This is a genomic window from Brevibacillus borstelensis, from assembly GCF_037834415.1.
In the GTDB taxonomy this organism is placed as follows: domain Bacteria; phylum Bacillota; class Bacilli; order Brevibacillales; family Brevibacillaceae; genus Brevibacillus; species Brevibacillus borstelensis_A.
This window is the reverse complement of the sequence record NZ_JAUMSJ010000001.1, coordinates 172,735-288,077: the sequence shown is the minus strand read 5'-3', so window position 1 is coordinate 288,077 and position 115,343 is coordinate 172,735. Positions and strand designations below refer to the sequence as shown.

At 54.0% G+C, this 115,343-nt stretch carries 104 protein-coding genes and 1 pseudogene (2 of these 105 only partly in view); 29 read left to right on the top strand and 76 right to left on the bottom strand.

Going from position 1 to position 115,343, the window contains the following annotated elements; translation table 11 throughout:
- The 7 genes from Q3F21_RS01335 to Q3F21_RS01305 all read right to left on the bottom strand — a co-directional run.
- A protein-coding gene (locus Q3F21_RS01335) for a sigma 54-interacting transcriptional regulator (RefSeq protein WP_340249367.1) crosses the window boundary here: on the bottom strand, nt 1-568 show its 5' end (the start). 1,130 nt of this gene lie to the left of the window's left edge; only the first 568 of its 1,698 coding nucleotides appear in the window; its start codon is at nt 566-568; its stop codon lies off the left edge, out of view.
- Between the two features lie 145 nt (nt 569-713).
- The gene (locus Q3F21_RS01330) at nt 714-2,468 is read right to left on the bottom strand and encodes a M28 family peptidase (RefSeq protein ID WP_340249365.1); all 1,755 of its coding nucleotides are present in this window, start codon (nt 2,466-2,468) and stop codon (nt 714-716) included.
- Between the two features lie 32 nt (nt 2,469-2,500).
- Nucleotides 2,501-3,640: a M20 family metallopeptidase gene (locus Q3F21_RS01325; RefSeq protein WP_340249363.1), complete on the bottom strand. Its 1,140-nt coding sequence runs from the start codon at nt 3,638-3,640 to the stop codon at nt 2,501-2,503.
- Between the two features lie 122 nt (nt 3,641-3,762).
- Entirely contained in the window at nt 3,763-5,181 is a 1,419-nt protein-coding gene (locus tag Q3F21_RS01320; RefSeq protein WP_340249362.1) for a sodium:solute symporter family protein, read from the bottom strand.
- A gap of 115 nt (nt 5,182-5,296) precedes the next feature.
- A complete protein-coding gene (locus Q3F21_RS01315) occupies nt 5,297-5,983 on the bottom strand; it encodes a hypothetical protein (RefSeq protein WP_340249359.1) in 687 nt (228 codons plus the stop codon).
- A gap of 222 nt (nt 5,984-6,205) precedes the next feature.
- Nucleotides 6,206-6,970 (bottom strand): ion transporter, encoded by a 765-nt coding sequence (locus Q3F21_RS01310; RefSeq protein WP_340249357.1) that lies wholly within the window; start codon nt 6,968-6,970, stop codon nt 6,206-6,208.
- Nucleotides 6,971-7,062: 92 nt separating this feature from the next.
- Nucleotides 7,063-7,839, bottom strand: coding sequence for an inositol monophosphatase family protein (locus Q3F21_RS01305; protein ID WP_340249355.1), 777 nt, complete (start codon nt 7,837-7,839; stop codon nt 7,063-7,065).
- Between the two features lie 159 nt (nt 7,840-7,998).
- On the opposite strand from Q3F21_RS01305, the gene Q3F21_RS01300 reads away from it, so the two are divergent.
- Nucleotides 7,999-8,376, top strand: coding sequence for a hypothetical protein (locus Q3F21_RS01300; protein ID WP_340249352.1), 378 nt, complete (start codon nt 7,999-8,001; stop codon nt 8,374-8,376).
- A gap of 58 nt (nt 8,377-8,434) precedes the next feature.
- Here the strand turns inward: Q3F21_RS01300 and Q3F21_RS01295 are convergent, their stop codons facing one another.
- Nucleotides 8,435-8,911, bottom strand: a complete 477-nt coding sequence (locus Q3F21_RS01295; RefSeq protein WP_340249350.1) for a hotdog fold thioesterase — start codon at nt 8,909-8,911, stop codon at nt 8,435-8,437.
- Nucleotides 8,912-9,185: 274 nt separating this feature from the next.
- Between Q3F21_RS01295 and ilvD the strand changes: the two genes are divergently transcribed.
- On the top strand, nt 9,186-10,862 hold the full coding sequence (gene ilvD, locus Q3F21_RS01290; protein ID WP_340249347.1) for a dihydroxy-acid dehydratase: 1,677 nt from the start codon (nt 9,186-9,188) through the stop codon (nt 10,860-10,862).
- Nucleotides 10,863-10,964: 102 nt separating this feature from the next.
- Here ilvD and Q3F21_RS01285 read toward each other — a convergent pair whose 3' ends face one another.
- From Q3F21_RS01285 to Q3F21_RS01265, 5 genes are all read right to left on the bottom strand, one after another.
- Nucleotides 10,965-11,342 carry an FAS1-like dehydratase domain-containing protein gene (locus Q3F21_RS01285; protein ID WP_340249345.1) on the bottom strand — a complete coding sequence of 126 codons (378 nt, stop codon included), beginning with the start codon at nt 11,340-11,342 and terminating at the stop codon, nt 10,965-10,967.
- Nucleotides 11,343-12,321: 979 nt separating this feature from the next.
- Nucleotides 12,322-13,464 carry an amidohydrolase gene (locus Q3F21_RS01280; RefSeq protein WP_340249343.1) on the bottom strand — a complete coding sequence of 381 codons (1,143 nt, stop codon included), beginning with the start codon at nt 13,462-13,464 and terminating at the stop codon, nt 12,322-12,324.
- 5 nt (nt 13,465-13,469) lie between these two features.
- Complete coding sequence (gene menC / locus Q3F21_RS01275; RefSeq protein WP_340249340.1) at nt 13,470-14,585, bottom strand: o-succinylbenzoate synthase; 1,116 nt, start codon at nt 14,583-14,585, stop codon at nt 13,470-13,472.
- A 168-nt stretch (nt 14,586-14,753) separates the two neighbouring features.
- On the bottom strand, nt 14,754-15,593 hold the full coding sequence (locus tag Q3F21_RS01270) for a MurR/RpiR family transcriptional regulator (protein WP_340249338.1): 840 nt from the start codon (nt 15,591-15,593) through the stop codon (nt 14,754-14,756).
- 261 nt (nt 15,594-15,854) lie between these two features.
- Entirely contained in the window at nt 15,855-16,355 is a 501-nt protein-coding gene (locus tag Q3F21_RS01265) for a C40 family peptidase (RefSeq protein WP_340249335.1), read from the bottom strand.
- Nucleotides 16,356-16,772: 417 nt separating this feature from the next.
- Between Q3F21_RS01265 and trmB the strand changes: the two genes are divergently transcribed.
- On the top strand, nt 16,773-17,414 hold the full coding sequence (gene trmB / locus Q3F21_RS01260) for a tRNA (guanosine(46)-N7)-methyltransferase TrmB (protein ID WP_340249333.1): 642 nt from the start codon (nt 16,773-16,775) through the stop codon (nt 17,412-17,414).
- A gap of 274 nt (nt 17,415-17,688) precedes the next feature.
- Nucleotides 17,689-17,922: a DUF1963 domain-containing protein gene (locus tag Q3F21_RS01255; protein WP_425341201.1), complete on the top strand. Its 234-nt coding sequence runs from the start codon at nt 17,689-17,691 to the stop codon at nt 17,920-17,922.
- Nucleotides 17,923-17,946: 24 nt separating this feature from the next.
- On the opposite strand, the gene Q3F21_RS01250 is transcribed toward Q3F21_RS01255, so the two are convergent.
- Complete coding sequence (locus Q3F21_RS01250; RefSeq protein WP_340249327.1) at nt 17,947-18,669, bottom strand: AAA family ATPase; 723 nt, start codon at nt 18,667-18,669, stop codon at nt 17,947-17,949.
- Between the two features lie 63 nt (nt 18,670-18,732).
- Here Q3F21_RS01250 and Q3F21_RS01245 point away from each other — a divergent pair, with 63 nt between their 5' ends.
- Nucleotides 18,733-20,145, top strand: coding sequence for a L,D-transpeptidase (locus Q3F21_RS01245; protein ID WP_340249324.1), 1,413 nt, complete (start codon nt 18,733-18,735; stop codon nt 20,143-20,145).
- 417 nt (nt 20,146-20,562) lie between these two features.
- Here the strand turns inward: Q3F21_RS01245 and Q3F21_RS01240 are convergent, their stop codons facing one another.
- From Q3F21_RS01240 to tkt, 3 genes are all read right to left on the bottom strand, one after another.
- Nucleotides 20,563-20,907, bottom strand: coding sequence for a hypothetical protein (locus tag Q3F21_RS01240; RefSeq protein WP_340249321.1), 345 nt, complete (start codon nt 20,905-20,907; stop codon nt 20,563-20,565).
- Nucleotides 20,908-21,007: 100 nt separating this feature from the next.
- Entirely contained in the window at nt 21,008-23,569 is a 2,562-nt protein-coding gene (locus Q3F21_RS01235; RefSeq protein WP_340249318.1) for a PBP1A family penicillin-binding protein, read from the bottom strand.
- A gap of 621 nt (nt 23,570-24,190) precedes the next feature.
- Nucleotides 24,191-26,197: a transketolase gene (tkt, locus tag Q3F21_RS01230; protein ID WP_340249315.1), complete on the bottom strand. Its 2,007-nt coding sequence runs from the start codon at nt 26,195-26,197 to the stop codon at nt 24,191-24,193.
- A 174-nt stretch (nt 26,198-26,371) separates the two neighbouring features.
- Between tkt and Q3F21_RS01225 the strand changes: the two genes are divergently transcribed.
- Nucleotides 26,372-26,533, top strand: coding sequence for a hypothetical protein (locus Q3F21_RS01225; protein WP_340249313.1), 162 nt, complete (start codon nt 26,372-26,374; stop codon nt 26,531-26,533).
- Nucleotides 26,534-26,549: 16 nt separating this feature from the next.
- Nucleotides 26,550-26,987: an NUDIX hydrolase gene (locus tag Q3F21_RS01220; RefSeq protein ID WP_340249310.1), complete on the top strand. Its 438-nt coding sequence runs from the start codon at nt 26,550-26,552 to the stop codon at nt 26,985-26,987.
- A 15-nt stretch (nt 26,988-27,002) separates the two neighbouring features.
- Here Q3F21_RS01220 and Q3F21_RS01215 read toward each other — a convergent pair whose 3' ends face one another.
- The 6 genes from Q3F21_RS01215 to Q3F21_RS01190 all read right to left on the bottom strand — a co-directional run bounded on the left by Q3F21_RS01215 (nt 27,003) and on the right by Q3F21_RS01190 (nt 31,248).
- Entirely contained in the window at nt 27,003-28,511 is a 1,509-nt protein-coding gene (locus tag Q3F21_RS01215) for a sensor histidine kinase (protein WP_340249308.1), read from the bottom strand.
- A complete protein-coding gene (locus Q3F21_RS01210) occupies nt 28,495-29,196 on the bottom strand; it encodes a response regulator transcription factor (protein WP_340249306.1) in 702 nt (233 codons plus the stop codon). The genes Q3F21_RS01215 and Q3F21_RS01210 overlap by 17 nt, the downstream gene beginning before the upstream one ends.
- A gap of 15 nt (nt 29,197-29,211) precedes the next feature.
- A complete protein-coding gene (locus Q3F21_RS01205) occupies nt 29,212-29,829 on the bottom strand; it encodes a DedA family protein (protein ID WP_340249304.1) in 618 nt (205 codons plus the stop codon).
- A 2-nt stretch (nt 29,830-29,831) separates the two neighbouring features.
- The gene (locus Q3F21_RS01200) at nt 29,832-30,440 is read right to left on the bottom strand and encodes a class I SAM-dependent methyltransferase (RefSeq protein WP_340249303.1); all 609 of its coding nucleotides are present in this window, start codon (nt 30,438-30,440) and stop codon (nt 29,832-29,834) included.
- Between the two features lie 212 nt (nt 30,441-30,652).
- The gene (locus Q3F21_RS01195) at nt 30,653-30,850 is read right to left on the bottom strand and encodes a YqgQ family protein (protein ID WP_340249302.1); all 198 of its coding nucleotides are present in this window, start codon (nt 30,848-30,850) and stop codon (nt 30,653-30,655) included.
- The gene (locus tag Q3F21_RS01190) at nt 30,847-31,248 is read right to left on the bottom strand and encodes a hypothetical protein (RefSeq protein ID WP_340249301.1); all 402 of its coding nucleotides are present in this window, start codon (nt 31,246-31,248) and stop codon (nt 30,847-30,849) included. Before Q3F21_RS01190 ends, Q3F21_RS01195 begins: the two co-directional genes overlap by 4 nt.
- Before the next feature lie 165 nt (nt 31,249-31,413).
- Between Q3F21_RS01190 and Q3F21_RS01185 the strand changes: the two genes are divergently transcribed.
- Entirely contained in the window at nt 31,414-32,580 is a 1,167-nt protein-coding gene (locus Q3F21_RS01185; protein WP_340249300.1) for an MFS transporter, read from the top strand.
- A 74-nt stretch (nt 32,581-32,654) separates the two neighbouring features.
- Here Q3F21_RS01185 and Q3F21_RS01180 read toward each other — a convergent pair whose 3' ends face one another.
- The 7 genes from Q3F21_RS01180 to Q3F21_RS01150 all read right to left on the bottom strand — a co-directional run bounded on the left by Q3F21_RS01180 (nt 32,655) and on the right by Q3F21_RS01150 (nt 39,578).
- Nucleotides 32,655-33,380 (bottom strand): hypothetical protein, encoded by a 726-nt coding sequence (locus Q3F21_RS01180; RefSeq protein ID WP_340249298.1) that lies wholly within the window; start codon nt 33,378-33,380, stop codon nt 32,655-32,657.
- A gap of 121 nt (nt 33,381-33,501) precedes the next feature.
- Nucleotides 33,502-35,568 carry a ribosomal protection-like ABC-F family protein gene (abc-f, locus tag Q3F21_RS01175; RefSeq protein WP_340249297.1) on the bottom strand — a complete coding sequence of 689 codons (2,067 nt, stop codon included), beginning with the start codon at nt 35,566-35,568 and terminating at the stop codon, nt 33,502-33,504.
- A 490-nt stretch (nt 35,569-36,058) separates the two neighbouring features.
- The gene (locus Q3F21_RS01170; RefSeq protein WP_340249294.1) at nt 36,059-36,871 is read right to left on the bottom strand and encodes a stalk domain-containing protein; all 813 of its coding nucleotides are present in this window, start codon (nt 36,869-36,871) and stop codon (nt 36,059-36,061) included.
- Between the two features lie 103 nt (nt 36,872-36,974).
- Nucleotides 36,975-37,913, bottom strand: coding sequence for an AEC family transporter (locus tag Q3F21_RS01165; RefSeq protein ID WP_340249293.1), 939 nt, complete (start codon nt 37,911-37,913; stop codon nt 36,975-36,977).
- Nucleotides 37,914-37,931: 18 nt separating this feature from the next.
- Entirely contained in the window at nt 37,932-38,333 is a 402-nt protein-coding gene (locus Q3F21_RS01160; protein ID WP_340249291.1) for a hypothetical protein, read from the bottom strand.
- Nucleotides 38,334-38,440: 107 nt separating this feature from the next.
- Nucleotides 38,441-38,863, bottom strand: coding sequence for a preQ(1) synthase (gene queF / locus Q3F21_RS01155; RefSeq protein WP_340249290.1), 423 nt, complete (start codon nt 38,861-38,863; stop codon nt 38,441-38,443).
- 67 nt (nt 38,864-38,930) lie between these two features.
- A complete protein-coding gene (locus Q3F21_RS01150) occupies nt 38,931-39,578 on the bottom strand; it encodes a queuosine precursor transporter (RefSeq protein ID WP_340249288.1) in 648 nt (215 codons plus the stop codon).
- Nucleotides 39,579-39,932: 354 nt separating this feature from the next.
- Between Q3F21_RS01150 and Q3F21_RS01145 the strand changes: the two genes are divergently transcribed.
- The 5 genes from Q3F21_RS01145 (at nt 39,933) to Q3F21_RS01125 (ending at nt 44,600) form a co-directional block, all read left to right on the top strand.
- Nucleotides 39,933-40,766, top strand: coding sequence for an amino acid ABC transporter substrate-binding protein (locus tag Q3F21_RS01145; protein WP_340249286.1), 834 nt, complete (start codon nt 39,933-39,935; stop codon nt 40,764-40,766).
- A 220-nt stretch (nt 40,767-40,986) separates the two neighbouring features.
- A complete protein-coding gene (locus Q3F21_RS01140; RefSeq protein WP_340249285.1) occupies nt 40,987-41,835 on the top strand; it encodes an amino acid ABC transporter substrate-binding protein in 849 nt (282 codons plus the stop codon).
- Nucleotides 41,822-42,520, top strand: coding sequence for an ABC transporter permease subunit (locus tag Q3F21_RS01135; RefSeq protein ID WP_340249283.1), 699 nt, complete (start codon nt 41,822-41,824; stop codon nt 42,518-42,520). Before Q3F21_RS01140 ends, Q3F21_RS01135 begins: the two co-directional genes overlap by 14 nt.
- Nucleotides 42,521-42,534: 14 nt before the next feature.
- Nucleotides 42,535-43,272 carry an amino acid ABC transporter ATP-binding protein gene (locus tag Q3F21_RS01130; protein ID WP_340249281.1) on the top strand — a complete coding sequence of 246 codons (738 nt, stop codon included), beginning with the start codon at nt 42,535-42,537 and terminating at the stop codon, nt 43,270-43,272.
- A 620-nt stretch (nt 43,273-43,892) separates the two neighbouring features.
- Entirely contained in the window at nt 43,893-44,600 is a 708-nt protein-coding gene (locus Q3F21_RS01125; RefSeq protein ID WP_340249279.1) for a GDSL-type esterase/lipase family protein, read from the top strand.
- A 65-nt stretch (nt 44,601-44,665) separates the two neighbouring features.
- Here Q3F21_RS01125 and Q3F21_RS01120 read toward each other — a convergent pair whose 3' ends face one another.
- The 7 genes from Q3F21_RS01120 to hppD all read right to left on the bottom strand — a co-directional run bounded on the left by Q3F21_RS01120 (nt 44,666) and on the right by hppD (nt 54,013).
- On the bottom strand, nt 44,666-46,039 hold the full coding sequence (locus Q3F21_RS01120) for an oligopeptide:H+ symporter (RefSeq protein ID WP_340249278.1): 1,374 nt from the start codon (nt 46,037-46,039) through the stop codon (nt 44,666-44,668).
- Between the two features lie 492 nt (nt 46,040-46,531).
- Nucleotides 46,532-47,371 (bottom strand): inositol monophosphatase family protein, encoded by an 840-nt coding sequence (locus tag Q3F21_RS01115; RefSeq protein WP_425341200.1) that lies wholly within the window; start codon nt 47,369-47,371, stop codon nt 46,532-46,534.
- A gap of 143 nt (nt 47,372-47,514) precedes the next feature.
- Entirely contained in the window at nt 47,515-47,727 is a 213-nt protein-coding gene (locus Q3F21_RS01110; RefSeq protein ID WP_340249276.1) for a YbdD/YjiX family protein, read from the bottom strand.
- Entirely contained in the window at nt 47,724-49,817 is a 2,094-nt protein-coding gene (locus Q3F21_RS01105) for a carbon starvation CstA family protein (RefSeq protein WP_340249275.1), read from the bottom strand. The genes Q3F21_RS01110 and Q3F21_RS01105 overlap by 4 nt, the downstream gene beginning before the upstream one ends.
- A 473-nt stretch (nt 49,818-50,290) precedes the next feature.
- A complete protein-coding gene (locus Q3F21_RS01100) occupies nt 50,291-51,073 on the bottom strand; it encodes a LytR/AlgR family response regulator transcription factor (RefSeq protein WP_340249274.1) in 783 nt (260 codons plus the stop codon).
- Nucleotides 51,048-52,772 (bottom strand): LytS/YhcK type 5TM receptor domain-containing protein, encoded by a 1,725-nt coding sequence (locus Q3F21_RS01095; protein WP_340249272.1) that lies wholly within the window; start codon nt 52,770-52,772, stop codon nt 51,048-51,050. Before Q3F21_RS01095 ends, Q3F21_RS01100 begins: the two co-directional genes overlap by 26 nt.
- 149 nt (nt 52,773-52,921) lie before the next feature.
- Complete coding sequence (gene hppD, locus Q3F21_RS01090; protein ID WP_340249269.1) at nt 52,922-54,013, bottom strand: 4-hydroxyphenylpyruvate dioxygenase; 1,092 nt, start codon at nt 54,011-54,013, stop codon at nt 52,922-52,924.
- 252 nt (nt 54,014-54,265) lie between these two features.
- On the opposite strand from hppD, the gene Q3F21_RS01085 reads away from it, so the two are divergent.
- Nucleotides 54,266-54,961: a class I SAM-dependent methyltransferase gene (locus Q3F21_RS01085; protein WP_340249266.1), complete on the top strand. Its 696-nt coding sequence runs from the start codon at nt 54,266-54,268 to the stop codon at nt 54,959-54,961.
- A gap of 89 nt (nt 54,962-55,050) precedes the next feature.
- Here the strand turns inward: Q3F21_RS01085 and Q3F21_RS01080 are convergent, their stop codons facing one another.
- The 12 genes from Q3F21_RS01080 to Q3F21_RS01025 all read right to left on the bottom strand — a co-directional run bounded on the left by Q3F21_RS01080 (nt 55,051) and on the right by Q3F21_RS01025 (nt 69,108).
- Nucleotides 55,051-56,325: a TRAP transporter large permease subunit gene (locus Q3F21_RS01080; RefSeq protein WP_340249263.1), complete on the bottom strand. Its 1,275-nt coding sequence runs from the start codon at nt 56,323-56,325 to the stop codon at nt 55,051-55,053.
- A 4-nt stretch (nt 56,326-56,329) separates the two neighbouring features.
- A complete protein-coding gene (locus Q3F21_RS01075; RefSeq protein ID WP_340249261.1) occupies nt 56,330-56,821 on the bottom strand; it encodes a TRAP transporter small permease in 492 nt (163 codons plus the stop codon).
- Between the two features lie 59 nt (nt 56,822-56,880).
- Nucleotides 56,881-57,921, bottom strand: a complete 1,041-nt coding sequence (dctP, locus tag Q3F21_RS01070) for a TRAP transporter substrate-binding protein DctP (RefSeq protein WP_340249258.1) — start codon at nt 57,919-57,921, stop codon at nt 56,881-56,883.
- Between the two features lie 21 nt (nt 57,922-57,942).
- Entirely contained in the window at nt 57,943-59,037 is a 1,095-nt protein-coding gene (locus tag Q3F21_RS01065; RefSeq protein ID WP_340249256.1) for an NAD(P)-dependent alcohol dehydrogenase, read from the bottom strand.
- 190 nt (nt 59,038-59,227) lie between these two features.
- The gene (locus Q3F21_RS01060; protein ID WP_340249253.1) at nt 59,228-60,262 is read right to left on the bottom strand and encodes a zinc-dependent alcohol dehydrogenase; all 1,035 of its coding nucleotides are present in this window, start codon (nt 60,260-60,262) and stop codon (nt 59,228-59,230) included.
- 212 nt (nt 60,263-60,474) lie between these two features.
- Complete coding sequence (locus tag Q3F21_RS01055) at nt 60,475-61,482, bottom strand: LacI family DNA-binding transcriptional regulator (RefSeq protein ID WP_340249252.1); 1,008 nt, start codon at nt 61,480-61,482, stop codon at nt 60,475-60,477.
- Between the two features lie 162 nt (nt 61,483-61,644).
- Nucleotides 61,645-62,733 carry a tartrate dehydrogenase gene (locus Q3F21_RS01050; protein WP_340249250.1) on the bottom strand — a complete coding sequence of 363 codons (1,089 nt, stop codon included), beginning with the start codon at nt 62,731-62,733 and terminating at the stop codon, nt 61,645-61,647.
- Between the two features lie 32 nt (nt 62,734-62,765).
- The gene (locus tag Q3F21_RS01045) at nt 62,766-63,962 is read right to left on the bottom strand and encodes a diphosphate--fructose-6-phosphate 1-phosphotransferase (RefSeq protein WP_340249249.1); all 1,197 of its coding nucleotides are present in this window, start codon (nt 63,960-63,962) and stop codon (nt 62,766-62,768) included.
- A gap of 16 nt (nt 63,963-63,978) precedes the next feature.
- Nucleotides 63,979-65,415 (bottom strand): aldehyde dehydrogenase family protein, encoded by a 1,437-nt coding sequence (locus Q3F21_RS01040; protein ID WP_340249247.1) that lies wholly within the window; start codon nt 65,413-65,415, stop codon nt 63,979-63,981.
- A gap of 16 nt (nt 65,416-65,431) precedes the next feature.
- Nucleotides 65,432-66,394 carry a transketolase family protein gene (locus tag Q3F21_RS01035; protein ID WP_340249245.1) on the bottom strand — a complete coding sequence of 321 codons (963 nt, stop codon included), beginning with the start codon at nt 66,392-66,394 and terminating at the stop codon, nt 65,432-65,434.
- 4 nt (nt 66,395-66,398) lie between these two features.
- Complete coding sequence (locus Q3F21_RS01030) at nt 66,399-67,250, bottom strand: transketolase (protein ID WP_340249243.1); 852 nt, start codon at nt 67,248-67,250, stop codon at nt 66,399-66,401.
- A 433-nt stretch (nt 67,251-67,683) separates the two neighbouring features.
- Nucleotides 67,684-69,108 (bottom strand): hypothetical protein, encoded by a 1,425-nt coding sequence (locus Q3F21_RS01025; RefSeq protein WP_340249242.1) that lies wholly within the window; start codon nt 69,106-69,108, stop codon nt 67,684-67,686.
- Between the two features lie 202 nt (nt 69,109-69,310).
- On the opposite strand from Q3F21_RS01025, the gene Q3F21_RS01020 reads away from it, so the two are divergent.
- The gene (locus Q3F21_RS01020; RefSeq protein WP_340249239.1) at nt 69,311-71,041 is read left to right on the top strand and encodes a M14 family metallopeptidase; all 1,731 of its coding nucleotides are present in this window, start codon (nt 69,311-69,313) and stop codon (nt 71,039-71,041) included.
- A gap of 78 nt (nt 71,042-71,119) precedes the next feature.
- On the opposite strand, the gene Q3F21_RS01015 is transcribed toward Q3F21_RS01020, so the two are convergent.
- Nucleotides 71,120-72,070 carry a methyl-accepting chemotaxis protein gene (locus tag Q3F21_RS01015; protein ID WP_340249236.1) on the bottom strand — a complete coding sequence of 317 codons (951 nt, stop codon included), beginning with the start codon at nt 72,068-72,070 and terminating at the stop codon, nt 71,120-71,122.
- Nucleotides 72,071-72,099: 29 nt separating this feature from the next.
- Nucleotides 72,100-72,861, bottom strand: a complete 762-nt coding sequence (locus Q3F21_RS01010; protein ID WP_340249233.1) for a hypothetical protein — start codon at nt 72,859-72,861, stop codon at nt 72,100-72,102.
- Nucleotides 72,862-72,947: 86 nt separating this feature from the next.
- Here Q3F21_RS01010 and Q3F21_RS01005 point away from each other — a divergent pair, with 86 nt between their 5' ends.
- Nucleotides 72,948-74,360 carry an RsmB/NOP family class I SAM-dependent RNA methyltransferase gene (locus Q3F21_RS01005; RefSeq protein WP_340249230.1) on the top strand — a complete coding sequence of 471 codons (1,413 nt, stop codon included), beginning with the start codon at nt 72,948-72,950 and terminating at the stop codon, nt 74,358-74,360.
- 70 nt (nt 74,361-74,430) lie between these two features.
- Here Q3F21_RS01005 and Q3F21_RS01000 read toward each other — a convergent pair whose 3' ends face one another.
- The 13 genes from Q3F21_RS01000 to Q3F21_RS00940 form a co-directional block, all read right to left on the bottom strand.
- A complete protein-coding gene (locus tag Q3F21_RS01000; RefSeq protein ID WP_340249227.1) occupies nt 74,431-74,676 on the bottom strand; it encodes a hypothetical protein in 246 nt (81 codons plus the stop codon).
- Nucleotides 74,677-74,797: 121 nt separating this feature from the next.
- Nucleotides 74,798-75,064, bottom strand: a complete 267-nt coding sequence (locus Q3F21_RS00995) for a LysE family transporter (protein ID WP_340249225.1) — start codon at nt 75,062-75,064, stop codon at nt 74,798-74,800.
- 5 nt (nt 75,065-75,069) lie between these two features.
- Nucleotides 75,070-75,444, bottom strand: coding sequence for a LysE family translocator (locus tag Q3F21_RS00990; protein ID WP_340249592.1), 375 nt, complete (start codon nt 75,442-75,444; stop codon nt 75,070-75,072).
- 13 nt (nt 75,445-75,457) lie between these two features.
- Nucleotides 75,458-75,892: an Lrp/AsnC family transcriptional regulator gene (locus Q3F21_RS00985; RefSeq protein WP_340249223.1), complete on the bottom strand. Its 435-nt coding sequence runs from the start codon at nt 75,890-75,892 to the stop codon at nt 75,458-75,460.
- A 149-nt stretch (nt 75,893-76,041) separates the two neighbouring features.
- Nucleotides 76,042-77,418 (bottom strand): serine hydrolase domain-containing protein, encoded by a 1,377-nt coding sequence (locus Q3F21_RS00980; RefSeq protein WP_340249221.1) that lies wholly within the window; start codon nt 77,416-77,418, stop codon nt 76,042-76,044.
- A 450-nt stretch (nt 77,419-77,868) separates the two neighbouring features.
- On the bottom strand, nt 77,869-79,374 hold the full coding sequence (locus tag Q3F21_RS00975; protein ID WP_340249218.1) for a DEAD/DEAH box helicase: 1,506 nt from the start codon (nt 79,372-79,374) through the stop codon (nt 77,869-77,871).
- A gap of 310 nt (nt 79,375-79,684) precedes the next feature.
- A complete protein-coding gene (pepV, locus tag Q3F21_RS00970; RefSeq protein ID WP_340249216.1) occupies nt 79,685-81,121 on the bottom strand; it encodes a dipeptidase PepV in 1,437 nt (478 codons plus the stop codon).
- Entirely contained in the window at nt 81,090-81,845 is a 756-nt protein-coding gene (locus tag Q3F21_RS00965) for a GTP pyrophosphokinase family protein (RefSeq protein ID WP_340249213.1), read from the bottom strand. The genes pepV and Q3F21_RS00965 overlap by 32 nt, the downstream gene beginning before the upstream one ends.
- 176 nt (nt 81,846-82,021) lie before the next feature.
- Nucleotides 82,022-84,103: a methyl-accepting chemotaxis protein gene (locus Q3F21_RS00960; RefSeq protein ID WP_340249210.1), complete on the bottom strand. Its 2,082-nt coding sequence runs from the start codon at nt 84,101-84,103 to the stop codon at nt 82,022-82,024.
- A 241-nt stretch (nt 84,104-84,344) separates the two neighbouring features.
- The gene (locus Q3F21_RS00955; RefSeq protein ID WP_340249207.1) at nt 84,345-85,175 is read right to left on the bottom strand and encodes a GNAT family N-acetyltransferase; all 831 of its coding nucleotides are present in this window, start codon (nt 85,173-85,175) and stop codon (nt 84,345-84,347) included.
- Nucleotides 85,176-85,282: 107 nt separating this feature from the next.
- On the bottom strand, nt 85,283-85,762 hold the full coding sequence (locus tag Q3F21_RS00950) for a GNAT family N-acetyltransferase (protein ID WP_340249205.1): 480 nt from the start codon (nt 85,760-85,762) through the stop codon (nt 85,283-85,285).
- Nucleotides 85,763-85,783: 21 nt separating this feature from the next.
- Nucleotides 85,784-86,500, bottom strand: coding sequence for a sigma-70 family RNA polymerase sigma factor (locus Q3F21_RS00945; protein WP_340249202.1), 717 nt, complete (start codon nt 86,498-86,500; stop codon nt 85,784-85,786).
- A 246-nt stretch (nt 86,501-86,746) separates the two neighbouring features.
- Entirely contained in the window at nt 86,747-87,223 is a 477-nt protein-coding gene (locus Q3F21_RS00940; protein ID WP_340249199.1) for an N-acetyltransferase, read from the bottom strand.
- Between the two features lie 200 nt (nt 87,224-87,423).
- Between Q3F21_RS00940 and Q3F21_RS00935 the strand changes: the two genes are divergently transcribed.
- From Q3F21_RS00935 to Q3F21_RS00925, 3 genes are all read left to right on the top strand, one after another.
- Nucleotides 87,424-88,017 carry a TetR/AcrR family transcriptional regulator gene (locus tag Q3F21_RS00935; RefSeq protein WP_340249197.1) on the top strand — a complete coding sequence of 198 codons (594 nt, stop codon included), beginning with the start codon at nt 87,424-87,426 and terminating at the stop codon, nt 88,015-88,017.
- 346 nt (nt 88,018-88,363) lie between these two features.
- Nucleotides 88,364-90,856, top strand: a complete 2,493-nt coding sequence (locus Q3F21_RS00930; protein WP_340249195.1) for a DUF3656 domain-containing U32 family peptidase — start codon at nt 88,364-88,366, stop codon at nt 90,854-90,856.
- 104 nt (nt 90,857-90,960) lie between these two features.
- A complete protein-coding gene (locus tag Q3F21_RS00925; protein ID WP_340249193.1) occupies nt 90,961-91,191 on the top strand; it encodes a DUF1128 domain-containing protein in 231 nt (76 codons plus the stop codon).
- Nucleotides 91,192-91,348: 157 nt separating this feature from the next.
- Here Q3F21_RS00925 and Q3F21_RS00920 read toward each other — a convergent pair whose 3' ends face one another.
- From Q3F21_RS00920 to Q3F21_RS00890, 7 genes are all read right to left on the bottom strand, one after another.
- Nucleotides 91,349-92,566: a dicarboxylate/amino acid:cation symporter gene (locus tag Q3F21_RS00920; RefSeq protein ID WP_340249191.1), complete on the bottom strand. Its 1,218-nt coding sequence runs from the start codon at nt 92,564-92,566 to the stop codon at nt 91,349-91,351.
- Between the two features lie 200 nt (nt 92,567-92,766).
- Nucleotides 92,767-94,389 (bottom strand): citramalate synthase, encoded by a 1,623-nt coding sequence (gene cimA / locus Q3F21_RS00915; protein WP_340249189.1) that lies wholly within the window; start codon nt 94,387-94,389, stop codon nt 92,767-92,769.
- A gap of 120 nt (nt 94,390-94,509) precedes the next feature.
- Nucleotides 94,510-95,343 carry an alpha/beta hydrolase family protein gene (locus Q3F21_RS00910; protein WP_340249188.1) on the bottom strand — a complete coding sequence of 278 codons (834 nt, stop codon included), beginning with the start codon at nt 95,341-95,343 and terminating at the stop codon, nt 94,510-94,512.
- Between the two features lie 209 nt (nt 95,344-95,552).
- Nucleotides 95,553-96,647: a YheC/YheD family protein gene (locus Q3F21_RS00905; protein ID WP_340249185.1), complete on the bottom strand. Its 1,095-nt coding sequence runs from the start codon at nt 96,645-96,647 to the stop codon at nt 95,553-95,555.
- A gap of 114 nt (nt 96,648-96,761) precedes the next feature.
- Nucleotides 96,762-97,238, bottom strand: a complete 477-nt coding sequence (locus Q3F21_RS00900) for a dihydrofolate reductase (RefSeq protein ID WP_340249183.1) — start codon at nt 97,236-97,238, stop codon at nt 96,762-96,764.
- Between the two features lie 31 nt (nt 97,239-97,269).
- A complete protein-coding gene (locus Q3F21_RS00895) occupies nt 97,270-98,064 on the bottom strand; it encodes a thymidylate synthase (protein WP_340249180.1) in 795 nt (264 codons plus the stop codon).
- Between the two features lie 245 nt (nt 98,065-98,309).
- The gene (locus Q3F21_RS00890; protein ID WP_340249177.1) at nt 98,310-98,516 is read right to left on the bottom strand and encodes a cold-shock protein; all 207 of its coding nucleotides are present in this window, start codon (nt 98,514-98,516) and stop codon (nt 98,310-98,312) included.
- Between the two features lie 258 nt (nt 98,517-98,774).
- Here Q3F21_RS00890 and Q3F21_RS00885 point away from each other — a divergent pair, with 258 nt between their 5' ends.
- From Q3F21_RS00885 to Q3F21_RS00875, 3 genes and pseudogenes are all read left to right on the top strand, one after another.
- Complete coding sequence (locus Q3F21_RS00885; RefSeq protein ID WP_340249175.1) at nt 98,775-99,257, top strand: hypothetical protein; 483 nt, start codon at nt 98,775-98,777, stop codon at nt 99,255-99,257.
- Nucleotides 99,258-99,572: 315 nt separating this feature from the next.
- Nucleotides 99,573-101,039 carry a sodium/proline symporter PutP gene (putP, locus tag Q3F21_RS00880; RefSeq protein ID WP_340249173.1) on the top strand — a complete coding sequence of 489 codons (1,467 nt, stop codon included), beginning with the start codon at nt 99,573-99,575 and terminating at the stop codon, nt 101,037-101,039.
- Nucleotides 101,040-101,093: 54 nt separating this feature from the next.
- Nucleotides 101,094-101,231, top strand: a pseudogene (locus tag Q3F21_RS00875) (N-acetyltransferase); the annotation flags it as partial.
- 1,217 nt (nt 101,232-102,448) lie between these two features.
- Here the strand turns inward: Q3F21_RS00875 and Q3F21_RS00870 are convergent.
- The 3 genes from Q3F21_RS00870 to Q3F21_RS00860 form a co-directional block, all read right to left on the bottom strand.
- Complete coding sequence (locus Q3F21_RS00870; protein WP_340249171.1) at nt 102,449-102,769, bottom strand: hypothetical protein; 321 nt, start codon at nt 102,767-102,769, stop codon at nt 102,449-102,451.
- 275 nt (nt 102,770-103,044) lie between these two features.
- Nucleotides 103,045-105,018: a dynamin family protein gene (locus tag Q3F21_RS00865; protein WP_340249169.1), complete on the bottom strand. Its 1,974-nt coding sequence runs from the start codon at nt 105,016-105,018 to the stop codon at nt 103,045-103,047.
- A 9-nt stretch (nt 105,019-105,027) separates the two neighbouring features.
- The gene (locus Q3F21_RS00860; RefSeq protein WP_340249167.1) at nt 105,028-106,674 is read right to left on the bottom strand and encodes a dynamin family protein; all 1,647 of its coding nucleotides are present in this window, start codon (nt 106,672-106,674) and stop codon (nt 105,028-105,030) included.
- Nucleotides 106,675-106,881: 207 nt separating this feature from the next.
- Here Q3F21_RS00860 and Q3F21_RS00855 point away from each other — a divergent pair, with 207 nt between their 5' ends.
- From Q3F21_RS00855 to Q3F21_RS00835, 5 genes are all read left to right on the top strand, one after another.
- On the top strand, nt 106,882-108,465 hold the full coding sequence (locus Q3F21_RS00855; protein WP_340249164.1) for a spore germination protein: 1,584 nt from the start codon (nt 106,882-106,884) through the stop codon (nt 108,463-108,465).
- Complete coding sequence (locus tag Q3F21_RS00850) at nt 108,462-109,568, top strand: endospore germination permease (protein ID WP_340249162.1); 1,107 nt, start codon at nt 108,462-108,464, stop codon at nt 109,566-109,568. The genes Q3F21_RS00855 and Q3F21_RS00850 overlap by 4 nt, the downstream gene beginning before the upstream one ends.
- On the top strand, nt 109,561-110,787 hold the full coding sequence (locus Q3F21_RS00845) for a Ger(x)C family spore germination protein (protein WP_340249159.1): 1,227 nt from the start codon (nt 109,561-109,563) through the stop codon (nt 110,785-110,787). Before Q3F21_RS00850 ends, Q3F21_RS00845 begins: the two co-directional genes overlap by 8 nt.
- Before the next feature lie 12 nt (nt 110,788-110,799).
- On the top strand, nt 110,800-110,961 hold the full coding sequence (locus Q3F21_RS00840; RefSeq protein ID WP_340249156.1) for a hypothetical protein: 162 nt from the start codon (nt 110,800-110,802) through the stop codon (nt 110,959-110,961).
- Between the two features lie 105 nt (nt 110,962-111,066).
- Complete coding sequence (locus Q3F21_RS00835; protein WP_340249153.1) at nt 111,067-111,591, top strand: DJ-1/PfpI/YhbO family deglycase/protease; 525 nt, start codon at nt 111,067-111,069, stop codon at nt 111,589-111,591.
- A 147-nt stretch (nt 111,592-111,738) separates the two neighbouring features.
- Here the strand turns inward: Q3F21_RS00835 and Q3F21_RS00830 are convergent, their stop codons facing one another.
- Both Q3F21_RS00830 and Q3F21_RS00825 read right to left on the bottom strand, forming a co-directional pair.
- Nucleotides 111,739-113,883: a heavy metal translocating P-type ATPase gene (locus Q3F21_RS00830; protein WP_340249591.1), complete on the bottom strand. Its 2,145-nt coding sequence runs from the start codon at nt 113,881-113,883 to the stop codon at nt 111,739-111,741.
- A gap of 431 nt (nt 113,884-114,314) precedes the next feature.
- Nucleotides 114,315-114,686: a metalloregulator ArsR/SmtB family transcription factor gene (locus Q3F21_RS00825; protein ID WP_340249151.1), complete on the bottom strand. Its 372-nt coding sequence runs from the start codon at nt 114,684-114,686 to the stop codon at nt 114,315-114,317.
- A gap of 295 nt (nt 114,687-114,981) precedes the next feature.
- On the opposite strand from Q3F21_RS00825, the gene Q3F21_RS00820 reads away from it, so the two are divergent.
- Both Q3F21_RS00820 and Q3F21_RS00815 read left to right on the top strand, forming a co-directional pair.
- Nucleotides 114,982-115,224: a FeoA family protein gene (locus tag Q3F21_RS00820; RefSeq protein ID WP_340249590.1), complete on the top strand. Its 243-nt coding sequence runs from the start codon at nt 114,982-114,984 to the stop codon at nt 115,222-115,224.
- Between the two features lie 4 nt (nt 115,225-115,228).
- Nucleotides 115,229-115,343, top strand: partial view of a FeoB small GTPase domain-containing protein gene (locus Q3F21_RS00815; protein ID WP_340249148.1) — the 5' end (the start) only. Its footprint extends 614 nt past the window's final position; only the first 115 of its 729 coding nucleotides appear in the window; its start codon is at nt 115,229-115,231; the stop codon falls past the right edge of the window.

The window sequence follows — 115,343 nt, the reverse complement described above, 5'->3', positions numbered from 1 at the left end:
ATTTAATGTAGCGGTTCATAATCAGCGAATGGCTGACCTCAATGGAAAAGAGCGTGACGATCTGCTCCAGCGTGCTGAATGAAATGACGCGGGGCCCGATGTCGATTACGGTATGGAGCGCCTTGGGGACGATATCCTTTTCGCCCGGCGTTACGACAAAGTCGATTTTTTCCGGCAGCGGTCGATTGAGAAAATAGGGATAATACCTGTGTTCCGGCAATATGGTCTCCAGGGATGTAACGGTTTGAAGTGTATCGGAATAGTGGTCATTCACAACCAAAATATGTTGTCCGGCCGGCAAACCCATCAGCTCTTTCAGATTGACGATATTGACTTCCCTGTCTGCCACCATGCAGATGCACTCATCGTGGAGAAAGGGCTGGACGATCTCTCTCAACACTTCGCCCGAAAGCAGCACAACGTCGTTTTTACCGATCAAACCGTAATAGACATCCTTGATCGTAACGGCTTTGATTTTGATAAAATCGCCGATAATGTGTTTGATCTGCTCGGTAATGATCATCAAGTTTTCTTCCTGAATACCGATCATAATCAATCGTTTTTCCATGGTTCACTTCCTGCCTATATCCGTATATCCACCTATTTTACATGACTGGGTGAGAAAGCTCTATCAAATTATAAGATTCCCCATAATCCCCTAAATTAGGAAAGGACTGTTGATCGCCAACAGCCCTCTTTCCGCTTTTCAACGCCTATCCGTTTATCCGTTGTTTCAACTGGGCCAGCGTGCTTGCCGCTTCCTGTTCCGCTTCCCGCAGGGCGTAATTGACCTTGTTTGCGTTTCGGGTCAGCTCTGTGATGAGCATGTAGAAAAGGTCGCTTCCCGGCTCTGCATAGGTCAGCTGATCGATCTTCTCCAAAAGCGGAACACATCCCGGCTTGATCGGCGGGTCGTGATGGAAATTGTCGCCGCTGAGGTAATTAAGCGGCACGAGAATCCGGGAAAGCCGCATAATCCCGTTGTTTGCGATCACTGCCGCTTCCTCTGAAAGGCTCTCGGACCGCACCAGCCCGTAAAGCTCCTCCAGCCTTTCCTGAAGCGCTTCCGCACGGCTGACGGACAGCGCCAGGGGCAATGCCTCCCCTGCCTTCTCCCGATAAGCTTCGAGCGCGTGTCTGATCTCTTTGACAGCCCCGACCTGATTGATCGGCACAACCGCCGCTGTGCAGGCCTGGTAGACGATATCCGCGTAAATTCTGCAGTCTCTGGCGAGGTTGGCGGGATCGATTTTATCGAGCGTGTCTTCCGTCGTATGCCACCACCAGCCGTATCCGCCTGTTTTTCCGCCGCCGAACAGCTGCGCGAATGCCTGCGCTTCGGGGGCGTCGGTCGGAGGCTGCTCGGACAAGCCCATCAAAAGAGACGGGATTCCCGTTCCCCAAAAGGATTGGTCTCCGGCCCGGCTGAAACGGGAGCCTTCAAACGTTTGTCCGGCGATGTCCCGGATGGATATGCCGGCCAATTCCTTGGTCTCGGCCATGCAGTTGTTTTCCGTCAAAATGTCCGAACCGATCGCGCCCACAGAATCGATGTTGATATGCAAAACGCCGTTGTCATGCAGGTCCTCCCAATTTTGGTCGCAGTACCAGGCAGAGCCGGCGTAGCGTCCGTGAGAGTGCCCGGACCAGAAGGCGATCCGCAGCGATCTTTTGAGCTTGCCTTTCCGTTTGGCCATGAGGCGGGCGACCTCCAGCATCGTCGCGTTGGCGGTGCCGTTGTCCATCGCTCCATAGTGCCAGGAATCGATATGTCCGCTGAACAGCACAAATTTGTCCGGCTCCACCGTTCCTTTCAGCTCTCCGGTCAGTACCGGTATCTTGCGCCATCCGGTGTCCACCTCGGCGCGAATCCACGCTCGCACGGGATGACTGTCCCTTGCCATCAGTTGCTTGATCCGCACGCCGTCCTTGTAGTTGCAGGAGACGACAGTCAGCTTCGGCAGCCGGGCAACCGTCTCGGTCGTGGGACTTCCCCATACGGAAGAGACGATCATTTCATTCGTGTAGGCGCCGTTGATAAAAATCGCGGCCCGCGCTCCGGCAGCCTGCGCCCGGTCCACGGAAGGCCCCGTGGCAATTCCATCCAACAGCACAATTTTCCCGGAAGCACGCACACCGCGGTAATCCTCCGGCGTTCCCTTGCCCAAGTAGAGAAGCTCCCCTTTTACGCCGTCGCTGCCGGTGGAGAGCCCCATGGCATGCGTAATGCAGGAAAAGGAAATCCCGTCGATAGTCATGGCAGCACTTACGGGCAAGCTGATATAGGCATCAGAAAATTGCAGCTCGGTCGAAAAGCCGAATTCCTCCAGCTGTTCCTTTGCATACTGAAAAGCGCGAAGCTCTTCCGGCGAACCGGAAGAACGGACTTCCCTGGCGATATTTCGGGTAAATTCCATCAGGCTCTCCGGACTGACTTCCCCCCACAGTTGCTCTCTTTCAGCGTTCATCCGCCTCACTCCTGTTCCTCCATGTATAGTCGTTACGCTCCCAGCTCTTTGATCAACAAGGCGAGAAGGGCGCTTCTTGTGGGCAGCTGTGAAATGATGACATGCTCATGAGCGGCGTGGGCGCCATCTCCCACAGGTCCCAATCCGTCCAGCGTGGGAGCGTGTTGAGCCGCAAAGTTTCCGTCGCTGCCCCCGCCGCTCTCCTTCTCCTGCAGCTCGAAGCCTAGATACGTCTTCGCCAGGCGTTTTGCCAAGCTGTACATGTCCCCGACCTGCTCTGTCCGCTCAAGCGGAGGGCGGTTGATTCCTCCCGTCACTTCGATGGTCGCTCCGGCAAGCTTCGGGGTGAGGTTTTTGATTATCGGAACGACCCGTTCGGCTTCTGCCCGGGAGCGGACCCGCAGATCCACTTCGGCCTCCGCTTCGGCTGCGATGACGTTGGATGCGGAGCCGCCTTTCATTACGCCGACGTTGACCGTGGTGCCTTTGTCCATCTCCGTCAAGCGATGCAAATAAGCGATCTGCTCCGCCAGCTCGCCGATCGCGCTGACCCCTTTTTCCGGCTCGATGCCGGCGTGGGCAGCCACGCCTTTCACCTTCAGCCGAAAAAGCCCGACGCCTTTGCGCGACGTTTTCACAGCGCCCTCTGTGCCGGCAGACGACTCCAGAACGAAGACGCAGCTGCTTTTCTTCGCTTCCGCCTCAATGTGCATACGCGACGTCCCGCTGCCGATTTCCTCATCCGATGTAACGAGCAGGACGACCTTCTTTTTCAACGGCACTTCCAATTTGGTCAAGGCATGCATGGCGAACATCCCCTGGACGAAGCCGCCCTTCATGTCGAAGGTTCCCGGTCCGTACGCCCTGTCGCCTTCGATCCGAAACGGCATGGTTGCGAGCGTCCCCTTTGGCCAAACCGTATCCATATGGGCGAGCAGCAGGATCTGCTCATCCCCTTCGCCCCATTCCCAGCGCAAATGGTTGCCGAATTCTTCGTTCGGGATCACCTCGCCTCTACCTCCCGTATAGGTGGCCAGCAGATTGGCTATCGCCTTCCCCAGCTCATCCACCAATTCCTTGTCGCGAGAAGGCGATTCCATCTCTACGAGCTGCTTTAGCACATCGACCATTTGCGATTTTTGCTCTTGCAAAAAGGCTGCGATTTTTTCCACAACATTCACCAACCTCTTCATTGTTCGGATCGGCGTCAGGCAACGAGACACCTTGCCGGCTCGGTCCGGCGTCCCGTTCCCATCCGCCTCCTTTGCTGTTTACACAACAGCTGGATTGCTGCCTACTTTTGAAAAAACGGCGCCAGCGCCTCTTCCGGCACAGGCTTGGTCACGTAGCTGCACGCGACAAGCAAAATCGTGGATACGATCACGCCCGGAATGACCTCGTTTACGCCAAACGGCTTGCCCAGTACATACCAGAGGAGAACGGTCGCAAGTCCCCCCAGCATGGAAATCAGCGCCGCTGTTCCGGTCGCCCGCTTCCAGTTCAGTCCGATGACCACCGTAGCAAAGAAGAAGCTGGCCACCATCGACGATTGGACGATCACGATGAACTGCACCGTGTCGAATGGGTGAAGCGCAAAGTACAGCGGGAGGATGGACAGGATGACAATCGCGATCTTGTTCACCAACAGCTTTTGCTTGTCCGTCGCCCGGGGGTTGATCATACCGTAAATATCGTGGGAAATGGCCGAGGCAGACACCAGCATGACGCCGGACACGGTACTCATGATGGCCGCCAGAATCGCGACGACGATCAATGCTCCAACGAGCGGCGGAAGCACGTTGACCGCCATGATCGACGACGCCGCGTCGGCATTGTTCATCACCGGGTAAAGCGAGCGCATAGCCAGTCCGACCAGACAGACAGCGACGGCGATCACAGCCTGGAAGATAAAGGAGAAGCCGATCGCCAGACGGACGGCCTTCTGACTTTTCATCGTGTACATCCGGGCCAGCTCGTATGGCGCGATCGCGACGGACAAGCCAAACGCCATCGCAAAGCCGAGAATATCCTTGAAGCTCCAGTGCCAGCCGGTCAAAGACGGCTGCAACTCGGTAATGAAGCGCCCGACAAAATCAAAGCCGCCTGCCTGGGAGTACAAAATGGGAACGGCCGCGAAGAAACAGCCCGCCATGATAATCGCCTGGATGAAGTCGCTGTAGGTCGTGGCCTTCATTCCGCCCTTCATCGTGTAAATCATCGTGATCCCAATCGTGATAATCGCTCCCCAGATCTTCGGCAGGCCAAAAATGGTTTCCATCAGGATGCCGCCCGCCACGTATTGAGCGATCAGATAGACGGTGTAGGCGATGACGATCAGTCCTGCGGCGATCGCCTTCGCCAGCTTGCTGTTGTACCGCTTCTCGATATAATCCGGTACGGTCACGCCTTTAAACCTTTGGAATTTGGGGGCGACCCAGATCGCCGACACCAGCCAGCCGGCAAACATTCCCGGCCAGTACCACATGTAGCTGGCACCCGTCATATACAGGACGCCCACTGTCCCGACAAACGTCCCTGCGCTCAGCTGAGTCGCTGCCAGGGCCGCTCCCCCGATAACCGGCCCGATCGAACGTCCGGCGACGAGGTGATCCTCACTGGTCTTGTTGCCTCGCCCGGCCAAAAAACCAATGACCACAATCATCAAAAAGTAGCCGGCGATTACGTAATAAAAAACTGGACTGACTTCAAACATGGCGTTCCCCCCCTGTGAATTATTCCTGTTCTTCCATTCTTAACGCCCATACGAAATAACCGGCGATGAAAACGATAAAAAATACGATGATTCCCCAGAAACTGAAACCCATGCGCTACGCCCCCTTCCGGGCATTTTTTCGTTCGACTGCACCCCATCCGACCAGGATGCCGACCAGTACGAGCAAAGTGACGGCCGAGATCAGATTGTGCGAGTGAAAGACCGTTTCCTCCGTCCCGAATATGTAGCTCACTTGAGACGGAACATTGACCATGCTGCTTGTGACCTGATTCTGCCCGCTGTGATTTACCACCGGAAACGAATTGGGCTGGATCACATTGCCTTCAGGTGCCTGAAAGGAAATGTGAACGCGGTTCTCGCTTTTCTCTACCGGATACATCGGCACGACCAGCGGCAGAGCGTATTCCCCCTTGGGCACTTCAGCCTGGTATTTGATGGTGTATTCGAGTACATCAGGGCTTTCAGCCGGAAACTGTACAAATATTCTGTCCATTACCTCGCCGCTCTGGATCTCTGCCCCAAGCTCCTGCTCCCCTGCCAAAAAGGCGATGCTTTCACTTTTCACACCGTTGATGTGAGCAAAACTGTGCTCCAGCTTTCCGCCTTGAACAGCCGAAGGGTGCTGGAGTGTAACGTGCTCCTGGACAGCGTACACACCGTCCTTTACTTCAATCCGCACATCTACCTGGCCGAGTGTTGCTTTTTCTGCATCTGCATAGACGGCTGCGCCAGGCATCGTCAACAAGAGAACAAACAGGAACGCCAAACCACGTCGTTTCATAAATTCCCTCCCCATTCGAAATTTTTAAAAAAATATTACAACATGAAACAACCTAATTCAACCTATTTTTTCAGAAAATAAATTTTACTGAAAAACGTCTCCAACCGGATTCGCATCGATACGTTCGAAACTAGCCGGAGACAGCCGTACTGCGCTGCAAGCTGCGAGTGCGAAAAAGCCCGCAAAGGCTCGACACCTTTGCGGGCTTTTCCATGCTCCCGGCTACTGTTCTTTTTGGTTCTTCTTCCGATACAATTCCTCAATCGTTTTCATCAGCGAATCATATTCCTGCCGCGTCAGCTGCTCGACTTGCTGCAGTTGATGAAGCGCGCGCTGCTTCTTTTGCGCATGAGCATGCTCGTCCGGCGACTGCCCTTTTCCCTCCTGAAACTCGGTCCAATGATGGGCGAAGTTTGCTGTCAGAGCGCCGAGTGTCCCGATGCCCGTAACCATCAAAATCGTCGCCATGATCCTGCCTCCTGTCGTAACGGGCGAAATGTCTCCGTACCCGACGGTTGTCGTAGTGACGATAGACCACCATAAAGCGTCCCCGAAATGAACAATATTTTCGTTGACGCCGGCTTCCAGCAGGTAAATGGCCCCCGAGCTCCACAGCATGATCAAGGTAACCACCCCGATAACCCGCTGCATCGGCTTGGACCTCAGCATGCTCCACAAAAAGGGAGACGCCCTCACTATTCGGAAAAGGCGAAGGATACGCATGAAGCGGGCCAGATAAAAATAGTGGTCAAGCGGGATCATGGCGACGAGATCGAACCAGTTGTTCAGGACAAACTTCTTTTTATCCTTGGCCAGCCATAGGCGGATGACGTATTCCGCAGCCAAAAAGCTGATCAAGATCACGTCTGCCTCACGCATAAACTCCTCGGTCAACCGGGGGTGGCTGGCCGGGTCGGCGAAGACGGCAATCGCATATGTAATGACCAGCAGGATGACAAAAATTTCATACAACACACGAAAAAACAAGAGGACTCCTCCAAATCAGGTAAACCCGCCAGCCAGCTTTCCGCCTCCTAGCTGCCAAGCAACGTTGTTTCTCTAAAAACGTCGCGGTTCCGCTATTCCACGATCAGTTCCCGCACCTTCTCATGCAGCACGCCATTGCTTGCGACCAGCGACGGAAAGTTCTCTGTGCTGAAGGCTTCATGGCGGTAAAGCTCCCCCTGCCAATCCGTTACGAGCGCACCTGCCTCCTGCGCGATCAGAATCCCCGCCGCCACATCCATGATGCCGGAGCGCTGCATGACGATGTAGTCCAGCCACCCGTTGGCGAGCAGACACCAGTCCAGCGCAGGCGCGACATTGCGCAGAAGCCGTTTGGTGCCGATCACGAACGGGCGAGTGAATTCGAGCTCCTGCTCTTTGGCGACCGAGTTTCGCCCCCGTATGTACGTCCCGACAGCGCGGGTCAAATCGTCGCGCTTATTGACTTCCAGCCGCTTCCCGTTGAGGCAAGCCCCCTTGCCTTTTTCCGCCCAGAACATTTGCCCAGCCACCGGGTTGTAGACGACCCCCAGTATCACGTCGCCTCTGTACTGCAGGGCAAGCGAGACGGAGAAGTACGGAAAGCCGATAAAGTAATTGTTCGTGCCATCCAGCGGGTCCACGATCCAGAGATAGTCCTCCTTGCGTTCGACCATTCCGATCTCCTCAGAGAAGATCGTATGCTCCGGAAAGTGTCTGTGCAATACCTCAATGATCCGCCGTTCGCTCTCCTTGTCCTCCGGAAGCTTTACGTCATTGTGAAGCTCCTCGTCGGGGATGAGCTGTTGCAAAAAGCGTTCCTGCAAATAGGCACCGGCGTATCGTGCTGCTTCTTTGGCTATTTCGATCATGGGAGTCTCTCCTTTTCTTTTCTGTACATCCATTGTTTACCCTTGCATCCGGGCCCGATTCATCCCTATGATAGGGAGACACCCGTGTTTTGAAGGGGCGGCCCGGTCTTTGCGAAAGCGCATCCGGGCAAGTGCTTCCGCCAAAGGAGGGGAAAAGACATGAACAGCGATTTTATTCGCCTGAAAAATCTGGAGGGCGAACTGATGCTAACCCAGCTGAACAAGAATCTGGGGTGCTCCGTAACCAGCAAGGAGCTGGTGTTTTTCAAACCTCATACGACGTATCACCTGTTCCTGTATGACATCGTCAGCATGGTTCCGATAAAGCTTGAGAACGGGCCGGTTACATTCCGCCACAAAAGCGAGCTGATCCGCTCGGAATTCGGTTCGGACTACTACAAGCTCACCGTGAAATGGGCGCGAACCGTGACCCGCTCCGGGATCGCCGAACGGGAGAACATGGAGTTCATCGTTCCGCTCTCCCGCAAGATGCTGTCGTACATTGCCCAATACAGCGGCCTCGTGGCCATTGGGTAACACCGAAAGCCTCTATCCGCCCTATGCGTATAGAGGTTTTTTTGTGTCCCGAATGTGTCTAGCCTTTTCGCTTGAGGACGATGAACGTCCCGGTCCCGTGGGCGAGCAGCCGATCGCGCTCATCGTACACCCTGCCGTCCATGACCGCCAGCGTTTGTCCGCGATGGATGAAGCTGGCTTCCGCGCGCAGCCTCTCTCCCATCCCCGGGCGCAGGTAATTGGTCTTCAGCTCAGTCGTCACCGCGTATTGATCGGGCGGGAGGGAGCGGTTAATGAGCGACCCCATCGCCGAATCGATGAGCGTAGCCAAAATCCCGCCGTGCACAACCCCGAGCGAGTTGTGCATGAATACGGTCAACGGCAGTTCAAAGCGATAGGTGTTCTCGTCGACGAAGTCCCCCTTCAATCCGAGAAAGCCGGACAGAAACGCGCTCCCTCGCTCTCTGCGCTGCCGGATGGCCTGCATGGCCAGCTCCAGTATTTGCCGTTCCTCCTCATTCCCCTGCTCGTAGATCGCTTTCAATTCTTCCCACATCCTGTTCACTCCAGCTCAATTTATTTCATGTACCTTATTGTAGAACAAAGTACTTTCTTTTTCACCAGTTCCCTTTGCTGATCCTGCGCCAGGCTTTGGAAAGCCTGGGTAACTCCCGGTTGACGCACGGGCGATCGCCGCTGCCCACTGCTGCCGCGCAAGGCACTTTCCTGAACAAATGTTCAGACTTTTACGGTTGTTTCTATTTATGAAAAAGTGATAAGATAGTTCAAAATAAACAGGCAGGGTTTCACCAGGAAGGGAGTTTTTCAAAGTGGCCAGACAACGAAGCGACATGATCAAAAAAGGCTTTGACCGTGCGCCGCACCGCAGCCTGCTGCGTGCAGCCGGCGTAAAAGAAGAAGATTTCGACAAACCGTTTATCGCGATCTGCAACTCATACATCGACATTATTCCAGGTCACGTCCACCTGCAGGAATTTGGGAAGATCGTAAAGGAAGCAGTCCGCGCTGCAGGCGGAGTACCGTTTGAATTCAATACAATCGGCGTAGACGACGGCATCGCCATGGGCCATATCGGGATGCGCTACTCGCTGCCCAGCCGCGAGTTGATCGCCGACAGCCTGGAAACAGTCGTCGCCGCTCACTGGTTCGACGGGATGATCTGTATTCCGAACTGCGACAAAATCACCCCCGGCATGATCATGGGCGCGCTGCGCGTCAACATCCCCACCGTTTTCGTGACGGGCGGCCCGATGAAAGCCGGTAAAACAAGCGATGGCCGTTCCATTTCGCTTTCCTCCGTGTTTGAAGGAGTCGGCGCTTATCAGGCCGGGCTGATCGACGACAAACAGCTGGACGAGCTTGAGCAATTCGGCTGTCCGTCCTGCGGTTCCTGTTCCGGCATGTTCACCGCCAACTCGATGAACTGCCTCGCCGAAGCTCTTGGCCTGGCCCTGCCCGGCAACGGCACCATTCTCGCCGTTTCTCCGGAGCGCAAGGAGCTGGTCAAGGCATCGGCCCAGAAGCTGATGGACCTGATCGCCCGCGATATCAAGCCGCGCGATATCGTCACGCTGGAAGCAATCGATGACGCATTCGCCCTTGACATGGCGATGGGCGGTTCCACCAACACCGTTCTCCATACGCTGGCGATCGCGCAGGAAGCCGGCTTTGAATACCCGTTGGAGCGAATCAACGAAGTGGCTAAACGCATCCCGTACCTGTGCAAGCTGGCTCCGGCATCCGATTATCACATCGAGGATTGCCACAATGCTGGCGGCGTCTCCGCTATTTTGAAGGAAGTCTCCAAAAGGGCGGGCGCGCTGCATCCTGACCGGATTACCGTGACCGGAAAAACGCTGGCGGAAAATATCGCCGACGCGGAGATCACGAATACCCAGGTCATTCGCACGCTCGACAACCCGTACAGCGAAACGGGCGGTCTCTCCGTTCTGTTCGGAAATCTGGCACCGCAGGGCTCCATCATCAAGACCGGCGGCGTCGATCCGTCGATCAAGCGGCACGAAGGCCCCGCGATCTGCTTCGATTCCCAGGAAGAGGCGCTCGCCGGAATCGCCGCGGGCAAGATCAAGCCGGGCCACGTCGTCGTCATCCGTTACGAAGGGCCAAAAGGCGGACCGGGCATGCCTGAGATGCTCGCTCCCACCTCCCAGATCGTGGGCATGGGACTGGGCAAGGAAGTTGCTCTCGTCACCGACGGCCGTTTCTCCGGCGCCTCCCGCGGGATCAGCATCGGCCACATCTCGCCGGAAGCGGCCGAGGGCGGTCCGATCGCCTTCGTCCAGGACGGCGACATCATCAGCATCGATCTGGAGGATCGTTCCATCCAGCTGCATGTAGCTCCTGACGAGCTGGCTCGTCGCCAGGCTAACTGGACGGAATTTGAACCAAAAGTAAAGACCGGTTATCTGGCGCGCTACTCCAAGATGGTGACCAATGCGAGCAACGGCGCTATTTTGAAGATTTAATTGCAAAGCAAACAGGCTGGGCGCTTTTTTTCCGACGCTCAGCCTGTTTTATTCACTTCGGTTCTTGCTCGGATTCCGCCGGTCCCGTTTGCCTGACGGATATCAGTCTCGTATGATTCCGCGGCTTGTACCTGTCAATACTTCCTTTCCGTCCTGATTGAGATAGATCAGCTTCATTGAAACCTGCTTGTAGCCTTCCTGCTGTGTTACCTCGGTCACGGTCAGCTCACATGCGACCGTATCTCCCGAAAAGACGGGCCTCAGAAACTCGCTGACCATATCTCGCGCAATGTAGTGCAGATCGCCGCCGAGCTTGGTTCCGATACTGGCTGTAAGCAAGCCGTGAACCATCAGCCGCCCTTTTTCATCGCGTTCCACATGATGTCTTCCCTGATCGCCGGTAAGCTGTGCGAACTGCAATATGTCCTCTTCATGGAATGTCCTTTCCCACCTGAACACGTCGCCTGTTTTCAAGTCCACTTTTCACTACCTCCTGTTTCAATTTTCAGGAAAATTTACCTTGAATATATCATACATTTGCTGAATGTACATTCATTCATTTTTGCTGGTTGTTAAAAGCACGTTGGTCGGGGCTTTGGCGGAGGAGATGAAAAAGCAGAAAAACGCTCAGGTTCGGTGGGACACCTGCTGGGGGCTGGTGCTGTCCGGCAGCATGCCCAAAGCGGAACCGCGTCCAAAAGCAGTGACTCAGGGGAGCGTCTCAGGGTTGGACGCTGAAAGCGTGTTCCGCTTTGGGCATGCTGCCTGGGTTGGTGTCCCAAAGACCTTCGCTTTTTTTCTGCTTTTTCATCTCCACAACCGTCGGCCTTTGTCTGGCTTTCTAAAGAGAAATGATTGAAAGCATATTCATGAAGGGGGGAACAAAGGAAAGAAGGTGAAGAATGAAGCAATGTCGAGGGATTATGTTCTGAAGAAGCATCGGAGTAACCTGCCTTGGAATAAACGCCTTCGGTTGCGCCCTCTTGCCCTCTGATCAGCAGATGGAGATAGTCCCAGAAGAATGAACGATGTTCCTTGCTTCATTGATTTGCCCACAAAAATTGCATGACAGAGGCAAGAAGCTGTAGAGATGAAAAAGGGAGAAAACGCGAAGGTCTTTGGGACACTACCCAGGCTGCATTCCAAAAGCGGAACATGCTTTTAGCGTCCAACTCTGAGTCGCCTCCTCGAAAGGGCTGCTTTTGGACGCGGTTCCGCTTTTGGAATGCAGCCGGCCAGAACAGGCTTCCCAGAAGTGTCCCACCGAACCTGTAGCGTTTTCTCCCTTTTTCATCTCCCCCACCAAAGCCTGTACCAAGGGCCTTACAATGACGCGTGAAAAATCCAGAAGACGATCTTCTCTATAAACAGCCCCAAGAGGCACAATACAAAAAGGGCACCTCCGAAGAGGCGCCCTCTCCCATCGCTATTGGTTACTTGCCCTTCCTGGAGCTGAAGCCTACCGATGCCCGGCGGCGATCAGCACCGCCGTCGCCAATATTTGCGCACCGGCGACAAGCGCCTTTGTGTCAAATGACATGTCGGGATGATGCAGACCGGGATAGAGGCCGCAGCCCAGGCCGAGCATCGTTGCTGCCAGCTCCGGATTGCGATAGGTGTAAAAGTGGAAGTCTTCTCCTCCCGGGGAAACGCAAGGCTCGGTAACATTCTCTTCCCCCAAAACGAGCGAGATCGCCTCCCGCATCATCCCCGCTGCACGATCGTTAAACGTCGCGGCGGGAACAGCCCCCGGGATGCTCCATTCGATCGGAGTGCCCATCAGGCTTCCCACGTGCTGCATAATGTGCTTCAGCTTATTTTGCAGTTCCTCCATGCCTTCATTCGTCTGGGCCCGCACATCCAGCTTGAAGGCGGCCCGGTCGGGAATGACATTGGAGGTATCTCCTCCGGCGGCAAGCTGCGTCATTTTCACAGAGAACGGGCAGCCTGCCTCGAGGCGGATGTTTTGCAGCGCTTGAATGAGCACAGAAGCCGTCTCGATGACGTTTTTGCCCCGTTCCGGACGTGAAGCGTGCGCTTGCAGCCCGGAAATGGTGCCGTGGATCGACGAGCTGGCCCCGTGCAAAATGGCGGGAGCAGCCGTACCGTTAGCCAGTTCCATGATCGGTCGGACGTGGACGCCAAACAGCACTTCGACGCCTTGAAGCGCCCCATCCTTCATCATCTGCAGCGCGCCGCCGACTTTTTCCTCCGCCGGCTGAAAGAGGAAACGGACCGTCTTTTTCGGACTCACACCCGCTGCGGCAAATGCCAGAGCGGCGTAGAGAACCATCGTGCTGTGTCCGTCGTGCCCGCAGGAGTGATTCGGCCGCACCACGCCGCCGACTTCCTGCACTAGCGCGTCCATGTCGGCCCGCAGCGCGACGATCCCCTCCTCCTCGCCCGGAATATCCACGGTCAGTCCAAAATGGCCCGGGTACGTCCGGACCGTCAGTCCAGCCGCTTGCAGGCGCTGTGCCAGGTACTGCGATGTTTTCTCTTCCTGCCAGCTCGGCTCGGCCAGCTCGTGAAGCTCCCCATATGTCCGCACGATGTCATTTTGGCGCTCTCTCAAATAGTCGCAAACCGCTTTTACACTCATCTGCCCTACCCTCTCGCGACAACCTTGCTGGCTGTCGTGTATTTCTCAATCAATTTCGGCACAGGCGTGTAGCCGATCCCGGGTGCGTCCGGCACGGCAATCGTTCCGTCGGCGGCCACCTCCACCTCCGGAGAGATGATATCTTCCTGCCAGTAACGGGACGAGCCTGCGGTATCACCCGGCAGCGTGAAGTTCGGCAAGGCGGTCACAGCGATATTGTGGGCCCGGCCGATCCCGGACTCGAGCATGCCTCCGCACCACAGCGGGACTCCTTTTTCCTCGCACAAATCGTGGATGCGCTTTGCTTCCGAAAGCCCGCCGACTCGCCCTACCTTCATATTGATAATCCGGGTGCTGCCCAGCTCGATCGCTTTGCGGGCATCCTCGTAGGAGTGAATGCTCTCATCCAGACAGATCGGCGTTTTTAACGCTTTTTGCAGAGTGGCGTGGTCGATGATGTCGTCGTGCGCCAGCGGCTGCTCGATCATCATCAGGTCGAATTCATCAAGCTGCTTCAAAATCTCTACATCATCCAGCGTATACGCGGAGTTGGCGTCTGCCATCATCGGAATGTTGCCGAAGCGCTCGCGCAGCGCCCGAATCACCTGGACGTCCTTGCCCGGGGCTATCTTGATCTTCATGCGGCGATATCCAAGCTCCAGGTACTTTTCCACATTGCGGAAAAGATCATTTATGTCCGCTTCGATTCCCAGACTGATGCCTACCTCGATCTTGTCTTTCGTACCGCCGAGCGCTTTCGCAAGCGAAATGCCCCGCTCTTTGGCGTACAAATCCCAATAGGCTGCCTCCACCGCCGATTTTGCCATATTGTTGCGGCGGATCGGGGCATACAGCGCGCCAACCTCATCCGGGTGGCTGATCTCGCCCTTTTCGAGGATCATCGGGACGAGAAAGTCCTCCAGCATATGCCAGGCGGTCCCGACCGTCTCTTCACTGTAAAGCGGCTCGCCGGACACGACACATTCACCGTACCCGACGAAATCCTTGGTGTGCACCTCCACCAGTATAAAATCGCGGACAATTTGCGTACCGAAGCTTGTTTGAAACGGAGATTTCAGCGTCATGCTCATTTTGCGCAGTACGATTTTTTCGGCTTTCATGCGAAATCCTTCCTTTCCCTGAATAAACTGCTTTTTTTATCCACTTTCGTGTCTTGCTCGCGCAGACTGACCACATCCTCCCTCACCAGACGCGCGTACTGCGTTTTTCAAATAGACAGCCTATTTATCGTAAAGAAGCGACCCGTCCCTCCTTTCCGAGATCGGAAGCTATTCCTCGAAAGTGCCCCAGCTGGAATAAAGCTGTTCCAGCTGTTTCATTCTTGTTTGGCTGTGTGCGCCGCTTTTCTCTTCGATTCCGGCGAGCAGCAGATTGAGCAGATTAATGACAGAAGCGTTGGAGTAGTGGCCTGATTCGATATTGATGTCGGTCGTAAAGGCGATGTCGGAGATGCGGCTGACCGGAGACAGCAGCCGGTCCGTCGCGGCGATGACCCGCGCGCCCATCCGCTTGCTCGCTTCCGCCACCCGGATGCTGTCCTTTGTGTAGCGCGGAAAGGAAATGACCATGACGACGGACTTCTCTGTGAGGCTGACGATTCTTTCCTCTGTCTCGCCGCTGAAAGGGATGAGCAGCACATTTTTCCGGATCATGCCGAGCATGAACGTAAACCAGTGGGCCGCGGCATACGAAGCGCGATACCCGACGACCAGCACCTGGTCCGCCTCCAGCAGCCAATCCACTGCCCTCCAGACGTCTTGCTGATTCAACTGGTGCAGCGTTTGCCGCAGGTTGACGATATCCCGTTCGATGACCCGCGCGAAAAGATTCGGTTCTTCGCCAGTTTGCGGGGCGGCTTCCGTATACCGGGCCGAGCTGTTTTCCAGAACATGCTGCTGGATCGCCGCCTGCATGTCGGAAAATCCTCTGAAGCCGAGAGCGTAAGCAAAACGGATGACGGTCGTTTCGCTGACATCCGCTTCCCTCCCGATTTGAACGGCCGTATAGAAGGCTACCTTCTCGATGTTTTCCAAAAGGTACTCTGCTACTTTTTTCTGCCCCGAAGACAACTGGGTAAACGAGTCCTTGACGAGCTGTTCAAAAGACATGGATCTACTCCCATTACCGAAAATTTGCAGAATGAATTCCTTCACAAAAGAAATGCCAGCGCAGAAAATCCTGCAGGAAAAGAATACCTTATTTATACCACGAACTTTGAATTGGTCAAATAGTTAGAGATAAAATTTTCTGAAGAATATTTTTGCATACAAAAAAAGAAAGCTCCCCGCCGAGAGCTTCCTTTTTACAAATTTTGTGCAGTCGCACAAAACGCAACCTTTTGACAAATCGCACGTATTCAATAGTAAAGACTACAAGACGCGTCTGGCGCTGACGAATCTTTTCTCCCACGAAGTTCCCTTGAACGTAGAGAACGTGACCCCGGGTTTCCCGTAGGTATGTAACAGCTTGTTATTTCCTGCGTAGATGGCTACGTGTGTGATGCGCGTGGATTTGGTATACTGGTTCGCTTTAAAGAAGATCAGGTCTCCCTTTTTCAGGTTGCTTTTCGCAATCTTCTTTCCTACCTTTGCTTGTGCACGCGACGTACGCGGAAGAGACTTGTCCACGGCTTTCTTGAAGACTCGCTGCACAAACGACGAGCAGTCAAACGTGCGGGTCGTGCTGCTTTTGGAGCCGAATTTATATGGAGTGCCCAGGTATTGCTTCCCAGTATTGATGACTTTGTCGGCACGGGACTGACTCCATGCTGCTTCCGCTACTTCGTGGTTACCTGGCAGTGGAGCTACGATTCCGGTAAAGCCCAATGCTGACCCTAGTAGAATTCCTACGAGTAATTTGCGAAGTTTCATGCTGTTCATCCTCCCTATTCGTCAGCAAAATTAGCTGACTGTTTCGCTTGCCTGCCATTTACTCTATCATCGCTCCACTGCTTGTTAAATTCCCAAAAATTTTCCACCGGAGCCAATCGCAAATGGACAGCATTTCCGGTTGACGCCTTCGTTCCCGTAACGACGGGAATGTCCGCAAATTTTCAGTTAATTCCCTCTCCATCATCTACCAATATTGTTGACCAATTCTTGCCTGCAAAAAATAGCGGATTTATATGTAATTTGCGACTTATGGCCTATTTTGTTTCATAGATTTTCCCATTTCATTTGCAGACGCGCAGGTCAAAAATGGAACTCGTCCATTTGGCTGATTTGCACGCTTGCAACCTGTCCCGACACGGCGTAAAGTAATAGGAGCTATGTTTGAAGGAGGTTCCTATGCGACTGCGTAACATTCCAGGTGCTGAAGAAGCCCTGCGCGAATATCCCACCTTTGCAGACAATCCTGCCAGCATGAAAGGACGCTGGAGAGAGCGGTTCGGCAACGATCATCCGATCCACATCGAAATCGGCTGCGGCAAAGGCCGTTTTATCAACACCTTGGCCGAGCGGCATCCGGACATCAATTTCATTGCGATCGAATTGAAGGCGGAGGTCGTTCTCCGCGCCGCACAGCGTACCGAGAAGCGCGAGATCCCCAACCTGGCCTTCGTTCAGTACAATGCCGCGCTGCTGCCTGACTTGTTCGCGGCTGAGGAAGTGTCCCGCATCTACCTCAACTTCAGCGATCCCTGGCCGAAAACCCGTCATGCCAAACGGCGTCTGACCTATGCCAGCTTCCTGGACACGTACAAGCAGGTATTGAAAAAAAACGGAGAGATTCACATGAAGACAGACAACGAGAAGCTGTTTGAATTCTCGCTGAATCAGTTTTCAAACGAACGTTTCCAATTGCGCAACATTACCTTTGACTTGCATCAGTCCGCGCTGGCTGAGGAAAATGTGATGACGGAATACGAAGAGCGATTTTCGTCTCGCGGCCAGCGAATCTATCGCGCGGAAGCGATTTATCGAAGCTAGATCAGAAAAGGGGCAGTCTGGATGATAACCGGACTGTCCCTTTTTTGCCAAAAACAATGATGACCGTTTGGATGAGAATGTTATAATAGAAGCGATTTACGAACCTCTACATATCCCCGAAAGGATGTCCCAGATGAAAAACGAGATTCTTACGCTCTTCCGCGAATCCGGCCTTGACGCTTATGCCGACAAATTCGAGCCTTTGATCCGGCCATCTTACCGAATATTCACACAGAAAATCCCGTACATTTAAGGTCACAGTTCACCTGATCCGATGCAGGTAGACATGCAGATCCACTGTGTCCGCCTGATCGAGGGTGCTGATTGTAAAAGCGAGGATTTACTGGCTCGCGCTTCGAAATGGCGTCTCTTGTTCCAGGTGGATTCTGAGGAAGACAAAACCGGCATGATGTGGGAAGACGTGGGCCGACTCTATTTTTGGATCGAACAGGAGGCCCTGGAGCGACGCGATTTTTCTCGCGTGGTTTGCGACGTGCAGGGCGGTTGAATTTGCAGCATGATCGTATTTGCCTTATTCCTCCAGAAACGCTTTGCGGTTCTCCAAAAACCTTCTCGTCAGCTGGTAATGTTCCGTCTCTTCATAGCGGACTTCTGCCAGCGGCGATTCGTCGAAGCTTAAAATCGTCGCTCCGGGAAAGCCCATCAGGATCGGCGAATGGGTCGCGATGAGAAATTGCGCTCCCTCCTTCACCAAGTCCATCATGAGGTACAGGAATGCCAGCTGCCGCATCGGAGACAATGCCGCCTCCGGCTCGTCCAAAAGATAAATGCCCTTTCCTCGGAAATGGTTGGCAAACAGCGACAGAAACGACTCCCCGTGAGACTGCTCGTGCAGCGAACGTCCGCCGTAGGCACGGTAACCATTTGGTTTGACCCGCTCTGCCTCGTCGATATGGCTGGCGAATTGATAGAAACTCTCCGCGCGGAGAAAAAACCCGTTTGTCATTTTCGGCATCCAGGACAGACGTATGTCGTCGCCCAATGCCGCTTCCGCCCGGTCAACGTGGTAGGCGTGGTCGTGGGACCGCGAGCCCCCAGCCGTATGAAACCCGCACTGATATGCGATCGCTTCCAGCAGCGTAGATTTTCCAGAGCCGTTTTCCCCTACCAGAAACGTCACGCTGCTGGTCAGATCGATACGGCCCAGCTCCCGGTAAGCCGGAAGTGAAAACGGGTAGCCCTCTTCCGATAAAAAGCGTTCTCTCAGCAGATAGACGGTTCGCAGATAAATCATTTTCTCGCCCCCTCTCACCATTTTCTCTCTACTGGCCGATATTTCCAATAGGGAGGGTTTCTCGTGAACAAGGTTCAATTTCTCCAGGAGAAAAGTTCATATCATATCACCTATCCAGACCGGACCGACCTTTCCTTTTACCGCTGGTTCACCCAAAAGCATCCTGACCTGGCCATCGGTTGGTACCATCTGGGAATGGAGCGAGAGCGCCAGGGCGACGAGGACCAGGCTTTGGAGGCGTACCGGCGCGGGCTGCATGTTCCGGCAGACGATTTCTCCGAGCCGTTGCGTGACGCGTATCAACATTTGCTGCGCAAACGGCGGAGGGCCATGTGGAAGCGGTCGACACGACTTTTGCTCGCCTCCCTGCTGTTTTTGTTCGGGCAGTTTGCCTTTTCGCCCAGTCCGCTTACAGAGCCCAAGGAGACGGCTTCCTCAGAAGCTGCCTCGCTCAGTCACCTGCAGCGGCCCCATGTCGAGGTGATCGCGGTCCCGGGCAATCTGAGCCGCTCGCAACTGCGCAGCCAAGTCGAAGCTTACGCGGCCGCCAGGCGACCTTCCTTGAAGCAGTCGTATACGGTGCTGGCTGTCCCTGAGATCGCCGGAGAACCGATGTTCACGCCGCTTCTGTTTTATCGACCGACCGAAGTGCGCGGTCTTTTGCGCTATGATCCAGTCAGCCGGACCGTTCTGCAAGACGTCTGGTTTGACAAGCCATGCGCTTGTCAGGACAAGCCCGCAGTCCAGTATGCCCGATCCGCCTTGGCGGAAGAACAGCGAGCGCTGGAGCAGGTGCTGATTTTGCGAAATGCCCTGTACCGGGCCCATCAGCAAAGAGGCTACCTGCCGGAATCGCTGGACAGCCTCGCTGGTTCGTACCCGGCCAACTCGCTGCCGGAGGTGCCCGTCCCGAATCCCGGGAGCGGGTTGACGGCCTGGCCATACTATCCGGCTCTCTTTCGTCCCGAATCGGCCTGGGAGAGCATGAAGGACGTCCTTCCCTTGCAGGGCTACCCGGAGCCGTTCATACCACTGCAGCCCTTGCAGATTCAGGTCCATCAGTCTGCCCATGCGATGACGCTTGCCAGCGGCCCGCACGTCGTCAGACGGTATCCGATCGGCATCGGGAAAAACGGCAGCACACCGGAGGGCTACTTTACGATTCTGAAAAAGATAAACCGTCCGCAAGGCCATGACAATATATACGGTTCACGCGGTCTTGTGTTCCAGTCGGACGGCTATGCGATACATGGCACCAATCAGCCTGACAGCGTCGGAAAATCGATGTCGCTGGGCTGTATCCGCCTGCACGATCCGGATGTGGAGGAATTGTACACATTCGCCGCGATGGGGACTGAGGTCATCATCTCCGACCGGACTCCAGCCGTACCGCAGTGGGCTAATCCTGTCCCTTACGTCTTGGCGGCAGGACCGGAAGAGGAGACGCGCGGGGTTACTTATCATTGGCTTCATTGAGTAGGACGGGACTTGTACGGGATTGTTACTCTGCAAATACTGGGAGGAATGCGTTCCGTACACCTGAGTTTATCTCTGACATACCCGGTTGAATGTCGAAAGACATTCGCCAGTATAACGGCTTGCTTTTCTCCTTTACGGTTGATCGGGCTTTGGTGGAGGAGATGAAACAGCTGGTGTGCTTGTCCTGTCTTTATGAGCGCAACTCTTTGAAGAGAAAAGCGGGTTCATGTTCATTGTTACTTGTTAACTGTTACCCAGTGAAAAATTCGCAAAAATATATGGTATCGAAAACGTCCCCCTTTGTATAAGAGCTAACCGATTCCTTTCATCACAAAAAGACGCGCTCCCGGTTGAGAGCGCGTTCTTCATTTACACGGATATGCCTTTTGTTGCCTATAAAGGTCGCACCGCTGGTTATTCTTCCACCTTGCTCACGGTTTCCTCCGGCTCGGTCTCGGGATGCCAGTAATCCAGGACTTTGCCCTGCAGAACCTTGCCGTCGATGAATTCAATTTGCTGCTCGTTGAATTCATTCTTCCATTCGATCTCCAGCTCTTCGGCCAACCGAACGACTGTCAATAGCTCCGACCAAGCGACATAGCGTTTGTACCAGAAGAACTGCGGTTGCTCATTCATATATGGGTACAGGTCGTCAAAATCGGTGTGTTTACAGTCGAGAGCACGTTCAAAATTCACCTTGGCACTGCGCAGCTTTTCAGTGAAAAATACTTGTAAATTCTCATGTGCGAAGTTTTTCATGGACAGTCCCTCCTGTCTCCCGATTTACCTGTATTGTACCACGTGTGCTATGAAGTGAAAATAGTTGTACAAGCGTCAAAGGTTTGGAAGTGTCTGCATCCTAGCCATGGAACCCGCCGGAATCGGGCTGCTGGCCGCCCTGTTCGGGAGGCGGCGGCAGCTCGATGCCCTGGGGCGGAGACTGCGAATCGCCTCCAGGCGGAACAATGTCCGGCGGTGCCACCGGCGGCTGCCCATCCGGCTGAACGGGCTGCCCGTTGTTTCCGTTGCCGTCATTGCCATAGCCATTTCCATTGTTTCCGCCGTTGCCCTGGTCGTTTCCGTTGTTGCCATTGACGTTGCCACTGTCCTGCCCAGGCCATTGTCCGTTATTCACTCCGCCGTCAATCGGAATGTCGCCCTCCTGCATCTGCTCGTCGTTATGATGCTCGCCTTCCTGCAAGAGGTTTTCCAGTTGGCTCATGTTAATCTCGGCGACGTTGGACGGCGTTTTCTCCTCGCCGTTCGTATCCCGGGGAACCACGATATATTTGTACATCGTCGGGCCGTCCAGCGTATCCACATAGACCATCTCGCGCAATCCCGATGCGACCTTCTGGCGATTATCCGGGTTGTCTGTAAACCGGTAAACGTCATACGTGTAATCCGGGCTGCCGCCGATCCAGCTAAGCACGACCTTCAGTTTGTTTTCGTCCAGCGTCATGTCGGCTGCAAGCTGCAGCGGCAGAACCTCTTTCTCCGGCTCCTCCTGCCTTTGCTGCATGCCGGCCGGAGGTTCAAAATCGCGGGCTTTTACGCCCTTCAAGCCTTCTCCCAGCACCATGGAGAACATCTTGGCGGTCAGACTGCTTCCTTGCCGCATCAAGTGCTGTTTGTCCTCGGGGTCGAAGCCCATCCAGACAGCACCCACGTACTCAGGCGTATAGCCGACGAACCAGGCATCTTTGTTTACGCCGCTGTCTCCGGCGATCGACTGTGTCGTACCGGTTTTCCCAGCTACGTGGCGTCCGGAGATTCGCGCCGCTCGCCCGGTACCCTCCTGGACCGCACGCTCCAGCATGGTGTGAACCTCCCATGCCGCTTCCGGCTTCAATACCCGGTTTTCTTTCGATTGAAAGACGTGTTCCACACCCGTCCGCTTGTTTTCCAGCTTTTCGACGACATGCGCTTCCGCCATCACCCCGCCGTTAGGGAAGGTGGTGTACGCCTGGGCCATCTTCAAAGGCGAAGTCCCTTTGCTCAATCCGCCGAGAGCGATGGCCAGGTTGCGGTCGTCGGGCGACAGTTGAATGCCGAACTTCTCGATGTAATTAATACCTGTCGTCACACCGATTTGATTCAACAGCCAGACCGCGGGAACGTTGTCCGAATTGATCAGCGCCCTCATCATGCTGATGGAGTCGCTGTACTTTCCGTTGTAGTTGCGCGGCTCATAGCCGTTGAAGCTCTGGCGCTTGTTGGACAGCGAAGAGTTCGCGTTCCACTTGCGGATGTCCGTGTCGACAGCGGGCGCATAAACGGCGAGCGGCTTGAATGACGAGCCCGGCTGGCGGGCCGCGTCTGTCGCGTAGTTGAAGCCTTTGGCCGTGTATTTGCGGCCGCCCATCATCGCGGCGATGCCTCCGTTCTTGGCGTCGACGACGACCATCGCGGACTCTACAGCACGCTTTGCCCCTGGTTTGGGGAAGTTCTTCTCGTTTGCGTACGCCTTGGCCATCGCGTCCTGCACATTGGGGTCCAGTGTCGTGTAGACGGACCAGCCGCCGCGGTACAGCTCTTCTTCTGTGACTTTATAGCGCGCTTCCGCTTCCCGGAAAACGTAGTCGATAAATGCTCGATTAACGTTTTTTGAGCTATTTTCCGCTACCGGTTTATTCTCTTTTGGCAGCGGTTCCGCTTGCGCTTTTTCTTTCTCGTCATTCGTTATGTGCCCATCTTCGTACATTAATCTCAGGATCGTATCCCGTCTTTCCTTTGCCTTTTCCGGATTAGCGAATGGAGAATAGGTAGATGGGGCTTTAGGAATAGCCGCAAGCGTCGCCGCGTCTGAAATTGTTAGTTGAGAAGGCTTTTTATTAAAGTATATTTTAGCTGCATCTCCGACACCATAAACTCCCTCTCCAAAGTAAATCTGATTCAAATACATCTCCAGAATCTGGTCTTTAGAGTAGTTGCGTTCCAGTGCAATAGCTATGCTTACTTCTTTGGTTTTTCTCCAAAATGTCTTTTCTAGAGAGAGGAACACTCTTCGAGCCAATTGCTGAGTAATTGTACTTCCTCCCTCAGCCAATGATCCTTTTTGAATATCATTGATGATTGCTCCGCCAATCCTAACCATGTCGATACCCTTGTGTTCATAGAACCGTTTGTCTTCTACTGATAATAAAGCATCTATCAGCATTGGTGAAATTTCGCTAAAAGGGATGTAGTCACTATTTTTTTGCCTTACCAGGCTCATGATTTGCTTTCCGTTTTTGTCATAAATAATCGACGGTTCAGCTTTCAGATCCTCGAGTTTGGTTGTATCGATCATCTTTTCCCCAGCATACAGCAGGGAGACGTAGCCCCCAATGACGCTCAGAAACAAAAAGATGACAAAGGAAACGGCAATCATTAGCAACTTATTTTTCTTTTTAACCCGTTGTCTAGCCTTTGCTGCCATAATTGACCTCCTAGTTCTTTCTCTCCCACCTTTTTAGACGGATACGATCCAAAAAAGTTTCCTATCTAAATTAGTCAGTATTTTTTAACTTCATGACTCTGCAACAGAAAAATTTTTTAGTTAATAAATTCTTAGTGAAAAATCCTTGTTGTTAAGGGGAAGAAAGAGTATTCATTTGCATCTTGATTTTCTCAAACCGAATACAAGGTTTGAAAAGTTTAATCATATTAAATTAGCTTATTGCATAGTTACTCCGTTTTCAACACATAGAAATAAACTCTAATGACTGGATTTGGCTAAAAATTGTATGAATTTGAGTTAACTTGATACAACTAATCTTATTGATTTTTACAAAAACAAATACTACTTACAAAATATTACATGCAATCATATAATTATACCATAATTTTCAATTAAAAATTAATGAAATGAAGGTGATTGCTGTGAAATCAATTCGAAAATCGGTGTCATTTTTGTTATTTTGCTCATTTGTACTTGTCTACGTTTCCTTGCAATATCAAAGAGGCAGTCCCAATGTCTGAATGAGACATATGGGACTGCCTCCTTTTTTGTAAGGCACAAAAAGAGTTTAATCGGCCCTTTACAGTAGTAGTATTTCAGTTATTTCAGCAGCTTTTCCGCCTCTTCCACCACGTTCTCAACCGTAAAGCCGTACTCTTTCATGATGCGCTCGCCCGGAGCGGACGCCCCAAACGTATTGATGCCGAGCACTTTTCCGCCGTCGCCGACGTAGCGCTCCCAGCCGAGCGGAGAGCCCATCTCAACAGCCAAGCGGGCTTTGACAGACGGCGGGATGACTGCGACGCGATATTCCTGCGGCTGGCGCTCGAACAGCTCCCAGCTCGGCATGGAAACGACGCGAGCCTGGATGCCGTGCTCTGCCAGTGCTTCGCGGGCTTGCATGACGAGAGAAACCTCGGAACCGGTCGCGATCAGGATCAGCTCCGGCTGACCGTTTGGCGCATCGGCCAAAACATAGGCTCCCTTGCTTACGCCCTCTGCCGCTTTTTCGAGCGTCTCAGCCATGACCGGCAGATTTTGACGGGTCAGTACCAGGACGACTGGCTCGTCCGTACGGGATACGGCGTACTTCCACGCCTCGTTCGTCTCGACGGCGTCGGCCGGACGCAGCACGGTCAGGTCCGGAATCGCGCGCAGGGACGCCAATTGCTCGATCGGCTCGTGCGTCGGGCCGTCTTCGCCAACCGCGATGGAATCGTGCGTAAAGACGTAGACGACAGGCTGCTTCATCAGCGCGGACAAGCGGATGGCCGGACGCAGGTAGTCGGAGAAGACGAAGAACGTCGCGCCGTATACCTTCAAGCCGCCGTGCAGCGCCATGCCGTTCAACGCAGCGCCCATCGCAAACTCGCGGACGCCAAACCAGATATTCCGTCCTTCGTATGTGCCCGGGAGGAAGTTGCCCGCTTCTTTGATCAGCGTATTGTTGGAAGACGCCAGGTCAGCCGATCCGCCGAACAGGGACGGAACGGTTTTCGCCAGGGCGTTGATCGCGCTTCCGGATGCCGCGCGGGTAGCCAGCTTTGCTCCAGCCTCGTAAACAGGCATTTGGCTGTCCCAGCCAGCCGGCAATTTGCCTTCCGCAGCCGTGCGGAATTGCTCGGACAATTCGGGATAGGCCTTGGCATATTCGGCAAAACGGTCGCGCCATGCTGCCTCCGCCTGCTCTCCCGCCGCTGCCAGCTTGCTGTAGAAATCAGCTACCTGTTCCGGTACGTGGAACTCATTTTCATAATTCCATTGGTACTGCTGCTTGGTCAGTGCCGCCTCTTCCTTGCCGAGCGGAGCTCCGTGGGATTTGCTGGAACCGCTCTTGTTCGGGCTTCCGTACCCGATGACGGTTTTCACCTCGATCAGCGTCGGACGCTCCAGGTCCAGCTTCGCCTCCGCGATCGCAGCTTCGATGGCGGCCAGATCGTTGCCGTCCTCGACGCGCAGGTATTGCCAGCCGTAGGCCTGATAGCGCTGGGCCACGCTCTCCGAGAAAGACAGGGAAAGCTCGCCGTCCAAAGAAATATCGTTGGAATCGTACAGAACGATCAATTTGCCCAGTTTGAGATGAGCTGCCAGAGAAGATGCCTCGCTGGACACGCCTTCCATCAGATCGCCGTCGCCGCAGATGGCGTACGTGTAGTGGTTGACGATGTCGAAGCCTTCCCGGTTGTAAACGGCTGCCATATGCTTTTCGGCCATCGCCATTCCGACAGCCATCGCGATGCCTTGTCCCAATGGACCCGTGGTCGCATCCACGCCAGGCGTATGCCCGAACTCAGGGTGACCAGGCGTTTTGCTGCCCCATTGACGGAAGCTGTGCAGGTCTTCCAAGGAAACATCGTATTTCATCAGGTGCAACATCGCGTATAATAGCATAGAGCCATGTCCGGCCGAGAGAACGAAACGATCCCGGTCAATCCACTCTGGATTGCGCGGATTCACCTTCATAAACCGGCTATACAAAACATGGGCCATCGGCGCTGAACCCATCGGCATGCCCGGGTGTCCGGAGTTGGCCTTTTCGATCGCGTCGATAGCCAGCGTTCGGATGGTGTTGATTGCCAGTTGGTCAACAGACGTGTGCTGAGTCATCAAGTGGAGCCTCCCTGCGTTTTTATGTGAGATGTGCGGGGTGATTCAAGCGTCCGGCCCGACATGGCAGAGCGCCTGAAAAACCTTCTTCCCTTGCCAAAAAACAACTCATCAAATTATAACACAGTTCAAGGAGACAATCATGCCTGGGGCTGAAAAAAGGAGGTCATTCTCATGCATATGGGCTACCTGATTATCGGGATCATTCTCGGCCTTGCCGGGATCGGCATGCTGCTTTACGCCATGGTCACTTCGCCCGCTCTGCGCAGAAGAGACAAATATCTGAAGCAAAAAGCGGCGGAAACGCATCAGCCCACCCATGATTCCCGAGAGTAGAGAGAGGAAGGTTTGCATGAAAAAAGAACGTCATACACTGCCCGCAGCGGTCCATCTGTTCCTGCTTCGGGGGAACGAAATTTTGCTGCTTCGCCGCTACAACACAGGCTACGAGGACGGCAACTACAGCGTCCCTGCCGGCCATCTCGACGGCGGTGAAGAAGTGAAGGCGGCCGCCATACGCGAAGCCAGGGAGGAGGCAGGCATCGAGCTTGACCCGCAGGATTTGCGCGTCGTCGGTGTCATGCACCGCCTATCCCTGGACGAGAGGATCGACTTTTTTCTCGCGGCGGAAAAGTGGACGGGCTCCATCGTCAACGCCGAGCCGGACAAGTGCGACGAGCTGCGCTGGGTTCGTCTCGATAAGCTGCCGGACAACGTCATCCCCTATGTGCGTCAGGCGATTTCCAATTTCCGGAACAATCAGTGGTTTGACAGCTTCGGCTGGAAATAAAAAAGACGCGGCTCATTACCGCGCCGCATGAACATCCGTCGGCAGCCAGATGTGAAAGGAAAGAATCCCTTCCTCAAGCTCCGCCCGGATGCTTCCTCCGTGCAATTCCACGATGCTTTTTACGATCGCCAGTCCCAATCCCGTTCCGCCCGTTTTCCGCGAGCGGGATTTTTCCACCCGGTAAAAGCGCTCGAACATGCGACTGAGGTCTTCTTTCGACATATCGTCCGCCTTGTTGGCGACTGTCAGCCTGACCCCTCCGTGTTCTTGCACAAGAGCGATGTCGATATGGCCTGGCTTGTGCCCGTATTTGATCGCATTGCTGAACAGATTTTCCAGCACGCGCACAAATTTCTCCGGGTCGACGCTCACATAAATGCGATCTGCCGGCAGTTTCTTGCAAAATGTCAGCTGCTGCTCCTCCGCCAAAGGCACATACTCCTCGACCAGCTGCTCCAGCAAGCCCGTCAGGCTGACATGCTGCCGATGAAGCTGGACGCCCTGCCCGCTCAGTGTGGCGTATTCGAACAAGTCCTCGACAAGACGCTTCAAATGCTCCGCTTTTTCGTACGCGATCCGCGTGTATTCGCTTTGCTCCTGCTCGCTTCCCGAGTTGTCCCGAAGCAGCCGCAAATACCCGATGACCGAAGTGAGCGGAGTCCGCAAATCGTGGGAAACGTTCGTGATCAGCTCCGCTTTTGTTCGCTCCGCCCGCCTTTCCCGCTCAATGTTCTCCTGCAATTCTTCTGTCATGCGATTGATGTTCCGCGCAAGCGACCCCAACTCGTCCTCACCCCGTACGTTTACTCGATGATCAAGCTTGCCTTGCGAGATGACCAGCAGGCTCGCAGCCAGCTCTTCGATGTATCCGGTCTTTCGCTTCGTAAAGCGGTAAAACAGATAGAAGAAGACCAAAAAGAACGAAAACGGCACAAAGCCGTTAAATTCGACCTGATACTGAATGGACGCCTCCGGAATTCCCCGGGCGATCAAATACCCTTTTTGTCCGTTCAGCTCCACCGGGTAAAATGCCGTAAACTCCTGTCGCTCCCCCTTCCAATTCTGGCCGCCGCGAAGCTCCATCGCCTTGCTGATCACCGAGTAAAGATCGACCTGGCTTTCCGTCGACTTCGACGATTTCATCACGACTCTCCCGTCCAGATCGACCAGCAGCATCTGCACGCCGCGATGATCCTGTGCGCGATTCATCAGCTCCTGGAGATACTGGCGGTCCTCCATATCCCTTTCCTGAATTTTTCTCGCCAGATCTCTCGTCTCCCAGTCCATCGACTCCATGCTGTAGCTGTAATCGACGTAAGGCCTGCGATACATGTCCTCCGTCAGCAAATTGACGATGGAGGACGCCACCACCGCCGCCAACAGGCAAAAGGAAAAGGTCAGGATCAATTGGAAACGGAGACTTCGCTTGCAATATTCCACCAGGAAGAAGAATCCCGTCTTCGTCCACCTGTACGCCGCCCTGATCCAGCGAAAAGGCGACAGCCACCTAAAAAGCGTTCTCAATTTTGTATCCAACTCCCCAGACGGTCTTGATATACCTTGGCTTTCGCGTATCCTCCTCGATTTTCTCGCGAAGCTTCCGGATGTGCACCATCACCGTGTTGTCCGATTGGCCAAAGGACTCTTTCCATACCCGTTCGTAAATGTGCTCCGTACTGAAGACGACACCCGGGTGGCGGGCGAGCAGCTCCAGGATCGCAAATTCGGTCGGCGTCAGCTTCACATCCCGGCCGCTTACCTTGACCCCGCGGGTAGCCGTGTTGATCAGCAGGTCGCCGATCTCCAGCTCGTCCTCCCGCGGCGCGCCCGCTTGATTCAGCTTCAGGTAGCGGCGCAGCTGCGACTTCACCCGGGCGAGCAGCTCCAGCGGGTTAAAGGGCTTCGTCATGTAGTCATCCGCCCCGGTGCTGAGTCCGTGTATCTTGTCCATATCCTGAGATTTGGCCGAGAGCATGATGATCGGCAGGTGCTGTTCCTCGCGGATTTTCAGGCACGCCTGGATTCCATCCATACGGGGCATCATCACATCGAGGATGAGCAATTGAACCTCTTCCCGCCGCAATATCTCCAGCGCCTCCAGGCCGTCTGCCGCCTTCAGCACGCGGTAGCCTTCGTTTTGCAAATAAATCGCAATCAGATTGCGGATTTCTTCTTCGTCATCGACGACCAAAATCGTTATCTCTTCCACAATCCCTTCCTCCCGTTACTGTTCCTTTTGCCCGAAAAACACGCGGGCGCCCTTCCGTTGGCGGATCACCACGTACAGTCCCGCGAACAGCGCCAGCACAGACAAGGTGATCCACCCGTAAGTATGCACGCCCTTCGTGATCGATTCGAGATGAGTTCCAAACATCCGGCCGACTACGAAATAGTTCAGCGTCCAGACGAATCCGGTAGGCAGCGAGAACAGGGCGTAGCGGCGCAGCGGCATCCTCTGTATTCCGACCAGATAGGGAACGACGTGGCGTATGACGGGAAAAAAATAGCTCAGACAAATCGCGCCGTTTCCGTATCGTTCAAGCAAATTCTCCGCCTTTTTCAAATACTTCTCTCCGTTCAGTTTGCGCGCCAGCCATTGTAGAATCGGCGCTCCCACCCGGTATCCGAGGAAATAGCCGAGCGACAGCCCCGAGACGACACCGAGATAAACCGCGATGAACGCCGGAACCGGCTGAAGCCAGCCCTGAGCCGTTATCGCTCCCGCCGTCATGACGATCATTTCGTCGGGGATCGGCATTCCCACGATACCCAGCCACAATGAGAGAAACAGCGCAGGATACCCGTAATGGGCAACCAAACTCGTAATCATATCCGTTTCCACGCTTATTTCCCCCTCTTTTGACAGATATAAACGAACGCGCACGGAAAGTTAAACGGCACAAACCGGATTGCCACTTTCCCAAAGCGTTTCTCCAGCTGCTTTTTCATTTGCAAGGAATATTGAAACTGCACAAACACGCCTCCCGGCTTCAGCGCAGCCTCCACCTGGTCCAGTATCTCATCGCGAAGCGCCTGGGGAAAGTTGGCAAAGGGGAGCCCGCTGATCACCGCGTCCAGCTGCCCGATGCCATGCTCCTCCATCGCTTGTGTCAGCTGCCTGGCATCATTGCTGAAAAGCAGATCGGGATAGCGGCCCGCAAGCCTTTCCCGCATGGTATCATCTTGCTCCAATATCAGCGCTCGGCAATCATTTCTCATTGCCTTGCGAATCGCGCCTGTGAAAACACCGGTTCCTGCTCCCAGTTCCGCAACGGCTTTCGCCCGTTCCCAGTCCACGGGAGACAGGATCCGTTCCGTCAGCTGTCGCGAGCTGGGGACAATGCTGCCCACAGACTGCGGAGAAGAAAGGAAGCGGGCGGCAAACACCAGCTTGTCTGTAATCGGCGCAAGCCTCGGCTCCAGACATCCTACTCTTTCAGACGTGTTTTTCATCGATCCGTCACTCCTCTCATTGTCCCTATCCTACTCGGAATTCCTTAGCAAAAAGAGAGGAAAAAACTTAAGATTTTCTGAAGATATGTCCATCAAACAAAAAAGAGGACCCGGTCCTCCACACCGATCCTCTTCTTTTCAAGAAACGCTGCCCTCGTTCCGGAAGCTGAAAAGCCCCCTGTATCTTCAGCCTTCACAGGCATTCAGAACGGTTATGTCTGTTTTTTGTATTGCTGCTTCAGCGCTCCAAGAGCCTCAAGCATTTCCTCTTTTTCAATCATGCCAAGCTGGTACAGCTCGCGAACCTCATCTTCAAGCAGGATCAGATCACCCACCGGATCCCCTGTATAGATGAAGAGACCAAACCGCCTCAAAAAAGACTGCAGGTCAAAATCTTCACGTCCATTCAACGCGATCCCTCCAGATCGGATTCCATCTGCGACAATACGGAATCGTAGTCAAACTCGACCGCAAATCCCGTTATCACGATAATGTTCGCTTGCGGATAAGCACGCTGCCAGCTTTCCTGTTCGTCCGGCTTCAATCCCACGATGTAGAGAGAGTCGCGGGCCGATCGCTCGTCCGTTTCCCACTGCTGCAAAAATTGGCGGCATTCTTCCTGCTCAAAGGCCGCGTTCAGAACGATGACAAAGCGCTCGATCTGCTGCAAGTCCCGCTCATCCTTCAGCAGTCGGGAGGTTTTCGCGTTGGGCACCATCGCGCGAACCTCGCTGAAACGGTCGAGAATTTCATCCAGCCAGTCATCCTCTTGCCAAGCCAGGTATACCATCATGGCGGTAGACATCATTCAACACACCTCTTATGTCGATTGCTCTTCCTATGACGATTTCATGTCATTCCAACAGTATACCATGTCTTGGTCCACTCGTCCCTTGGGCTTGCTTGACTTCATCCAAACGTTCACGTAAGGTGGAATCAGCATCACATTTTTTGCCGGAAAGAGGTAAGGTTTGTGAAAAAGAAGTACCTCCCCTTGCTGTTTCTGATCGCCTTTCTCACCATGCTGGGGTTTGGCATCATCATACCAATTCTGCCGTACTTTGCCGAAAACATTGGCGCTTCTTCCCTGCAAATCGGAATCTTGTTCGCCAGCTACAACATCATGCAGCTGTTGTTCGCCCCGATCTGGGGGGCGCTTTCGGACCGCATCGGGCGCAAGCCTTTGATTTCTTTTGGCCTGCTCGGCTTTTCCATCACATTTATCCTGTTCGGGATGGCAGGTACATATGCGGAAATGCTTGCATACCGGATTCTGGGAGGAATCGTTTCCGCTGCCGCATTGCCGACAGTTACCGCGATGGTGGCCGATGTCTTCCCCTCTGATCAGCGTGCCAAAGGCATGGGGGTTATCGGCGCCGGAATCGGACTGAGCTTTGTATTCGGCCCGGCGATTGGCGGCTACCTGAGCCCGTATGGATTCTCCGTTCCGTTTTTTGCTTCCGGCGTTGTGGCTTTTTTGACTTTCTTTATCATCCTATTCGCTCTTCCGGAAAGCTTGCCAAAGGAAAAGCGGACAGGGCAGACGCGCGAAAAACAGGGGAATATTTTCTCCGTTCTGTTCGGTCCCCTGTCTCTCATGTACGGCATCATGTTTATCGTCTCCTTTGCCTTTTCCGGCCTGGAGACCACCTTTGCGCTCTACATCAATCACCTGTACGGATTTACGTCCAAGGATCTCGGGTACATGTTTCTCGTCATGGGGATCATCTCCGCTTTTGTCCAGGGGGGACTGATCGGAAAAATGGTCAAGCGGCTGGGCGAGCCGCTCGTCCTGACGATCGGGCTTGCCCTGTACGGCATCGGCTTCTTTGCGATCCCGCTCGCAGCCAGCTTCTGGACGCTGGCTTTGACGCTGTCGCTGTTCGGGGCTGGACAAGGCATGATCCGCGCGACGGGAACGGCCATGATTACCCAGCGCACTTCGCAGGGCCAAGGCGTGACGAGCGGCGCGATCAGCTCGATGGACAGTCTCGGCCGCATCCTCGGCCCGCTCGCCGGCGGCGCTGTCTACGGATGGTTTGCCAGCGGACCGTTTATCGTCGGCGGCGTCCTGATGGTCATCATGCTGGTGCTGTTCCGGACCCGGTATCACCGGCTGCCGGAGCGGGCGGAAGCGTGATCAAGCCGACTGTCATTTATTGAACAAACAAGCGAAAAAGCAAAGCCTTCCGTTTCTGGAATGTGCTTTGCTTTTTATTGCCTGTGAACATAACTGAATAAGATGTAAGTCATGACGAGCAACGGCTCTATTTCCTCATTGCCTTTGGCCGTATCGAACCGATATTGAAAACGCATGATATGGGAACGCATGCCGGAAGCGACCCGTTCCTCGTCAAGGAAAACATCAGTTTTTGAAGAGATCGTCGAAGATTTGAAATAGTAGGTTTTTCCGTTTATCTCCAAGTGAATCCCTTCTTGAAGCCGGATTGCGTTTTTTATCGTGTAATCGGTTTTCACTTTTGCGATTACCTGCTCGTTATGAACAACATGCCAGGTGTCATTGACGCGAAATATGCTCCCTTTTTGTTCAACGAATGCAAAACGCTCCCCGTTTGTCCATTCAAACGACAGGTTCATGAACCATTTGCCATGGCCAGCAAAAATCTCATCCACCAGCCGATGCCGCCATTTCCGATAAAAGCGTCGATACTCTGCTGTCTTTTCAGCGCCTTTGTAGAGCATTTTCTTTTCCGCTGAATACCGTTCGGAAAGATATGTATTCCACTCCAAATCCGTTTGCTCCGGTTTGTATGTCAAGTCGCGTTTTGCCTGCCACCTTTGGGCAGCGCCGATGATTAACGCTCCGAGCAGAAAAAGAGAGCAGGTGCCGAATTGACTCCATTCAAATTGCCCCGTTATGACAAAGCGCAATGCAATCCCGACAAGCGCGACGATATACAGGATTAGCAGATACCACATCTGTTTTCCCCCCTCCAAATTTCTCTACGGCATATATGCGGAAAAGTTGCGCGAAGGCACGAACCCGGATAGATTCCATACCTTCGCGTTCCCAAAACCTTTCTCTCCAAACAGAAAGGAATCAGCCTTCCTGCATCTCCAGCCATTCCATGTAGAGCCCTTCTCTTTTTTCCTCCACAGCTTCCAATTCGCTTTGCCACTCCATCAATTGCGTGTAGTCGTCGGAGCCTTGCGATAAAAGCAGCATGAATTCATCCCGTCTCGCTTCCAGATTCTCGATCTGCCGCTCCAGCTCCGCCAGCTTGTAAGCATTGATTCGCTTGGCAGGCTGCGGCGGCGATGGCTGTTTATCGGCCAAAGGAGTCGGTTCGGGCATCGAAATGTCAACTGAAAAGGGCTGTGTTTCCGGAGCGACCGCGGACTTGTCTTTCTTCTCTGTTTCCGCCTTGTCAACCGCTGTCTCGTCCGTTACAGCCCTCTCTTCCCCCCTCGCCTGCAACGCCGACGCTCCGAGGCGGGCTTGCTTCGATGCAGCTCTGCCTCGCTCTTTGTCCTTTTCCAGCCTCCTCTTTTCGACCGCCTCCTGGAACGTTCCTTCATAGTGGACGAGCTTGCCGCCTTCCATCCAAAAGACGCCGTTTACCATTTTTTGCAAAAAGTATCGGTCGTGCGAGACGATGAACAAGGACCCGCGGAAGTCAGCCAACGCTTCTTCCAGCGTTTCGCGCGCCTCGATGTCGAGGTGGTTGGTCGGTTCATCGAGGATGAGTAGGTTGATCTCCTGGTGCATCAGCTGGGCGAGACGCAGTCGCATCCGCTCGCCGCCGCTCAATTGTCCGATCCGTTTAAACACGTGCTCGCCGTAAAACAGAAAGCGGGCCAAAAGATGACGAGCTTCGGCCTCGGAAACGGCTGTCGTGTCCCGGAAAACGTCGATCACTCTTCGCTTTTGGTCGCCTTCCAGCGCTTGCTGCGAAAGGTACCCGACTTTTACGCTTGCCCCTACTTTCACAATGCCGCTGTCGGGCGCAACTTCCCCCAGCAGCATTTTGACAAACGTCGATTTTCCGCAGCCATTAGGGCCGAGCAGCGCCTTTCTTTCACCGTATCGGAGCAGAAGGTGAGCGCCCTTCATCAAGCATTTATCTCCATAGGACTTATACAGCTCGGAGGCCATCAGGACATCCTGACCGCTGCGGTCCGTCTTTTGAAAGGACAATCCTATCCGCTCCGCTTCCATCCGCGGACGTTCGATCCGCTCCAGCCTCGCGAGTGCTTTCTCCATGCTTTTGGCGCGCCGGTGAAACGCCTCATTCGGCGGATTTGAACGATTTCCCCACTCTTTTAGGCGCTTGATCGTCTCCTGCATTTTCTTGATCTTCCTCTGCTGCTCCTGGTAGGCCTCAAACTGGCGCAGCAGCCGCTCTTCCCTTTCAGCGACAAAATAACTGTAATTGCCCGGATAATGCTCCACCTCTCCCCCGTCCACGTAGTAGACCGACGTGACGACGGCATCGAGGAAAAAACGGTCATGGGAAATCAGCAGGATCGTTCCCGGATAATCCTTGAGGAAGCTCTCCAGCCACTCCATAGCGTCCATGTCCAAATGATTGGTCGGCTCGTCGAGAAGCAGCACATCGCTCTGTTGGCACAGCAGCCGGGCAAGACCAATCTTGGTCTTTTCTCCGCCGCTCAACTCGACGAACGGCGTGGACAGCAGATGGCCTTCGATGCCCAAGCCTTCGATCACCTGCGCCATGCGTACTTCCCACGTATATCCGCCCAGCTGCTCGAAAGCCTCCTGCTTCTGCTGATAGCGATTGATCAATCGCTCCAGATCGCGATCCTCTGCGGTCGCAAGGCTCAGCTGCCGCTCCAGCTCCCGGATCTCTTCCTGCAGACGCAAGACATCCGCAAAAGCGCTGGCAATCACGTCCTGAGCCGCCCAACCCTCGGGGTACTGCGGACTTTGCGGCAAATAGGCCCAGACACTCCCTTTGGCCCGGAACAGCTCTCCCTGGTCCTGCTGCTCCAATCCGGCCAAAAGCTTGAACAGCGTGGTTTTCCCTGCTCCATTGGGGCCGACGAAGCCGACCCGTTCCCCTGCTTTTATCTCCAGCGTAACCCCTTCGAGTACAGGGTTCGCTCCATATCCTTTGTGAATGTTCTGTGCAGAAATGACGATCATGATTTTTCCTCCTCAGGTTGGTTCACTTGAAATGTGGACAGCAAAAAGCCGCAGGCATAAACCTGCGGCATCGGTTGCGTGTATCAGGTATCTGACGAACTGCAAGCTCGTCTTTTTTTACCTATGGATGCAAGTATCGATGCACGGTACGCCTGTTTTGTTCCGTTCGGTTGTATGACCAAAAAAGGGCAGACTTCCCCCTTGGAGCAAAAAATCATGTGTCATACTGCTGGTTTCCACAACAAACCACGCTTGAACGGTTCCAAACACGTACCCTGCACCTCCTTCCTGAGGATCACATTTTCCAACATTTTCACTATACACGACTTTGTTATGGAAGACAACGGGGAAGTCGCCCATGGATTTTGCCACGGCAAGTGTTTTCGTCCGGCCAGCCGCAGCAAATGCCAGGAAAAAGCGTCAGGCCGGCTGGTTGTCTTGAGCAGGAGCCTTCCAGTGCTGACGCTCTCCGTTTTCCCGAAGCTCTTGCTTATTTTCCCGTCGCCTCTTCAAACAACGGCTTTTTCGTAGCCGCATCCAGCACGACCAGCGTCGTGTAAGGAGGCAGCTTCACTTTTGCCACGACGAACGGATACGAGATCACTTGCGCATACATCCGGCCCGGCTCCGGCTTGGTCAGCTTGACGTACACCTTTAGCTGCTCCCAGCTCATTTCCGTCTTCACGATCTCGATGCCGTAACCGGGGTTGGGCGACTGACCGCGTGCGATCACGTACAAATCGCCCTGTTGATGCACACCCTGCGTCCCTTTTACCTTCTGGACAAACGCTTTTTCATCCTCGCTCAGCGAAGCTACGTCCACCTGCTTGAACTCTTCGTTTCCATCTGGCGCCACAATGTCCACCGTCCTCGTTTGGGGATTCCACTTCAGCTCATATCCGCTTGTCTCCGCCATCCATCTGAGCGGCACGTACATTTGCTTGTTGTAGAGAATCGCTCCCTGATCGATCTCGGTCCACTTGTTATCGACTGCGACCCGCTTCGTGCCTATTTGAAAGGAGATCGTCTGCCCGGCAGGCAGGGTCACAGCGACCTCATTTTGGGCGTTCGTTTGCCACTTTGCTTGCAGGATGCCTGCCATGTCTTCAACCGCCAGATAAGTACGGCCGTCGATGATGACGGATGGGTGCTTCAATTGCGAAGCCTGCCCGTTTACGGTAATCTGTATGCTGCTTGCCGCAGCGGCGATCACGCTTCCGGATGCGTTCCCCGCAGCGCCAGCGGGTGCGGCCATCAAAAGCTGAAGCCCGATCAAACAAGCGATTGCACGTTTTCCCTTCATGTTCAATTCCTCCATTAATACAGTCGGTTTACCTTGTTTGACTGTGTACGGCAGTCAAATGTTTCACTTCCGCCGAAACATTCTTTACCAAGGAGAATACCCGTTATCGCAAGAAAAAATTACCGACCATGATGACAGCGGGGATGGAAACCAGGGCCAGCAGCGTCGAAAAAACAGTGGTCATCGCCCCCATCTCTTCGTCCGCCGCATAGCGTGCAAACAAGATCGATGCCATCGTCAGCGTAGGCATTGCTACCTGAACGATCGCGACGCGGGTAATCTCCCCATCCAGATGGAGGATGGACAGAAGCAGAGCAGCGGACAACGGAAAGACGACCAGCTTGAAGGTCAAAGGCATGCCGAGGACCGGCAGTGAAAAATGCGGTTTCTTTTTGAGAAGGAGCGGGAGCAGCATCCCGATGTACATCATCGCAAGCGGAGAAGCCAGCTTTGCCAGCGATCCGACCAGGTGCTTGACCGGCTCGGGGGGCATGAATCCCGCCATGGCCGCGCCCAGCCCGAGGACGATGGCGACCATCGGAATATTGACCATCGCCTTCAAGCCCTTCAGGCTAAAGGCGCCTTTCTCCTGGAGCATCATGACGGCCACGGTCCACATCACGACGTCCACGCCCGCATCAAAGACGGCTGCCAAAAGGGCTCCCTTCGGACCGAACAGGGCAGCGCAAAGCGGCAGCCCGATAAAGCCGGTGTTGCCTAATCCCGAGAGGATCGCCATTTCCCGCCGTTTCTTTTCCGGCAGGGGCAGGGTACGAGCCCCCAACCACCCGAGCAGAATGCCCAGACAATTCAATAGTACAGAAATACAAAAAATTAGAACAATTTGCTTCATTGTCTGGCTGTCGATCGGCGTCTGGAACACCCCGTCCAGAATGATGCACGGCATGGCCACATTGACGATAATGGTAATGATGAGCTGACGGGAGTCTCCCGTCAGCGGCTGACGATAACCGATCGCGCTTCCAATCGCAATGATAACCGCCATCAGCAGGATCGACTGAAGCAGCAGCGACATTTCCATATGGTAGTACCTCCCTTGCTACATCTCCACCAAAATCCAGCTCAGACCAGACGGCTCTCCTTTTTCGCAAGTGCGCAAAAGATCGCCCAGCACCGGTATGGCCTCTTCCAATTCTACACACCACGATGCCGGAAAAGAGACATCCGCCCCTTCGATCGTCAGCGTGTTCATCGTTCCGGCCGGCTTGTCGGCCGTCAATACGTAATGACGCTCCTCGGGCTCATGCTCCTTCCACTGCACCAGTATTTGTCCCTGATTGCCGCCGGCTACCACCAGGTCGACATGGTCGCCGTATGCGGCATGTACCAGGGTCCTCGACGTTCCGTTCAGCTGGGCAATTTCCTTCAACACCTCGTGCCAGCCCATGTGGTTTTGGTCTAGGCCGCTCGCATCCGTATACATCCGCCAATCGTTTAGCATGCTGCTCTTCTCCTTTATTTGCGACAAAAATAATGACGACAAGGCTATTCGCATATATAACAGTACCCCCGTGCCAAACGACGGGGGCAATCATACTCGTCCTTATTTTACGCTTCTTCCTTCACATACTCAACTACCACTTCGGTGCCGAGTCCGCCGCGCGCATTCCAGATTGCGACGATGCGCATGTAGAGCGGATCGCAGCAGGCTACGAGGTCACCTAGAATCCGGTTGGTCGCATGCTCCTGATAGATTCCCACATTGCGGTACGAGGTCAAATAGTACTTGAGCGACTTCATCTCGATCAGCTTTTCATTCGGCACCAGATACATTTTCAATTCGGCGAAGTCCGGAAGACCCGACCACGGACAGACAGACGTAAATTCACTGGTGGGCATCATGATTTCGGTACGCTTGCCCACGTACTCGTACGGAATCGTCTCGAGGATGTCGACCAGAATCGCCGATTCATCCTGTGTATCAAAACGAATGCTGTTGTATTTGCTGTGATTGTGCTCCACTGCTGCCATTTATCCATCGTTCCTTTCCATTTTCATTGTGATTTGATCGGGAATCTCTTTCATGCCTTGTCCAGCTTCAATCCGCGTATCTCGAGACGGCTTTCTGCCTTCTCGCCCCTTTGACGACCAGGTAGGACAACGGCGTATCCACTGCCGCAATCATCGTTTTCACCAAATACTGATACACAATCATCTGCAGGAGCGCCTCTGTCGGCATCGTCCCGTAGAAAGCGATGACGATAAAGATCGATGTATCAAGCATTTGACTGAGCGCGGTCGATGCGTTCTTGCGCAGCCAGAAATGCTTCTCTCCGGTTCGCCGCTTGATGAGGTGAAAGACTTTGACGTCTGCCATCTGCGCGGCAAAATAGGACAGCATGCTGGCAATGACCACACGCGCAGAGGAAGCCATGACGGATTCATACGACTCCTGAAGCGGCCAGAAGCCGGCGGGAGGCAAAAGAATCGTCGCCTGGACAAAGAGGAGCATCAGAGCGTTGGCCCAAAAGCCGGCGTAGACGACCTGGCGCGCCCGTGCTTCCCCGTACAGCTCGCTGATCGCATCGGTCAACAGATACGTCAGCGGATACCCAATCACCGCGGCCGGCAAGATGACGCCCCACAGGTCGATCACCTTTGCCGAAACGATATTGGCAACAATCAGCAACGTGACAAACGTCGCCGTCAGGTAGAGAAAACGTTTCTCTTCCGGTGGAAAATGCATTGGATCGGTTCCTCCTAAAGCGAAGAGCAGTCTGCCCGCCCCGATCCGTTCATCTACGCAAAAAAGCCGCCCCTGCAAAAAATACAGGAGAGCGGCTTCCATAAGAACAGACCTCAGGCATCGACTGCTCTCCCCTAGTTTTGTTTTACGAGAGGTGGGGATTCCGAACTCTCGCGTCCCATGGACTTATAACAGCATATCAAATGGACATCCTTTTTAGAAGAGGGAGTTTCTGCTGGTTTTTTCCTCCTTGTCGGCACTTACTTGCTCTCTTGCACTCTTTTCGTTGACAAACGGAACAAAGGCTTTTAGTATGAATCCATAAAATCTTATCAACTTAGTGGGGGTTTCACGATGAAAAAACTTGTTTTCTCCGCATTAATTTCGACTTTATTGCTCGGAATTGTTGGATGCGGCAACTCTGCTGCGCCCGCCAACCCAAATCAATCCGCGGCTCCTGACCAATCGGCGGCTGCTTCCCAAAACCTGCTGGAAAAAGTAAAGGCCGAGGGCAAGCTCGTGATCGGCACGGAAGGCACGTATGCGCCCTTTACCTTCCACGATCAATCAGGCAAACTCACCGGATACGATATTGACGTCGCGACAGAAGTAGCGAAGCGCCTTGGCGTAGAGCCGGTGTTTCAGGAAACGCAGTGGGACGCCATGTTTGCCGGGCTTGATTCCAAACGCTTTGACCTGATCGCCAACGAGGTGGGCATTCGTCCGGACCGCCAGGAGAAATACGATTTCTCCAAGCCGTACTCGATTTCCCGCGCAGTGCTCGTCGCTCATAAAGACAATGAGACTGTCAAGGACTTTCCCGACATCAAAGGGCTGAAAGCCGGGCAATCGATGACCAGCAACTACGCGGACATGGCCCGCGAGCTGGGCGCGGAAGTGGTGGCAGTGGACAACTTCAACAACGCCATCGAGCTGATCGCGAGCAAACGCGTCGATGTCGTGCTCAACGACAACCTGTCTGTCCTCGACTTCGTGAAGCACAAGCCGGATACGCCGATCAAAATCGTCAAAGTGAAAGAAGACGGCCTCCCATGCGGCTTCATGTTCCGCAAAGACACCAGCAACGAGTTGATCGAGGAGATCAACAAAGCGCTGGATGGCATGAGTCAGGACGGCACGCTGAAACAGATCTCGGAAAAATGGTTTGGCGAGGACATTTCCAAGTAAGCTCACTGCCCTTGACCAGGTGGCACGACCTCTTTTCCTGCCGGAGAAGAGGTCTGTCACTTTTCTTCTTCATGAATGGACGGCTTTGACGGGCGGGATGGGCGCACGAGGCTGGAGCGCTTTTCAGCAGCCCTTCAAAGCTGATTTCTTTATTGACAAAACAGGCAAAGACTTTTAGTATGTTCTAAACAAATCACATCGGTTTAGTGGGGGATTATTTATGAAAAAATTATTGTTTTCGGCACTCATCTCCTCTCTTGTTTTTGGAATCGTGGGATGCGGCTCGTCCGGCACTACTTCGACAACAAGCAACGCCGCTCCGGCCCCTGCTCCCGCACAGGCCCCTTCCGAGCAAAAGTCGGAACAAAACCTGTTGGATAAAGTAAAATCCGAGGGGAAACTGGTGATTGGCACGGAGGGGACCTACGCCCCCTTTACCTTCCACGACCAATCCGGCAAGCTGACCGGATTTGACGTCGAAGTGATCAGCGAAGTGGCCAAACGTCTCGGGGTGGAACCGGTCTTCCAGGAAACGCAGTGGGATGCCATGTTCGCAGGGCTGGATTCCAAGCGGTTTGACCTCGTCGCCAACCAGGTCGGCATCCGGCCGGATCGTCAGGAGAAATACGATTTTTCCACCCCCTACACCGTTTCGACCGCTGTGCTGGTTACGCACAAGGACAACAACAGCGTCACGGGCTTTGACAGCATCAAAGGACTGAAAGCGGCCCAAACCTTGACGAGCAATCTGACAGATATCGCCAAGCAAAACGGCGCTGAGATCGTCGGAGTAGAAGGCTTCAATCAGGCGATCGACCTGCTCGTCTCCAAGCGTGTCGACGTCACGATCAATGACGGCTTGTCCCTGCTCGATTTTCTGAAGCAAAAGCCGGATACCCCAATCAAGATTGTCGCCAAGCATCCCGACGGGGCGAAAAACGGCTTTCTGTTCCGCAAAGGCAGCACCGAGCTCATAGAGGCGGTCAACAAGGCGCTAGACGACATGATGAAGGACGGTACGTTCCAACAAATCTCCGAGAAATGGTTTGGTGCAGATGTTTCTAAGTAACCTGTTCGGCAACCCGGAACGCTTTGACAGATGGGTGGAGATTGCGCAAAGCTCCTTTTGGCCGCTTCTGAAAGGCGCTTTGACCTTCTCCCTGTCGCTTTCTCTGATATCGTTTGCCATTGGACTCGTCATTGCCATCCTGACGGCGCTTGCCCGGATTTCCGGCAACAAAGTGCTCGTGGGCATCGCCCGCGTATATGTATCGATCATTCGCGGAACGCCCTTGCTCGTACAGCTGTTCATCATCTTTTTCGGACTGCCCAGCGTCGGCGTTACGATCGATTCGTTTCCATCAGCGGTGATCGGCTTCTCTCTGAATGTGGGCGCCTACGCTTCGGAGGTGGTCCGCGCCGCGATCCTGTCCATTCCGAAGGGACAGTGGGAAGCCGGCTATTCGCTTGGTATGACGTATCGGCAAGCTTTGGTGCGCATCATCCTGCCGCAGGCGGCGCGCGTGTCTGTGCCGCCCCTGTCCAACTCGTATATCAGCCTGGTAAAGGATACGTCGCTCGCCGCCGCTATCCTCGTTCCCGAGATGTTCCGGAAAGCGCAGGAGATCGCAGCGGCCACGTATGAACCGCTCCTGGTCTACTCGGAAGCTGCGCTGATCTACTGGCTGATCTGTCTGGTACTCTCGGCGATCCAGGATCGCATCGAGCACAGGCTTGACCGCTACGTCGCCTAGAGGGGAGCATACTCATGATAACCATCGCCAATCTTCATAAACGATTTCACGACTTGCACGTGCTCAAGGGCATTTCGTTGACAGTTGAGAAAGGCAAGGTCGTCGTCATCATCGGACCGTCCGGTTCCGGCAAAACGACGCTTCTCCGCTGCCTGAACGCTTTGGAGATACCGACCGAGGGCAGCGTGCAAATCGGCGACGTCCAGCTTGACTTTTCCCGCAAAGTAGCAAAATCGGATATTCCGCGGCTTCGCAAGCAGACCGGCATGGTCTTCCAAAGCTACAATCTGTTCCCGCACATGACGGCGCTGCAAAATGTCATGGAAGGCCCTGTCACCGTGAAAGGCATGAAACCGGAGGCTGCTAAAAGCAAGGCAGCCCAGCTGCTGACCAAGGTAGGACTTGCTGACAAGCTGGACCACTACCCTGCCCAGCTATCCGGGGGACAGCAGCAGCGCGTCGGGATCGCCCGCGCTCTCGCCATGGACCCGAAAGTGATGCTGTTTGACGAGCCTACCTCCGCGCTTGACCCCGAGCTGGTCGGCGAAGTGCTGAAGGTCATGAAGGAGCTGGCTGTAGAAGGAATGACCATGGTGGTCGTCACGCATGAGATGGCATTTGCCCGCGAGGTGGCAGATGAAGTCATCTTTATGGATCAAGGCGTGATCGTTGAGCGCGGAGTGCCGCAGCAATTGTTCCCCAGCCCGAAGGAAGAGCGGACCCGTCAATTTCTCCAGCATTTGAACAAATAAGCCGATAAACGGGATGGCTTCCTCTGGACCTGTCTCGTTCATATGTATAGAAAGAAGACTCGTCTCCAGCGGGAGAGAGTCCTCTTTCTTTCCATTGTAAGCTCAGTCATCCAGGAACGCGAACAGCAAAAAAATGATCAGGATAATCCAGATAAAATTGTTATCGCGAAACCCACTCATCTGCATGGCCTCCTCTGTAATTGTCTAAGCGGGCACTCATGCTGACAGCGCCGCTCTTCACAGAATATGAGAGAGTTCTGCGGTTCGCATGGATGCTCGTCTATCAGACAGAAGATCAAGCCAAAAAAGGCTCCAGTCCTGCTTGCCGGATAAAAATTAACAAAGCCTTTATCGTTTCTCTATTTGTTCTTAACATGAGAAATCTATGATAAGAATTGTCAGACCCTACGATGGACATATCGTCCTCCATTACCGTCCGTTGACCCCCTTTCAGCGGGCGGTCTTTTTCGGAAACAAAAGCGGAGCTTCCCGGAAGCCCGCTTTTTTGTTTGATTTTCCTGATCCTTGAGACCTCAGCAAGAAAAGTCAAAACAGCACGGAAAGCTCATGATACGATAGAAACAGGATACATCCCGGTTTGAAAGAGAGGACAGATCATTGTGAGCGACAAAAGACCGTCCCTGATTCGGCCCGGCTTGTTTGGCATCGAAGCCGCAGCCGACAGACGCCGAAACGAATTTGATTTCCACAACGAGGCTTTGCTGCATTATCAAAGAAAGATCGATTTTCTCTTTTTCGGGGACTCGATCACCCACTGGTGGGACGTCGATACTTATTTTGGCGGCGCTGGACACGTCATCGTCAACCGGGGAATCGGCGGGGATACGACCGGCTTTGCCCTCAGGCGGTTTGCCGCTGACGTCACCCAGCTAAGCCCCGCTTGCGTGGTCATCCTTCTCGGCATCAACAACACGTGGGCGCTGGACGAGTGGCTGCCCGAGGACCGCAAAGAGCCGGAAGAGATACAGCAAGAGATAGTCGCCGACCTGACCGCCATGCTGACCCAATCCAGAGCAGGCGGGATTGCCCCGATTCTTTGTTCCTTGCTGCCAACCCGGATGGAGCGCTACGCCAGAAACGGCCTGCGAAACGAGCTGGTCGCAAGCATCAATAAGGCCTTGCGGGAATACGCATGCTCGGAAAATATCATCTTTGTCGACTACCATCGGCACATGACGGACCAAGACGGCATCACCTTGCATGAAGAACTCGCCGACGACGGTCTTCACCCCCATGTGCTCGGTTACGACTTGATGGCCCGCGTTCTGCGGGAGACGCTGGCAACGCACGGAATCGAGATCGGCTGAGGAAAGTGCCGACACCAAAAAGGACAGCCCTTTTGCGAGCTGTCCTTTTCCCTTATTGTCTTCGTCTATTCCATCATCTGTACCAGCTTGCGCGATACGAGCAGGAGCACAAGCCCCAGCACAATCGCCATTGTGCCGATCAGCCCGAATACTTCCAAGTACCCCAGCGACTGGGTAAAGGCAGCCAATTGACCGGCCAGAACATTGGCCACTCCCGTGCTTGCCAGCCACACGCCCATCAGCAGCGAGGCGAGCTTGACCGGTGCGATCTTGCTGACCATGGACAAGCCGACTGGCGACAGGAACAGCTCGCCGAGCGTATGCATCAGGTAGGTCAGGACAATAATTGCAATATTGGCCTTTGCCAGGATGTTGTTTTCGTCGCTTCCTGTCTGCACGACAGCCAGCAGCAAAATCATGTACCCGAGACCGAGCAGAACCATGCCCAGTCCCATCTTCGCGGGTATGCTCAAGTCGCCCCGTTTGCTGTTGGCCAGCTTCACCCAGAGTATAGAGACAAAAGGAGCCAAGACCACGATAAAGAGCGGATTTAACGACTGGAACCAGGAGGTCGGCACCTCCCACCCGCCAATCGTCCGATCGACAAACAAGTCGGTGTACAGTGTCAGCGAGCTTCCTGCCTGTTCAAAGCCTGCCCAGAAAAAGATGACAAAGCAGGCCAAAATGACGATGACCGCGGTTCTTTGCTTTTCCTTCCTCGTAAGCGGCCGATTGGCGGCTTCCTTCAATTCCGGAGCTTCGCTTTTCCCGATCGGCTGTTTGCCGATATCCCCCAGATAGCGATCGCCCAGCAGGTTGAATGCGATCTGGCCGACCACCATCCCGACCGCGGCAGCCAAAAACCCGTACTTGAAGCCGTACATTTCCACACCGTTCAGCGCTGTCCGAAAGTGCTCCTCAGCCAAATAGCCGCAGATCAGCGGAGCGATAAACCCGCCGATGTTGATCCCCATGTAAAAAATCGTAAAGGCGGCATCCCGGCGCTTGTCATTTTCCGGGTAGAGCTCGCCGACCAGCGTGGAGATATTAGGCTTGAAGAAACCGTTTCCAATAATCAGCAGAGCAAGGCCGGTATACAATCCACCCGTGCTCTGAAAAGCAAACAGAACAATATTGCCGAGCGCCATCGTAATGCCCCCGAGGGTAATCGCGTACCTTCTGCCGAGAAACCGGTCGGACAAATACCCGCCGACAATGGGCGTAAAGTATACGGCACCGGTAAAAAAACCGTAGATACTCATTGCCAAACCCTTTTCAAAGCCCAGGCCGCCGCTGATCAGGGCCGTGGTCAAATACAGGGTGAGCAGGGCCCGCATGCCGTAGTAGCTGAAGCGTTCCCAAAGCTCCGTAAAGAACAACAAATACAATCCTGGAGGATGTTTTTGTTTCCCTTGCTGTGAATTCACAGTTGCGTCCATTGATGTCCCTCCCAGATGTCAAACAATGATCTCTTGAATCATATCACGATATTCTTGAATATGATTTTATTAAAAATATTATTTACTTTTTTATTATTGTTGAATTTATGTATAACAAGCATATTAATATCGTTGTTATAGATGCGTATTTTATGATTTCCCCTCAATCTCTTGCTTTACTATTTGTTAAAAAGTGGAGAATTATCCGTGCAATCAGCGAAAATGTTTCGGAGAATACGCAAATTGCTCTCCAGCTCGGAAGACAGAGGCGTCTGTTCCGTCTCGTTTGAAGCCGGCTGAACAGACGGGAAAACCAAGCGCCCCCCTGAGCGGAGCTTCCGTTTTTTCCATGCTCTTGAGAAAATCATGCGGCATCTCCTTTTTTCCTCCATTGTTGACTTTCCCCCATTTTTTTATAACCGCTCTCCACTCGTACTCAGGCCAAACAAAAAAACTGCCCATCAGGCAGTTTTCTGCGCAATATATCGTTTCTCAGGAAAGCTCGGATTCAGATTCCGATCTTTGAATGTAATGCTGCAATTCCTCGTAAAAAGTAGGGTTACATGCCATGACGCTGCTTTTCCGGTCAAACGGCAGCGGCTGTCCGTCCATCGTGGTCACCCTGCCTCCTGCTTCCTCCACCAGAATATTCCCCGCTCCAAAATCCCAGGCATTCAGCGAGAGGCTGACATATCCATCGAGCCGCCCTGCCGCCACGTACGACATTTCCAGTGCAGCGCTGCCAAGAAGACGCATGCCCCGCACTTTTCCGGCCAATTTCTTCACGATCAGGTCGATCCCCATTTGTTCCGCCTGTTTGTTCCAGAAGACACTTGTGCAAAGAAGGGCTTCTTCCAATGAAACGGTCTTTTCCAGCCGCAGTCTCTGTCCATTCAAAAATGCGCCTTGCCCCTTTACGGCGTGAAACATCTCGTCGCGGGACGGATCGTAGACGACGCCAATCAATCCCTCTCCTTTATGATAGACCGCGATGGAAACGGCAAAGTTGATCTGCTGATGAACAAAATTGGTCGTTCCGTCAATCGGGTCAATCACCCACAACGTATCGTACTTGCCCGGATCGCCCGTAAACGTGCTCTCTTCGCCCAATATGCCATGCTCGGGGTATTTTCGCAAAATCTCATCGATGACGTGCTTCTCCACTTCTTTGTCCACTGCTGTGACAAGATCGGAAGCGGAAGTTTTATATTCCACAGTAAACGGCTGCTTCATTCGTCTGAGACTGAGTTCTCCTGCGCTTCTTGCGCAGTCCAGAGCCAGGTCCTTGAGTGCTTCCAAGGCTGTTGCATGCACACGTATCGCCACCCACATCTTGACTTTGCCTCTAGTGTACCATACTTTCCCTGCTGATACACCCTACTGTACACCTGACAAGGCTTAGATAAACGACGACGGGAGACCCGTTATCCGGCCTCCCGTCGCATCTTGCGAGAATGGTGCGAACACAGCGGCGGTTAGCAACAACGGGTCACTCCGCCTTTTTCATAGCGTTCACGCAGCGCGTAGATATAGTACTCTCTTTCCGTCATCGGAAAGAACCCTGGCTTCGCGTGCGTCTGGTACCAATGCTGCAGATAACGATCGTAGTCCGGCATGCCGAAGATGGTCTTGATGATCGAGCTGATCCGACGAAGGGACACTTTGACCGTTCTCCACCTTTTTTTCATGCGATGGAATGCCCTTTGCCGTCGTAGTAGTTGTCCCCTTTTGATGGGATGTACGGGGATTCGCGGAGCTCGAATGTCCTCCCGCGCAGGATGTTGATCCACAGCCGTACTCCGTCGACAATGATGCCGATGATGATCGCCATGAAAATAGCGCAGACCGCTGCGTCGATCTGGTCGTTCAGGATCATCTTCTGCGCGGCCTCCACTGTCTTGACCCCAGCCGGGAGGGTACCCGCATCAAGCGCCTTTTGGAAAGCATCTGCGTGCGCCAGGAAGCTGATCTTTGGATCGGCATGGAACAGCTTTTGCCAAGCGGCCGTCATGGTAGCCGAGGTAAGCCATACCATCGGCAGCAGCGTGACCCAGGCGTACCGGGCCTTGCCCATTTTGAAGATGATCGTCGTCCCGACTACGAAGGCGATTGCCGCCAGCATCTGGTTGGCGATCCCGAACAGCGGCCACAGCGTGTAAATGCCGCCCAGCGGGTCGACCACGCCCTGATAGAGGAAGTACCCCCAGCCGGCCGTGATGACGGCAGAGCCGATCAGGTTCCCCGGCAGCCAGTCTACCTGCTTCATTTTCGGGAAAATATTGCCCAGCATGTCCTGCACCATGAAGCGTCCGACTCGCGTGCCCGCATCAATCGTGGTCAAAATGAAAACGGCTTCAAACAAGATCGCAAAGTGGTACCAGAAGGCCATCAACGCTTTCCCGCCCAACACGGTCGAAAAGATGGTCGCCATCCCGATCGCCAGCGAAGGCGCTCCGCCCGTCCGGGACAGAATCGTTTTTTCGTTGATATCCTGGGCCAGCGTCGTAATCATATCCGGGGTGATCGTGAAGCCCCAGCTGGAAATCGTCTGGGCAGCGGCTACCGCATCCAACCCGATTACCGCAGCCGGCGAGTTAATGGCGAAGTAGACTCCAGGCGTCAGCACGCAAGCCGCAATCATCGCCATGATCGCCACAGCGGACTCCATCAGCATTCCGCCGTAGCCGATCAACGGCGCGTGCGATTCCTTTGCGATCATCTTCGGCGTCGTACCGGAAGAGACCAACGCGTGGAACCCGGAGACGGCGCCGCAGGCGATCGTAATAAACAGGAACGGGAACAGGTTGCCGGCAAACACGGGTCCGGTGCCGTCGATAAATTTGGTCAGAGCGGGCATCTCCAGCGGCGGAAGCGTCAGCACGATGCCCACCGCGAGAACGGCGATCGTTCCCACCTTCAAAAACGAGCTCAAGTAGTCGCGAGGCGCGAGCAGCAGCCAAACAGGCAAGACAGACGCGACAAACCCGTAGGCGATAATCATCCAGGCAAGCTGAACCTTGCTAAAGGTAAACGCAGGTCCCCAGGTGGGAGAAGCGGCTACCGCCTGTCCCCACCACAGTGACAGGAACAGCAGAGCAAGTCCGATAAGCGAGCCTTCCATGACCCTTCCTGGGCGAATGTAGCGCATGTACAACCCCATCAAGATGGCAATCGGCAGCGTCATAAAGATCGTAAAGGTCGCCCATGGAGATTCAGCCAGCGCATTGACAACGACCATGGCCAATACAGCGATCAAAATAACCATGATCGCAACGATGCCGATCAAGGCGAGCGCGCCGCCAAAAGGACCGATCTCTTCCTTGGCGATCTGGCCCAGCGACTTTCCATTTCGCCGCATCGAGCCAAACAGGATGATAAAGTCCTGAACGGCTCCGCCGATGACTACCCCGACGATTATCCAGATCGTCCCCGGCAGGTAGCCCATTTGCGCGGCCAATGTCGGCCCGACGAGCGGTCCCGCCCCGGCGATCGCAGCGAAGTGGTGCCCGAACAAAACCCATTTGTTGGTCGGAACGAAGTCCTTCCCGTCGTTGTTCACTTCGGCCGGTGTCGCCCGATTGTCGTCGAGTCCCATGATTTTCCGGGCGATAAACCTGCTGTAGAAGCGATATGCGACAGCGTACGAACAGACAGCGGCAGTCAGCAGCCAGAACGAGTTGACGGATTCGCCGCGGGACAGTGCCAGAAAGCCGAAGCCTACTGCCCCGAGCGCCGCAACCCCGCCCCAGATCAGGACTGAGAGAAGCCATTTTTTCATCCCTTTCTCCCCCTTGTAAAATAATGAATAGGAACATGAGGAATAAGACCTCAACCTACCCTATCACGCGGTTGTACACAAAAAAAACAAAAATTGTCTGAACAGTAAAAAATCGAGCGCGAAAGGAGAAAATGCCGGGCTGAAACGAAACGGCTCGTTTATTTGTGGACGGAGCATGCGCGGTCTGCTCAGCTGGCAGTCATCCGTTTGACCGGATTTTTGGCGACGTTCGCCATAAGCGTTTGGAGCTTGTGCCTTTTTCCAGCTAAAGACAACAAGGCCGTCAGACGGAAAAGCTTCAGGTGGCTCACGGGATTTTTGGCATTGCTTGCGATCTGGGCTTTCCAGATGATGTAGAACGAAATGAGCCTTGCCCTTGCCTGTCAAAAGTAAAAAAGCATGGGTCCAGGCAAGCGGCAAGAGCCGGGTTGAGAGCCTGTACACATGCTTCTTTCTTTTGAACCATCATCGAGCTAAAACCCAAGCCGCTTCTTCAGCTCCTTCACGACGTTGCGGCTTACCGGCACCTGCGTCCTCCCGGCGTCTTGCATGACCAGATAGAGCGCTCCCTTGAACCAGGGAACCAGCTCCGCCGTGCGGTAGAGATTGGCGATGAACGCCCGGTGCGTCCGGAAAAATTGTTTGGGCGACAGCCTGCTCTCCAGCTCTTGCAGGGTAAAGGATGTGGCGTACTGCTCCCCCTCCGTGTAAATGCTCGCGTACCGGCCATCCACTGTAGCGTAGACGATATCGTTGGGATCGATCAGCATGATCTTTCCGTTGTGCTCCACAGGTATCCTGCGCGGCTGCTGGTCTTCCAGCACGGACTGGAGCAGGCTCTGCAGCTGCATTTCCAGATACGGCTGCTGCGCGGCCTCGCTTCCTGGCAGCGGACGAAGCTTCCGCACCCGGTTGATCGTTTTTTCCAATCGATGTTCACTGAACGGCTTTACGATGTAATCCACCGCTTCCGTCTCAAAAGCACGGACCGCGTGGATCTCGTATGCGCTTGCAAAAATAACGACGGGAGGCTGCACCATCAATTCGAGCAAATCCTGCCCCACATCGACGCCGTCGCGGTCGTGCAGGTGAATATCGAGAAAGATGGCGTCCGGCTCCGCGTCGGGAATCAGTTCGAGCGCCTCTTCCCCGCTTTCCGCTTCTCCGATGACAGTCACATCCGAAAATTGTTCCAGGAGATAGCGAAGCTCTGCTCTTGCCGGGGCTTCATCATCCACGATGAACACTTTCAGCATGAACTTTCACTCCTAAAGGCAATTCTATGAGACAAGTCGTTCCCAGCCCCTTTTGACTGTCGATCACGATCCCGTACGGCTGTCCGTAGATGGCCTGAAGACGGCTCTTCACATTTGACAGCCCGATGCCGGACAGCCTGCGTTTTCCATCCTGGGCAGGAGGCGGCGGGACAAACGGGTCCTGCTCCATCCCCACACCGTTGTCCGCTACCTTCAGCTCCAATACCTGCCTGTCCTTCAAGCGGGCGGTTATTTTTACGACGCCCCCTTCGCGCTTTGGCAGCAGCCCGTGCTTGATCGCGTTTTCCACGAGGGGCTGGAGGACGAGTCCGGGCACGACGCAGCGTTCCACTCCCGGCTCGATTTCGTACTCCACCTTCAGCTTTTCGCCGAAGCGGGCCCGTTCGATCGCCAGGTAAGCCTCGATGTGCTCCAGCTCCTCCGCAAGCGTCACAAATCCCCCGCTGTCGTGCAAATTCCGGCGGAAGTATTCTCCCAAATGAATGAGCAGCTCCCGGGCCTGCTCGGGGCGAAAGCGGATGAAGGAAACGATCGTATTGAGCGCATTGAACAAAAAGTGGGGATTGATTTGCGCATGCAGCGCCTTGATTTCGGCATCGGCCAGAAGACGGGCCTGCTGTTCCAGATCGGCCAGCTCAAGCTGGGTCGAGATCAGGTTTCCCAGCCCGCGAACCAGTTCCAGATCGACCGCCGACAGCTTGCGCGACCGATCCTGATACAACTTGAGCACGCCGGCCACCTCTCCCCGCTTTCGCATCAGTGGTACGATTATGGCGCTGCGCAGCGTGCAATTTTTCTCCCGGCAGCCGATCTCCTCCTTGGTCCAGGCGATCTTCACTTCCCTGGTTTCCAGCACTTCCCGGGTCGCCTTCGTGGTAATTTCCTGTCCAACCACGTGGTGGGAGGAGCCGGAGCCGACATGGGCGAGAACGGTCTTCGTGTCCGTTATCGCCACGGCTGCCACTCTCGTCGTGCAGAGGATTTCCTCCGCCACGCGCTTGGCAGATTCATAGGTGAGTCCTTGGCGGAGATACGAGAGCGTTTTGTCCGCGACCTGCATCGTCCGCTGGGCTTGAAGAGCGCCGATCCGGTCCTCTTCGGTTTTCGCCAGATCGATGATGATGATCAGGATGGCGATTCCCAACGCGTTCACGACCGACATCGGTACGCTGATCGCCTTTACGAGCGCCAGCGCATCCGCATACGGCCTGGCTACCAGAAGAATAATCCCCATCTGCATCCACTCGGCGACGAATCCGACGGCCATCGCGGTCGTCCAGCGAATTTCCCGCGTTCGCCGGAACTTGTAAAAAAGGCCTGCCAACACACCCTCGCTGATCGTCGAGATGGCGCAGGCCAGATCGGTAAAGCCGCCCAGCGAATAGCGGTGAATGCCGGCGACCAAGCCCGTCGCCAAGCCTACCCACGGTCCCGCCAGAAGGCCAGCCACGATGGTGCCGATCACCCGCGAGTTGGCGATCGCGTCCTGGTACCAGATGCCGTTGTACGTGCCTAAAATGGAAATTCCGGAAAAGATCAGAACCATGACGGCCTTGTCTTTATAGGTAGCCCGCTGGTTCAGCAGGCTGCGAAACGCTTTGACGCGCGTGAACAGCAGAGCAGCCACGACCAGTACGGCGGTTCGTTCCGCCAGGGGAATCATGAGGGCCAGATTCATCCTTGTCGCTCCTCTTCCAGTCTGTTGTTACCATTATCGCCACGCAGCGCTTTTGCGGTCAAGCAAATCGTCAGTCTAGACTGAATTCACAAACAAAAAAAACGCCGACAGTCAACCGCTGTCGACGGAAAGTGCTTTCGAGCGAGTTCCTATAGATTGCCCCGCAGCTCCTGTTCTCTCTCAAGCGCTTCAAAGAGCGCCTTGAAGTTCCCGTTGCCGAAGCCGCGAGCGCCTTTTCGCTGAATGATTTCGACAAACAAGGTCGGACGATCCACGATTGGCTTGCTGAACAGCTGCAGCAGGTATCCTTCGTCGTCGCGGTCCACGAGTACCCGCAGGCTGCGCAGCGTTTCAATGTCTTCGTCGATCTCGCCGACGCGCTCCTTCAGCTCCTCGTAGTAGGTGTCCGGCACATACAGGAAGTCCACGCCATTTGCCCGCAGCGCGGAAACGGTTTTCACGATGTCGTTGGTCAACAGGGCGATGTGCTGAACACCCGGCCCTTTGTAAAACTCGAGAAACTCCTGGATTTGCGACTTCCGGCGGCCCTCGGCCGGCTCGTTGATCGGAAACTTGATCCGCCCCGTACCGCTCTGCATCACTTTTGACATCAGCGCCGAATACTCCGTCGAGATGTCGTCGTCGCTAAAGTTCTGAACGGCTGTGAAGCCCATTACTTTTTGGTAGTAGGCCACCCATTCGTCCATGACTTCGACGTTTCCGACGATATGGTCAATCCCGATCAGCCCGGTTTCTTCTCCCTGAACCGGAGATTCATACGCCTGATAACCCGGAAGGAAGGGACCGTTGTAGTTTTTCCGCTCGACAAAGGTGTGAATGTTGTCCCCGTAAGTTCCGATTATCGCCTTTTTCACGGTGCCGAAGGAATCGGAAAACTCGGTCGGCTCCATGACAGGCACAGCCCCTCGGGATACGGCCTCGCGGTATGCCTGCTCACAGTCGTCCACACGGAGCGCCACGTCCTTCACGCCGTCCCCGTGCTTGCCGACAAACGCGGAAATCAGGCTGTCTGGAGTAAGCGAACCTGACAAGACAAACGTGAGGTGCTTTTGTTTCAATACGTAGGAAACCTTTTCCCGCGAGCCTGTCTCCAGCCCTGCATAGGCAACAGCCTGAAATCCGAACGCCTTGGTGAAATAGTGCATGGCTTGCTTCGCATTTCCTACATAAAACTCCACATAATCCCAGTCCTGAATGGGAAAGAAATCGGTGTTGCTCATTTGCCTACCCCTCCGACTTTTTCAAATTTTCTCATGATTGGGATGATTTTGTCTGCTACCTTGAGAGTACAATGGAAGCGTTTGCTCCCGCAAGAACACGGAACAACGCGAAAACGCGCGACAGCTTTCATCCAGTAAAGTAGCGATTCATCAGTCTTTTCCGGGGCGTTGCAGGAAAATTTGCATGGGAGCTGAAAACAATGGGAAGACACCTGTAAAGCTTGCTGAAACATGATAAGGAGGACGTAACAAATGACTAGGTGGAGCGAAATGGCCAAGGAACAATGGGACCAGTTTTCGGCCGATTGGCACAAGCGCAGCGAAGGCATGTGGGAAACGGGCAGCCGTCGGACCATCCTGCCGCTGTTTACCCGTTATGCTCGGGCAGAAAATGGGCCCGTTCTGGACGCTGGTTGCGGAGATGGATACGCCAGCTGCAAACTGGCCGCAAGCGGTTATGCTGTGGATGGAGTAGACATTGCCGGGGAAATGATTCGCCTGGCCAAGGACCGGGCAAATGACCGGGCAAGGTACGGAGAAAGATCTGTCCGCTTTCAGACCGGAGATGTGTCCAGCCTTCCTTTTTCCAATGAGACATTTGGCGGGATTCTGTGCATCAACGTGACTGAATTCGCCCCTTCTCCCCTCGCCGTTTTGAAGGAGTTTCACCGTTTACTGAAACCCGAAGGCATCTTGCTCCTCGGCATCCTCGGCCCGACTGCGGGACCGCGCGGCCACAGCTACCGTCGCCTGTATGGGGAGGCCACGATCCAAAACACGATGATGCCTTGGGAAGCGAAGCAATTAGCCTGTGAAAATGGTTTTGCTCTGCTGGAGGAGGAGCCCGTTTACAAGGAAGGCGTGCCCGCCGAGCTGGCGAACCGAATATCCGCGGAGCTGCAGGAGGCTCTCAGCTTTCTGACATTGTTTGTGCTGAAAAAGGAGTAGCACCCAAAAAGAAAACACACCTGAAACCAGGTGCGCTCCATTTGCAAAACATGCTGTCTGTTCCGAATTTTGAATCGCGTTTGAAAAGATTACTTGAGCAAAGACGGAATCCACGTAGAGAGAAACGGGATAAACGAGATCACAAGCACATCGACAAAAAGCAGAATGATCAATGGCACCGCTGCCCTGGCGATTCGGCTGATGGAAATCTTGGAGATTTGGGAGACGACGAACAAGTCGATTCCGACGGGCGGCGTCACCAATCCGATGGCCAGATTGACGACCATGATCGTACCGAAGTGTACCGGGTCAATCCCCAGATTCACTGCCGTGCTGAACAGCAGCGGCACAAAAATCAGGATGGCTGCTCCTCCGTCCAAAAACATGCCTGCCAGCAGGAGGAGAATATTGACCATGATCAGGAACATGTACTTGCTGGTGACAAATTCGGAAATCATGCCGTATACCATGTCAGGCACTCCGGTGATGCTGACAAAGAAGCCGAACAGGCCGGCAGCCCCGATGACGATCATGATGACAGCGCTGGAAACGGCTGATTCGCGCAACGTTTCGACCAGCTTTGCCACGGTGATTTCGCGATAGATGACAAACCCGACCACAAAGGAGTAAACGACTGCCACGACCGACGCCTCTGTCGGCGTAAACACCCCGGAATAGATTCCGCCGAGCACGATGATCGGCATTAACAGGGCCAATATCGCCTCCCGAAACGACTTTCTGACATCCGCCATGCTTTTCCGCTCTACCCCATGGTATCCGCGCTTTTTGGCAATGATGTAGGCGCTCACCAGCAAAGACGCCGTGATGAGCAGTCCGGGCAAAATTCCGGCCAAAAACATGTCTCCTATGGAAACCTCGGCGGCCACCCCGTACAAAATCATCGGGATGCTCGGCGGAATAATGACGCCCAATGCGCCGGAAATCGCCTGATTGGCGCTGACGTACTCCACATGATACCCCCGGGCGACCATCGCCGGTATCAGGATGGCTCCGATCGCCGCGGTCGTCGCCGCGCCCGAACCGGAAATGGCCGCAAAAAACATCGATGTAATAATCGCCACCATCGCCAGGCCGCCGGTGCGGTGTCCTACCAGCGAGCTTGCGAAATTGACCAGCCGCTGTGACATCCCGCCGGCTGACATCAGATTTCCTGCCAGGATAAAGAAAGGGATGGCCATCAGAGGAAACGAGTTAAGCGCGACGAAAATGCGCTGCGGAACGATTTGCAGCGGGAGCGAATCGTGCAGCCAGATGCCCGCGATCGTTGCCAGACCAAGCGAGGATGCGATAGGAACGCTTAAAAACAGAAGCACCAGCAGGGCAAGAAAGAAAACAATCAGCATGCTCTCACCCCTCTTCCCCGATGAACTCTTTGATTACACCGGAAAGGGAATTGAGCAAGAGCAGCAGTCCCCCCATGGGAAGCGACAAGTAAATCCAGAACATCGAGATTCCAGTACCAGGCGCGATTTGCCCCGAAAAATTTTGAGCCAGCTTCCAACCGTAGACGATCAAAATCGCGTAAAAGACAATGGAAAGCAAATGAGTAGCCGTCTTTATCCACTTCTTCAGGCTCTCCCGCGCCATTTCCGGCACGATCTCCACCGCGATCAGGCTCCCTTTTCCAAGCGCCACGGCGGCCCCGATCAGGACCATGAAAATCATCAGAAACCGGGACAGCTCTTCCGACCAGGCCAGCGAAGATCCTATCGCATACCGGGCCACGACTTGCCAAAAGATCAGAATGGACATGACCGCAATGATGGCAGCCAGGCACCAACCGCAAACCATATTCAAGAAATCAACGAATCGGGTATATTGCTGCAAAATGGCTTTCATCCTCATCCTCCCCGTCTCGGAGCGGGGTGGCAACAGCCATCGCCACCCCGCTGTCCATCCTAGTACTTATAGGTTCTTACCTTGTCGATCATTTCTTTTCCAATCTGAGGCGCCCACTTCTCGTATACACTGTCTACTTTCGCTTTGAACGATGCTTTGTCCGGAGTCACAATGGCAATCCCCTGCTCTTTGAAAAAGGCCATCGCTTCATCGATCTTGTCCTGATTGGCTTTCCGCCCGATCGGAACCGCATATTTCGCGGCTTTCGTGACTGCTTCCTGCTGCTCTGGGGTCAAGGAATCAAAGAGCGCCTTGCTCATCGCCAGCGGAGCCGGTGAATACCTGTCTTCCAGGAGCGTGACGTGGGACTGCACCTCGTAAATTTTCGAAGATTTGATGGTTGCCGGTGAGTTGGAATGACCGTCGATTACTTTTTGCTGGAGAGCTGTAAAGACTTCCGTCCAGGCCATCGGGGTCGGATCGGCTCCATAGGCTTTCCAGGTGTCGATCTGGACTTCATTTTCCTGAACGCGTATTTTCATGTGGCTCACGTCCTCAGCCTTGGCAAGCGGTTTGTTGGAAGTGGTCGAAACGAAGCCGTTCTCCATCCAGCCGAGGATTTTTACATTTGCCGCCTGTTCAAATTTTTGCGCCAGCTCGTCGCCAATCTCTCCGCCCAAAACGGCATGGGCATGGTCGAGGTTCTCGAACAGGAACGGCAAGTCAAACATGTTGAATTCTTTTACCCAGTTGCCCATCGGACCTGCGGAAATCAGTCCCATATGCAGCGAGTTGATCCCCATCATTTCAAAGACTTCCCGCTCCCCGCCAAATGAGTTGTTGTAATGGATTTTGACGGATAACTGACCGTCTGTTAAACGTTCCAGCTCCTCTTTGAAAGCCTTGGCCGCGATGTCGAACTTCGCCCCTTCCGGCTCGGGAATGCTGAGGTCGAACACTTTTTTCTCGCCGCTCCCCGAGCCGGAAGCATTCCCCGAGCTGCCCGCTCCCGCCGGATTTGTGGATGCGCCGCCCCCGCAGCCAGCCAATGTCAGAGCCAGCGCCGTGATCACGGAGAGCCATTTCACTGTCTTTTTCATTTTGATTCCTCCTCATGGGTCCTATTTGTTCGGGTATACCATTACTTTCAGGCTGCCGCTTCTATTGGTTCGAGCCTGCTCCATCGCTTGCTGAATGTCATCCAGCGAATAGCGGTCGGTAATGATCTGGTCCACGGGATATTCCCCGGATGCCAGCAGCTGGATCGCGAGCGAATAGGTGTTTGTGTAGCGGTAGACCGAATAGAGATCAATCTCCTTTTGCAGCATCAAAGTTACATTCAGCGGGACCTCTTCTCGAGCGGGAAACCCGATTACAACAAGCGAGCCGCCCCGCTTTGCCAGTCCGATGGCCGACTGCAATGCCTTGTCGTTCCCGGACGTTTCCAGCACCATATCGACGCCGAGCCCCTCAGTCACAAAAGCAATTTCGTCTTCCACATTTTTCTCGCCAACATTGACCAGCCTCGTAGCCCCCAGCTTGCGGGCTGCCTGCAATCGGAGCGGCTCCATGTCGCAGGCGACGATTTCCTTTGCGCCGAACGCTTTGGCCGCGATCACCGTCATCAAGCCGACAGGTCCCATTCCGATTACGGCAACCGTGTCCCCCGGGGCAAGACCGCCTCTTTTCACCGCATGGATGCCCACTGACAAGGGCTCGGCAAGCGTCGCCGCCTCAAAGCTCAGGTGATCCGGAATCGGAGAGAGGAAGTCTTCGCGATGCACAAGATACTGAACAAAAGCTCCCTTGACTGGCGGGGTAGAAAGAAATTGCACGTCCGGGCACAAATTGTATCTGCCTTCCCTGCACCATTTGCAGCCCATGCACGTCACTCCGGGTTCAACCGCCACCCGGTCCCCTACTTGAAACCTGGTCACCTTCTCGCCAATGGCGACCACAACTCCTGCGCATTCATGCCCCTGGATGTGGGGGTACTGTACGAAGCGCTTGCCGATCCGTCCATGTGCGTAATAGTGAACGTCGGAGCCGCAGACGCCAACAGCCTCGACCTTTATCAACACGTCCGTGCCGCTGACCTTGGGAACGGGAATCTGTCCTACCCGGACTTCGAGCGGCTGCTCCAGAAATCCCGCTTTCATTGTGTCCGGGATGACGCCGTTCGGAGATTGAACAAATTGCGGGCCTGTCCCTTTCATTGACTTCCCCTTCCTTCCTCCAGTGAGTTTCGATTTCATAGAACAAGAACTGTCATGCTTCGCTCAAGCACAATTTCTATCGAAGTAAGCGCTTAACTGTTTTAAAAAAAAGACTTCCTCCATACCGGCGGCCTCCGCTTCATATTCCGGTTTCCTTCCAAACAAAGCGGCCTGCCGCTGTCCCTCTTATCTACTCGTCGTAGCGGACCAGCACTTTTCCTCCCTTTTTCTGCTCGCATAATTGGAAAGCCGTTTGCCAGTCACTCAGGGGGAATACATGTGTAATCAAAGGGGCGAGGTTGATTTTTCCCTGGTGCAAAAGGTTCATGACCCGGTCCCAAGTCTGCATGGAATGAGCGAGGGAGCCGACTACCTGAAGCTGCTTGTAAAGTACGGTATCAAAGTCGAGGACAACCTCCTTGCCGACGATTCCGACCTGGATATACCTCCCCTGCTTTTTAAGCGCTTTCAAACAACTCGCAATGGAAGGCCCTGCACCGGCACACTCGATCGCAACGTCTACCCCCATGCCCCCCGTCTCTCTTTGTACAATCGCTTGCAAATCGTCCTTGCTTACATTAACCGCTGCGTCTGCTCCCAGCCTGGCAGACAGTTCCAGACGGGCCTCGTCGGCATCGGTACCCGCTACGATCACTCTGCATCCCTTTGCGGTCAACAAAGCGAGGCAAAGGAGACCGATCGGACCTGGTCCCGACAGCAGTACGACGTCCCCGGCGTGTATTCTCGTCAGCTCTTCCAGCGCCTGCACCGCGCAAGCAAGCGGCTCTGCCATCGCAGCTTCTTCCAACGTCACCGAATCGGGTAGCTGATACACCATGTCTTCGCGGACGACCACGTATTTGGTAAAGCTTCCGTCCACGCCGTGTCCCATTCCCCGGCGCTCCGGGCAAAACATGTAATAGCCGGTCTTGCAGTACGAGCATGCGCCGCATGTCACGGCAGTCGAAGGCAATACCGTTACCCGGTCCCCTTTCTTGTATCTCGTGACGCCTTCTCCCACTTCAGCGACGATACCGGAAAATTCATGTCCCATAATAACGGGAGGATCATTCTTAAAAGTATCATGGTAGATGTGGAGATCGGTACCGCAGATCCCGGTAAAAGCTACTTCTATCTTTACGCAGCCAGCCCGACAAGCGGGCTCCGGTACATTCAGCACCTCTACGTTCCCGACGCCTGGCTTTGTCTTTACGAGTGCTTTCAAAGGCAGCAACCCCCTTTAGAAAATGTTGTTCTCTCACTCGGTTAAGCGCTTTACTTACTTTTATGTTTTGAATTATAGACCAAATTGTTCTAAAATTAAAGCTATTTTCTCTCGATTTTTTTAATTTTCTTTCATCCTCGCCCAGAGCTGCTTTCGTCCCCCTGGACGAAAAAAAGCGCCCCCCTGCAGCAAAATGCAGAGAGGACGCTTTCCTACATATCCCTGACGTATTTGGCTGTCGACTCCCGAACCACCAGCTCGGGAAGGAGCACGATGCGCTGCTTGTGTTTCTTCTCCCCGTTGATCTCCTGGATAAGCAAATTCATCACGTGCGTCCCCATGTCCCGGATCGGCTGGGCTACTGTTGTAAGCGGCGGATCGGTCACAGAGGCCCAGGCCGTATTGTCAAATCCGACCACCGAAAGGTCACGGGGAATGGACATACCAAGCCTGCGGGCAGCATGGATCGCCCCCATCGCAAGCAGGTCGTTGCACGCGAAAATCGCCGTAGGAGGATCGGCTGACCGCAGCAGCTTTTCAGCCAGCGCCTTGCCGCTCTCCACATTCGATTCCATGACGTACTCCACATCCCGGCCGTAGTCGATCCCTGCCTCATCCAGCGCATGCCTGTATCCGCGCATCCGCTCGCGATTGCTCCACAAATCCCGGGCGATAATCGCGATCCTCCGGTGACCGAGGCTGATCAGGTGGGAGGCGGCCTGGTACCCTCCGAGAAAATCGTCAACCGCTACGGTGTCTACCTCGAGCGACGGAATCTCGCGGGCAATGATCGCCAATGGCACCTTTTGCTTGATCAGCTCCCGAACCGTTTCCACGTTCTCAAAGCCGGAAGCCAAAATGATGCCGTCCACGCTTTTTTGCAGCAGCAGGGAAATGTATTTGGCTTCCTTCTCCGGATCGTAGTCCGTGCTGCAGATGACAATGTTGTACCCCAGCGCATGGCCCCTGTCCTCGATGCTCCGGGCAATCCCGGAAAAAAAAGGGTTGGCCAAATCGGGAATCATCAGGCCGATTGTGTACGTAGACTTGCCCGTCAATGCCGACGCCACCACGCTTGGCTGATAGTTCATTTCCTTCATGACGGACAAGACGAGCTTTCTCGTCTTCTCGCTAATCCGGCCGGTGTTGTTGATTACCTTCGAGACGGTCGCGATCGATACCCCTGCTTCTCTTGCCACATCGTAAATAGTTGGTTTCATCCTGAAAACCTTCCCTAGTCCATTGGTGAAAGCCATACATTCCTACTGTCATTTTTTGTCTGCTGGAATGCAATTTCTCCTTGACAATGAAAATAGGAAAGCGCTTTATCTTCCACAAGTATACAGGATTGCCTGAGAATTCGCAATACGCAAGGGACTCGTCTATTGCCTGGGCAGCAGCTCCTTTGGCACCTGCAGCAGGGAAGCCACCCTGTCCCCCACCTCTTTCGTGGAAGCACGCCCTCCCATGTCGGGGGTAAGGACATCGCCTCGCACGAGCGTCTCCTCAATGGCGTTCAGGACGGCTCTCCCCCACGCTTCCTGGCCGAAGAAATCGAGCATTTGGCTTGCCGACCAAATGGTTGCCAGCGGATTGGCCACGCCCTTGCCGGCAATATCCGGGGCGGAGCCGTGTATCGGCTCAAACATCGACGGGTAGCGGCGTTCCGGATTAATATTCGCTCCTGCCGCCAGCCCCATTCCCCCGGCGATAGCCGCTCCGAGATCGGTCAAAATGTCGCCGAACAGATTGGAGGTGACCACGATCTGAAACCGCTCCGGCTGCTTGACGAAAAACATGCTGGCTGCATCGACGAGATAACTGGCTGTTCTCACATCCGGGTACTCTTTGCCCACCTCGGCGAAGATCTGATCCCAGAACACCATCGAGTAATTAAGGGCATTGGCTTTGCTGACGCTGGTCAGCGTCTTGCCGGTTGCCTGAGCCGTTTCGTACGCATAGCGAATAATCCGTTCCGTTCCTTTGCGCGAGAATACGCCCGTCTGCAGGACAACTTCATGCTCCTGGCCGGGAAACAGCCAATCTCCCGCTCCCGCGTACTCTCCCTCCGTGTTTTCCCGGATGACCAGCATGTCGATCTGCTCGCGTCTGACGTTGGCCAGCGGGCACGGAGCCCCTTTCAAAAGCGTAATCGGGCGAAGGTTCACATACTGATCAAAGCCTTTTCTTATTTTCAGAAGCAGCTCCCAAAGAGAAATGTGGTCGGGAACCCCGGGATAGCCGACCGCCCCCAAGTAAATGGCATCGAACTGCCGCAATTGCTCCAGGCCGTCCTCGTCCATCATTTTGCCGGTTTTGGCATAGTATTCGCAGCCCCAGGGAAAGTGGGTGAAAGCGAAACGAAAGCTTCCATCGAGCTGCGCCGCCCTGTTCAAAATTTTGACGCCTTCGGCAATCACCTCCGGCCCGATGCCGTCTCCGGGAATACACGCTATTTTGTAAATGGTCAACGCTGCCACTCCTTTTTGCATACCACCGAATATTAAATCGTTTGATAGACGGGCAAACCGTTGTTCATCGGCACGAGTACTTCGCCCTGAATCAGCGGGGCGACGTATTCCCTGAACGCTTGGCTCACGGAGCGGCTGCGGCTGTCGTACCACTCGACGGGAAACGTCCTCTCCCTGCCCGCCACTTCGCTCAAGGGCACATGCTCATAGGCCACCGTATACGGATTTTTGCCGATCCGCCTTAGAGAAACCATGACCCCCGATCTTCCTTCCAAGGCCAATTGAAAGCCGGCCTTGCCTGCCTGATACGCTTCATCGACATCGACTCTCGAAGAAAACAGCATTCCGCTGCGCTGCCAAATGCCAGGGAGGACATTTCTGCCTTGCAGCCCCGTATTGCCGCTGACGAGCCGGGCCAGATACGCGCTAACTCCGCCCAGCTGAGGCCGCCCGACAGGATCTTTCGCAATCGAATCCTCCGCGAGCAATCTGCCCGCCTCATCCCGGATTCCTTCGGAGACGACGGCCAGCGCGCAGCCGTATCGGTCATACTGCGACTGGATGTCCTCCAGAAAACGGTCCGTACGGAAGGGAGCCTCCGGTATGTAGATGAGCGGAGGCATGTCTGTGTCCCCTTCACCCGAAAGCGCGCTGGCAGCGGCTAGCCACCCGGCATTTCTGCCCATCGTCTCCACGATCGTAACCCTCTTGCTGCCGGGCAAGCTCCTGATGTCCATGGCGATATCGAGGACACAGGTTGCGATAAACTTGGCAGCGCTTCCGAAGCCGGGCGCGTGATCGGTCAGGCACAAATCATTGTCCACCGTTTTGGGAATCCCGATAACCGTCAGCCCGTAGCCCATCTCTTTCGCCGTTTGCTCGATCATGCGCGCTACCTGCATGGAGCCGTTGCCGCCGATGTAAAAAAAGAAGCGGATCTCAGCCGACCTCATATGCTCAACCATGCGCACGACATCCGCCTGGCTCAGCTTGCAGCGCCAAGAGCCAAGGGCGGCACCCGGGCTGCAGCGCAACCTGTCCAATACTGTGCTTGGAAGATGGGTCAGGTTGGCGTATTCCCCGTGCAGCATGCCGTAAATCCCTCGCTTGGCTCCAAAGATTTTGCCTGCCTTTTGCGTGTGCATCGCCTGTTTCAAAATCCCGCACAGCGAATTGTTGATCACGGCAGTGGGGCCGCCTGACTGCGCGATAAGGCAGTTCCCTTTCATTGCACGCCCACTTCCTTTACTCGTCCAGATTGACGACAACCATGACCGTTTCCAGCATTTCCGCCATGGCATAAGCAGGGCCTTCCTTGCCTATGCCGCTTTCCTTCACGCCTCCATAGGGCATGTGGTCCGCACGGAAGCAGCATGTGTCATTGATAATGACGCCGCCCACCTCCAGCAGATAGGGCAGCCTGTGGGCAAGGCCCAGCGATTTGGTGTAGACTCCCGCCTGCAATCCGTATTTGGAATCATTGACCAGCTCAATCGCCTCTTCGATCGTCTCGTAGACCGCGATCGACACGACAGGGGCGAAGACCTCTTCGTCCACTACCTTCATCCCTTTTCTGGCTCCCGTAATGACGGTCGGGTAAAACAGGCTGCCTTCCCGCTTTCCGCCAATCGCCACTTCGGCTCCTTGATCCACCGCTTCCCGCACCCAGGCTTCGATGCGCTCCGCCTCCTTCACGCTGATCATCGGCCCCACGTCTGTAGCCGGATCGAGCGGATTCCCCACCTGCAGCCGGGAGACATGCTCAAGGAACGCGTTCATAAAGGCGGCTTCGACGTTTTTCTGCACGAAAATCCGCTGCACGGAAATGCAAATCTGTCCGGCGTGGGCAAAAGCCATTTTGGCCAGCTTCGCCGCAGCCTGCTGCACGTCCGCGTCCTCGTGAACGATTGTGGCTGAATTGGAGCCCAGCTCCAGCGTCACCTTCCGCATGCCGATCGTCTGTTGGATATGCCTGCCCACCTCCGGCGAACCGGTAAATGTGTACAGCTTGATGCGAGGATCCCTCAGCAGCTGCTCTCCCACTGTGGAGCCGCTTCCGACAACGCATTGCACATACCCCTTCGGCACCCCTGCCTGCTCCAGGACTTCACACAGCATAAGCGAGGTCAACGCCGTATCGGATGCCGGCTTGACGATGATCGGATTGCCTGCAGCCAAAGCCGGGGCTACCTTGTGGGCCACCAGATTCAGCGGAAAGTTGAACGGCGTTATGGCGCATACGATCCCGATCGGCTTTTTCACCGTGTACATCAGCCGCGAACCGATTCCCGGCGACGCCTGGCTGGGAATCATGCTGCCGGAGAGAAACCTGGCTTCATGGGCAGCCAGTTGAAACGTGTTGGCCGAGCGGATGACCTCTGCCTTTGCGTCGGTTATCGGCTTGCCGCCTTCCCGTGCGATGCATTCCCCGATCTCCTGGGCACGCTCTGTCAGCAGTTTGGATACTTTCATCAAGACATGATACCGCTGCTCCGGCGGAAACGGAGTCGTTTTGAACACGCGTTCCGCGGCGCTGACAGCAAGGTCGACCTCTCTTGTGCCCGCCGTGCTGACCTGTGCGAGCAGCTCGCCGTCGTATTTGTTGTAAACTTTGTGAAAGCTCCCGGTCTCCATCCACTCTCCATTGATAAACAGCTTCTGCACGGCCGCTTTTGTCGTCATCGGCGCTTTCCCCCTGTCATCGCTTTTTCGCGGACACAGCTTCTTTCACGACTCTGACCATGTCCTGTACGGAAATGTTGTACTTTTTCAGCAGCGCGTCATTTGGCGCCGACTCTGAATTTCGATCCTGGACGCCAATCCGCACCATGGGGACCGGCTTGTGCTCGACCAATACTTCGGCCACGGCGCTCCCCAAACCGCCGTATATGTTGTGTTCTTCCGCCGTGATCAAAAGCCCGGTCCGCTCCGCGGCCTTGACGATGGCTTCCTGATCGATCGGCTTAATCGACGGCATATGCAGTACGGAAACGGACACTCCTTCCCGCTCCAACAGTCCGGCCGCCTTCATCGCCCGGCTCGTCTGCGTTCCGGTTGACAAGATTGTGGCATCTGTTCCTTCTTTCAAAGAAACGGCGGCCCCCAGCCGAAAACGGTACTGCTCATCTGAAAAAATCTGCGGGAGCGGATCCCGCGCTACCCGAATATAGACAGGCCCCTTGTATTGATGCGCGAACTCCATCATCTTGCTCAGCTCAACGCCATCGGCTGGCGCCAGCACCACCATATTGGCGAGGCTTCGCATGATGGAGAGGTCCTCCAGGGCCTGGTGGGTTTTTCCTGTGCACCCTGTCAAAAGACCGCTGTAAGCGCCGATCATTTTGACATCGAGCTTTGGCTGCGCGACGGAAACAGCGATCTGATCCAAAGCCCGTTTGACGATAAAGGCCGCAAATGAGCAGACCCACGGCTGATAGCCCACCGTTGCCAAGCCTGCCGCTACCCCCAGCATGTTTTGCTCAGCGATTCCCATCTGCAAAAATTGCCCGGCATTTCTCTCCGCGAGCTGGTCGAGCTTGGTGGAGTTGGCCAGGTCTCCATCCAGTCCCAGGATGTTCGGATCTTTCAAGCTCAATGCCAGCAAGGTTTCTCCAAATACGTCACGCATGGCCACCATCTTCTCCGGCTGGATTTGTACCATTTGCTCAAACTCCTTTCCCAATCTCGCTGAGTGCCTGCTCAAGCTCCGCGTCTGTCGGTATGCGGGAATGCCACAAGTAATTGTTCTCCATGAAGCTGACCCCTTTTCCTTTGACCGTATGAGCGATGATCACCGTGGGAGATCCCGTGTGCTGCCTTGCTTGCCGGAGAGAAGTAGTGATTTGCTCCATGTCGTGTCCGTCGATGTCGATGACTCTCCAGCCGAATGCCTCCCAGCGAGCTTGCGGCTGATGAACAGGTTTGTCCCGCTCTGTCTCTGTCCCCTTCCAGCCATACTGCTGAAGCCGGTTGTAATCCAGGATCACGATCAGGTTGTCCAGTCCGTAACGCGAAGCGATATCTGCCGCTTCCCATACCTGTCCTTCCTGCGATTCCCCGTCACCGAGCATGCAGTAGGTATAAAACGGTCTTTTCTTCAGCTTGGCCCCCAGCGCCATACCCACGGCGGCAGAAATCCCCTGTCCAAGCGAGCCGGTAGACATGTCCAGTCCCGGCAGAGCCAGCATGTCGGGATGGGCTTGCAGGCGGGAGTCGAGCGAGTCGAACGTGGCCAGCTCCTCAAGCGGAAAATATCCGCGGAGAGCCATTACGCTGTACAAGGCAATGGCGGAGTGGCCTTTGGACAGCACAAACCGGTCGCGTTCCTCCCAATCGGGCTGTTCCGGTTTGATATTCAACGCATCAAAATAAAGAGCGACAAGAATATCGGCAGCCGACATGGGGCCTCCGATATGACCGGCTTTGGCATGATAGACCGTCTCTACAATCAGCTTGCGAGCCTGAGCCGCTTTCGCTCGCAACAGGTCGCATGTATCCAACTGCATTTCCCCACTCATTTCGTTTCCTCCTCGGTAAAAGCTTGACGTCGAAATGGCGCTGCCTTGACTGTTTTTACGTTATCCATTCCTCCTCAATGGAAAAGCGCTTACCCAAACGTTGTAAAAAAAGGCGGAAGAATTGAAAAGTTTATTCCTCCACAAGACTAGTTAACCGCTTTCCCTTTTTCAGTTATTATATGCCACTATTTCGAGAAAGCAAAGTGTATTTTCTAAAAACTGCGAAAAAACAATGCGCCTCCTGAATGAAGAACCGGGTTACATCCCGATACCTTTACGTAAAAAAAGAACTTCAATTGAAGTCCTTTCCTTTCGAAGCTGGTCCCTCGTTGGAGGAAGCTTTTTATGCGTTCCGGAAAGGTTAACCTTTTACCGTCCGTTACCTTTTCCGCAACAAAAAAGGTGCCGCAGCGGGCACCTTTTTTCACTTGTCTCACTTGAATGGATTGACGACATTGTTTGCGGCCATCCATTTCTCCTTGCTTTTCATTAGCTGTGCGATGACAGGCTGCTCCATTCCGTAGATCGACCGGTATAATCGCTGGGTTTCCCGTAAATCATTGTAGGTCAGATAAGGATAATCCGGTCTGTCAAATTTACCATCCGGGAACCAGGCGTAATGCAGATCTCCATTTTGTTTGATCCATTTTTCTCCCAGATTGGTGACTCCCAGAAGCATTACATTTGCCAACGCTTGGTCGGCTGGATCTTGAAATTGCATGTGCATTTTCCACAAAAAGTTGATTTCCGCCAACTGATGATTGAGCGAGACATGGGTCGGCTTATGCGGTGACGGGTGGGCGTAATCTGCAACCAGCCATCCGTCTTGGGGACCCGGGATTACGTAATGATACTGACTGGCATGGTTGCGCAGGTACAAGGCGTATCTTTTTGCAGATTCACAAAATTCAGCTTCCCCGTACTTTTTGCAGCCATCGAGCAACAGCTCGGCCATCCCGGTGTTAAACCGCGTATCGTAAAAGCCGTCCGGAATGCCGTAATCGTCCGACAGCCACTGGGACTGGGGATACGTCTTCCAGTGCCCCTCCGGTTCCTGATTGCGGACAGCGGTATCCAGCATGACATAGCCCATGTTTTGCGCGGCTTTGCTGTTCGGATTCGTCAGGAAAGAGCGGGCTACGTAGTTCTCCGGGTTGCGCCAAAAGGCGTTGACCGTATAAGGAACGTATGTGGACGGGCTTGCGTAGTAATACCCGTCGTACAGCCACTTGGCCTTATCGGCGAGATCGACTCCCAGCCAGAGATTGGCGATCAGCTGATTGTCCCAGGGAACGAGCGTAGAGCTTGACTCCATAATCCACCATTCGCTGACCAGGCCCGCCTTGACCGGGAGCTGCACCTCCAGCTGCATGCGATTCCAGTCTTTTTTAATGGTGATCGGCACGGTGTGTTCCTTTTTTTCATCGATTGTCGTTCTTCCGAGAGGACTGTAGACAACCGGCGGCGCGAACCAAAAATAGCGGTTTGGCGATTCAATAAAGCCGGGAACAAGCGGCAATTCATTCGCCTCTGTCAAAGAAAGCAAATTCCATACCCGTGTCGTCTGCCCGTTGTTATCCATTTTCAGAACGTGGCGAAAGGTTGCCCCGTCTCCTACAAAGGGCATGGACAACACATGCGGACTGCTGTCGAGCTGGCCCTCCAGCCGGTACATGCGAAACACGTCGCCGTTTTTGAATTGGTAAATCTTTTGCCGCAAAGCCCCGCCGTTTACGGAAACGACATCTTCCTTCATCACCGGCTTTTCCCATTGAAAAGCATTCGATGCCGAAGGGGGCATAGCGAGCGAAACAAGCACTACTAGAATAAGCAATACATACTTTCTAACCTTGGTCATGTAATCCCCCTTGCTCAGAAGCGTGAGACCGGCTCATTTATTTTCGGAGTAACTGCCACGCCATCCATATGTAGATTCAACATTATCTTCGCATTTCCTCCATTATTTTTCAAATATGATCAGAAAGCACCATGATAAAGCGACATAAAATCTGATAAAGATGGAGAGAAAGTACGAATTGCGTCGCCGGGGAGGAGGATTCATGTCGAAAAAAATAATTTCTTTTGCACTCTGTATTACATTTCCACTGACCATCGCCAGCCCGCAAGCGCTGTCGGGATTTCAATCGGAAACGGCGTTCGCCGCGGCAGCGGCAGCAGCACCCGCTCTCAAAGATGAAAAATCGCCCGTTCCCTATTTGGGCACGGGAGAGGTATACCAGCAGCCCAGGTCGATCGCACCGCTTTTTCCCGCTCCTGCCGTTCAATTCGATACGCCTGCTTTTCAGAAGGACCGTGCAGCCTTTACCAGCCAGGAAGAGATGATGGCTTTTGTCAAAAAGCTGGAAAATAAGTATCCTCACGTCCGTCTAGAGATTATCGGCCAATCCCTGGAAGGGCGCGACATCCCGCTTTTAATCCTGTCCCGCCACCCCGATCAGGTCCAGGGTGACAAAACAAAGCCCACCGTCTGGCTCCAGGCCCAAATTCACGGCAATGAGCCCGCATCCGGCGAATCCGCGCTGGTCATCGCCAAATGGCTGGCTGAGGAAAAGCTCGGAAGCGAGCTTTTGGACCAGGTCCATGTGATTATCGTTCCGCGCATCAACCCCGACGGGTCCTACCGGTTTCAACGGACGGTCGCTGTCGGCCAGGACGCCAATCGCGACTATATGAGAGCCGAATACCCCGAGGTTCAGGCGATCCACAAAGCCTTTGACCGCTTCCAGCCCGATGTCGTGCTGGACGCTCACGAGTACGGCGTCGCGTCCGCCTCTTTGGCGAAAACAGGGGAAAAGGGAGCCATTTCGTCCTATGACGTGCTGATTTCCTCGGCCAAAAATTTGAACATCCCGAAGGAGCTGCGCAGCATGTCCGATCAGCTGCTCCTGCCGGAGGTCGAAAAAGCGCTGGATGAAGCCCAGCTGACGCACCACCCGTACTACACGCTGTCCCTGAATCAGAAAGGGCAGATTACCGCGACAGAAGGCAGCACGGAAACGCGCATAGGCCGAAATGCCCTCGGACTGAAAAACAGCCTTTCGTTTTTGGTGGAGACGCGGGGCATCGGCATCGGGCGGGCCGATTTTGCGCGACGTGTCTACGCCCAGGCGAAGACCCACTCCGCGTTCATCCTGGCGACTGCCCGGCATAGAGACACAATCAAACAGACTGTCGCCAATTCGCACAGCCAGCTGATCGCGAGGGGGAAAAAAGCGGATGACGACGACCGGATTGTCGTTACCAGCGAAAACAAACGGATGACTGGACATACGCTGGATGTCATTGATCTGGCAGAGGCCAGGCGCGTTTCCATCCCGATCGCGTGGGTGAGTGCGACAGATGCGTTTCCTACCCTGGAGCGAAAGCGGCCGACTGCCTACCTCATGCCGTCCGCTTATCATCACATCGCTGACCGGCTAAAGCTTTTGGGCGTGAAAATCGCAACGTTGTCGGAGCCCGCAACTCTCCGTGTCGAAAGCTATCTCGTCACCGACAACAAGGTGCAAACCCGACTTGAAAACGGACGTTTCCCCAATCATGTGGAAACCTCTGTGACTGAGGAGAACGTCTTCTTTCCCGCAGGGAGTTACGTATTTGCCATGGACCAATCGCTGGCTAACTTTATCGCGCTAACGCTGGAGCCAGAGTCCGTGGACAGCTTCGTGACAAACGGCTACCTCCCTGTTCAAAAAGGTGACCGCATCCCCGTTTACCGCTATATGTCCGAGGGCTCACTCCCTTTGATCCCGCACTCCTCCCCCTCCCGCTAGACGAAAAAAACGTCCCTGTGCCGGTTTTCAGCCGGTCGGGGACGTATTCTGGTCTGTGGTATTTCCAAAAGCGGCGATTTACTTCGACAGCAATCGTTTTACATCCTGGTAGCTGGTTTCCAGCTGCCGGTCTACTGCTCCCGCCTCCTGCACGTGATGGCGCAGCGCCTCATTCATTTCCTCCAGAGCCCGCTTTGCCTCCTGCACCTGACGGTCGTTTTCGTCTGTAAACCGTTTCTGCTGCTGGATCGTTTCCATGACTCCCGCTGTCTCTTCGCTTACTTCCCGAAGGGCGGATACGATCGTTTCCATTTTTTCTGCCGCTTCCTTGCTGGTCGCCAGGCCTTTTTGGATCGCGCTGCCGCTCTTTTCGCTGTTGGCGATCGCCTCTTTGGTCTCTTCCTGAATTTTTCCGATCAGCTCGGCGATGTTTTTGGTCGAATTGGCCGTCATTTCGGCCAGCTTCCGCACCTCGTCGGCTACGACAGCAAAGCCTCTTCCCTGCTCTCCCGCGCGAGCCGCCTCGATCGCGGCGTTGAGAGCCAGCAGGTTTGTTTGATTAGCGATATCGCTGATCACTTGAACAATGCTCGTAATCTCCGAGGAACGCTCTTCGAGGCGTCCCATGGACGCGGACGTGCTGGCGGACTGCTGCTCCAGCACACTCATCACCGAAACGACCTCTCCCATGGAAAGCTTGCCCTGATTTGCCCGTTCCACGGACTGCATGCAGATACTCGTCAAACGTTCACCGCGGGCGTACAGGTCGTCAGCCGACTGCTCGGACTCTGCACTGTTTTGCTGAATTTTCGCGACAATGCCTTCCATCCGGTTTGCCAGCTCGGCCAAGGCGCCGTGCTGGTCGTTTACCACGCCATGCTGATGGATGATCGAGCCCATTTGCTCGTAGACAGCCATCAGCTCCTGCTTGATTTGCTCGCGGTCCTCCCGGGTATCCGGCTCCTTTACCGCAACAGCCGTCGCAGCTATCTGCTGATGAGCCTCATCCTTCTTTTTCTTCCAGAACATTGACGCCACTCTCCTCTTCTGTCTTGTGGTTAGCTTGTGTGACTTCCCCGGTGCGCAAAAGCGCGCGATTCCATGATTCCCGGATGCTGCTTGGCCAAAAGAAGCAGGTTTTCCAGGTAGTAATAATGTCCTTCCAATACCTCCACGTCTTTGCGGGTAAACTGCTTCGTCTGCAAATACTGCTGCATCTCCAGGGCGTATCTCTCCAGCTTGCCGTAAAATTCATTGGCCCGCAGCATTTGCTCCACTTCCGGATAGGCTGCCTTGAGCCGATTGATTTCTCCGTACACCTTGGTTCCTTCCAGAATCAGTTGATAAGCCGCACGCTCATAAGAGGCAGCCGTCGCTTGCTCCTGTTCTTGTCTTGCGGCGCGCAAAGCGGACAAGTACGTGATAAAATGGTAAACAGTTAAAAATAATGGCCCCAAAAACAAAATGATTCCTGCTTTGTATACATGTTGGTTTGCCAGGTTGCTGATGAGCAAGAACAGGTGAAACAAAATTGCCCCCAGCCATGCGTAAATGATCACATGGTGGTTTACCTTGCCTGCCTCCTGCTGGCGCGAGAAAACAAACGTCAGACCCAAAAGGTAAAAGGCAAGCAGAGTAAAACTCGCACTGAACAATGCCATTTCCATTTCCTGAAGCCAAGTGGCGTCGGCAGGAATCTCGAACAAAAATTCAAAGGCGAGTACCAGCAGTGAGAAGAGCAAACCCATGATCCAAAACCGGCTTACTTCGGAATCGCTTCGCCGGCGAGAGCGGTACTTTTCCGCACGGGATTCTTTCAATTGTTCTCACCTCACTTTCAAAATGATTCGCCATGATTCACCAATTTCCTCTTAGGGCCAGACAAAATCTGACATCGGAGGCTACTATGAAAAACCCTTTGCCCGCTGCCTTTACCGCCCGTATGCAGGCGCTTCTGCAAGACGAGTACGAAGCCTTTATCGCCAGCTATGAAGAGCCTGCGAGCCACGGCCTCAGGATCAATCCGCTGAAGCTTGCGCCAGGCGAATTCCTGCCGTTCTCCCCTTTTTCCCTGGAGCCGGTGGAGTGGTGCCCGAACGGCTTCCGCTACAAGGAAGGGGATCGTCCCGGCAAGCATCCTTACCACGCAGCCGGTCTGTACTATTTGCAAGAACCGAGCGCTATGTCTCCCGCTGAAGCATTGGAGGCGCTTCCGGGAGAAACTGTCCTCGATCTGTGCGCCGCTCCAGGCGGCAAGACAACCCAGCTCGCTGCCGCCATGAAAGGGGCAGGACTGTTGGTCGCCAACGAAATTCACCCGACCCGGGTGAAGGCCCTTTCGGAAAACGTCGAACGGCTGGGCATCACCAACGCTATTGTCACGAACGAAACACCCGAACGGCTGGCAGAGCAATTCCCGCTTTTTTTCGACCGAGTTCTCGTCGACGCCCCCTGTTCGGGCGAAGGCATGTTTCGCAAGCTTCCCGAAGCTGCCCATGAGTGGAGCCCGGAAAAAGTGACGGAGTGCCACCTCATGCAGCTGGATATTTTGGAGGCGGCCAGCGCCATGCTGAAGCCCGGCGGGACGCTTGTCTACTCGACCTGCACGTTCGCCCCTCTGGAAAACGAACAATCCCTGGCTGCCTTCCTGGGGCGCCATCCTGAGTTTACCATGGTCCCGCTTCCCTCCGCTGACTCGTATTCGCCTGGAAAGCCGGAGTGGGCCGACCCGTCCTTGCCGGATATCGCTCTGGCAGCTCGTCTTTGGCCCCATAAGCTGCGAGGGGAAGGCCACTTTGTCGCCAGGCTGAGGAAGTCCGCCGAGGCGGCCGAAGCAGAACCGGCACGCAGCCGACCGAAGAAAAAAGGAAAGACCCCTTCTTTCTCCGGCAAAAAGGAAGCGGTGGCGATCTGGCAGAGCTTTGCGCGGGAAGCCCTGCCTCGCCTCGAAAGTTTGTACGGCGATGAATCCGCCTTACTGCTCTTCGGCGACCAGCTTTATTATGCCCCTCGTCCCGGACTTGAACTGGACGGTCTCCGGATCAACCGGGCCGGCCTGCACCTGGGGACACTGAAGAAAAATCGGCTGGAGCCCTCTCACGCCCTCGCACTGGCGGTACGAGCAGAGGCTGCTGCACGCCTCGCCAGCTTCTCCGCCGACGATCCTGACCTGATCCGCTATCTCAAGGGAGAAGCACTGCCGCGGGAAGGGGAAACGGGCTGGACGCTGGTCTGCGTGGACGGCTTCCCGAACGGCTGGGGTAAGCAGGCAGACGGACAGCTCAAAAACCACTATCCAAAAGGATTGCGTTGGCTGTAGCTTACGCTGAACAAGAAAAAAAGCCCACCTGCATCAGGAGCGCGATTTCTCCCCCGCAGGTGGGCTTTTGCTAGCGATTCCGCCGATACGGCCCGTCGCTTACGATCGTCAAGGAGCCGTTTTTTATGTAACGAAGGATTCTGGATACAGAAATACCGGTAGCGTTGGCGATTTGCATCGCATTGGAGTTGGGATTCATCCGCAGATACTCGCGAACGACCCGATACTCATCTAGTTCTTCCTGTGTGCACGAACGGCAAGCCGATTCAGCTGCCGAAATAGGCAAACCGCATTGTTCACAGTATTGTTGAGTCATGACAGCTTTCTCCTCACACCCTGCTTTGTCCCCTCATGCAGGACTTAGGTCCAAAGTGGCCGATATTTTCTGGTACTTTTATTTATTGTACCCGTTTTAGAGTAAGAGGAAAACCCTGCATCTATAGAACCAGAATCCGTCCTGCCAACAGCAAGCCGCATGCCATTAGTACGACTCCCACTGCCATGCCAAGCCTTTTTATCAAGGGGGGCCGGAGGATGTTCCTCAAACCGTGTCCAATCAAGGCCACTGCGCTCAGAAAGATGAGAGTGGCCAGAATGCAGCCTGCTGCAAACAGGAAGATGTCGACTTCGCCCTCGATCGCCCGAGAAGCCAGAAGTGAGCCGAAAGCACCAGCCCAAAACAGGACCGTAAGTGGGTTGGTCAAGGTGATCATGATCCCGGCTGCAAAACTGTTGGCAAGTGTCTTTGCTTTGCTCGTTGGGTCACAATCCGTCTCAACCACCACGCAGTCATCTGGACGCCTTTTGCCCTGTTCGTACCCCGGCTCCGCCTCTCCCTGAGTCCAAACCATATCAATACCGCTGCCCCTCCCGCCTGAGCAAACGGTTTGATCAAAGGATCGTGCAGAAACCGCGTCATTCCCCACAGGGCAGCTGCCATATAAGCCCCGTCTACGATCGCTACCCCCAAGACCATCAGCAGCGCTTGCCGAAATCCGGAACGAAGGGAGCGCTGCCACACAGAAAGGCACACCGGCCCGACAGATAGCTGCAGGACCAACCCGAAAAGCAGTCCCTGTACCACCGCCAACGCGTTCTCACCTCTCTTCCTTGACGGTGGACAACGCGATCAGCGTACTCGTTTTGACGACACCCTTTACCTGCTTGACCGTGTCGGAAATCAGCCGTTCCAAATCGGACGGAGAGCGCGATACCGTCTTGAGCAGGTAATCATATTCACCTGCGATATGGTGACACTCCAAGATCTGCTCATGTTCCTGAATGACTGTGCGGAAAGCTTGAATATGCTCAGGCTTTTCCAGTTGAACCATGATAAAAGCCAGTAAATGAAAGCCCATTTTCTCTCTGTTTATCTTGACTGAAAATTGTTCAATCAAACCTCTTTCTTCCATCTTGCAAATCCGTTCTGACACAGCCGGAATCGACAGATGGACATGCTTTCCGATCTCCGAGCTGGTCATTCGCCCATTTCCCTTTAGCAGTCGCAATATTTGTTCGTCGATGCGGTCCACACCCTCACACCCCTTCGCCACGATTATAGCAAGGAGGAGAGAAAAGAAGGCGAAATCCCAAAAAAGCCGTTATTTTTTATGAAAAATTCCGTTTCCAATTTACTTTTTTTCGACTCAACTGCTCAAAGCTCAAGTCTCCTTTATTTTCCTCAGTCGTTTATCGCCATTTTCACAGACAAAAGGCCGTTCGCAGCAAGCAAAATCACGCAGCCGACAGCAAGAGCAGCCATATCGGGAACAAAGAGCGAGAATGTGTGCCAGGTCACTTTCAGTCCGTACAGGAGTGCCGGGAGCACGAGAACGGCCAGGAGGATAAAGACGGCAGCAAGTCCGGCCCATACCCGCCTGTTGCCCGGCTTTTGCCCCGCCCGGAATATTCTGTAGGCCATCAACGCCGTTACTGCCAGCAGGACCAGAAACACACCTGAAAACAGCCATCTTTCCGTCGGGATTGAAAAGTTCAAGGGCGGAGTCTCTTTCCCCAGTAAAATCTGCTGGACCCCGTTCATCACCTGCGTGAGCCGGATCTCTTCCAGCGAATTGTTGCGATTGGTCAAAATCACGGCCCCCCATCCTTCCCCTGGCAAAATCATGATCTCCGAGCGGAAATCGGGGGTAGAGCCCGCATGCCAGATGCGTTCGCCGCCTTCCGGGAGCGGCGCGATTCTCCAGCCAAATCCGTACGACGCCTGTGAATTCGCCCGGGTCAAGACAGCCGGCTCCAGCATCATCTTCGTGTAGCGGGCAGAAAGAACGTCATCCGGCCGCATGATCCCGATGAGATATCGGCCCATGTCTTCTGCGCTCGCCGAAATGTATCCGTAGGGGGCGCCGCCGTTGTCATTGGGAATGTCGCTTTGAACAGACAGCCCAAACCACGAGCGGTATCCGGACGTCAAGCCGCTTTCTGTGGCCTGCCGGACGCTTGCGGCAGCACTGGACATGCCGAGCGGCTGAAATACGGACCGATCCATATACTCCTCGAATGAAACGCCGCAAATCCGTTCGATCAGCGTTCCCAGAATTCCGTAGTTTGCGTTGCTGTACTGGTGCCGCTCACCCGGCGGCGCGGTGACAGTTTCAGCCGAGAGCCCGCGAACATAGCGCTGGATCGCTTCGCTGTCGTCGGCCCCCTGGTCGGCATATTTCATGCCGGTTTCCGTGCCAAGCCCGCTCGTTTGCGTGAGCAGCTGCCGGACGGTGATCTTCGCGGCGTCCTCTTCGCTTTGAAGCGTGAGCGACGGCAAATACTGCCGGACGGGAGCATCGAGGTCGATTTTGTCGGCTTGGACAAGCAGCATGATGCCGTAGGCAGTCAGACCCTTGCTGAGAGAACCGAGCAAAAACGGCGTTCTCATCGTCACAGACGCCTTTCCGTCTCCTGTCACACCCCATGCTTTGCGGTAGACAATCTGCCCGCCTTTTACCAGCACCATCGAGCCGCCGGGAGCGCCCAGCTTCAAGACGGCATCTTCCATGTAGGCATCGATCGCATCGAGCGTAGGCTGCAGCCCGGATTCCGCCATTGGTTGCGCGGCAGATACATGCCCTAGAGGAAAAAACAGAACTCCCAAGATCATATATAAACAGAAAACATAACTGCAGGACCGAAGTCCCCGGTGCAAAGACAAGCTTTTCATGACAGACTCCTTTACTTGGCCTTCTTCTATGCGAGATGGCGTCGCACGTGATCGAAGACTACATTACCAGAAGAAACCAGGCTTGGAATCCGTCAGAAGACGGAGGGATGGCCGGACCCGAGTCCGGCTTGCAAAAACCAAAAGCTTGAAGTGAATGCCGTGACAGGGTTACGTTTGCTTATGCATGCAAAATCCACAGACGAACTGGTCGGGGCGATCTGACCTTCTCCACAGCAAACAGCCTTAGTCCTTGAATGCTCAGGACTAAGGCTGTTTTGCATCAAGCGCCCCGCAACAAGAAAAGCGCTAGCCAAGAGCTGCTTTTATGCTTAACGGTTACCCGCGCGGCCGTTTGCCGCCAAAGTTGCCGGAGCGGCTTCCTCCGCGGCTGCCGTCTCCGCCTGGCTTGCCGCTCCCTCCGGGTTTCCCGGCTCTGCCAGCGCCACCGGTTTTCCCCGCACTACCCGGTTTGCCTGCTTTGCGGGCAGCGACCGCTTCGGCGCGGCGGCGATTTTTTTCGTACTTGGTCTGCAGTTCTTCCAGTTCGCGAGCCAGCTTTTTCTTGTAGCCGGGCTTTACTTTTGTCTTCTTTTTGATGGCTTCGCGGACTGGAGCGATGAGCTTGTCCTTTTCCTTCGCTTCTTCCTTTGCCTTCTGCTCGCGCAGTTCAATAAAGTACGCTTCGCGCTCTTTGGCGCGCTCGCGGCGTCCCGCGTCCAGATGGCGTCCGACCACCAGAAGCCTTTCCTCGATCGGCGCCTTCGTCGCTTTGGCAAACCGGATCATCATGCTTTTCTGGCGCGGCGAGACAAGCGAAATCGCCTTTCCTTTTTGGCCTGCCCGCCCTGTCCGGCCGACGCGGTGGATGTAGCTTTCCACGTCATTGGGCAGGTCGTAGTTGATCACATGGGTGACCCCTTCCACGTCGAGGCCGCGAGCCGCGATGTCGGTCGCCACGAGGAATTGAAACTTGATATCGCGGAACTGCTTCATCAGCTGTTCCCGCTTGTTTTGCGACAAGTCCCCATACAGCGCGCTTGCCGAAAACCCGGTTTCCTGAAGCCGTGCGGTCAGCTTCTGCACGCGCGCCTGCGTGTTGGCAAACACGATGCAAAGGTACGGCTGCTCTTGCTCCAACAAGTCGACAAGCGCATCCGTCTTGTCGCTCTGGTTGACCACATAGTACAGCTGCTCGATCGACTCTACCGTCTTTTGCTTCGACTCGATCTTGATATGCGGCGGCTGCTTCATGAATTGCTGCGCAAGCTTTTTGACCAGATCGGGCATCGTCGCGGAGAAGAGGAGAATTTGACGTTGCTGCGGCGTGTTCACGATGACCTGCTCCACATCCTCCAAAAAGCCCATCTCCAGCATTTTGTCGGCTTCATCGAGAACGAGCGTGGAGATGCGGCCAAAGTGCAGGGAGCCACGCTTCATGTGATCGAGCACCCGTCCCGGCGTTCCGACGACGATGTGAACCGTTTCTTTCAACTTGTTCAGCTGCTTCTCAATATCCGTGCCGCCGTGCAGCGAGAGCACGTTGACACCCAGATGCTTGCCCAGCTTCTCAGCCTCTTTCGCAATCTGGATCGACAGCTCCCGCGTCGGAGTCAGGATCACGGCCTGAATATCCTTTTTGCCCAGCTGCAGGCGATCCAGAATCGGCAGCATAAAGGCCGCTGTCTTGCCTGTGCCGGTCTGCGCTTGACCGATGACGTCCTTTCCCTCCGCTATCAACGGAATCGCCTCAGCCTGAATCGGTGTCGGCTCCTTGTAATACGATTCCTGTATGCCTTGCATCAGTTCCGGGCGAAAGCCAAACGACGCAAATGTTTTTGCCATGATGCTCACTTCCTTTTCCCAAGAAGCCGTTCCCTTCGTCTGTCGGCCATCCCTGCCTGACGAGCGGATCACGGCATCCGTCCTTCATTTTCAGCGACCGTGCGCTGGCTTTGTCTCCCTATAGTATAGGAGTCTTTTCAAAAACACAACAAAACAGTCAGATCGCCACTTTTTGCGGCACCCATTCTTGCCTGCTTTAGGTGACGAACGGAACAACGGGAAACAAACTTCTTCTTCGACATGAACGAAACGGGCGGCTTGGCTGCAAAAGGGAATGCAGCTTCAAACCGCCTGTTTTTCTGGTGTACGGTTATTTTGCCAGTTCGTAAATCGCTTGGGCGTAGATGGCCGTCGCTTTGATCAGATCGTCTACGAGAATGTATTCGTCCCGCTGATGGGCGCTGTCCGGACGGCCGGGGAAGAGCGGACCGAACGCCACGCCTATGTCCAGCGAACGGCCGTAGGTAGCCCCGCCGATCGCGATAATCCCTGCTTCGAGTCCGGTCTGTTCCGTGTACACGCGCTGCAGAGTCGTCACCAGCGGGTGACCGGGATCTACACGGTGAGGGTGCAAATGCTCAACCACCTCGAACACGAATGCAGCCTGGGCAATCCGCTCCCGGAAAATCGCGCTCCACTTTTCGAACGGCAAGGAATGGGGATAGCGGATGTTGAGGCGAAACAGGGCATCGCCCTCTGCCTCATACTCGATAACCCCCGTATTCAACGTGAGCGGCCCCATCTCATCGTCATGGTGAGAGATGCCGAGCGCTTCGCCGTAATGCTGCCGATACAGGTACTGTTCGGTGAAGCGAACGAACTGGTCTGCCCTCGCGTCCAGCGTCAGCGTTCCCAGAAAGCGAATCAGCTCGTTGCCGGCATTGACGCCTTTGCTGGGATCCATACCGTGGACAGAGACGCCTTCCATGTGCAGGACGACATGCCCAGCCGCGCACTCCGCCTTGCCCTTCATACCGGAATCGCTCAGATACGCGTCGTATGTCTGAAGCAATTCCTCGGCTTTCATGCCCACTGGCAGCAGTCTGGCCTCCGCTTTGTCCGGCACCATGTTCATCCTTCTTCCAGAGGCAAGCGAGAGGAGCTCGGCTTGCGGGCTGTCGACCGCCGGGAGCTGCTGTCCGCGAAACGCTTCATGTGTTTGCAAAACAGTCAGGTCTGTCAGCCCCTTTTCCGCGTAAATCAAAGGAAAATCGGCATCGGGCGTAAAGCCCATCGTCGGCATCTCTTCGGTTTCAAAGTACGTTTTGACGCATTGCCAGCCCGACTCTTCGTCCGTTCCAAAAATGAGTCTGACCCGCTTGGACAAAGGCAGACCTGACTGTTTGACCAGCTTGGCCGCGAAAATCGCCGCAATCGTCGGACCCTTGTCGTCAATCGCGCCGCGGGCAACGATCTTCCCGTCGACGATTTCCGCAGCGTATGGCGGCGAAGTCCAGCCGTCCCCTTCAGGAACGACATCCACGTGGCTCAGTACGCCGATCAATTCGCCGCCCTGTCCAAACTCCGCATGCCCGGCATAGCCGCCTACATCCTTGACGGTCATTCCAGCCTGTTCGCACAGTTCAAGCACAAAGTCCAGCGCCTCGCGGATGCCTGCGCCGAAAGGAGCTCCTTCCCGTGCTGTAGACGGGTCCAGTACGCTTTTGATGCGCAAAAATTCCTGCGTCGTGCAAATCAGATCGTCTTTTTGCTTTTCAACTTCCTGCAGCCAGTTCATCGTCGTCATGTAGGCGCTTCTTCCCTTCCTTGGTCTTCATGCCTTCTCCCGTTTCCTCGTCGTCCACGTCCAAGTCAAGCTCCACCAGTGATAGCAGCGATTCCATCGGCACTTCCTTGGCGGTGAACTCCACCTGGGCCTCCTTGATCTCTTCGCGAATATTGTTCATCTCGCTGTCCAGCTTGGATGACGCCTTGGCTGCTTCGATCAAGCGCTGCCGGATGGCTGAGGGGATGATTCCCTCGTATTTATAGTTGAGAGAGTGCTCGATCGTCGCCCAGAAATTCATATTCAGCGTGCGAATCTGGATTTCCACCGGAATGACCACCTGTCCCCGCGCTGTCATCAGCTCGTACTCTACTGCCAGATGATAGCCTCTGTACCCGCTCTCCTTTGGCCTTGACACGTAGTCCTTCTCCAAATAAATCCGCATGTCGCTGCGGTGCCGGATCATTTCCACCACGGCTGGAATGTCGTCGATAAATTGGCAGATGATCCGGATTCCCGCGATATCCCGCAGCTCCCAGCAAATATTTTCATCGATCTGAAACTGCAGGCGATTCGCCTTATTGTATATGCTCGGGATCGACTTGACCCGACCTGTAACGAACTCGATCGGAGAGTGCTCTTTTCGTTTCCGCAGCTCGTTACGGATGTTTTTCAGCTTTACCTTGATCTCTTCCACGGCTTGTTCGAACGGTAGCAGGTATAGTTCCCAGTCTAGTTTCTGCATGCTAGTTCCCTCCGGCCCGAAACTCCATCGTCCTTATGATTCAACATTTTGCTAGAGATATCCTCCCCTGGATGAGAAAACTTCGCCTCGCAAGGCCTGTTTCGTACACGCCCAAAGCTACTGTCCAAGCCACGCACCGGGCATTTTACAGAGAAAAGAGACCGCAGCGGGTCTCTTTATTTTTTCGTATCCAACCGGAAAGGGGCCAGCGACTCCCGGAGTCTGTCTGCAAGGGCGGACAGCTGATCCGCCGAAGCCGCGATCATTTCCATGGCTGCGTTCTGCTCCTCCAGCGCAGCGGAAATGCTCTGGACGCCGGCAGCCGCTTGTGTCGACGCAGCGGACACTTCCTGTGCGACGGCGACGACCTTCCGGGCCTCCGGCGCGATCCGGGCAAAAGCCTGCCGAACCCCCTCCATCTCGGCGGAGACCCGGTGAATATTTTCTTCGATCCGGCGAAACATCTCGCCGGACTGACGTGCTGTACGGGAACCGTCCTTGACTGTGCGAGTGCCTTCCGCCATTTTCTCCACAGCAGCAGTCGTGCTGGCCTGAACATCGCTGATCATGGAAACAATTTGCTGCGCGGCTTCATTCGTTCCTTCCGCGAGCTTGCGCACCTCATTGGCGACGACGGCGAAACCCTTTCCGTGTTCGCCTGCCCTCGCTGCCTCGATGCTGGCATTGAGGGCAAGCAGGTTCGTTTGCCGGGCGATCTCGGTAATCGCGGCGATAATCCGGGAAATCTCCCGGGAACGCAGCTCCAGCCCGTGAATGACTTGCGTCGTCGCTTCCACAGCCCTGTTGATCTGATCCATGCTGCTGACGACTGCCTCGATAGCCTGCCGCCCTTCTTCCGCGTGACTCCTCATTTCCCTGGAGGAGATGGCCACCTGCTCGACATGCCCTGTTACCCCTGTCACCGTTGCCGTCAGATCTTCTGCCAGGAGCAAAGTGCGCGCCAGCTTGTCGACCTGTCGATCAGCAGATGCCGCCACATGGTCGACAACCTGGACAATTTGCCCGCTGGAAGACGCGATTTCCCCCGTATTTCCGTGGATCTCCCGGACAGACTCGGTCACCGAACGGGAGGCGTGCCGCACCTGCAGCAAAATGCCGCTCAACTGATCCCGCATCGCAAACAGTGATCGGGCCAACTCTCCCAATTCGTCTTTTCGGTTCAAAAGCGCGGGCGGAACGGCACAGGTGAAGTCGCCCTGGCCGATCCTTTTCGCCACCAGCAGCATCCCGGCAAACGACCGGCGAAGCCAGGCAGCAGTGAACGAGGCGATGATGACCACCAAAATCAGCACGATTCCGTTGAACAGCAAGATCGCGTTGCGAATGCTGTACGGTCCGGCCATGATTTCCGTCATGTCCATTTCCGCCAGAATGGCCCAGGTCAGCTTGCCTACCTTTATTTGACCGTACGAAACGAGGACGTCCTCGCCCCGGTAGTCTTTCGATTGCACGGTGTCCGCCGTCTGATTGGAAAACAGGACCAGATTGGCGATTTCCGTATCGACCTTCTGCTGCAAGAGCGTCTGCTCCCCGTTGCCAAGATCGGTCCGCATCAGCTTGTCTTGTCCGATCAGATACACCTTTCCGGTGGCGCCAAGCCCTTCCCTCCTGTTCAGCTGCCGGGATATGTACTCCAGCGGTACTTCGGCCGCCAATTGGCCAATGACGGTACCGTGATCAAAAATCGGAACCGACATGAACAGGGCAGGGGCACCGCCAGACGGTTCATATCGGCTGACATCCGACAGTTCGAGACTCAAGCCCTTGAAAGCCTTCGCCACCGTCTGCCCCAATGTCGTACCACTATATGGCCCGCTCAACAGATTGGTGCCAAAATCCGCCTGCGATTTTGTCTCAAAGACGACATCTCCTTTCTCATTCAGCAAATACGCATTGGCAAAGCCGTACCTCGCCGCTTCCATCTTGAGCTCTTTGCCCCGGGCTTCTTCTACCTCCTGATAGCCGGGGGCTTCTCTACCCTCTTTCCATACGGCATCAAACGCAGGCAAGGCATCGATCACCGAGCCGGATGCAGCCAATGTCTCCAGGTTCTTGGACCGCTCGCGAAAATAGTTTTCCACTTGTTCCTTGTTGCTGTTGCGAAGCGCCTCCAGCGTAGCCGCGCTCCCCTCCAGCAGCTCCTGCTTCGTTTGCGAATAGGCGAATACTCCCGCAGCCGTCAGCGGAACGATTCCTGCCAGCAGCAAGGCAATCAACATCCGAGCCCCCAGTTTCATAGAGATGCCCCCTTATATCTCTTGTTCTCTCGCTTAAATATTTTTCAATTTTATGACTAGTAAGAACATAGTACCAGAAAACATGTCATAGAGGCATACCATTTTTCCTAAATAAGGGGTCGGCAAGCAAGGATTACCAGCGGAGAAAGCAGCAAAAAAATACCGGCCGCTCCGCGAAAAGGAGGCAACCGGCATTTACTCTTTTCCTTTTTCAGACATTTGGCACGTTCCCGGCAACTCTTCAAAACTCAAATTCTAGCGTTTTCAGCCTGGAATCGTATTCGAACCCTAATTTTTCTCCCAAGCGGATGGACGCCTCATTCGTTTCCATTGTCGCCCAATGCGGGGTGAGCCCAAATTGCAGGCAATGCTCCAAATACAAGACGCAAGCTGCTGTCGCCAGCCCTTGGTTCATTTCTTCTTCCTTGTACGTTTCCACATTGATCTCATGGTCCTTGCCGTATACACAGCAGGACAAGCACGCGCTGACGACCTCGTCGCCCTTCATTATGCAATACCCCAGGCCCTGTTTCAGAAAATCGTCCACCGAGTACCAGAATTCCGTAATCGCGTTCGACAGGTACTCATCCGGATCTGACTCGATAACCGGAGCGTCGATTTTCCTCGCGCTATACCCGTCGGGCAACTGCTTGAAGCTGCTCTTCGCGGCCAAAAACGGATCGGGATGAAACTTGAAGTAGCATTCAAAATCCGGCTCGTAGTCTCTGTGCGAGATCACCTCTTCAATTGCCTTTTCCCACGTTTCATCGCTCAATACCGCGATAAAATAGGTGCCTTCGCACGACTCGTACGTGTCTATTTTCAACTGAGTGTCGATAAACTCGCGAAGAGAGGAGATAAATTCCTTATTGTGCGGATCGCCGATGAATAAGGAGCTGATTCCCGTGACATCGACCAGCGCCGTTTTCGGCTGGTTCGGGTCGTCAACATAAATCGTCCCTCTGTTTACGCCGTCAATAATCGCATTCACCGTTCTGTTGTAGATCTGCTCCGTTGCTGGCAGCAAGCTCCTGACCTTTTGATAATCCTGCCGGTCCAGTTTGAAAATCACTCGTCCAAGCTCCTTTCTTGCCGATGCTCGGCTTTTCTTTCGTCTTAAAGGGCATTCATGCAACCCTTGTCTCTTTTCGCAAAAATGCCGTGCATAGGCGAGGAGGCCTAAAACTTGAGGATGAGACCGATTTCATCCCCATAGGTTTCGCCATTTGGAACAAAGCCCAAACCGGTGTAAAAGCCAATCGGGCTTCCTTCTCCTTCCCCGCAGCTCGTTATTAGCTCATGAATGCCTTGGCCCTTCAAGTGCTTCAAGAGCAGTTCAATCGCCTGTTTCCCATACCCTTTGCCCTGGTAAGAACCGGCGATCATGAAGCGCCACAAATAAACGCTGTTGCCATCTACCCCGTCATCGTTATCGGAACCTAGGTCCAGCATGATAAAGCCAACCGGAGCATCATCTGCGTAAATGGCTCTAAACCACGCGTTTTTGGAGAAATAAGCCTGGGCTATGGATACCGAGTTGTCCGCGACCATTTTTCGTTGGGCCGGGGAAAGGGTATGGCTTAAATCGCAAATCTCCAGAACGGTGTCATCGTCGATATTTCGAAAATGCACTTCCGGCTGTAACGGATTCTCAGTCATTTCTATCACTCCCTGTCGTGTTTACGCTTGCCGCCTGGCACCTGTCACACATCTGTTCCGCCACCTGTGCGTATACAGGAAGGAAGAGGCAAGCAGGCGGGCGTTATCCGGAATCCTGACGGACGCTTGAGCGATTCGCTTCGGTCCGGGTATAGGCAGAGGAGCAGAGCAGTAGCGCCAGTGCTCCCCTCTCATAATCGGGTCATAATCAATCCTTCTTTCTTCGGGGGATTCGAGAATTTCCGCCAAAATTTTGCGGGCGCGGTGCAGACGGGATTTTACCGTTCCTTGCGGGACACCTAAAAGCTCGGCGATTTGTTTGACGGGCAGATCCTTGAAGTAATGAAGCTGGACGACGACGCGCAGATCGTTTTCCAACCCCGCGACGGCTTCCTTCAATGCAACCGTTTCTTGCGGACCAACCACGGTTTCACCGCAGAATCCGGACTGGATGACCCGCATCCGTTTTTGCATGCGCAGCAATTGTATGCATTCGCGAATCAGAATGCGAAACAGCCACCTTTTGAAATATGCAGGCTCTTTCAAGTTGCGAAGCGCACGATACGATTTGAAGATCGCTTCCTGTATCGCGTCGGCGCAATCCTCGTCGCGTTTGAGATATATTTTTGCCAGGCCGTAAAGTCTCCGCTCGTAGGCCTCAACCAGCCTGCCGAAAGCATCTCTGTCGCCGTTTTTTGCAAGCAGGACATCCTGCAGCATGCTCGGTTTGCTGTTCACATTGTAAAGCCTCCTTTGTCCACAATTTACATTAGTCTAGACGCGCGAGTGAGCCAATCGGTTCACGAAAAAAATACTATTTTTCATTTTTTGACAATCCGGATCGGTTGCAAGGAAAAAAGAGCCGCTAAGCTCAAGGCGCAGCCGGTCTCTAAGCCGCCGGCACAGATTGGACTATGCAAGCAGCAGAGAGCGGCGCAACGCACACACTCGCGACTCTTTTCTCAGCAAACCTTTTTCTCTTGTTTACACAGCCGTTTCGCAAATCATCGCAATCTCATCGCACATCGGAAGTTTGGAGCAATTGATGCAGTCCTTCCACACTTTTTGCGGCAGCGTTTCCTTGGCGACAACATGAAAACCGCACTTCTCAAAAAAACCCTTCTGATACGTGAGAGCCAATGCGCGATTGATTCCCAGGTTCTGGCACTGCTCGACCAGATGAAGCACCAGCTGCTTTCCTACCCCCAGCCCCTTCGCCCGCTCAGCGATGGCCAGAGAGCGAATTTCCGCCAAGTCTTCCCACAAAATATGCAGTCCGGCCACCCCGACGACTGCTTCACCATCGTGAGCGACCACAAACGACTGCAAATGTTCACAAACGGATAATTTCGTCCGTGGCAGCATCAGCCCCTGCTGTGCATATTGATTAATAATCTCCAGCATCTGATCTACGTCTTTCATCGTTGCCTGACGCACCGCAATTGCTTTAGTGACAACCATCCTACTCTCCTCCACTCCATACTTTCAAGGTCGGCTTTGACATAATAATTATTCATTATGATATATAAATATACATTTGAGCATGTGCGAAGTCTATCTTTTTTTCACGCTTCTTTTGCGTTTTTTCGACGATCAGGAATTTTTTTGCAGGAATCAGTTGTGCTATAATCTTCTATAACCAAAAAGGAGGTGTCTTCCTTTTGACGACACGCAGAGAACGAAAGAAGCGGGAAACGCGCGAAAAAATCTTTAATGCCGCTATCAAGCTCTTTAAACAGCACGGGTTTGAGGCCACCACGATTGACATGATTTCCGAAGAAGCGGATGTTGCCCGCGGAACCATATTTCTTCATTTTACGTCAAAGGAAGCAATCCTCGCCAACTGGGGATATGAGCGGTTGCACGAAATCGAGGAACGCCGGGAAGAGTGGGACTACGGGGACAGCTGCAAGCAAAAGGTGCTCCGGATCTACAAAATCATGAATGAGGTCAATATTCAAAACTACGACTTCATTAAAGTGTTGGTAGAATCGTCCATGAAGCACAGAAAAATCCTGGAAAACGAAAAAAACGTCTATTACGAGCTGCGCCAGCTGTTTGCCGATCTGATCGAGGAAGCGCAGGAAAAAGGCCGGCTGAAAACGCGCTTCAATCCGCTGGTGGCGGCCAACATGCTGGAGAATATCTACTACAATGCCCTGTACGATTGGGTACGCAACGAAGGCGCCTGGGCGCTGGAGGAAATCATGGAAGAGAAGGTCTCGATTGTTTTTGAAGGGCTGGACGCAGGATAACAACTGACGTCCGGTCCTTCTCTCGTCATGTTAGCACTGCCGGTTCCCCCCTCCATCCGAAGTTCGATCAAAGTGCCGGCACGTCCGAACGTGAAAATTGCCCCCGTGTCGCAAGCGAGATACTGGGCACGTCTCCTTTCCCGGCTTGCTTTGACCTCTGGTTTTCCCCCTCGCTTTCCACAAGTCTGCACGTTACCTCCAGCCAAAGTCCGGCTCTCCTTCCTTTGGATAAAGAAAATTTCCCAAAACGCGCATTGGATCGAGGTTTTCCTTGCGGAGACCGGGACATTTCCCTATGATGATGAGGATAGCCTGTTTTTTTAGACCTTGGAGGTAAAACACACTCATGCGAAATGGTATCAAACGTGAAGATATTGAACTTCTGGCGCCTGCAGGAAACTGGGAGTGTCTGAAGGCTGCTGTCGCCAACGGAGCCAACGCCGTTTTTTTCGGCGTGGAGAAGTTTAACGCACGGGCAAGAGCTGAAAACTTCCACATGGCGGAACTGCCGGAGATCATGGCATTTTTGCACATGTACGGAGTAAAGGGCTTTTTGACCTTTAACATTCTCGTTTTTGAAGACGAAATGAACGATGCCCGCGAGCTGGTCGAGTCCTGTATCGACGCCGGCGTGGATGCGCTGATCGTCCAGGACCTGGGGCTGGTCAAGCTGATTCGCGAAATCTCCCCGGATTTCCCCATTCACGGATCGACCCAGATGACGATCACCTCGCCGGAAGCGGTCGAATTCACCAAGCCGTTTTCCATCGAGCGCGTCGTTTTGGGACGTGAAAACTCTTTAAAGGAAATCAAGGCAATCGGCGAAAAAGCGAAGCTGCCGATGGAAGTATTCGTCCACGGCGCTCTCTGCGTATCGTACTCCGGTCAATGCCTCACCTCGGAAATGTGGGGCGGGCGCTCCGCCAACCGCGGCGAATGTGCGCAAGCCTGTCGACTGCCGTACGACCTGATCGTCGACGGCGTTCAGAAGGAGATGGGCAATATCGCCTACCTGCTCTCTCCGAAGGATTTGGCTGCCATCGAGCTGGTTCCCGAGCTGATCGAGGCTGGCGTCACCTCCTTTAAAATCGAAGGACGTCTGAAATCGCCGGAGTACGTGGCCAACGTGGTGAGCAAATACCGCGCTGCCATCGACCGCTATTTTGCCGGACAGGACGCTTCTCCGAGCGAGCGGGACATCAGAGAGCTGCAGCAAAGCTTTTCCCGCGGGTTTACGCATGGCTTTTTGGAGGGAACCAACAACAAGACGCTTCTGGACGGCACTTTCCCGAAAAGCCGCGGCGTCTTCCTCGGGACTGTGAAAAAAGTGCTCAAGCATGCCGTTCTCGTCGAGTTGTCTTCGCCGTTGAAGCGCGGCGACGGGATCGTTTTCGATGCCGGCGATCCGACCCAAAAGGAAGAGGGCGGACGCGTGTACGACCTGCTCCAGCGCGGCAAAAAGGTGGAGGGCGAAGTCAGCAGCGGGCTTTTAGAGATCGTGATGGGACGAAACGACGTCAAGCTCCAGCGCATTCATGTCGGCGACCGCGTCTGGAAAACGAGCGATCCCGAACTGGACAAACGGCTGCGCAAGACGTTTGAAACGGAAAAGCCGTACCGCACCTTCCCGCTCGGCGTGCATGTGAGCGGCAAGCTTGGGGAAAAACTGTCCGTCACATGGGTGGACAAAATGGCCAACAACGCCCTTACCAACCAATCGGACATTCCTCTGGAAGCGGCGTTAAAACGGCCGTTAACGGCAGAGCTGCTGCTCGACCAGCTGGGACGCCTCGGCGGTACGATCTACCGCCTCGAAGCGGCTGATTTGACGGCGGCGCTTGACGGAGAGGTGATCCTGCCTGTCAGCGAGTTGAACCGGATGCGCCGGGAAGCGGTCGAACAGCTCCTCTTCCTGCGGACCAAGCCGCCTGTGTACCAAAAGCGGACGGTAGACGTTTACGCGGATGTCAAAGCCCGCGGTCACGTGGAAAAGCCGAGGTTGACTGCCCTCTGCCGGTCGCTGGAGCAGGTGGAAGCCGCGGCTCAGACCGACGTCGATTTTCTGTACGCCGATTTTGAATTCGTCAAGCAGTACCCGGATGCCGTCAAGCTGGCGCACCGCTACGGCAAAAAGATCGCGATTGCGACGATGCGCATCCACATGCCTGACGAGAACGGAGTGCTGGCGCTGATCGCGAGAAGCCAGCCCGACGCCATCCTGGTGCGAAATACGGGAGCCCTGCATTATTACATGTCCCAAAGACACGAGCTGGGCATCCCCCTGATCGGCGATTTCTCGCTGAATATCGCTAACCACAAGGCGGTCGAGCTGTTTTTGGACTGCGGCCTGGAAATGGTGACGCCTTCCTATGACTTGAACATCCAGCAGATGGTCGATCTGCTCGAAAATGCGGACGCGTCCAGGATGGAAGTGGTGATTCATCAGCATTTGCCGATGTTCCACACCGAGCACTGCGTATACTGTACGTTCCTCAGCCCCGGAACCGACCACACCAACTGCGGAACGCCTTGCGAAACCTCCCGCGTCTCGCTGCGCGACCGGGTCGGCTTCTCCCATCCGGTGCGTGTCGATACCGGCTGCCGCAATACTGTGTACAACGCCATCGACCAGTCCGGCGCCGAGTATTTGAGCGAATTTGCCAAACTGGGTGTAGGCAGCTACCGGATCGAATTCTTGGAGGAAGAGCCGGAGCGGGTACAGGAAGTGATTCGCCTGTATCGTCAAGCGCTGCGCGGCGAAGTAAGCGGCTCCCACGTTTGGCGCTCGTTGAAAGCCACCAACCAATTGGGAGTAACTCGCGGACAGCTGATCAAATAGCTTGCTGCGGTTTTTCAGAGCTTTTAGCGGAAGACCCGTGCATTTTGATGTTTGCGAAATGGCGGGGCGGACGCCAAGATCCGATACAGGGAGGAGACTAGCCCATGGCAGACCTGACACAGGCGACCCAAGAAAATCTGGCGACGATCATCGAGGGCATCAAAGCCAAGCTGAACATGGCCAACACTGCAGTGATGCGTCCGGAGGATTTTGACCTTGAGCATTACGAAGACCTGCTGTACCTGTACAATATGGTTCAGAAAAAGGCGAGCTTCAGCATCAATGAGATGACCGCCATCGTCGAAGAGCTGGGCGGTATGCGAAAGCAGTCGTAAATCGCATGCGCTCAGAGCGAAAGCGCCGGTTCCGTTTGGGATCGGCGCTTTTTGCTGCGTGCGGGCGACTAACGCTTTTTGCTTTGTACGGGCGGCTTTTTCGTATGAGTGTTTTCTTACTCCTTGTTTCGTGTTCGCCTTTTCGCATGTACACGTCTCAAGCTTGGCCCCCTTGGTCAAGCTCTCCCTCCGAGGCCGCAACCACAACCGCCGCAGAGGCGTCTCCGATGACGTTGACCGCTGTCCGAAACATGTCCAGAATCCGGTCTATTCCCGCGATCAGGGCCATCCCCTCCAGCGGCAGCCCGACAGACGTCAGCACCATCGTCAGCATGATCAAGCCCGCGCCCGGAACTCCCGCTGTCCCGATCGACGCCAGCGTGGCTGTCAGAACAATCGTCAAAAGCTGGGGAAAGGAAAGATCGATTCCGTAAAACTGGGCGACAAACAGCGCGCATACACCCTGGTACAGCGCCGTGCCGTCCATGTTGATCGTCGCCCCCAGCGGCAGGACAAAGCTGCTTACCCGTTTGGAGACGCCCAGATTGCTTTCCACGTTTTGGAGCGTGATCGGGAGCGTTCCCGAACTGCTGGAGGTGGAAAACGCGATCATCCCTGCGGGAGCGATGCCTTTGAAAAACCGCAGCGGCGTCATCCCGGCAAAGAGCTTGACGCTGATCGAATAGACGATGGCGGCATGCAGCAGGCATCCGACCGCTACGCCGAGAACGACTTTGGACAAGGGCAGCAATACGGAAAGACCGTGTTTCCCGACAATTGGCGCCACGAGTCCGAACACGCCGACAGGGGCCACCCGCATGACGATGCCGGTAATCTTGTACATCACTTCGGCAAACTGCTCAAAAAACAGCTGAACCGTCTTTGCCTTCTCCCCCGCCAGCGAAATCCCGATGCCGAGAAAAATGGCGAAGAAAATAATCGGCAGCATGTCTCCTTGTACGATTGCGGCAAACGGGTTGTTCGGAACGATAGCGAGCAGGGTATCGATGATCGCCGGCCCCTCCTTGGTCTCCGCCTTGCTCCCTTCCGGCTTCAGTTCCAGTCCCGATCCAGGCGACAAGAGGCCGGCGATCAGCAATCCGAGGATGACTGCCAAAGCGGTCGTCGCCAAATAATAAGCGATCGTCTTGCCTCCCATTCTGCCCAGCTTTCTGATATCGCCCGTACTGGAAACGCCGGTGACCAGAGAAGCCAAAACAAGCGGAACAATAATGAATTTGATCAGACGCAAAAACAGATCTCCAAGCGGCTTGACGGCCTCTGCGCCCGTACCCGCGACGATCCCCCAAATGACAGCGATTGCAAATGCGATCATCATTTGCGTAATCAGATTGCCACTCCACACTTTCTTCATCCCGCTCCTCCTCTCCCGATTTGCAAGAATTGGAATTCTTGCTACAAATCTATGCGAAAGCCCGCATGGATAGATCAGCTTAAAGCAAGGAACGCCAGCTCGGAGGATAGCGGGAATAGTTCACCCATGCATTTTTCCAAAAAAAAGAAGCCTATCGCGATGATAGACTTCCAGACGAATTTCCGTTTTTCAAAGCAGGACTAGTGATTGACGATCCCGACGCGGACTTCCAGCTGCTCCTGTCGTTCGGACAGTTCGCAGCCTTCCTTCCACAACAGGTAGCGAATACTGTCTATCAGCGCCTCCCAGCTTGCTTCGATCACGTTGGTCGAAACGCCGACGGTGCTCCACTTCTCCCCTTTGCGTCCTGATTCGATCAGCACGCGGACTTTTGCCGCGGTCGCGCCGTTCTCATCCAGCACGCGCACCTTGTAGTCGGTGAGATGCATCTCGGACAGACAGGGATAGTGATTTTCCAACGCTTTGCGAAGCGCGTTGTCAAGCGCATTGACCGGCCCGTTTCCTTCGGCGGCGGTATGAACCACCTGTCCGTTCACGTGCAGTTTTACGGTCGCTTCGGATAAAATCGCCCGGTCCGCCGTCTTTTCCATCAGAATTTTAAAGGAATCCAGCGTAAACAATTCCTCCAGCTTGCCTCCAGCGTCGAGCAGCATCAGCGAAAGCGAGGCCTCCGCCCCTTCATACTGGTAGCCCTGGAATTCCCGCTCCTTGATGCGCTGGATGATCTCGCGGGCTTCCTGTTTATCCAGCGCCACATCGATGTCCAGCTCGTCTGTCTTGGCGAGCAGATTGCTTTGTCCCGAAAGCTCGGAGACGAGTACCCGGCGCTTGTTGCCGATCAGCTCGGGGTCGATATGCTCGTAGGTTTTGGGGTCCTTCAGCACGGCGCTCACATGGATGCCGCCCTTGTGGGCAAACGCGCTGTTGCCGACGAACGGCTGATTGTTCGGCATCGCCATATTGGCGACCTCCGCGACGAAGCGGGACAGCTTGGTCAGCTGCTGCAATTGCTCCGGTTCGACGCATTGGTACCCGAGCTTCAGCTGGAGATTGGGGATGACGGAAACGAGGTTGACATTGCCGCAGCGCTCGCCGATCCCGTTCGTCGTTCCCTGTACCTGCTCCGCCCCCGCCTGAACGGCAGCCAGCGCATTGGCAACGGCCAGCTCGCAGTCATTGTGCGGATGAATTCCCAGGCGCGTTTGCAGGCTCCCTTTTACCGTCTTTACTGTTTCATAGATTTCATGGGGCAGACTGCCGCCGTTTGTATCGCACAGCACGATCCAATCGGCGCCCGCTCCTTCTGCCGCTTCCAGCACGCGCAGGGCGTAAACCGGATTGGCTTTGTATCCGTCAAAAAAGTGCTCGGCCAAAAACAGAACCGTCAGTCCTTTTGATTTAAGAAATCCGACCGAATCGGCAACCATGCGCAAATTCTCGTCCAAGGTCGTCTTCAGTGCGTCTGTGACGTGCAAATCCCACGATTTTCCGAAGATGGCCGCCGCGCTCACGCCGCTCTGGAGCAGCGCCCGCAGGTTGTCATCCTCGGATGCAGGGACATTCGGACGACAGGTGCTTCCGAATGCTGTTATCGTGGCGTGCTGCAGGGGAATCTCTCTGATTCTCTCAAAAAAAGCCATATCCTTTGGATTGCTCCCCGGCCAGCCGCCTTCGATGAAATCGATACCGAACTGATCCAGACGGAGGGCGATTTTCACCTTGTCCTCCACTGACAAGCTGACGCCCTCTCCCTGGGTGCCATCCCGGAGAGTCGTATCATACAAGCATACGTTTGGTTTCATCGTTTCTCCACCCCATGAGTTTCTTCATTTTTCAGAATTGTCACTGAATTTATCTTTATGACGCTATTCAGTATACCATAGCCCAGAGGGAAAGAAAACGCGTGATTTCGCCGTTTTGGCTTATGTACACAGGGCGTGGACAAAAGCTGCCGCATGTTCGATTGCGCTCTCCAATTGCGGGCTAGAACCGGCAAAGGGATGGCGTGTGTTAAACGTATGGTCCCCCTCTTCAATCCAGTGGATGCGGACGTCCTTCGCCGCTTCCTGGAGACGCTTCGCACCTTTTACCAGGCGCTCGTAATCCTTTGTTCCCTGAATGATGCACAGCGGCTGCTCCATGCTGCTCACCTTGGCAAGCAGATCGTACGCTTCCCGGTTTTGGTCGACATCGTCGATGACGGCCCTGGTAATCGGCATCTGCTGGCCGGTCCGCGCATTGGCAATGTATCCGACTCCCTTTTCGGCGATCTCCTGCCGCAGTCTGGCATCGAACAGGTTGACATCTGCCGTACCGTTCCACGTAATAATTCCTTTGACCAGCGGGGTGTTCGCCCCAAACAGAATGGCGTCAGCCCCACCCTTGCTATGTCCGAGGACAAACAGCTTTTCCTTGTCAAAACTGCTGTGAAACGGGCAGGCTTCGCTGCGCAGCCAATCGGTCAGCGCACGAAGGTCAGCGATTTCACGAGCATACGTATTTCGGCCGAATTTTTCGAGCTCGTCAAACTCAGTTCCCCTTTCTCCTACACCGTTGCAGGAAAAGTTGAACCGGACCACCGCCATGCCCGTTTCCGCCAAGCGATCTGCCGCATAGGGAAAGCTTCCCCAGTCCTTGAAGCCTTTAAAGCCGTGGCAGAAAATCAACAGCGGCTGTCCCGCGTCCTTTTCCCGCGTGTGAACATTCCCCCGGATCACCAAATCTTCACTGACAGGGATACGAAATGATTCCATCATTTTCAGCACCTCTTTTCTTCTTTCATTGTATATTATGCGTGGTATCGGCTTAGAAATGAAGAAGGCTTGTCCTTTTTCGTTCCATGTTTTCTCTGCTGCCGCCTATCTCTGCCAAATACACGTACGGACGTCCAGTATTTTTCCGGAACGCCCGTACATGCTGCACTCTCTCATGACGATACTCTCCCCAAACACTTTTTTATTGGACGTTACTGCGAGACAACCGAATCCTGTTCCAAAAGATGCAAGGCGTATTCCAAAGGCCGGCGAACCGCTTGCTGGTATCGTTCGAGTTGCCCCAGCTTGCGAAAGATGTCCCGTCCCGGCTTGGGATTGATTTCGATGATCCATACGCGTCCCTCTGTGTCGATCCCCAGGTCGAACCCAAACTCCATCATTTGTCCGAAATGCTCTTCCAGCTTTTCGACAGTGAGCAAGGCCAGCTCCTCGCATTGGTAAATGATCAGTTCAGCCAGGTCTAGTCCGAAGCGGTTTGACAGGAACCTGCCAGCCGGCAGCGCCGTACCCCCGCCGTGCAGATTTGACGTCGAAGAGTTAACGGGTCCGACGCGCATTCCCATTCCCGTCAGGCGCCATTTCCCTTGGCCGTCTTTTTGCACCAACAAGCGAGCGTCCACGGTCCGGTCGTCCAACAGATTCAGGTCTAGTCCCTGCTGCAGGAAAAACATTTCGTCTCCGCGTTTTTCCCGCTCCGTCCACTGCTTGATGCGCTGAGACAAGGAAGTTATATTGGACAAAATCTCGTTCTTCTGTCCTTGCTTCTTGGTACGTCCGCATAACAGAAAGCGTTCGCCCTTCCGCTCAATCCGCAGAATGCTTCTGCCTCCCGTACCGTTCGTTGGCTTCAGATACAGACGGGGATGCCGCTTGACCATGTCGCCTAAATTTCTCTTGCTGAACGGGACCGTCTCCGGCAGCCATTGGTTCAGCTCCGGTTCCTGTTCAAGAAGCTGATGGACGAGAAACTTGTTGGCGAAGCGATTATTGGCGAAACGGAATAAACTCCCCTGACGAATGGGCAAATATTGCCTATGCTTTTCTAACGGATAATAGCGATAGTAGTCAATGACGATGTCGGGCCACTCGCGCCATTTGCATTTCCACCCGGCACCAAACGGCTCATAGCCTTTGATTTGGCGGAAAACCACATCTACATCCTGAGGGGAAAATACATAAACCTCTACTCCCATTGCCATCCCCTCTTCAACGAGACGACGCAAATAAGCCGGATCTCCAAAGCCTTTGTCTCCCCGATATGTCAAGATGCCGATTCGTTTGTCCACTTGTGGCAACACCCTCTTTCTCGTAAAAGTCCTCATCTTTAGCTTATGGCTGCCTAAACGAAAAAGCGCCATATCCACGCAGGGACAGACGCCTTTTTCCTTACAGTCTTTTATTCAGTTCCGCTTTCGTTCATAGAGAGAAAACGTATGAGGGATCGGATTTCTCTCGTCTACGATCCCTTCCCGTCGCCATACCAGGTTAAAGGCCTTCTGGTCCCATTCGGGGAAAAACGTATCGCCCTTTGTTTCCATGTCAATCTCCGTAATATACATGCGGTCTACCGCGTCCAGAAACTGCCGGTACAGCTCGGCGCCGCCAAAGATGATCACATCGCCCAGAGCCAGCACGTCCTCCTTCGAATGGACGACTTCCACGCCTTCCGCGGAAAAGTCTGTGCTCCTCGTCAATACGACATTGCGCCGATTCGGCAAAGGCTTGCCGATGGAGGCAAAGGTTTTTCTTCCCATGACGATGGTTTGTCCGGTCGTAATGGCTTTCACATGCTTCAAATCGTTGGGCAGATGCCAAGGCATAACCCCGTCTCTGCCAATCACACGATTGCGGGTATGGGCGACGATCAGGCTGATCATACCGATACCTCCCTTCACAAATACATCCCTTTTACACTGCGATCGGAGCTTTAATGCCCGGGTGGGATTGATAGCCAATCAGTTCAAAGTCTTCGTATTTATAGTCAAAGATAGAGTCGGGCTTGCGTGCAATTTTCAAAGTCGGCTGAGGATACGGTTCTCTCGTCAGTTGAAGCTTGACCTGCTCCATGTGGTTCAAATAGATGTGTACGTCCCCGCCTGTCCAGATCAGCTCTCCTGGCTCCAGATCGCATTGCTGCGCCACCATGTGGGTTAAAAGCGCATACGACGCAAGATTGAACGGCAATCCGAGGAAGGTGTCCACCGACCGCATGTTGAACAAGCACGACAGGCGGCCATTTGCCACGTAGAACTGAAACGCGTAATGGCATGGCGGCAACGCCATATCGTCAACCTCCGCGGGGTTCCAGGCACTGACGAGATGCCTCCGGGAATCGGGATTGGTCCGAATCTGCTCGACAACGTTGGCAATCTGGTCCACGACTTGTCCATCTGGTCCGCGCCACGTGCGCCATTGGGCACCGTACACGCGCCCCAGGTTGCCCTCTTCGTCAGCCCATTCATCCCAGATGGTTACGCCGTTCTCGTTTAGATAGCGGATGTTCGTTTCTCCGCTTAAAAACCAGAGCAGCTCGTGGATAATCGATTTCATATGCACTTTTTTTGTGGTTAATAGCGGAAACCCTTGCTGAAGGTCCATTCTGAGTTGCCTGCCGAAAACGGAGATGGTTCCTGTACCTGTGCGGTCTTCTTTCTCTACGCCATTGTCCAATATATCCTGAAGCAGTTCCAAATAAGCCTTCATAAGCCACCTCGTTTTCAAAATCTTGTCATGACAAAAAATGCCGCTCTCATGCGCCCAGAAAGCCATCATCAATTATAGCAGAGGAATGGTGAATGCAAAAGAAGCCATCGCGCAACGTCTGCCGCCCCCCGGTGCGTCAGGCTATCAAGACATCCGATCCGCCTCGTGCACGAACATGGGCACACATAAAAACAGCCGTCTGCTCCCGAGGGAACAAGCGGCTTTCATTTTCCTGTTTGTCGTTGTTATCCGTTGGTGTTGCGGGTCACATTGGCGGCCTGAAGACCTCGCTGGCCGCTCACGACTTCAAACGTAACCAGCTCGCCCTCCTCCAAATTGCGGTAGCCAGTGCCACTGATTGCGGAGTAATGGACGAAAACATCCGGTCCCCCGTCTCGTTCAATAAATCCGTAGCCTTTTTCCTTACTGAACCATTTGACTTTGCCATGCATCGTTGTTTCCTCCCTGTCTTCGGAACAGCTTTGTTTCATACCACAGCATATGCGAGTGCGGAGAATGTGGAGACACCGAAACACAGCTTTTTCAATCAGCTCGAACAGACCGGATCAAGACGGCCCTGCCTTTGGCCGGAGAGAACCTCGTTCCATGGCCGGAACACTTTGTTATTCATCTATGTTACAATACAAAGAGGAATATCGCGCAAAAAGAGCTTTATCAGATCAATATTGCGAAAAAGGAGAGATCCACGCATGCGCAAAACAGCGATCATCCTGCTCAGCAGCTTGATGCTGACTGCTTGCTCCGAAGTGTCGGAGGGGGTGCAAAGCGCCCAGCAGGCGATTGAGACAGGAAAGCAAGCTGTAGAGACCGGGAAACAGGCGATCGAGGCTGGCAAGCAGGTGGTCGAAGCAGGCAAGCAGCTGGCCGAATCGGAGATCGCGCAGCAATTGAAGAGCTATCTCCAGCAAAAATACGAATCGTCTGAGCCTCTGCGCAAGGCGATGTTCAGCGGCGACGGAACATTGCTGGCGGAAGAGCTGCAAAAAACCGAACTGGCCAGCTTTAGCTTTTACAAATCGGATCTGTTCGGCGTTGAATATACCGGCCAGTTGACCGGCGACGGAAAATTCAAGGTCTTGAAGCAAAATCTGAACAACCCCGGCGAGGAGCCGCAGGTGGTAAAGGAATTTAACGTATCGCTGGACGCAAACGGGCAAATCCAGGTGGAGTAATGAAGACAGGTCTCTTGCAAGTGTGACTTCGAGCCGCGTTCGCGCAGATATGGAGAGGAGCGGAAACCTGCATCCTGCATGCGGGTTTCTTTGCTCTCCTCCCCGCAGTCAGAACGGAAGGAAAACATTACATGAAATGATGCTTCGGACGATGTCCCTGCATGCCTTTTCTGATTTTTTCGATCAAAAAAATTTAAGCGCTTACGTTATGGAATCTTCTGATTTTGGCAGTAGATTTTTATACATGACCATGGTAAAGTATAAATCGTTCACAATTTGTTTACAATTATTAAAAAAGATCAAGGAGTGCTGAAAATGGACCTGCAGCTTCTTATATCTATTGCTGTCTATATGCTGGGCATGCTGCTGATCGGCTACTACGCTTACAAACGCACTTCCAATTTGACCGACTACATGTTGGGTGGACGCACGCTCGGCCCGGCCGTCACGGCGCTCAGCGCCGGCGCCTCGGACATGAGCGGCTGGCTGATGATGGGATTGCCTGGCGCCATGTTTGCACAGGGAATCAGCGCCTCATGGATTGCCATCGGCTTGACGCTGGGGGCATATGCCAACTGGCTGTACGTCGCCCCTCGCCTGAGAACCTATACGGAAGTGGCCAATAACTCGATTACCATTCCCGCTTTTTTGGAAAACCGCTTCGGAGACGCATCGCGTATGCTGCGGCTGGTATCCGGCCTGGTCATCATGATCTTTTTTACCTTCTACGTCTCTTCCGGTCTCGTCTCCGGCGGCGTGCTGTTTGAAAACACGTTCCATCTCAATTACCATACCGGACTGTGGCTTGTCGCCGTTGTCGTAATCGCTTACACGCTGTTTGGCGGATTCCTCGCCGTGAGCTGGACGGACTTCGTGCAAGGATTGATCATGTTTATCGCACTGATTCTCGTACCCTTGGTCACCATTTTGCACGTCGGCGGCATCGGCCCTACGTTTACGGAAATTTACTCAATCAATCCCGCGCTGCTCGATATTTTCAAGGGCACCAGCCTGCTTGGCATCATTTCGCTGTTCGCCTGGGGACTTGGCTACTTCGGACAGCCTCATATCATCGTCCGCTTTATGGCCATCTCCTCGGTGAAAGAAATCAAAAAAGCCCGTTTTATCGGCATGGGCTGGATGATCTTCTCCATCGTCGGCGCCATGTTTACAGGGCTGATCGGAATCGCCTATTACTCCAAGCAGGGACTAACATTGTCCGATCCGGAAACCGTGTTCATCGAGCTGGGGAAAATTTTGTTCCATCCCCTGATCACTGGCTTCCTGCTGGCAGCGATTCTGGCCGCGATCATGAGTACCATCTCGTCCCAACTGCTGGTGACCTCCAGTTCCCTGACCGAGGACGTTTACAAGACGTTCTTCCGCCGCGAGGCATCGGATAAGGAGCTTGTCTTTGTCGGGCGCTTGTCTGTATTGATTGTATCTTTGGTCGCCTTGCTTCTCGCCTACAGCAAAAACGATACGATCCTCGATCTTGTAGGCTATGCCTGGGCTGGTTTTGGCGCTTCCTTTGGCCCCCTCATCCTCCTCAGCCTTTATTGGAAGCGGATGAACAAGTGGGGGGCGCTGGCCGGTATGGTGGCAGGCGCGGCGACAGTCATTCTCTGGACCCAATCTGACGTACTGAAAGACCTTCTCTATGAAATGATCCCGGGCTTTGCCGTGAGCTTGGTCGCCATTGTCGTAGTCAGCCTGTTGACACAGAAGCCTGCGAAAGAGATCCAAGAGCAATTCGACAGCTATCAAAAAGTTACGAAGTAAATGATCCCGAAAGCCCCTTGGCTGCGTGTACGCCGAGGGGCTTTCTCCGCTTTCAGGTTGGCCGAGCGCTGCGGGATGATTGAGGAAGCCCGTGTAAGAAAAGCGCGGATCGTTCGGGGCGAGTATTACGATGCGATCAAGATGGGGATTTTGCGGGAAGGGTGGGAGACGAGGAAAAGAACCCAGGTCTGACTGCAGTGGAGGAGATGAAACAGAAGAAAACGCTCAGGGTTCGGTGGGACACTTGCATGGGAGATTGACTGTCCGGCTCGTATACAAAAGCGGAACCTGCGTCCAAAAGCAGCCGATTCTGGGAGCATCTCAGAGGTTGGACGCAAATGCGGGTTCCGCTTTTGCATGCGAGCCTGGGCAGTGTCCCAAAGACCCTTCGCTTTTTTCTCCTGTTTCATCTCTACTGCTTTTGTATTTGTACTGGCATTTCTCGGGTAGAGCAAGGATGAAAAAGGAAATTGATGGTAACTTTGCTTAATTAATAAGGGAATCTGCCTCATTTTGCACCTAAACGAGTTGGTTCTCAGTTACTTTTGAGAGCATTGCCCTTTTCGTTTACTTCCCCTAAAAATATCCAATTCCACTTATTTGTTATTTTTACTTTATCTCGACGATAGATTCTTTTTGTAATTACTATTTCAAAAGCTGAAAACAATTAATTCCTAATATTTCGCTTAAACAAAAAAATACCCCCTCCAAAGCTCAATAATCACATCAACTCTGAAGGAGTGTATCAAAGAGATAAGCAATTAAATCAACAAAAGTAATTCCTTAATGAATACTACACCAGGTGAAGAATCCATAAGTCATTTTCTAACGATTTTTTTCCTCCATATAGATAGGTATGCTCTTAATTTTTTCTAGACATGATGTACGTTACTATTAAAGAAATAGTCAGAATCGTGAAGTAACTAATGAAGTACTTGAATAAAGATGCATTTTGGTCAGATGTAAATGTTGCAAAAATAATTATAAGAGGTAGGATAATCAAATCAAATTTATATTTTCTCTGAGTTGTGTAATATCTAAGAAATTTCCCCAATTATCTCACCCCTCTTATTATTTATAAGTTAAAAAGCCGGAAGATTATCTTCACTGTAGAAACCCTTTTGAATAATGCCATGATGGTAAAATACCCCAGTGTCTTTATACGCGCGATAAAATGCGGTGACACCAAACGAAACTAAGGCTCCCGCAAATATTGCTGAGTTTCCCCTTTAGATCCTCTGGGACAGGAATACCTCTTCTTTTCAACAAGTCTAGAGTAACTTCTGTCGCAAGAGCAGCTGTACCAGAAATATATCCATTATAATCTTGAATTTCTGAGACCAATCTTGGACTTATCCATAAACGGAATCCCCACCATTCATAATCCCAATCAAAATATTTGCTGGTGTCTATGTCTCCAACCATTTTAAAGGGTTCCTACCAGAGGTTTTGGCTTTTACCGTACCACTAGGTGTTACCAACAATTCAAACCCTTCATCCAAGATGGCCCGTATGCTTTTGTTTGATTCGTCGATTATAATTTGAGCTTGCTCAATTTCTTCTTGAGAAAAATTGTTCTGTACTACTGGGTCTAAAAAGAATTGAAATGTATTTTCATCAACTTTGACAAATCTGTCAATTTTCTTAATAAAATCTACAGAATATTGGTTAGTAGATACATTAGCAGCAACAACTATCTGCTTAGAAGCTGAATAATTTGTAGAAGCCATTACAGGAACAGTAACTCAGAGGACCATTGATGAAGTGAGTGTTGTAACTAAAATTTTTTTCATCAATTGATTCATAATTAATCCCTCAATTACCAATATTAGTTAACAATTTAAATTCTAACATTACATACTACAGTATCAATAGATAACTTGATATTTTAATGGATATAATTCTAATATATTGAACCTTACAAAGACTGTCTAAACGCAAAAAAGTCAGGGGACGGCTTCTTCCGCGCCGTCGCCCTGACTCCTGCTCTCCCTTTTAAAAAACCTTATGCTTCCGTGATGAGCGAAGCCACCCGCTCCAGCTTGGCCTTCAGCTCATCTATGTCCAGATTCATGTCCAGAGCAGCAAAGATTCCGGTAAAGTACGCCTCCACCTGGTCAGCCACGCGGCTTCGTTCTTCGGCCACCATTTGCGTCAAGAGCGACGCGAATTGCTCGCCTATTTGGCCGCTTCCTGTACTCAGGTAGGCAGATACCGGATCCTGCAGGCGTTTTTCCAAATCCTCGCGCAGCTTGGCCTTGCCATCCTGTTCAAAAAAGTCTTTCGCGCTGCGGAACAGCGACAAGGATGACTGAAGGCTTGCCAGGGAGACCGGAAGCTCATCGGCAAACGACAAGGTCTCCACCTTTCGCGGCTGATAAGGCGCCAGCGTCAAACCAAATGCGTACTGCTGAACGTCCCGCTGCCACTGCTGCACAAAATTCGCTCCCTGCTTGCCCAGAAACTTCTCCAGACGCAAGGTCGTCGCTCTCAGCTCCTGAGCGAGGTCGTAGCTGATCGAGCGGAGCAGATCGCCAAGGCAGCCCTGGAGCGCCTGTTTCATATTGCGGCCGTCCTCTTTCAGCACGGCGGGGTTAAACGCGGTATTAAACAGTTCATTAAAGCGGAAAAACAGGCGCTGCTTTACATAGTACACCAGTTCTTCACGCTCTTTCAGCAAATCGCGTTCCGCCGAAGCTATCGACAGGCCTTCCACAGCAGCCAGAGCCGCTTCGCGAGCCTGCGTGGCTGCCTGCCTTCTGGCGTCGCGCTCCGATTCATCAGCCTCTGCCATCCGGATGAATTCTTCGAGGGTGCTGTGTACCCGACGGATTTCGCCCATCGCTGCATTGACAGCGATTTGCGTCAGCTCCTCCAGCGTAAAGCGGAGGAAATCCTGTTCAAACACGGCCATGCCCGACAAACGAAGCGCTTCCTCTGGAGCAGCGAGCGGCGCCTCCTCCGGCGTGCCTGTGCGCTGACGGTAGACCTTTTCCGCAGAGCCTGCAAGTTTCCCGGCTTCGTGCATACGAGCCAGCAAGGCAGTCTGACTGGAAACCGGGTAAATGCGCGGATGGCGAATGCCGCAGCTCAACAGATTTTTCTCTACATGGGCAACGACCCCGGCAAGCTCTTCCTCGGAAGCCGCGAGATCGGCGGCATTGACGAGAAAGAACATCTTATCCATGTCAAACGTGTCCTTGACACGCCCCATCTGGAGTAAGAATTCGCGGTCCGCCTGAGAGAAGGCGTGGTTGTAATACGTGACGAACAGAACCGCATCGGCATTTTTCATATATTCAAAGGCGACACCGGTATGGCGGGCGTTGATCGAATCGGCCCCCGGCGTATCCACCAGCACGATCCCCTGGTCGGTGAGCGGGCAAGAGTAAAACAGTTCGATATATTCGGCAAAACACGCCTTTTCCTCTTTTGCCACAAATCCTTTGAAGGCTTTCATGTCGACCAGCAGCTCGCCGCCCATGTGTGCGGACATCTCGCCGAGACCCTTGGTGACCGCTTTCAAGAACGTGTAATGCGGCTTGGCCGTCGGCGGAATGCTGGAAACATCGATCTTGTTCAGCTCTGCCAAGGCCTCCTCCAGATCGGAGGCAGCCAGGCCAAAAATCGCAAGCGAGCGAATGACGTCCTGCTCGACGGCTTCCCGGCTTTTCAGCACGACGCGAACCGTGCCGTGCGGATGCGCTTCTGTCGGCGGCATGATTTTATTGATCGCCGCCGTCGTCGGATTCGGCGAAACCGGCAGGACCAGCTCTCCCATCAAGGCGTTGGCAAATGATGATTTCCCTGCGCTGAATGCTCCAAACAGGGCGACGGTAAAACGGTTGGCCTGCAAGCGCTCAGCTCGCTCCAGCATGGTCTCGGCTTGCGCCTGCATCCCCGGTACTGACTGAATCTCCCTGCTTGCCTGCTGCAGACGTTGTGCCGCAGCGATCAGTTTGTCTTTTAGCTGGTTCATGATTGAAAGTTACGCTCCTTCACGCAAAATCGCTTGCAGTCGTTGCCCTGCAGCCTGCTCCATCGCAGCAAGCTGCTCCAGGCGGGCGTGGATCTGCATCAGTTCACGAAGCACCTCGAGCTGCTTTTGCAGTGCCATGCTTTCCTGTTCGGTCTGCTTCCTGATGAGCGCTGCTACCTGGTCGATCAAGCCCAATCCGGCACGGCGGTATTCTGTCTTGATACCCCCCGAAATGTCCGAACAGTAATTCATGACATACTCGCGAGTACTCGCCCCATCCTTGACGTGGGAGGCGAGAAACTCGGCTGTTACCTCGATCGTCGTGGCGTAGACTGCGGCATGATAAGCCTCGTCACGCAGGTCAAATTGCTGCGGGAATTTGCTGAGCAGCTCCTTGAAGTGAAAATCGAGATTGGCCGCTACCTTTTCGCGGAAGTCAGCGAGCAGTACGTCCAATCTTCTCGCCCGCTCTTCCTCTGTCTTTTTCCCGGAAAAGAACAACCCCGTCTTGAAGCCCGGCTTGCGGCTTTCCAAATACTGTTCCGCTGCCTCGTTCGTGCTGTAATAAGTGAGGCGGGCATTGTCCAGCAGCGCCCCCAGCTCTTTTTCCATCTGTTTGCGCGCCTTGTCCACCCGGCTCTCCAGTTCGCTTGCTGCTTCCTCGGCTGTTTGCAAAGCGCTCTTTACCTGACCGGCATCCCGGCTGTCCAAAGAGGGCAGCTGCAGCTCATCCAGCCTGTTTTCCAACTCCTGGCGCACGGCGGCGTTCTGTCTGCGCAGCACTTGTACGTGTTCCTCGATCAAATGCTCGGCGGCGTCCGCCACCGTTTTGCTGACCAGCTGTTCGCGGTCCGCGATCAGCTGCTCCAGCATCGCCCGGAAAGCTTCGTACTGGTTTTCCTCGTGGTCAGGCTCGGCGAGCGATGTGTAAAAGATCCCGTCCGGTACGATGTTCCACGTCGCAAAAGCCTCTTCCACGCTCTCTTTATAGCTGTCAAAATCGAGCTCAAAATCGATATGCTTGTCAATCATATTTATAACCAGATAAACCGGCTTGCCCCGATCTTTCAACGCTTTGGTAAAATTGAAGTTCTCTTCTGCCTGCACATGGTTGTAATCCATCATGTAGATGACGACATCCCCCAAGTGCAAAGCCGACTCTGTCGCTATCTTGTGAGCTGCGTCCGTAGAGTCGATCCCGGGCGTATCCAGCAGGCTGGCCTGCTCATTCAGCAACGTTCCCGGATAGGAGACCTCCACCCACTCAACCGTATCGCCGTCAACGGCAAATTGCTTGAGCTTTTCCATTTCGGTGTCAGGATCAAAGGTCACAACGCCATTATTGCGGGTATACACGCGAGCCGCCTTTTCGCCGCCGCGGATTTTTACAACATTGGCACTTGTCGGAATCGGGTTGGAAGGCAAGAGACTGGCTCCCAACAGTGTATTGATCATCGTTGATTTACCGGCCGAAAAGTGGCCGCAAAAGGCAATATTCAACTCCGCTCCGCGCGTTTTCTCCGCGAGCTGGAGCAGTTTCCCCGGTGTCGCATCGTCCTTTGTCTCTTCAATAGACGACGCCATCCGTTCCAGTCGATCAGCAAGCTGGGCGAAATCCGCTGCCCGCTCCATGACGTGACTTTGCACCTGTACCATCCTCTCCATTCTCCTACTCTACCATGCCGAATGTATCATACCTCCCCCGGTTGATCAATTCTTTTGCGCGAAAGTTTCCATGGGAACTGTTTGCAAGCGATGGAAAAGCAATCCCCTTCCCGTGTAAGTGCCGCATACTTTCCTTTGAAATGGAAAAAATCCCAATAAGGACTTTCACATTTTTCCTGTTGGGGGGGGAGCTTCGGATTGTTTCGCAGGGTATGGGAGGAATGGAAAAACAAAACGCTAACGTCTCGACAGCAAAGAGGCAGCCAAACTGATCAACAAGCTTCCAATAAAAGTCCACTCTCCCTGCACTTGCAGGAAAATCTCGATACCATCAAACAGCTCCTCGGAAACCCGCAAGACCTGATTATCCGTCCATTCCTCATTGACAATAGCGGACGGGCATGTGCTGTGGCCTGTATCGATGGACTGGTTGACACCGATCTCGTTCACGACAAGGTGGTTAAACACATACAGCTGCTGATGTCTCCCGCCGGCAAAGCTATCCCCGCTTCCGATGAAGACATCATGACCTTTATGCTAGACGAAGTGTTGTCGATTATCGAAGTAAAAACCGGAAGCACCATGGAGGAAGTACTGGACGCGATGCTGGTGGGAGACACCGCCTTTTTCGTCGACGGTTCCAATAAAACTATTTTGATTGACAGCAGGGGCTGGGAGACGCGGGGGATCGAAGAACCTGTTTCCGAAGGTCTCGTACGCGGACCTCGCGACGGCTTCAACGAAAACATCAGGGACAATACAGTCCGCATCCGCCGGCGCGTGAGGGATCCCAAGCTTCGCTTCGACGCCACTCACGTGGGACAACGGAGCAAATCAGACCTGATCATCGCGTACATCGAAGACATCGCCAATCCCAATATCGTGGGCGAAATAAAACGGCGCATCGCCACCATCGACATCGACCAGGTGGAGGAATCCGGCTTCATCGAGCAGTGGATCGAGGATAATTTTTTGTCGCCGTTTCCGCAAGTGCAATACACGGAGCGGCCGGACAAAGTCGCATCGGGCTTGTTTCAGGGGCGGGTGGCCATTATCCTGGACGGCACGCCGATTGTGCTTTTGGCCCCGGTGACAATGGGCGTCCTGCTCCATTCTCCCGAGGATTTTTACGAACGGTGGATGGTCGGCTCTCTGGCGCGTTTGCTTCGTTACGTGGCCTCCTTCCTGGCTATCTTTTCTCCGGCCCTCTACATCGCGCTGGTTACCTTTCATCCCGGACTGATTCCTTCCGATCTCGCCTTTTCCATCGCCGCCACCAGGGACGGCGTTCCCTTTCCGGCAGTCGTCGAATCGCTGATCATGGTCACCACCATGGAACTGCTTCAGGAAGCGGGTTTGCGTCTGCCCAAGCCGATCGGACAAACGGTAGGCATCGTCGGAGGGCTTGTCATTGGCGAAGCGGCCGTTTCCGCCGGGATCGTCAGTCCGGTCATGGTCATTGTCGTGGCGATTACGGCCATCGCATCCTTTGCCATCCCCTCCTACAATCTCGCCATCGCTTTTCGGATGATCCGTTTCGGCGCCATGTTTGCCGCCGCCATGTTTGGACTCTACGGCGTGGTTCTGGCATTTATTCTCATGGTTACCCACCTGATCAATCTGACCAGCATAGGCGTGCCCTACCTGACACCGCTTGCGCCGCAGCTTGTTTCGGATTGGAAGGACTATATTTTGCGGGCTCCTGTCACTTTCTTCAAAAAACGGCCGGACATGCTGCAAACTAAAGACAAAACCCGCATGAAAGCAGGGAAATCGCAATGAACACCTTACCCTACGCGGATCAAAAGATTGGACAAAAAGAAATGGTGTTTATTGTCGCCAATATCGTCATCGGGGTGGGCATCCTCACATTCCCCCGGACATTGGCGGAAAAGACTGGTTCGATCGACGGGTGGATCTCCGTACTCATCTCCGGTCTCTTCGCATCGGTGGTCGGCTGGCTGCTCGGCAAATTGGCCAGCCGTTTTCCTGCGCATACATTTTTTGAGTATACGTCGCTGATCGTAACCCGGCCTGTCGCTCGGGTAATTACTTTTCTCGTCGGCGTATATTTCATGCTGTTTGTTTCTTTTGAAGTCAGGGCTCTCGGCAATATCGCCAAGCAGTATCTGTTTACAAATACTCCCGTCGAGATGATTACGCTCGCGTTCTTGCTGATCGTGCAATATGCGGTGGCCGGTTCACGGATGGCCCTGCTGAGACTGAACATGCTGTTTTTTCCGATTGTGCTTTTGATCATTTTTTTCGTGCAGCTATACACCGTCCAGATTCTGGAACTCGACAACATCAGACCGCTTTTTACCACCGGATTGGGAGCCCTTTTGCTAGGCTCGAAAGAGGTCAATCTATCGTTCTCCGGCTACGAGGTCGTCCTTTTTTACACCCTGCTGATGGCTCGGGCCCAGGACGCACCCAAGGCCGTTGTAAAAGGGCTCTTGATCCCCATATTCCTGTACCTGACCATCTACATCTTTGTCATTGGCGTATTTTCCACGGATGTAGTCAAGAATTTGACCTACCCGACGATTGAACTGGCAAAGGAAGTCGAGGTACCCGGAGGGTTTATCGAACGCATGGAATCACTCTTTTTCACGATCTGGATCATGACAATTTTCAATTCCTGCACGGTCTTTTTCGATCTGGCCATTTTCAACCTGGGGTCGATATTTCGGAAGGTCAGGAAGATCACCTGGATTTTGGTCATCTCCCCTCTGGTCTACATGATCTCGCTCTGGCCGCAAAATCTGGTGCAATTTTTCTCCTTGGGGGACCAGCTCGTCTATTTTGGAATATTCATCACGTACCTGGTCCCGCTTCTTCTCTTGCTGATCGCCAAATGGAGGGGAGTGCGTGGGGATGAATAAAAGCTGGGTCCGCCTTTTGACAGCTGTATTATCCGTCTCCTTTCTCTCGGGCTGCTGGGACCAGGTACAAATCGAGGAACGCGGCTTTGTCATCGGCGTAGGGATTGACTTACCGGCTTCCAAGGAGACAGAAAAGCAGACGGAAAGGGAAGCCCCCGACAAACCCAAAGGAAAGCGGCGGTATCTCGTCACGCATCAATTCGTGGTGCCTGGAGGACTTGTTTCCGCCTCGCAAGGCGGGAGCGGCAGCCAGAGCAGCACGAGCGATTCGTTCCAGAACCTTACGTCCGAAGGCGACTCTCTGTATGAAATATCGCGTGAATTGGCTGTCCGAACGAGCCGCTCGCCGTTTTACCAGCATCTCAAGGTAGTCATCGTCTCTGAAGAAGTGGCGAGATCACCCAATACATTTGCGGATGTGCTCGATTATTTTTTGCGCGACCCTGAGATGAGGAGGAGCAGCAAAGTTTTGATCGCCAAAGGAAAGGCCAAGCCTGTCCTGGAGGTGAGGCCCAAAACGGAAAAGCTCCCTTCTCTCTATATCAACTCCGTCGCGGAAAATACAAACCAAAATGCGCGCATGATTCCCGAGGTGCCATTGGGCGAAGTATATGAAGACATGATCAACGAGTTCAGTTTTGTCCTCCCCCGGATCGTAGCCGCCAACAATGAAGTAAAGGTGGCAGGGGCAGCCGTATTTCAAGGGCAGGGAAACCGGTTGATCGGCTTTCTCGGCGAGGAGGAGACGGAGGGCTTAAACTTTCTCACGGGCAACGTACAAGGTGGCCTCCTGAAAACGAAGGTGAGAGACAACCTCGTTATCTTTAATATTAAAGGGACGAAGCGGTCTATTCAGACCGACATAAGGGACAAAAAACATTTACGCTTTCAGGTCTTCATCGAGTGCGAGGGCGTAATCGCCGAGTCATTTGAGCGCCTTGACTTTATGGAACAGCGCATCATAGACAATCTCCAAAAGACCGTTGCGGCGGAAATCGAAAGACTTGCCCGGGATGCCATCCGCAAAGCTCAAAAGCAAATGAAAACAGACGTGTTGGGGCTGGGAACTCATATAAAGCAAACACATCCCGGGCTTTGGAAGCAAATCAAAGAAGATTGGGATCACGGCCGAAATCTGTTTGCTTCCAGCGATATAGAAGTGAAAGCCGTTGTCTACATCCGCAACGGAGGTTCGGTTAACAGGACGGAAATCCGCTAGGAGGATCGGTTTATGTTCAGAAAGCTGCTTGGTACTCTGCCGCCGTATTTGACGCTTTTCGGGGCAATTTTGACCATCTTGATCCCGTGGCTGCTTTACAAGGCGTCCCAAAAGCTGCATCAATACGGCGATCCGCCTTGGAAAAATGAAGGCTCCGGTCAGGAGAGGGACTGACCTCCCCCATTTTCCGGCTGACGAAAGCTTTCAAAGAACAGCGCAGGCCGATCTCGATTTCATGTATAATGGCTTACAGATACATCGTATGGGGGAGGTATGGTTATGCGGCTTTCCGGCAAAAAGATTTTATGCCTGGTTGATGAGGAATTCGAGGATTTGGAATTGTGGTACCCCATCTACAGAGTGCAGGAAGAAGGCGGGATCGTCCACCTGGCTGGCTCGGTCGGCGGCAAAAGCTACACGGGCAAGTACGGCGTGCCTGCAAAAGCCGATCTCGGGTTTGCAGACGTACTCATTGACGACTACGACGGTCTATTGGTACCTGGCGGCTGGGCGCCCGACAAGCTGAGGCGTTATCCCGAAGTGCTCGCCTTTGTACGCCGCATGAATGAACGGGAAAAGCCGATCGGACAGATCTGCCACGCGGGATGGGTCTTGATTTCCGCCAAAATCCTGGAAGGTCGCAAGGTCACCTCGACGCCGGGCATTCGCGACGATATGGAAAACGCGGGCGCGATTTGGCTGGATGAACCGGTCGTTGTAGACGGACATCTCGTTTCCAGCAGACGTCCGCCCGATCTGCCGGCTTACGCCAAAGCGTTTTGCGATCGCCTGGCAGGCGTATAATCGATTCCCTTGCATAATCAAAAGCCACCCCTGTGTTTCAGGAAGGTGGCTTTTGGTTTTGGAGATTGCCTTTCATCGTATGAAAATGTGCAATATGCCCGGCAAGAAGAACTCGCTTTTACAAGTGTTTTATGGGCAAAAGCGGCGTTACCCTCCATTCTTTGAACGGAGAAGCCGCATGCCGTTGGCGATCACGATCAGCGAACTCCCCGTGTCGGCGAGCACCGCCATCCACAGTGTCGAGTAGCCGAGCAGAATCATCAGCAGAAACACGACCTTGACGAGCAGGGAAAACGCGATGTTCTGCTTGATGATGCGAAGCGTCCGCCTGCTGAGGCCAATGGCGTAAGGCAGCTTGGACAAATCATCCGCCATCAGCGTGATATCCGCGGTCTCCATCGCCGTGTCGGAGCCGGCTCCGCCCATCGCGATCCCCACTGTGGCCGCAGCGAGAGCCGGAGCGTCGTTGACTCCATCCCCCACCATGGCTACTCCCTTCGAGGTGGACTGCCACTGCTGAATCGCGGAGAGCTTGTCGGCGGGGAGCAGTTCTGCCTTGCAATCGGTCAGACCCAATCGCTCGGCCACGGCACTCGCCGTCCCTTTGTTGTCTCCGGTCAGCATCGCTACCTGCTTCACGCCGAGCTCCCGCAGTTTGGCAACGACCGAAGCGCTCTCCTTCCGCAGCTGGTCCGCCAAGCCGATGAGGGCAATAGCCTTCTCTCCTGTACCAAGCAGCATCAGTGTCTGGCCTTTTTTCTGGCACTCCGCGATTTGCTCCTGTACCGAGTCAAGCGCTATTTGAAGCTCATCTTGAAACCAGCGAGGGTTGCCCAGATAGTAGTCGGTGCCATTTACGGTCGCTTTCACACCCCGTCCGGTCACAGACGCAAAGCCGGTGACTGGCATAGGCCTGGCTCCGATTTGCTTTGCCCGCCGCAAGATCGCTTTTGCCAAGGGGTGCTGCGACATCGCTTCCAGGGAAGCCGCAATCGTCAGAACTTCTCCCTCGTCTCTTCCCTCCAAGGGAATGACCGTCGTCACTTCGGGGGTCCCGACCGTAAGTGTGCCTGTTTTATCAAAAGCGATGGTGTTGATCGCCCCGAGTCGTTCGAGATGAACCCCGCCTTTGATCAAAATGCCGTGTCTGGCTGCGTTGCCGATCGCCGAGACGATGGAAACAGGCGTGGAAATCACCAGCGCGCACGGGCAAGCCACGACGAGCATCATCAATGCCCGGTAAAACCAAAGCTCGAACGGCTGCTGCAGGAACAAGGGAGGAACGATCGCGATCAACGCGGCAATCACGATCACCGCCGGCGTGTAATACTGCGAAAACACATCCACAAACCGTTGCGACGGAGCCTTTTGCGCCTGGGCTTCTTCTACCAGGTGGACGATCTTGGACAAGGTATTCTCCTCGAATCGCCTGGTGACCTTGATTTTGAGCGCGCCCTCCTCATTGATCGTACCGGCAAACACATCGTCGCCCACGTTCTTTTCGACGGGAACGGATTCTCCCGTGATTGGCGCCTGATTGACCGTAGACCCGCCCTCGACGACAGTACCGTCCATCGCGATCTTGTCGCCCGGCTTGACGAGGATCATTTCACCGACATGGATCGACTCGACGGGGACCCTCACCTCTCGCCCTTCCCGCACGACGGTCGCTTCCTCCGGAGCCAGCTTCATCAGACTGCGGAGAGAATGGCGGGTACGGTCCATCGTATAAGCCTCGAGGGTCTCCCCGAGTGAGAACAGGAAGACGACAGCCGCACCTTCCGCCCATTCGCCGATAGCCGCAGCGCCAAGAACGGCGATCGTCATCAAAAAGTCGATGCCGAGTGTCCTGGACTTCAAACCGTACAGGCCGCTTTTGGCAATGCGAAAACCGCCGATCACAATCGTCGCCGCATATAGCCAGGTGGTGACGCTCTCCGGCATGCCGGCCCACAGATCAAGCACCCACGCCACCAAAAAGACGGAGCCTGAGATCAGTGTCGTCCACGCCTTCTTGTTCTGCTGCCAGAAGCTCTTGTTTTCCAGTTGCTTCTTGTCTTTCTCAAGCACGGCGTCATAGCCGGCCTGTTTGACCGTCCGGACGATCGCCTCCTCGGCGCCCTGCTCGTGCAGCACGGTCATTTTTGCCGCGCCGAAATTGACGACTACTTGAGAGACGGACGCGAGCGCCCCTACCTTTTTCTCCAGACCGCGGGCACAGTCGGCGCAATCCATCCCGCTTATCCGATAGATTGTTCGTCGTCCGTCGCCCTGAACCTCCGCCAATGGCATCAGGTGATCCGGACCATTTTCCTCATCGTGCATATGATGATGCCCATCGTGCTGACCGTGGGAATGACTGTGCGAACTGCAGCATGAGGCATGCTGTAAGGCCGGGATGGCTTCGCTTCCGTTTGAGGCTGCCTCTACGAGCGTCTCTTGCTCAACGATGGACTCACAACAACCGGGTTTTCTGGACATCTCCAACACCCCAACATATGATTAATTGTTCATATTTAAATCTCACCCTTATCATATTTTTCCATAGATCGAAAAGTCAACACCCTTTTTTCTTCCTAAGAATATTTTGCAAAAATGGGCTGGTCGCTTTTTCGGCTGAAAGATGCGATATACCTGCATCTTCTCCTGTTTGACAATGCCTTCTTTCCCAATAAAAAAACCCGGTGAATACCGAGTTTTTGTCAAAACCTTTTCGATCTGCCTTATTCGTGCTTCAGATGCTGAAGTGTCTGAACAAAAATTTGTTCCATGTGATCATCATCCAAAGAGTAAAACACCGTCTTGCCCACCTTGCGCCTCTTGAGTATGCGCAAATTCCTCAAATAACGCAGCTGATGGGATACCGCGGACTGTCCCATTCCCAATGCCGTAGAGATATCGTGGACGCACAATTCCTGCTGCAGCAGCGCGTAAATGATTTTGACCCGCGTCGGATCTCCCAGTGCGCGGAAGAGATCGGCCAGTTCAACCGCCGTTTGATCATCTATCATTTTATCCTCAAGTCTTGCGGCGTCCAATGCCTCCGACCCTTGGCATGTATCATCGCATGCTTCCTGCATATCGCTTTGGCTCATCCAACACACCACCCTCATCAATAAACCCTCTTCAGCCAGTATAGCAAAATTCACGCAAGGTGTCGTCCGCGACGATTCAGTCAATGAATCGGCCCGGTATGTCGGCCGGACCTATCACACTTGAGCATACGAAAAAACAGCTCAACCGAAAAGTTGCATGAGGTAAACTTTTTGTTGCTAAGCGAAAATTATTGGTCTATACTAAATTCACGAAAGAAACATATCGATGATTGCTCATATGTAATAAGCAAGGAGCTATTTGCAGTGAGCGACAAGGAGGCAGGCGAGAGTGAGCATGTCAACACCAATCCGTTTACTGGACGCGAAAACCGGCACCAAGCTTCGCTTGACGAAGCTGGAGGTCACCGGCGTACTGCGAAGAAGATTGCTCGATCTGGGATTTGTGCCTGGCAACGTGGTAGAAGTCCTGCAGAAAAGCCCGCTCGGAGACCCGACTGCCTTTCGCGTTAACAATACAACGATTGCCCTCAGAAAAGAGGAAAGCAGTATGATCTACGCAGAATTGCTGGAGGTGTAATCACATGATGGAAAGAACGATTGCCCTGGCAGGAAATCCGAACACAGGGAAAAGCACGCTGTTCAACGCCCTGACCGGATTGTCCCAGCACACGGGAAACTGGGCCGGCAAAACCGTCA

Excerpts from the sequence above, each read along its gene's own strand:
- Q3F21_RS01250 (WP_340249327.1), bottom strand. The coding sequence starts at position 18,669 with ATGATTTATCTGCGAACCGTCTATCTGCTGAGAGAACGCTTTTTATCG.
- Q3F21_RS01295 (WP_340249350.1), bottom strand. The coding sequence starts at position 8,911 with ATGTGGGAAGAATTGAAAGCGATCTACGAGCAGGGGAATGAGGAGGAA.
- Q3F21_RS01065 (WP_340249256.1), bottom strand. The coding sequence starts at position 59,037 with ATGAAAGGGACAGGCCCGCAATTTGTTCAATCTCCGAACGGCGTCATC.
- dctP (WP_340249258.1), bottom strand. The coding sequence starts at position 57,921 with ATGAAAAAGACAGTGAAATGGCTCTCCGTGATCACGGCGCTGGCTCTG.
- Q3F21_RS01305 (WP_340249355.1), bottom strand. The coding sequence starts at position 7,839 with ATGATCGAAATAGCCAAAGAAGCAGCACGATACGCCGGTGCCTATTTG.
- Q3F21_RS01030 (WP_340249243.1), bottom strand. The coding sequence starts at position 67,250 with ATGAGTGGGGAAATGCAGTTGGATACATGCGACCTGTTGCGAGCGAAA.
- Q3F21_RS00835 (WP_340249153.1), top strand. The coding sequence starts at position 111,067 with ATGCGGCTTTCCGGCAAAAAGATTTTATGCCTGGTTGATGAGGAATTC.
- Q3F21_RS00885 (WP_340249175.1), top strand. The coding sequence starts at position 98,775 with ATGCGCAAAACAGCGATCATCCTGCTCAGCAGCTTGATGCTGACTGCT.
- Q3F21_RS01135 (WP_340249283.1), top strand. The coding sequence starts at position 41,822 with ATGTTTCTAAGTAACCTGTTCGGCAACCCGGAACGCTTTGACAGATGG.
- cimA (WP_340249189.1), bottom strand. The coding sequence starts at position 94,389 with ATGAAACCAAACGTATGCTTGTATGATACGACTCTCCGGGATGGCACC.
- Q3F21_RS00940 (WP_340249199.1), bottom strand. The coding sequence starts at position 87,223 with ATGGTTGTCACTAAAGCAATTGCGGTGCGTCAGGCAACGATGAAAGAC.
- Q3F21_RS01270 (WP_340249338.1), bottom strand. The coding sequence starts at position 15,593 with ATGTCTTTTGAACAGCTCGTCAAGGACTCGTTTACCCAGTTGTCTTCG.
- abc-f (WP_340249297.1), bottom strand. The coding sequence starts at position 35,568 with ATGATCGTCATTTCTGCACAGAACATTCACAAAGGATATGGAGCGAAC.
- Q3F21_RS01115 (WP_425341200.1), bottom strand. The coding sequence starts at position 47,371 with ATGTGGGTGGCGATACGTGTGCATGCAACAGCCTTGGAAGCACTCAAG.
- menC (WP_340249340.1), bottom strand. The coding sequence starts at position 14,585 with ATGAAAGCCGAAAAAATCGTACTGCGCAAAATGAGCATGACGCTGAAA.
- Q3F21_RS01035 (WP_340249245.1), bottom strand. The coding sequence starts at position 66,394 with ATGGTACAAATCCAGCCGGAGAAGATGGTGGCCATGCGTGACGTATTT.
- Q3F21_RS01085 (WP_340249266.1), top strand. The coding sequence starts at position 54,266 with ATGACTAGGTGGAGCGAAATGGCCAAGGAACAATGGGACCAGTTTTCG.
- Q3F21_RS01280 (WP_340249343.1), bottom strand. The coding sequence starts at position 13,464 with ATGAGTGTAAAAGCGGTTTGCGACTATTTGAGAGAGCGCCAAAATGAC.
- Q3F21_RS01235 (WP_340249318.1), bottom strand. The coding sequence starts at position 23,569 with ATGGCAGCAAAGGCTAGACAACGGGTTAAAAAGAAAAATAAGTTGCTA.
- tkt (WP_340249315.1), bottom strand. The coding sequence starts at position 26,197 with ATGACTCAGCACACGTCTGTTGACCAACTGGCAATCAACACCATCCGA.
- Q3F21_RS00850 (WP_340249162.1), top strand. The coding sequence starts at position 108,462 with ATGAACACCTTACCCTACGCGGATCAAAAGATTGGACAAAAAGAAATG.
- pepV (WP_340249216.1), bottom strand. The coding sequence starts at position 81,121 with ATGACGACGATGAACTGGCTGCAGGAAGTTGAAAAGCAAAAAGACGAT.
- Q3F21_RS01130 (WP_340249281.1), top strand. The coding sequence starts at position 42,535 with ATGATAACCATCGCCAATCTTCATAAACGATTTCACGACTTGCACGTG.
- Q3F21_RS00890 (WP_340249177.1), bottom strand. The coding sequence starts at position 98,516 with ATGCATGGCAAAGTCAAATGGTTCAGTAAGGAAAAAGGCTACGGATTT.
- Q3F21_RS01165 (WP_340249293.1), bottom strand. The coding sequence starts at position 37,913 with ATGGAAATGTCGCTGCTGCTTCAGTCGATCCTGCTGATGGCGGTTATC.
- Q3F21_RS01075 (WP_340249261.1), bottom strand. The coding sequence starts at position 56,821 with ATGAAAGCCATTTTGCAGCAATATACCCGATTCGTTGATTTCTTGAAT.
- Q3F21_RS01040 (WP_340249247.1), bottom strand. The coding sequence starts at position 65,415 with ATGACGACAAAAGCGGCCGTGCAGAAGCTGTTTATCAATGGAGAGTGG.
- Q3F21_RS01095 (WP_340249272.1), bottom strand. The coding sequence starts at position 52,772 with ATGAATCTGGCCCTCATGATTCCCCTGGCGGAACGAACCGCCGTACTG.
- Q3F21_RS00930 (WP_340249195.1), top strand. The coding sequence starts at position 88,364 with ATGCGAAATGGTATCAAACGTGAAGATATTGAACTTCTGGCGCCTGCA.
- Q3F21_RS01265 (WP_340249335.1), bottom strand. The coding sequence starts at position 16,355 with ATGAAACTTCGCAAATTACTCGTAGGAATTCTACTAGGGTCAGCATTG.
- Q3F21_RS01000 (WP_340249227.1), bottom strand. The coding sequence starts at position 74,676 with ATGACTCAACAATACTGTGAACAATGCGGTTTGCCTATTTCGGCAGCT.
- Q3F21_RS01160 (WP_340249291.1), bottom strand. The coding sequence starts at position 38,333 with ATGCTAAACGATTGGCGGATGTATACGGATGCGAGCGGCCTAGACCAA.
- Q3F21_RS01190 (WP_340249301.1), bottom strand. The coding sequence starts at position 31,248 with ATGATGTCTACCGCCATGATGGTATACCTGGCTTGGCAAGAGGATGAC.
- Q3F21_RS01150 (WP_340249288.1), bottom strand. The coding sequence starts at position 39,578 with ATGCATTTTCCACCGGAAGAGAAACGTTTTCTCTACCTGACGGCGACG.
- Q3F21_RS00900 (WP_340249183.1), bottom strand. The coding sequence starts at position 97,238 with ATGATCAGCCTGATCGTCGCCCATACCCGCAATCGTGTGATTGGCAGA.
- Q3F21_RS00920 (WP_340249191.1), bottom strand. The coding sequence starts at position 92,566 with ATGAAGAAAGTGTGGAGTGGCAATCTGATTACGCAAATGATGATCGCA.
- Q3F21_RS01180 (WP_340249298.1), bottom strand. The coding sequence starts at position 33,380 with ATGTGGTATCTGCTAATCCTGTATATCGTCGCGCTTGTCGGGATTGCA.
- Q3F21_RS01120 (WP_340249278.1), bottom strand. The coding sequence starts at position 46,039 with ATGGACGCAACTGTGAATTCACAGCAAGGGAAACAAAAACATCCTCCA.
- Q3F21_RS01170 (WP_340249294.1), bottom strand. The coding sequence starts at position 36,871 with ATGAAGGGAAAACGTGCAATCGCTTGTTTGATCGGGCTTCAGCTTTTG.
- trmB (WP_340249333.1), top strand. The coding sequence starts at position 16,773 with ATGCGACTGCGTAACATTCCAGGTGCTGAAGAAGCCCTGCGCGAATAT.
- Q3F21_RS00825 (WP_340249151.1), bottom strand. The coding sequence starts at position 114,686 with ATGAGCCAAAGCGATATGCAGGAAGCATGCGATGATACATGCCAAGGG.
- Q3F21_RS01315 (WP_340249359.1), bottom strand. The coding sequence starts at position 5,983 with ATGAAACGACGTGGTTTGGCGTTCCTGTTTGTTCTCTTGTTGACGATG.
- Q3F21_RS01225 (WP_340249313.1), top strand. The coding sequence starts at position 26,372 with ATGCATATGGGCTACCTGATTATCGGGATCATTCTCGGCCTTGCCGGG.
- Q3F21_RS01105 (WP_340249275.1), bottom strand. The coding sequence starts at position 49,817 with ATGAAAAAATGGCTTCTCTCAGTCCTGATCTGGGGCGGGGTTGCGGCG.
- Q3F21_RS00975 (WP_340249218.1), bottom strand. The coding sequence starts at position 79,374 with ATGGCAAAAACATTTGCGTCGTTTGGCTTTCGCCCGGAACTGATGCAA.
- Q3F21_RS00860 (WP_340249167.1), bottom strand. The coding sequence starts at position 106,674 with ATGGTACAGGTGCAAAGTCACGTCATGGAGCGGGCAGCGGATTTCGCC.
- Q3F21_RS00980 (WP_340249221.1), bottom strand. The coding sequence starts at position 77,418 with ATGGCGGAATCCGGGCTGCAGCCTACGCTCGATGCGATCGATGCCTAC.
- Q3F21_RS01330 (WP_340249365.1), bottom strand. The coding sequence starts at position 2,468 with ATGAACGCTGAAAGAGAGCAACTGTGGGGGGAAGTCAGTCCGGAGAGC.
- Q3F21_RS00830 (WP_340249591.1), bottom strand. The coding sequence starts at position 113,883 with ATGCCATTGGCGGAGGTTCAGGGCGACGGACGACGAACAATCTATCGG.
- Q3F21_RS01025 (WP_340249242.1), bottom strand. The coding sequence starts at position 69,108 with ATGACCAAGGTTAGAAAGTATGTATTGCTTATTCTAGTAGTGCTTGTT.
- Q3F21_RS01100 (WP_340249274.1), bottom strand. The coding sequence starts at position 51,073 with ATGCTGAAAGTGTTCATCGTGGATGATGAAGCCCCGGCAAGAGCAGAG.
- Q3F21_RS00840 (WP_340249156.1), top strand. The coding sequence starts at position 110,800 with ATGTTCAGAAAGCTGCTTGGTACTCTGCCGCCGTATTTGACGCTTTTC.
- Q3F21_RS00870 (WP_340249171.1), bottom strand. The coding sequence starts at position 102,769 with ATGGCTTCTACAAATTATTCAGCTTCTAAGCAGATAGTTGTTGCTGCT.
- Q3F21_RS01200 (WP_340249303.1), bottom strand. The coding sequence starts at position 30,440 with ATGAAAAACACGTCTGAAAGAGTAGGATGTCTGGAGCCGAGGCTTGCG.
- Q3F21_RS00960 (WP_340249210.1), bottom strand. The coding sequence starts at position 84,103 with ATGAAACTGGGGGCTCGGATGTTGATTGCCTTGCTGCTGGCAGGAATC.
- Q3F21_RS01145 (WP_340249286.1), top strand. The coding sequence starts at position 39,933 with ATGAAAAAACTTGTTTTCTCCGCATTAATTTCGACTTTATTGCTCGGA.
- Q3F21_RS01045 (WP_340249249.1), bottom strand. The coding sequence starts at position 63,962 with ATGAAAGGGAACTGCCTTATCGCGCAGTCAGGCGGCCCCACTGCCGTG.
- Q3F21_RS01140 (WP_340249285.1), top strand. The coding sequence starts at position 40,987 with ATGAAAAAATTATTGTTTTCGGCACTCATCTCCTCTCTTGTTTTTGGA.
- Q3F21_RS01005 (WP_340249230.1), top strand. The coding sequence starts at position 72,948 with ATGAAAAACCCTTTGCCCGCTGCCTTTACCGCCCGTATGCAGGCGCTT.
- Q3F21_RS01220 (WP_340249310.1), top strand. The coding sequence starts at position 26,550 with ATGAAAAAAGAACGTCATACACTGCCCGCAGCGGTCCATCTGTTCCTG.
- Q3F21_RS01110 (WP_340249276.1), bottom strand. The coding sequence starts at position 47,727 with ATGAAAAAAAGGTGGAGAACGGTCAAAGTGTCCCTTCGTCGGATCAGC.
- putP (WP_340249173.1), top strand. The coding sequence starts at position 99,573 with ATGGACCTGCAGCTTCTTATATCTATTGCTGTCTATATGCTGGGCATG.
- Q3F21_RS01300 (WP_340249352.1), top strand. The coding sequence starts at position 7,999 with ATGAACAGCGATTTTATTCGCCTGAAAAATCTGGAGGGCGAACTGATG.
- Q3F21_RS01255 (WP_425341201.1), top strand. The coding sequence starts at position 17,689 with ATGCAGGTAGACATGCAGATCCACTGTGTCCGCCTGATCGAGGGTGCT.
- Q3F21_RS01240 (WP_340249321.1), bottom strand. The coding sequence starts at position 20,907 with ATGAAAAACTTCGCACATGAGAATTTACAAGTATTTTTCACTGAAAAG.
- Q3F21_RS00820 (WP_340249590.1), top strand. The coding sequence starts at position 114,982 with ATGTCAACACCAATCCGTTTACTGGACGCGAAAACCGGCACCAAGCTT.
- Q3F21_RS00895 (WP_340249180.1), bottom strand. The coding sequence starts at position 98,064 with ATGAAGGCTTATTTGGAACTGCTTCAGGATATATTGGACAATGGCGTA.
- Q3F21_RS01020 (WP_340249239.1), top strand. The coding sequence starts at position 69,311 with ATGTCGAAAAAAATAATTTCTTTTGCACTCTGTATTACATTTCCACTG.
- Q3F21_RS00845 (WP_340249159.1), top strand. The coding sequence starts at position 109,561 with ATGAATAAAAGCTGGGTCCGCCTTTTGACAGCTGTATTATCCGTCTCC.
- queF (WP_340249290.1), bottom strand. The coding sequence starts at position 38,863 with ATGGCAGCAGTGGAGCACAATCACAGCAAATACAACAGCATTCGTTTT.
- Q3F21_RS01320 (WP_340249362.1), bottom strand. The coding sequence starts at position 5,181 with ATGTTTGAAGTCAGTCCAGTTTTTTATTACGTAATCGCCGGCTACTTT.
- hppD (WP_340249269.1), bottom strand. The coding sequence starts at position 54,013 with ATGAGCAACACCGATTTCTTTCCCATTCAGGACTGGGATTATGTGGAG.
- Q3F21_RS01015 (WP_340249236.1), bottom strand. The coding sequence starts at position 72,070 with ATGTTCTGGAAGAAAAAGAAGGATGAGGCTCATCAGCAGATAGCTGCG.
- Q3F21_RS00950 (WP_340249205.1), bottom strand. The coding sequence starts at position 85,762 with ATGACTGAGAATCCGTTACAGCCGGAAGTGCATTTTCGAAATATCGAC.
- Q3F21_RS00925 (WP_340249193.1), top strand. The coding sequence starts at position 90,961 with ATGGCAGACCTGACACAGGCGACCCAAGAAAATCTGGCGACGATCATC.
- Q3F21_RS00965 (WP_340249213.1), bottom strand. The coding sequence starts at position 81,845 with ATGCAGAAACTAGACTGGGAACTATACCTGCTACCGTTCGAACAAGCC.
- Q3F21_RS01055 (WP_340249252.1), bottom strand. The coding sequence starts at position 61,482 with ATGAAACCAACTATTTACGATGTGGCAAGAGAAGCAGGGGTATCGATC.
- Q3F21_RS00910 (WP_340249188.1), bottom strand. The coding sequence starts at position 95,343 with ATGATGGAATCATTTCGTATCCCTGTCAGTGAAGATTTGGTGATCCGG.
- Q3F21_RS01080 (WP_340249263.1), bottom strand. The coding sequence starts at position 56,325 with ATGCTGATTGTTTTCTTTCTTGCCCTGCTGGTGCTTCTGTTTTTAAGC.
- Q3F21_RS00865 (WP_340249169.1), bottom strand. The coding sequence starts at position 105,018 with ATGAACCAGCTAAAAGACAAACTGATCGCTGCGGCACAACGTCTGCAG.